Origin of the sequence: Massilia timonae CCUG 45783 (assembly GCF_000315425.1) — a bacterium.
Classification (GTDB): Bacteria; Pseudomonadota; Gammaproteobacteria; order Burkholderiales; family Burkholderiaceae_D; genus Telluria; species Telluria timonae.
Map to the genome: position 1 here is coordinate 195754 of NZ_JH992922.1, position 113535 is coordinate 309288.

At 66.0% G+C, this 113535-nt stretch carries 95 protein-coding genes (1 of these 95 only partly in view); 44 read left to right on the forward strand and 51 right to left on the reverse strand.

Translation table 11 applies throughout. The features are described 5' to 3' along the window. From tnpA to HMPREF9710_RS00780, 6 genes are all read right to left on the reverse strand, one after another. The coding region (gene tnpA, locus HMPREF9710_RS28985; protein ID WP_443093619.1) for an IS66 family insertion sequence element accessory protein TnpA at positions 1–184 on the reverse strand (184 nt) is incomplete at its 3' end. A 529-nt stretch (positions 185–713) separates the two neighbouring features. Further along, a complete protein-coding gene (locus HMPREF9710_RS00760; protein ID WP_005662947.1) occupies positions 714–2288 on the reverse strand; it encodes an AbgT family transporter in 1575 nt (524 codons plus the stop codon). Between the two features lie 213 nt (positions 2289–2501). Beyond that, a complete protein-coding gene (locus HMPREF9710_RS00765) occupies positions 2502–2897 on the reverse strand; it encodes a hypothetical protein (protein WP_169331307.1) in 396 nt (131 codons plus the stop codon). 149 nt (positions 2898–3046) lie between these two features. Then, complete coding sequence (locus HMPREF9710_RS00770) at positions 3047–3946, reverse strand: hypothetical protein (protein WP_005662949.1); 900 nt, start codon at positions 3944–3946, stop codon at positions 3047–3049. Between the two features lie 56 nt (positions 3947–4002). Then, positions 4003–4590 carry a TerD family protein gene (locus HMPREF9710_RS00775; protein ID WP_005662951.1) on the reverse strand — a complete coding sequence of 196 codons (588 nt, stop codon included), beginning with the start codon at positions 4588–4590 and terminating at the stop codon, positions 4003–4005. A gap of 27 nt (positions 4591–4617) precedes the next feature. Further along, positions 4618–5742, reverse strand: coding sequence for a toxic anion resistance protein (locus tag HMPREF9710_RS00780; RefSeq protein WP_005662953.1), 1125 nt, complete (start codon positions 5740–5742; stop codon positions 4618–4620). Positions 5743–5890: 148 nt separating this feature from the next. Between HMPREF9710_RS00780 and HMPREF9710_RS00785 the strand changes: the two genes are divergently transcribed. Further along, positions 5891–7696 carry a DUF885 domain-containing protein gene (locus HMPREF9710_RS00785; RefSeq protein WP_005662955.1) on the forward strand — a complete coding sequence of 602 codons (1806 nt, stop codon included), beginning with the start codon at positions 5891–5893 and terminating at the stop codon, positions 7694–7696. A gap of 7 nt (positions 7697–7703) precedes the next feature. On the opposite strand, the gene HMPREF9710_RS26395 is transcribed toward HMPREF9710_RS00785, so the two are convergent. Continuing rightward, positions 7704–9134: a PKD domain-containing protein gene (locus HMPREF9710_RS26395; RefSeq protein ID WP_157225400.1), complete on the reverse strand. Its 1431-nt coding sequence runs from the start codon at positions 9132–9134 to the stop codon at positions 7704–7706. A 337-nt stretch (positions 9135–9471) separates the two neighbouring features. Here HMPREF9710_RS26395 and HMPREF9710_RS00795 point away from each other — a divergent pair, with 337 nt between their 5' ends. The 5 genes from HMPREF9710_RS00795 (at position 9472) to HMPREF9710_RS00810 (ending at position 14990) form a co-directional block, all read left to right on the forward strand. Then, the gene (locus tag HMPREF9710_RS00795; RefSeq protein ID WP_005662959.1) at positions 9472–10878 is read left to right on the forward strand and encodes an FAD-binding oxidoreductase; all 1407 of its coding nucleotides are present in this window, start codon (positions 9472–9474) and stop codon (positions 10876–10878) included. A gap of 323 nt (positions 10879–11201) precedes the next feature. Beyond that, positions 11202–11702 carry a type VI secretion system amidase effector protein Tae4 gene (locus HMPREF9710_RS26860; RefSeq protein WP_081589827.1) on the forward strand — a complete coding sequence of 167 codons (501 nt, stop codon included), beginning with the start codon at positions 11202–11204 and terminating at the stop codon, positions 11700–11702. Then, positions 11699–12172, forward strand: a complete 474-nt coding sequence (locus HMPREF9710_RS00800; protein WP_005662960.1) for a type VI secretion system amidase immunity protein Tai4 — start codon at positions 11699–11701, stop codon at positions 12170–12172. The genes HMPREF9710_RS26860 and HMPREF9710_RS00800 overlap by 4 nt, the downstream gene beginning before the upstream one ends. 168 nt (positions 12173–12340) lie before the next feature. Further along, a complete protein-coding gene (locus tag HMPREF9710_RS00805; protein ID WP_157225472.1) occupies positions 12341–13591 on the forward strand; it encodes an IS256 family transposase in 1251 nt (416 codons plus the stop codon). A gap of 280 nt (positions 13592–13871) precedes the next feature. Beyond that, on the forward strand, positions 13872–14990 hold the full coding sequence (locus HMPREF9710_RS00810) for a zinc-binding metallopeptidase family protein (protein WP_005662966.1): 1119 nt from the start codon (positions 13872–13874) through the stop codon (positions 14988–14990). Between the two features lie 78 nt (positions 14991–15068). Here the strand turns inward: HMPREF9710_RS00810 and HMPREF9710_RS00815 are convergent, their stop codons facing one another. Both HMPREF9710_RS00815 and HMPREF9710_RS00820 read right to left on the reverse strand, forming a co-directional pair. Then, entirely contained in the window at positions 15069–16094 is a 1026-nt protein-coding gene (locus HMPREF9710_RS00815) for an alpha-E domain-containing protein (RefSeq protein ID WP_005662967.1), read from the reverse strand. 1 nt (position 16095) lies between these two features. Further along, the gene (locus HMPREF9710_RS00820; protein WP_005662969.1) at positions 16096–17508 is read right to left on the reverse strand and encodes a circularly permuted type 2 ATP-grasp protein; all 1413 of its coding nucleotides are present in this window, start codon (positions 17506–17508) and stop codon (positions 16096–16098) included. Positions 17509–17671: 163 nt separating this feature from the next. Between HMPREF9710_RS00820 and HMPREF9710_RS00825 the strand changes: the two genes are divergently transcribed. Genes HMPREF9710_RS00825 through HMPREF9710_RS00835 form a run of 3 tightly spaced genes read left to right on the forward strand, consistent with a single transcriptional unit; the run spans position 17672 to position 24487 of the window. Beyond that, positions 17672–20971, forward strand: coding sequence for a transglutaminase family protein (locus HMPREF9710_RS00825; RefSeq protein WP_005662971.1), 3300 nt, complete (start codon positions 17672–17674; stop codon positions 20969–20971). Positions 20972–21008: 37 nt separating this feature from the next. Further along, a complete protein-coding gene (locus HMPREF9710_RS00830; RefSeq protein ID WP_005662972.1) occupies positions 21009–23549 on the forward strand; it encodes a circularly permuted type 2 ATP-grasp protein in 2541 nt (846 codons plus the stop codon). After that, entirely contained in the window at positions 23546–24487 is a 942-nt protein-coding gene (locus HMPREF9710_RS00835; protein ID WP_005662974.1) for a transglutaminase family protein, read from the forward strand. The genes HMPREF9710_RS00830 and HMPREF9710_RS00835 overlap by 4 nt, the downstream gene beginning before the upstream one ends. Here the strand turns inward: HMPREF9710_RS00835 and HMPREF9710_RS00840 are convergent, their stop codons facing one another. After that, positions 24488–25144, reverse strand: a complete 657-nt coding sequence (locus tag HMPREF9710_RS00840) for a hypothetical protein (protein WP_040775381.1) — start codon at positions 25142–25144, stop codon at positions 24488–24490. A gap of 177 nt (positions 25145–25321) precedes the next feature. On the opposite strand from HMPREF9710_RS00840, the gene HMPREF9710_RS00845 reads away from it, so the two are divergent. From HMPREF9710_RS00845 to HMPREF9710_RS00860, 4 genes are all read left to right on the forward strand, one after another. Continuing rightward, positions 25322–25954, forward strand: a complete 633-nt coding sequence (locus HMPREF9710_RS00845) for a cohesin domain-containing protein (protein ID WP_005662976.1) — start codon at positions 25322–25324, stop codon at positions 25952–25954. A 33-nt stretch (positions 25955–25987) separates the two neighbouring features. Continuing rightward, positions 25988–26239 carry a hypothetical protein gene (locus HMPREF9710_RS00850; RefSeq protein WP_157225401.1) on the forward strand — a complete coding sequence of 84 codons (252 nt, stop codon included), beginning with the start codon at positions 25988–25990 and terminating at the stop codon, positions 26237–26239. Between the two features lie 19 nt (positions 26240–26258). Beyond that, positions 26259–28700, forward strand: coding sequence for a vWA domain-containing protein (locus HMPREF9710_RS00855; RefSeq protein WP_005662979.1), 2442 nt, complete (start codon positions 26259–26261; stop codon positions 28698–28700). A 196-nt stretch (positions 28701–28896) separates the two neighbouring features. Continuing rightward, positions 28897–29637 (forward strand): HAD family hydrolase, encoded by a 741-nt coding sequence (locus HMPREF9710_RS00860; protein ID WP_005662980.1) that lies wholly within the window; start codon positions 28897–28899, stop codon positions 29635–29637. Here the strand turns inward: HMPREF9710_RS00860 and HMPREF9710_RS00865 are convergent. The 10 genes from HMPREF9710_RS00865 to HMPREF9710_RS00910 all read right to left on the reverse strand — a co-directional run bounded on the left by HMPREF9710_RS00865 (position 29586) and on the right by HMPREF9710_RS00910 (position 41942). Then, the gene (locus HMPREF9710_RS00865) at positions 29586–30053 is read right to left on the reverse strand and encodes a hypothetical protein (protein WP_005662981.1); all 468 of its coding nucleotides are present in this window, start codon (positions 30051–30053) and stop codon (positions 29586–29588) included. The two genes, HMPREF9710_RS00860 and HMPREF9710_RS00865, sit on opposite strands and share 52 nt — an antisense overlap. Further along, on the reverse strand, positions 30046–31227 hold the full coding sequence (locus HMPREF9710_RS00870; RefSeq protein ID WP_005662983.1) for an MGDG synthase family glycosyltransferase: 1182 nt from the start codon (positions 31225–31227) through the stop codon (positions 30046–30048). Before HMPREF9710_RS00870 ends, HMPREF9710_RS00865 begins: the two co-directional genes overlap by 8 nt. Positions 31228–31305: 78 nt before the next feature. Continuing rightward, a complete protein-coding gene (locus tag HMPREF9710_RS00875; RefSeq protein WP_005662984.1) occupies positions 31306–32478 on the reverse strand; it encodes a glycosyltransferase family 4 protein in 1173 nt (390 codons plus the stop codon). Next, on the reverse strand, positions 32478–33689 hold the full coding sequence (locus HMPREF9710_RS00880) for a TIGR04063 family PEP-CTERM/XrtA system glycosyltransferase (RefSeq protein ID WP_005662986.1): 1212 nt from the start codon (positions 33687–33689) through the stop codon (positions 32478–32480). The genes HMPREF9710_RS00875 and HMPREF9710_RS00880 overlap by 1 nt, the downstream gene beginning before the upstream one ends. A 21-nt stretch (positions 33690–33710) precedes the next feature. After that, positions 33711–34991 carry a UDP-N-acetyl-D-mannosamine dehydrogenase gene (wecC, locus tag HMPREF9710_RS00885; protein ID WP_005662988.1) on the reverse strand — a complete coding sequence of 427 codons (1281 nt, stop codon included), beginning with the start codon at positions 34989–34991 and terminating at the stop codon, positions 33711–33713. Next, positions 34975–36111 carry a non-hydrolyzing UDP-N-acetylglucosamine 2-epimerase gene (gene wecB, locus HMPREF9710_RS00890; RefSeq protein WP_174348339.1) on the reverse strand — a complete coding sequence of 379 codons (1137 nt, stop codon included), beginning with the start codon at positions 36109–36111 and terminating at the stop codon, positions 34975–34977. The genes wecC and wecB overlap by 17 nt, the downstream gene beginning before the upstream one ends. A gap of 315 nt (positions 36112–36426) precedes the next feature. Beyond that, positions 36427–38253, reverse strand: a complete 1827-nt coding sequence (locus HMPREF9710_RS00895) for a glycoside hydrolase family 15 protein (RefSeq protein WP_005662991.1) — start codon at positions 38251–38253, stop codon at positions 36427–36429. Continuing rightward, positions 38250–39038 (reverse strand): trehalose-phosphatase, encoded by a 789-nt coding sequence (gene otsB, locus HMPREF9710_RS00900; protein ID WP_005662993.1) that lies wholly within the window; start codon positions 39036–39038, stop codon positions 38250–38252. Before otsB ends, HMPREF9710_RS00895 begins: the two co-directional genes overlap by 4 nt. Then, complete coding sequence (locus tag HMPREF9710_RS00905; protein WP_005662995.1) at positions 39035–41296, reverse strand: alpha,alpha-trehalose-phosphate synthase (UDP-forming); 2262 nt, start codon at positions 41294–41296, stop codon at positions 39035–39037. Before HMPREF9710_RS00905 ends, otsB begins: the two co-directional genes overlap by 4 nt. Positions 41297–41402: 106 nt before the next feature. Continuing rightward, entirely contained in the window at positions 41403–41942 is a 540-nt protein-coding gene (locus HMPREF9710_RS00910) for a hypothetical protein (RefSeq protein WP_005662998.1), read from the reverse strand. A gap of 123 nt (positions 41943–42065) precedes the next feature. Here HMPREF9710_RS00910 and HMPREF9710_RS00915 point away from each other — a divergent pair, with 123 nt between their 5' ends. Then, on the forward strand, positions 42066–42968 hold the full coding sequence (locus tag HMPREF9710_RS00915; RefSeq protein ID WP_005663000.1) for a hypothetical protein: 903 nt from the start codon (positions 42066–42068) through the stop codon (positions 42966–42968). A 429-nt stretch (positions 42969–43397) separates the two neighbouring features. Continuing rightward, positions 43398–43904, forward strand: a complete 507-nt coding sequence (locus HMPREF9710_RS00920) for a host attachment protein (RefSeq protein ID WP_005663003.1) — start codon at positions 43398–43400, stop codon at positions 43902–43904. A gap of 57 nt (positions 43905–43961) precedes the next feature. On the opposite strand, the gene HMPREF9710_RS00925 is transcribed toward HMPREF9710_RS00920, so the two are convergent. Beyond that, positions 43962–44711, reverse strand: coding sequence for an SDR family NAD(P)-dependent oxidoreductase (locus HMPREF9710_RS00925; protein ID WP_005663005.1), 750 nt, complete (start codon positions 44709–44711; stop codon positions 43962–43964). 157 nt (positions 44712–44868) lie between these two features. Between HMPREF9710_RS00925 and HMPREF9710_RS00930 the strand changes: the two genes are divergently transcribed. Beyond that, positions 44869–45774 carry a LysR family transcriptional regulator gene (locus HMPREF9710_RS00930; protein WP_005663007.1) on the forward strand — a complete coding sequence of 302 codons (906 nt, stop codon included), beginning with the start codon at positions 44869–44871 and terminating at the stop codon, positions 45772–45774. A 45-nt stretch (positions 45775–45819) separates the two neighbouring features. After that, positions 45820–46362: a hypothetical protein gene (locus tag HMPREF9710_RS00935; RefSeq protein ID WP_005663008.1), complete on the forward strand. Its 543-nt coding sequence runs from the start codon at positions 45820–45822 to the stop codon at positions 46360–46362. Here the strand turns inward: HMPREF9710_RS00935 and HMPREF9710_RS00940 are convergent. The 7 genes from HMPREF9710_RS00940 to HMPREF9710_RS00970 all read right to left on the reverse strand — a co-directional run bounded on the left by HMPREF9710_RS00940 (position 46343) and on the right by HMPREF9710_RS00970 (position 54017). Further along, positions 46343–49642, reverse strand: coding sequence for a DEAD/DEAH box helicase (locus HMPREF9710_RS00940; protein WP_005663009.1), 3300 nt, complete (start codon positions 49640–49642; stop codon positions 46343–46345). The two genes, HMPREF9710_RS00935 and HMPREF9710_RS00940, sit on opposite strands and share 20 nt — an antisense overlap. A 58-nt stretch (positions 49643–49700) precedes the next feature. Next, positions 49701–50129 (reverse strand): YgiW/YdeI family stress tolerance OB fold protein, encoded by a 429-nt coding sequence (locus HMPREF9710_RS00945; protein WP_005663010.1) that lies wholly within the window; start codon positions 50127–50129, stop codon positions 49701–49703. Positions 50130–50214: 85 nt separating this feature from the next. Further along, positions 50215–51381 carry an acyltransferase family protein gene (locus tag HMPREF9710_RS00950; RefSeq protein ID WP_005663011.1) on the reverse strand — a complete coding sequence of 389 codons (1167 nt, stop codon included), beginning with the start codon at positions 51379–51381 and terminating at the stop codon, positions 50215–50217. A gap of 25 nt (positions 51382–51406) precedes the next feature. Next, positions 51407–51616, reverse strand: a complete 210-nt coding sequence (locus HMPREF9710_RS00955; protein WP_005663012.1) for a hypothetical protein — start codon at positions 51614–51616, stop codon at positions 51407–51409. A gap of 62 nt (positions 51617–51678) precedes the next feature. Continuing rightward, positions 51679–53043 carry an ATP-binding protein gene (locus HMPREF9710_RS00960; protein ID WP_005663013.1) on the reverse strand — a complete coding sequence of 455 codons (1365 nt, stop codon included), beginning with the start codon at positions 53041–53043 and terminating at the stop codon, positions 51679–51681. Continuing rightward, the gene (locus HMPREF9710_RS00965) at positions 53033–53698 is read right to left on the reverse strand and encodes a response regulator (RefSeq protein ID WP_005663014.1); all 666 of its coding nucleotides are present in this window, start codon (positions 53696–53698) and stop codon (positions 53033–53035) included. Before HMPREF9710_RS00965 ends, HMPREF9710_RS00960 begins: the two co-directional genes overlap by 11 nt. Before the next feature lie 109 nt (positions 53699–53807). Beyond that, positions 53808–54017: a hypervirulence associated TUDOR domain-containing protein gene (locus HMPREF9710_RS00970; RefSeq protein WP_005663015.1), complete on the reverse strand. Its 210-nt coding sequence runs from the start codon at positions 54015–54017 to the stop codon at positions 53808–53810. A 199-nt stretch (positions 54018–54216) separates the two neighbouring features. Here HMPREF9710_RS00970 and HMPREF9710_RS00975 point away from each other — a divergent pair, with 199 nt between their 5' ends. Further along, positions 54217–55461 (forward strand): DUF819 family protein, encoded by a 1245-nt coding sequence (locus tag HMPREF9710_RS00975; protein WP_005663016.1) that lies wholly within the window; start codon positions 54217–54219, stop codon positions 55459–55461. 34 nt (positions 55462–55495) lie between these two features. Here the strand turns inward: HMPREF9710_RS00975 and HMPREF9710_RS00980 are convergent, their stop codons facing one another. Then, positions 55496–57013 (reverse strand): BCCT family transporter, encoded by a 1518-nt coding sequence (locus tag HMPREF9710_RS00980; protein WP_005663017.1) that lies wholly within the window; start codon positions 57011–57013, stop codon positions 55496–55498. Positions 57014–57289: 276 nt separating this feature from the next. Here HMPREF9710_RS00980 and HMPREF9710_RS00985 point away from each other — a divergent pair, with 276 nt between their 5' ends. Then, on the forward strand, positions 57290–58252 hold the full coding sequence (locus HMPREF9710_RS00985; protein ID WP_005663018.1) for an AraC family transcriptional regulator: 963 nt from the start codon (positions 57290–57292) through the stop codon (positions 58250–58252). Here HMPREF9710_RS00985 and HMPREF9710_RS00990 read toward each other — a convergent pair. From HMPREF9710_RS00990 to HMPREF9710_RS01000, 3 genes are all read right to left on the reverse strand, one after another. Then, on the reverse strand, positions 58239–59543 hold the full coding sequence (locus HMPREF9710_RS00990; RefSeq protein WP_005663020.1) for an MFS transporter: 1305 nt from the start codon (positions 59541–59543) through the stop codon (positions 58239–58241). The genes HMPREF9710_RS00985 and HMPREF9710_RS00990 overlap by 14 nt on opposite strands. Continuing rightward, positions 59540–61939 (reverse strand): family 20 glycosylhydrolase, encoded by a 2400-nt coding sequence (locus HMPREF9710_RS00995; protein WP_005663023.1) that lies wholly within the window; start codon positions 61937–61939, stop codon positions 59540–59542. The genes HMPREF9710_RS00990 and HMPREF9710_RS00995 overlap by 4 nt, the downstream gene beginning before the upstream one ends. A 65-nt stretch (positions 61940–62004) precedes the next feature. After that, positions 62005–64644, reverse strand: a complete 2640-nt coding sequence (locus HMPREF9710_RS01000; RefSeq protein WP_005663025.1) for a TonB-dependent receptor — start codon at positions 64642–64644, stop codon at positions 62005–62007. A 274-nt stretch (positions 64645–64918) separates the two neighbouring features. On the opposite strand from HMPREF9710_RS01000, the gene HMPREF9710_RS01005 reads away from it, so the two are divergent. Beyond that, positions 64919–66502: an FAD-dependent oxidoreductase gene (locus tag HMPREF9710_RS01005; protein ID WP_005663027.1), complete on the forward strand. Its 1584-nt coding sequence runs from the start codon at positions 64919–64921 to the stop codon at positions 66500–66502. A 102-nt stretch (positions 66503–66604) separates the two neighbouring features. Here HMPREF9710_RS01005 and HMPREF9710_RS01010 read toward each other — a convergent pair whose 3' ends face one another. Next, on the reverse strand, positions 66605–67147 hold the full coding sequence (locus HMPREF9710_RS01010; protein WP_005663029.1) for a hypothetical protein: 543 nt from the start codon (positions 67145–67147) through the stop codon (positions 66605–66607). Between the two features lie 183 nt (positions 67148–67330). Beyond that, positions 67331–68470 (reverse strand): serine hydrolase domain-containing protein, encoded by a 1140-nt coding sequence (locus HMPREF9710_RS01015; RefSeq protein WP_157225403.1) that lies wholly within the window; start codon positions 68468–68470, stop codon positions 67331–67333. A gap of 170 nt (positions 68471–68640) precedes the next feature. Between HMPREF9710_RS01015 and HMPREF9710_RS01020 the strand changes: the two genes are divergently transcribed. Then, entirely contained in the window at positions 68641–69627 is a 987-nt protein-coding gene (locus HMPREF9710_RS01020; RefSeq protein ID WP_005663033.1) for an LLM class flavin-dependent oxidoreductase, read from the forward strand. Between the two features lie 16 nt (positions 69628–69643). Here HMPREF9710_RS01020 and HMPREF9710_RS01025 read toward each other — a convergent pair whose 3' ends face one another. The 3 genes from HMPREF9710_RS01025 to HMPREF9710_RS01035 form a co-directional block, all read right to left on the reverse strand. After that, positions 69644–70237 (reverse strand): isochorismatase family protein, encoded by a 594-nt coding sequence (locus HMPREF9710_RS01025; RefSeq protein WP_005663036.1) that lies wholly within the window; start codon positions 70235–70237, stop codon positions 69644–69646. A 76-nt stretch (positions 70238–70313) separates the two neighbouring features. Next, positions 70314–73091: a M16 family metallopeptidase gene (locus tag HMPREF9710_RS01030; protein WP_005663038.1), complete on the reverse strand. Its 2778-nt coding sequence runs from the start codon at positions 73089–73091 to the stop codon at positions 70314–70316. A 169-nt stretch (positions 73092–73260) separates the two neighbouring features. Next, the gene (locus HMPREF9710_RS01035; protein ID WP_229409701.1) at positions 73261–74412 is read right to left on the reverse strand and encodes a PQQ-dependent sugar dehydrogenase; all 1152 of its coding nucleotides are present in this window, start codon (positions 74410–74412) and stop codon (positions 73261–73263) included. A gap of 159 nt (positions 74413–74571) precedes the next feature. Between HMPREF9710_RS01035 and mepK the strand changes: the two genes are divergently transcribed. The 10 genes from mepK to HMPREF9710_RS01085 all read left to right on the forward strand — a co-directional run bounded on the left by mepK (position 74572) and on the right by HMPREF9710_RS01085 (position 81779). Beyond that, entirely contained in the window at positions 74572–75126 is a 555-nt protein-coding gene (mepK, locus tag HMPREF9710_RS01040) for a peptidoglycan L,D-endopeptidase MepK (protein WP_005663043.1), read from the forward strand. 58 nt (positions 75127–75184) lie between these two features. Further along, positions 75185–75952: a hypothetical protein gene (locus tag HMPREF9710_RS01045; protein ID WP_229409703.1), complete on the forward strand. Its 768-nt coding sequence runs from the start codon at positions 75185–75187 to the stop codon at positions 75950–75952. Beyond that, positions 75949–76248 (forward strand): hypothetical protein, encoded by a 300-nt coding sequence (locus HMPREF9710_RS01050; RefSeq protein ID WP_005663047.1) that lies wholly within the window; start codon positions 75949–75951, stop codon positions 76246–76248. Before HMPREF9710_RS01045 ends, HMPREF9710_RS01050 begins: the two co-directional genes overlap by 4 nt. A gap of 120 nt (positions 76249–76368) precedes the next feature. Continuing rightward, entirely contained in the window at positions 76369–76881 is a 513-nt protein-coding gene (locus HMPREF9710_RS01055) for a ferritin-like domain-containing protein (protein WP_005663049.1), read from the forward strand. 189 nt (positions 76882–77070) lie between these two features. After that, positions 77071–77517: an SRPBCC family protein gene (locus tag HMPREF9710_RS01060; protein ID WP_005663050.1), complete on the forward strand. Its 447-nt coding sequence runs from the start codon at positions 77071–77073 to the stop codon at positions 77515–77517. Between the two features lie 17 nt (positions 77518–77534). Next, complete coding sequence (locus tag HMPREF9710_RS01065) at positions 77535–79001, forward strand: PQQ-dependent sugar dehydrogenase (protein WP_005663052.1); 1467 nt, start codon at positions 77535–77537, stop codon at positions 78999–79001. A gap of 15 nt (positions 79002–79016) precedes the next feature. Beyond that, positions 79017–79460: a thioesterase family protein gene (locus tag HMPREF9710_RS01070; protein WP_005663055.1), complete on the forward strand. Its 444-nt coding sequence runs from the start codon at positions 79017–79019 to the stop codon at positions 79458–79460. Between the two features lie 115 nt (positions 79461–79575). Continuing rightward, complete coding sequence (locus HMPREF9710_RS01075; protein WP_005663056.1) at positions 79576–80181, forward strand: RNA polymerase sigma factor; 606 nt, start codon at positions 79576–79578, stop codon at positions 80179–80181. Positions 80182–80218: 37 nt separating this feature from the next. Continuing rightward, positions 80219–80707, forward strand: coding sequence for a hypothetical protein (locus tag HMPREF9710_RS01080; RefSeq protein ID WP_005663058.1), 489 nt, complete (start codon positions 80219–80221; stop codon positions 80705–80707). A gap of 22 nt (positions 80708–80729) precedes the next feature. Then, the gene (locus HMPREF9710_RS01085) at positions 80730–81779 is read left to right on the forward strand and encodes a hypothetical protein (RefSeq protein ID WP_005663060.1); all 1050 of its coding nucleotides are present in this window, start codon (positions 80730–80732) and stop codon (positions 81777–81779) included. Between the two features lie 87 nt (positions 81780–81866). Here the strand turns inward: HMPREF9710_RS01085 and HMPREF9710_RS01090 are convergent, their stop codons facing one another. Continuing rightward, the gene (locus HMPREF9710_RS01090) at positions 81867–82361 is read right to left on the reverse strand and encodes a DUF3016 domain-containing protein (RefSeq protein WP_005663062.1); all 495 of its coding nucleotides are present in this window, start codon (positions 82359–82361) and stop codon (positions 81867–81869) included. A gap of 166 nt (positions 82362–82527) precedes the next feature. Here HMPREF9710_RS01090 and HMPREF9710_RS01095 point away from each other — a divergent pair, with 166 nt between their 5' ends. From HMPREF9710_RS01095 to HMPREF9710_RS01110, 5 genes are all read left to right on the forward strand, one after another. Next, the gene (locus HMPREF9710_RS01095; protein WP_005663064.1) at positions 82528–83265 is read left to right on the forward strand and encodes a DNA-formamidopyrimidine glycosylase family protein; all 738 of its coding nucleotides are present in this window, start codon (positions 82528–82530) and stop codon (positions 83263–83265) included. 189 nt (positions 83266–83454) lie between these two features. Then, a complete protein-coding gene (locus tag HMPREF9710_RS01100; protein ID WP_005663066.1) occupies positions 83455–84960 on the forward strand; it encodes a DUF3369 domain-containing protein in 1506 nt (501 codons plus the stop codon). Positions 84961–85473: 513 nt separating this feature from the next. Further along, positions 85474–85860: a BPSL0067 family protein gene (locus tag HMPREF9710_RS28880; protein WP_157225476.1), complete on the forward strand. Its 387-nt coding sequence runs from the start codon at positions 85474–85476 to the stop codon at positions 85858–85860. After that, entirely contained in the window at positions 85857–86210 is a 354-nt protein-coding gene (locus HMPREF9710_RS27615) for a hypothetical protein (protein ID WP_157225404.1), read from the forward strand. The genes HMPREF9710_RS28880 and HMPREF9710_RS27615 overlap by 4 nt, the downstream gene beginning before the upstream one ends. 29 nt (positions 86211–86239) lie before the next feature. After that, positions 86240–87798, forward strand: a protein-coding gene (locus tag HMPREF9710_RS01110) for an IS3 family transposase (RefSeq protein WP_229409704.1) whose coding sequence is annotated in 2 segments (ribosomal slippage) — positions 86240–86702 and positions 86702–87798 — 1560 coding nt in all. Because the reading frame shifts where the segments join, the coding sequence is not laid out codon by codon here. A gap of 172 nt (positions 87799–87970) precedes the next feature. On the opposite strand, the gene HMPREF9710_RS01115 is transcribed toward HMPREF9710_RS01110, so the two are convergent. The 3 genes from HMPREF9710_RS01115 to HMPREF9710_RS01125 all read right to left on the reverse strand — a co-directional run bounded on the left by HMPREF9710_RS01115 (position 87971) and on the right by HMPREF9710_RS01125 (position 90862). After that, entirely contained in the window at positions 87971–89917 is a 1947-nt protein-coding gene (locus tag HMPREF9710_RS01115) for a GAF domain-containing sensor histidine kinase (RefSeq protein ID WP_005663074.1), read from the reverse strand. A gap of 89 nt (positions 89918–90006) precedes the next feature. Beyond that, complete coding sequence (locus tag HMPREF9710_RS01120; protein WP_005663076.1) at positions 90007–90510, reverse strand: hypothetical protein; 504 nt, start codon at positions 90508–90510, stop codon at positions 90007–90009. 112 nt (positions 90511–90622) lie between these two features. After that, on the reverse strand, positions 90623–90862 hold the full coding sequence (locus HMPREF9710_RS01125; protein ID WP_005663078.1) for a hypothetical protein: 240 nt from the start codon (positions 90860–90862) through the stop codon (positions 90623–90625). A 220-nt stretch (positions 90863–91082) separates the two neighbouring features. On the opposite strand from HMPREF9710_RS01125, the gene HMPREF9710_RS01130 reads away from it, so the two are divergent. After that, entirely contained in the window at positions 91083–91454 is a 372-nt protein-coding gene (locus tag HMPREF9710_RS01130) for a hypothetical protein (RefSeq protein WP_005663081.1), read from the forward strand. 48 nt (positions 91455–91502) lie between these two features. Here the strand turns inward: HMPREF9710_RS01130 and queC are convergent, their stop codons facing one another. Next, positions 91503–92219, reverse strand: a complete 717-nt coding sequence (queC, locus tag HMPREF9710_RS01135; protein ID WP_005663083.1) for a 7-cyano-7-deazaguanine synthase QueC — start codon at positions 92217–92219, stop codon at positions 91503–91505. Between the two features lie 158 nt (positions 92220–92377). Here queC and HMPREF9710_RS01140 point away from each other — a divergent pair, with 158 nt between their 5' ends. Genes HMPREF9710_RS01140 through HMPREF9710_RS01150 form a run of 3 tightly spaced genes read left to right on the forward strand, consistent with a single transcriptional unit; the run spans position 92378 to position 99742 of the window. Further along, positions 92378–94255, forward strand: a complete 1878-nt coding sequence (locus HMPREF9710_RS01140; protein ID WP_005663085.1) for an autotransporter assembly complex protein TamA — start codon at positions 92378–92380, stop codon at positions 94253–94255. Beyond that, on the forward strand, positions 94255–98712 hold the full coding sequence (locus HMPREF9710_RS01145; RefSeq protein ID WP_005663087.1) for a translocation/assembly module TamB domain-containing protein: 4458 nt from the start codon (positions 94255–94257) through the stop codon (positions 98710–98712). Before HMPREF9710_RS01140 ends, HMPREF9710_RS01145 begins: the two co-directional genes overlap by 1 nt. Before the next feature lie 13 nt (positions 98713–98725). Continuing rightward, a complete protein-coding gene (locus tag HMPREF9710_RS01150) occupies positions 98726–99742 on the forward strand; it encodes an RsiV family protein (protein WP_005663089.1) in 1017 nt (338 codons plus the stop codon). On the opposite strand, the gene HMPREF9710_RS01155 is transcribed toward HMPREF9710_RS01150, so the two are convergent. Then, positions 99717–100232 carry a DUF6622 family protein gene (locus HMPREF9710_RS01155; RefSeq protein WP_005663091.1) on the reverse strand — a complete coding sequence of 172 codons (516 nt, stop codon included), beginning with the start codon at positions 100230–100232 and terminating at the stop codon, positions 99717–99719. The genes HMPREF9710_RS01150 and HMPREF9710_RS01155 overlap by 26 nt on opposite strands. Before the next feature lie 146 nt (positions 100233–100378). Between HMPREF9710_RS01155 and HMPREF9710_RS01160 the strand changes: the two genes are divergently transcribed. Further along, complete coding sequence (locus tag HMPREF9710_RS01160; protein ID WP_005663093.1) at positions 100379–100678, forward strand: hypothetical protein; 300 nt, start codon at positions 100379–100381, stop codon at positions 100676–100678. Between the two features lie 50 nt (positions 100679–100728). Continuing rightward, entirely contained in the window at positions 100729–101622 is an 894-nt protein-coding gene (locus tag HMPREF9710_RS01165) for a LysR family transcriptional regulator (protein WP_040774866.1), read from the forward strand. Positions 101623–101650: 28 nt separating this feature from the next. On the opposite strand, the gene paoC is transcribed toward HMPREF9710_RS01165, so the two are convergent. The 5 genes from paoC to HMPREF9710_RS01190 form a co-directional block, all read right to left on the reverse strand. Continuing rightward, a complete protein-coding gene (gene paoC / locus HMPREF9710_RS01170) occupies positions 101651–103849 on the reverse strand; it encodes an aldehyde oxidoreductase molybdenum-binding subunit PaoC (RefSeq protein ID WP_005663097.1) in 2199 nt (732 codons plus the stop codon). A gap of 17 nt (positions 103850–103866) precedes the next feature. Continuing rightward, positions 103867–104820, reverse strand: coding sequence for an FAD binding domain-containing protein (locus HMPREF9710_RS01175; protein WP_005663100.1), 954 nt, complete (start codon positions 104818–104820; stop codon positions 103867–103869). Beyond that, positions 104817–105473, reverse strand: coding sequence for an aldehyde dehydrogenase iron-sulfur subunit PaoA (gene paoA, locus HMPREF9710_RS01180; protein ID WP_005663101.1), 657 nt, complete (start codon positions 105471–105473; stop codon positions 104817–104819). The genes HMPREF9710_RS01175 and paoA overlap by 4 nt, the downstream gene beginning before the upstream one ends. Positions 105474–105575: 102 nt before the next feature. Continuing rightward, the gene (locus HMPREF9710_RS01185) at positions 105576–106775 is read right to left on the reverse strand and encodes an MFS transporter (protein ID WP_005663103.1); all 1200 of its coding nucleotides are present in this window, start codon (positions 106773–106775) and stop codon (positions 105576–105578) included. Positions 106776–106861: 86 nt separating this feature from the next. Next, positions 106862–107911, reverse strand: coding sequence for an NAD(P)-dependent alcohol dehydrogenase (locus tag HMPREF9710_RS01190; RefSeq protein WP_005663105.1), 1050 nt, complete (start codon positions 107909–107911; stop codon positions 106862–106864). 228 nt (positions 107912–108139) lie between these two features. On the opposite strand from HMPREF9710_RS01190, the gene HMPREF9710_RS01195 reads away from it, so the two are divergent. Beyond that, positions 108140–109048, forward strand: a complete 909-nt coding sequence (locus HMPREF9710_RS01195) for an AraC family transcriptional regulator (protein ID WP_005663107.1) — start codon at positions 108140–108142, stop codon at positions 109046–109048. On the opposite strand, the gene HMPREF9710_RS01200 is transcribed toward HMPREF9710_RS01195, so the two are convergent. From HMPREF9710_RS01200 to HMPREF9710_RS01210, 3 genes are read right to left on the reverse strand one after another with little or no spacing between them, the layout of a single operon-like run. Next, entirely contained in the window at positions 109045–111246 is a 2202-nt protein-coding gene (locus HMPREF9710_RS01200) for a xanthine dehydrogenase family protein molybdopterin-binding subunit (RefSeq protein ID WP_040775411.1), read from the reverse strand. The two genes, HMPREF9710_RS01195 and HMPREF9710_RS01200, sit on opposite strands and share 4 nt — an antisense overlap. 13 nt (positions 111247–111259) lie before the next feature. After that, a complete protein-coding gene (locus HMPREF9710_RS01205; protein WP_005663110.1) occupies positions 111260–112252 on the reverse strand; it encodes an FAD binding domain-containing protein in 993 nt (330 codons plus the stop codon). Between the two features lie 3 nt (positions 112253–112255). Then, positions 112256–112894: a (2Fe-2S)-binding protein gene (locus tag HMPREF9710_RS01210; RefSeq protein ID WP_005663111.1), complete on the reverse strand. Its 639-nt coding sequence runs from the start codon at positions 112892–112894 to the stop codon at positions 112256–112258. 216 nt (positions 112895–113110) lie between these two features. Here HMPREF9710_RS01210 and HMPREF9710_RS01215 point away from each other — a divergent pair, with 216 nt between their 5' ends. Then, positions 113111–113535: the beginning of a GGDEF domain-containing protein gene (locus tag HMPREF9710_RS01215; RefSeq protein WP_005663113.1), read on the forward strand. The gene runs 1138 nt beyond the window's last position; 425 of the gene's 1563 nt are visible here — the first part of the coding sequence; it begins with the start codon at positions 113111–113113; the stop codon falls past the right edge of the window.

Sequence of the window (113535 nt, forward strand, 5' to 3'; positions counted from 1 at the left end):
TGCGCTCGATGCGGCGCACCCAGTATCTGAGGCGCTCCACGCCGATATTATGCTCGTGGGCATAGGCTTGGACAGGCAGTCCGCTGCTGCGCCAATGCGCGACATGCTCATGCCAGGTCGATGCGGAAATGCGTTGACGGGTCATGGGATCCTCGAAGTAGAAAACCTCGAGTCTGCATGTCATCGCGGCGACATTACAGGTGGTTGGGCTGCACGCTTACGCAACTGTTCCGTCACTACCTTGAAGGAATACTTGGACTAAGCATTCCGACGCGGGCATCGGATATTTTTTTAAATACCGTAAGCATGGACGAATCGGAATCGAATGATCCATTCTGGAATTGGCTCCGTCTACTCAACGGGTAATAATGTGCAACACGCCTTGATACGGGATGTTCGGAGAAAGCAGATCATTGCTCTCGCTCAGCCGAATCGGCCGCAATCACAGGCATATATTTTTTAATTGATACGTAAGCGTTAAAAGCCCAAAGCTCTGGTTGCAGCTCTGGGATTTTTCATTTTGATATAAGACTTTTATCCACCCCACGTATTACAGTCCATATTGTCCGCGTTGCACGCCGCGCACGTCGCGGATATCAGAAGCCTGAAACCGCAAGGTCTCGGGCTCTTTCATTTCAGAAAACCCGAAGTCCAGCCGGAGCTTTGGGATCTTTTATTCATTCAGGGCGCCATTTAGCGGCGCCCCCAACCTGTCAACGCTCCGCCGGATAGGAATACGAAGACCCGATCCCCAACGGCAGCTCGATCGCCCAGAAAGCGAGGAGGAACGCCGTCCACGTCACGATCAGGCTGATCGAATAAGGCAGCATCAGCGCGATCAGCGTGCCGATGCCCGTCGACTGCACATATTTCTTGCAGAAGACGATGATCAGCGGGAAATACGGCAGCAAGGGCGTGATGATGTTGGTCGAGGAATCGCCCACCCGGTACGCCGCCTGGGTCAGGTCCGGCGACACCCCGAGTTCCATCAGCATCGGCACCATCACCGCCGAGATCAGCGCCCATTTGGCGGACGCGGAACCGATGAACAGGTTGACCGTGGCCGTCAGGAGCACGATGCCTGCCAGCGTGACGCCCAGCGGGAAGGCCATTTCCCTGAGCCACAGCGCGCCCTTGAGCGCGATGAGCGCGCCCAGGTTGGACTGCCCGAAGGCGAAGATGAACTGCGCGCAAAAGAACGCCATGACGACGTAGTAACCCATGCCGCTCATGGCATGGCTCATGCCCTTGACGATGTCGCGGTGGTTCTTCGCGGTGCCGGCGACATAGCCGTAGACCACGCCGGGAATCAGGAAGAAGATGAAGATCAGCGCGACGATCGACTGCATCAGCGGCGCCGACGAATGCGTCAGCTCGCGCGTATCCGGCGCACGCCAGGCCGAACCTTCCGGCATCAGCGAGAGCAGCAGCAGGGCCAGGCTGGCGACCATCGCGATGCCGGCCCAGCGCAGGCCCTTGATCTCGTTCGGCTGCAGGGCGTCCATCTTGGGCAGGCTGGCGGGATCGGCGTCGACCGGCGAACTCTTGTTCAGCCGCGGCTCGATCACCTTGTCGGTCAGGAACCAGCCGACCAGGATCACGAGGAAGGTCGAGGCCGTCGTGAAATAGTAATTATTGAGCGGGTTGATGACGATCGATGCGGCGGCCGGGTCGGACGACAGGCGCGCGGCGACCTGGGTCAGGCCGGCCAGCAGCGGATCGAGGCTCGACGGCACGAAGAAGGTCGCGGAAAACCCGCCCGATACGCCGGCGAAGGCGGCCGCGATACCGGCCAGCGGATGGCGCCCGGCGGCGTAGAAGATGACCGCGCCCAGCGGAATGACCAGCACATAGCCGGCGTCGACGGCCACGTGGCTCAGGATGCCGACACCGATCAGGACGGGCGTCAGCAGGAACCTCGGCGTCACCGCCAAGATCTTGCGCAGCCCGGCGTTGATGAAGCCGGTGTATTCGGCCACGCCCAGCCCCAGCATCGCCACCAGCACGACGCCGAGCGGCGGGAAGGTGACGAAGGTATTGACCATCTTCGCCATGAAATCCGTCAGGGCGGCCGGCGCCAGCAGATTTTTGATCTCGATCGGCGCGCCGGTGCGCGGGTCGATGTCGTTGAAGACCAGGCCGGACATGGCCCAGGAGGTGGCCCACACCACGGCCAGCAGCAATGCGAACAGGATGGCCGGGTCGGGCAGCTTGTTGCCTGCCACCTCGATCCAGTTCAGGACACGGTTCAATCCGCGCGGCTTGGCGCCAGTTGCTTGTGCAGTCATCGTAGCCTTTGCTTGAAGGGGACTTTGAAATGGTCGATAACGCGCAGCAGCAAGCCTGTCAATACTTGGGCATTGCCTGCCAGCTGTTATCTACAAGACACATCAAGCCACATAGTACGCAGAAGCCGGGCTGTCGAAAAGCTTCTTGATGAGCAAACGTCCTAAGGAAGGATTACGACGCGAATTTCCCTATTTGGCCCGAAGCAATCGAACTCATTCTTTTCGCTCCCTGAATTCACCTTCAATAACCGTGTCATCGTTGCTCTCGGGACGCTTTTGCCCACCGAATGTGAATACAGACGAAGACATGCGATCGACAATCGCTCGCCGCAGCCATGGGTAAGCGACGACAAACGCCGTCGCGACACCTGCAAACAGTGCCGGCACGTAGTCGCCCCGCGCCACGAAGGTGAACAGGCACAGTGCAAGTATGCTCACGATGAGCGGTCGACGGACAGGCTTGGGCAAGAGGCCGACAATGCGCAACCTGCCCTCTTTTATCCAGGGAAGTCTCGCGAAAAGAACGCCGAGCAGCAGTCCTGCCGCGATCCGGCCCGTGCCGAGATAATCGGCCACTACCCCGATGACGAGAAAACCGGTGTAGGTCATCGTAGCGGCCAAGGCGGCCAACATGGATATCGCAACGGCGGCCGTCAGCTTCGGCCTGCCGATTGCTGCAGTGATGAGAAAACGTAGGATTTGTGTACTCCTGCAAATGGGCCTCGAGGCTATGGCAAATTCTAACAGCCGCACCTGTTTCAGGGCGGCCTCGAGCCTGCCCCGCGCTGCGCCTGCGCCATCTCCACGGCCGGCAAGGTCACGGTCAGGAACGACGACACCTGCCCGATCAAGTCCGCCGCCTGCTGCCGCACCTGCTTCATCTGCAGCACCGACAGCTCGGCCTGGCGCACCGCCTGCTGGATCAAGGTCCGGCGCTGCACGAGCGCATCGCGCAAGGCCGCATCCGGCGCGTCCTCGACGAGTGTCGACACCACGGCCAGCACCAGCAGGTGCAAGCCCAGTCCCTGCGCCGACGCTTCGAGGTTGCGCATGGCGACCTCGCTGTCGGTCATCAGCTGCAGGAGCTGCGTGCGCGCCGACGTCAGCACCGGCCTGTATTCGGCAGGCGACGTCGGTCGGCGAAACAGCCGGCCGAACATGCCCGGCGGCCCCTTGGTAGTGTCGAGAGCGGCTTCCAGCAGCGCCGGCACGCCCATCTGCGTGAATTTCACTACGAGTTCGGTGATGGGATGGAGCAGCGCCGCCTGCTCCATCAGCGGCCCCTCTGCCCACTCGGTGACCAGCGCCAGCCGCACCGGCAGGATGCGCCGAAACAGGGTGGCCAGGCGCTGCTCCGAATGCGCGAACAGATCCGGATAATCGGCGTGGACGGTGGCGAGCGCATCGCGCACCGCCGGATGGTCTTCGCTGTCGAACAGCGGCCGGGCCACGGTTTTCCTGGTCACGGCAGACGCAGCCGGAAGCGCAGGAACGTCGTCGAAGGACAGCGCCCTGGGCGGACCATTACGCTCAGGCGCCGCGGCTTCGTGCTCGTCGCCAAAATCGAAGGCCCGCGGCCCGGCCGGACGGTCGACCGGGTCCGACGGCGGCTCCGGCGCGTCACCGAAGTCGAATGCCTTGGGCGTCTGGTGTGTCATCGATCTACCTGGCGGCGCCAGCCATCAGCGCCTCGGAAGGATACGCACAACGCTGCTCAGACGGTGCCGCCGAGCTTGCGAATAAAGGTCGCCAGGTTCAGCTTGAAGCCCGCGCCGACGGCCTGGAAGCGCCACTCGCCATCCTTGCGATACAGCGAACCGAATTGCAGCGCAGTCTTGTCCGAGTAGTCTTCGTTCAGGTTGTATTCAGCGATCGTCTCGCCGGTGTCGTCGTTGTACACCTTCACGTAGGCGCCGGAGACGCTGCCGAAGTTCTGCTTGCGCGCCTCGGCCTCGTGGATGGTGACCACGATCGGCATTTCCATGACCGCCGCGTCGACCTTGGCCAGGTCGACGGTGATGACTTCGTCGTCGCCATCCTTGTCGCCCGTGCGGTTGTCGCCCGAGTGCACCACCGCGCCATCGGGCGAGGTCGTGTGGTTGTAATAGACGAAGTGGGCGTTGCTGATCATGACCGGATGGTCGTCCGCGTCTTTCCGGCACAGGAACACCGACGAGTCGAGATCGAAGGCATGGCCCGCGGCCGCATTGACCTTCCATCCGAGGCCGATCCGCACGCGCTTCAAGCCCGGTGCGGATTTTTCGAGGTTGATGCGGTGGCCGGTCTGGAGCGTCGTCGACATGAGCTTTCCTTGTAGGGTGAATTGAAATTAGGCCGCGCCTGGCGAGAACCTGGCGATCAGCTCCTGCTCCAGCGCCTGCAGCTTCGGCAGCTCGTCGCGGCGGCGCTGCTGGCCTTCGTTCGAGATCTGCTCGAGCTTGTCGAACGCGGTCACCAGTTGCGTCTGCACGTGCTGGGCGGTTTCGAGGCTGACGATCGAGCGCTGCTTGGCACGCGCGACCGTCTCGGTATTTTCCAGCAGCATATCGGCCTGGGCGCGGAAGGCCGCGTCGGTGGCGTCGTAGGCGGCGTTGGCGACCGCCGCGCTCTGCTTGGCTTCCAGCTGCAGCAGGTAGAGCGAGAACACGTTGCGCCAGGCCGGGATCGACACATTGACGATGTCGGTGAAGGTATCGGTCAAGGCGCGCGCATTGTCTTGCGACAGGCGGATCTGCGGCACCATCTGCGTGGCCATCAGCATCGCGCGGCGCAAGTCGTCGATGCGTTTTTCGAGCCGCTCGAGACGGCGCCGCAGTTCGGTCGCCTGCTGCGCCTCGAAGGCATTGGCCGCCGCGGCTTGCTGCGCGACCGCCTGGCGCAGCCGCTCGGCCCAGGCTTCGCCCTTCTTCACGTCGGCGTCCAGGCCCTGATAATAAACCTCGAGGCCCTTGTACATCTCGTCGAAGTCGTGGATGCGCGCCCGGTGCACATTGGCGTGGCGCGTCATCTCGGACACCAGCGTGTCCATGCGCGACTCGACCACCTGGTATTGCGACAGCATCTTTTCCTTGACCGAGCCGAACATGTTCGACACGCGCGACAGCAGGCCGCCCGACTTGAGCTTGGCCGGGTCCAGGCCCTTCGAGGTGGCGATCAGTTCGTTCAGCTGCGTGCCGAACACGTCCGCATCCGAGGCGCGTACCGTGCCCAGCAGCTTGGCCGACACCTTCGCCACACCCGGTCCCGCGGCGCTGCCCAGGGTCTCGATGGCCTTGTCGTCGATGCCGGTGAGATCGACAGGGATCACCGGCGCCGCGCTTGCTTCCGGCCGCAATGCCGGCAGCGCGTCCGGCGTGAGGGCCGGATCCAGCAAGGGCGGCAGGCCGGCGGCAGGGGTCACGGGTGTCGTCGATGCAGCCTTCGCTTCCTCGTCGGAGGAGAACAGCGGTTTCATAGGATTCCTCGGGGGTTGGTATGACAACATCAATAGCTTACCACTGGACAATCGGGCTGCAAGGGTTTCTGCGCCGGGCATTCTGCCTGTTGTATTGCACCTGGGTCATCATGCTATTCTTGCATGGACCTGACCACCTAGAGAAGACATGACCCGCTCGCTCCCCCCTATTCTGTCCAATGCGCTGCGCACTGCGCTGTGCACCGTGCTGTGCGCCGCCCTCCCCGCTTTCGCCCAAGTCAAGACGCCGGCCACCCCGGAAAAGATGAACCAGTTATATAGCGACTACTGGGAAGACTACCTGCGCGAAAACCCGATCGCCGCCACCTTCAATGGCGACCATCGCTACAACGACCGCTTCGGCCCGACCTCGTCGGCCGAGAGCCGCAAGCAGACCCGCGCGCTGGCCGAGAAATACCTCGCCAGCAGCGCCAAGTTCGATCCGGCGCCGCTGCCCTCGGAAGACCGCATCAGCTATGACCTGCTGCGCTACCGCCTGCAGCAAGACCTCGACAGCCTGCGCTTCCCATCCGACCTGGTGCCGGTGGACCAGTTTTCGGGCCTGCATCTGCTGATGGCCCAGCTGGGTTCGGGCGCCTCCACGCAGCCGTTCCAGACCGTGCAGGACTACGAGAACTGGCTCAAGCGCGCTGCCGGCTACGCGCCGGCGGTCGACGACAGCATCGCCAATATGCGCGCCGGCATCCAGCAAGGCATCGTGATGCCGAAGGCGCTGATCCAGCGCGTGCTGCCGCAGCTCGAGAACGTCGGCAGCGACAACCTCGACACCAGCACCTATATGGGGCCGACCAAGAAATTCCCGGAGTCCTTCAGCGCCGCCGACAAGGCGCGCCTGACTGAGGCTTATGGAAAAATGGTGCGCGAACAGTTGGCGCCTGCCAACCGCAAGCTGCTGGCCTTCATGAAAGACACCTACTTGCCGGCAGGCCGCGACACGGCCGGCATCGGCGCTCTTCCCGGCGGCAAGGAATGGTATGCCTTCCTGGCGCGCCGCTCCACCACGACCGACCTGACGCCGGAACAGATCCACGAGATCGGCCTGCGCGAAGTCGCGCGCATCCGCGCCCAGTTCGAAGAAGCCAGGGTCAAGGTCGGCTTCAAGGGCACGCTGAAGGAATTCTTCGCTCACCTCAACACCGCGCCCGAGCTGCGCTTCAAGTCGCGCGAAGAGATCCAGGCGGCCTACGAGGCGATGCGTCCGCGCGTCGAGGCCAAGGTCGACCAGCTGTTCGCCCGCGTGCCCAAGGCGCCGTTCGAGATCCGTCCGGTGGAAGCCTTCCGCGAAGTGAGCGCGGCCCCGGCCTCCTACCAGCGCGGCTCGGTCGACGGCAAGCGTCCCGGCGTTTTCTACTTCAACGCCTACAAGCCGGAAACCCGCACCAACTTCACGACCACCGCCTTCTTCCTGCACGAAGCCATTCCCGGCCACCACTTCGAGCGCAGCCTGGCGCAGGAAACCACCGGTCTGCCGGCCTTCCGCCGCTTCGGCGGCAGCACCGCCTTCTCGGAAGGCTGGGGCCTGTACAGCGAAATGCTGGGCCAGGAAATCGGCATGTACAACGATCCATGGCAGTGGGTCGGCCGCCTGACCGCCGAAATCTGGCGCGGCGTGCGCCTGGTGGTCGATACCGGCATCCACTCGAAGGGCTGGACGCGCGAACAGGCAATCGCCTACTTCATGGACAACGTGCCGCAGAACGAGGTGACGGCGGTGCAGGAAGTCGAGCGCTATATCGCGATTCCCGGCCAGGCCCTCAGCTACAAGATCGGCGAACTGAAACTGCGCGAACTGCGCGCACGCGCCGAAAAGACCCTGGGCAAGGACTTCGACCTGCGCGCCTTCCACAACGAAGTGCTGTCGCACGGCGCGGTGCCGCTCGACGTGCTCGAAGCGGCGACCGACCGCTGGATCGCGGCGCAAAAGAAGGGTTGATTCCCTCCTACGGCGCAGTCACCTCCACATCCTGGCTGACCACGGTGCGGCGGCCATCCCGGCCGACCACCGTGGCCGCCACCGTGTAGAGCCCAGGCGCAGCAAAACTGTGGCTGGCGCGCGCGCTGGCCACGCCGCCGCGCTCGTCGATCCGGCGCGCTGGCGCGCTGCTGCCATCTCCCCACGACCAGTCCACGCCGCGCGTGCCGACCCGGTCGCCATCCACGAAGGACACCGATGCCTGCAGCGGCGCGCCGACTTCGACCGTGCGCGGCGCGACGAGCGGCCCGACCGTATGGCCGCTTTCATGTCCACGGTCCGGCCTGAGCAGCACCAGTCCGGCATTCGAGCTGGCCACGATCTCGCCGCGATCGTTGATCGCCATCGCGTGCTCGAGCACCAGCGTCGGCGGCACACGCCGCACGAGCCGGTTCAGGTCCAGCATGCCGCCGGCGGCGCTCCAGACGAAGGCGCGCATGGCGCCGGCCTTGTCCTCGGCAAAGCCGACGATCTGGCCTTTCGCATTGACGCCGCGCGCGACCGAGGTCCTGCCGCCCAGTGTGCCGAGTTCGCGCATGCCGCCGCGCCGCGTCCACGACATCGCCCGCTGGCGCCCGTCGGCAAAGCCGATGCCGCCGGCGATGTGCAGGCCGGGCGTCATCGCATTGACCCAGGCCGTGGTGCCGCGGCCGATCCCGAGGTCGACCATGCCGGTGGCGCGCGTCCACAGGAAGGGACGGTCGCCGCCATCGTCCCAGGAAGCCAGGCGATTGCCCGCCACCTCGCCCCCGGCGCCCACGGCCACGGGCGACGATTCGACGCTGCCCAGCGTGTCGATGTCGACCAGGCCGCTACCGCGCGTCCAGGCGAACACGCGCGTGAACTCGTCGTCGATCGTGGTCACGCCGGCGATCAGGCCGGCGTCGTTGAGCACGCGACCTGAAGGTTGCTGGAAGGCGGGCGTGACGCCCAGGTCTTCCACCCCGCTACCAATGCTCCAGCGGAACGGACGCGCCGAGTCGCCGAACGAGCCGGTGACGACGCCGCGGTTGTTGATGGCCCAGCCATACGAACGGCCCCGGCCAGGCTCGGCGCGGATGTCGAGCATGCCGCCGCCCGCGCTCCAGACGAAAGCGTTCTCGACGCCGTGTTCGTTGAGCGAGGTGCCGGCGATCTGGCCGGCCTCGTTCAGGTCGTTCGCATACGTGATGCCGCCGCCCAGCGAGCCGATGTTCTTCACGGTTGCGCCGTCATGGAAGAAAGCCGAAATGCGCCCGCCGTTCACCATCGAGAACGCCACCTGGCCGGCGGCGTTGATGTCGGGGTAGGTCGCGATGGTGCCGGGGCCGAGATTGATCACGCGGTAGCTCGTGCGCTGCGCGCCGTTTCTGCCGTCCGCCTCGCCGGACGACGACTGCGCAAGCACTGTCGCAGACATCCACATCGCGGCCAGTAGCAAGACCAGGCGGGGCAGCCTCCATATCGAGCTACCGGTCGGCACATCGTTTCCTCGAGCGATACGCATGCATGTCTCCGTTAAAGGTGGAACGTCGGGCCCGTCGCCATAAGTGGCGTTGGGGAGCGGCTCAATCATGCGTTGCACCTGAAGCGCACGGTATGTCGCATCTCGCACTTGTGCGGCCGTTTGTGCTGGGCCAATGCGATTCTCCAGTCCCTATTCCTGCACTCTATTTCCATCTCATGAGCTTGCGTCAACGCACTTCGCCTTCCTATGATGAAGCGAGACGTCGGACCAACCATCTGCGAGGTGCGTCATGGACACGCTGGCGAAGGGGCAATTCAATGAATTGAAGGGGCTGTTAAGAGGAGAACTTCTCGAGGCCAACGATGCGGGCTACGACGATGCCCGCGCCGTCTGGAATGCGATGATCGACCGGCGGCCGGCGCTCATCGTGCGCTGCGCCGGCACGGCCGATGTGCGCGCGTCGCTGGCCTACGCGCGCGACCACCAGCTGCGGCTGGCCGTGCGTGGCGGCGGCCACAATATCGCCGGCAGCGCGCTGTGCGATGACGGACTGGTGATCGACCTGTCGCGCATGAAGTCGGTGCAGGTCGATCCGGTGCGCCGCCGCGCCTGGGTGGAAGGCGGCGCCACCCTGCGCGACTTCGACCACGAAGCCCAGGCCTACGGCCTGGCGACGCCGCTGGGCATCAACTCCACCACCGGCGTGGCGGGCCTGACCCTGGGCGGCGGCTTCGGCTGGCTCAGCCGCACGCTGGGCCTGGCGGCCGACAATCTGCTATCGGCCGAGATGGTCACCGCCGACGCCGGGCGCCTGCAGGTGAGCGCGACGGAGCATCCCGACCTGTTCTGGGCCATCCGTGGCGGCGGCGGTAATTTTGGCGTGGTCACGCGCTTCGAATTCGCCTTGCATCCAGTCGGCCCGCAGATCACGGCCGGGCTGATCGTCTACCCGTTCGCCCAGGCCCAGTCGGTCTTGGAGCAATACCGCGATGCCGTCGCGACCATGGCCCCCGACCTCACGGTCTGGACGGTCCTGCGCAAGGCGCCCCCGCTGCCGTTCCTGCCCCCGCAAGTGCATGGCCAGGACGTGCTGGTGCTGCCGGTCTTTTCACCATCGCCGAGCGACGCCGTGGACGCCGCCATCGCACGCATCGCCAAGCTGGGCGAACCGCTGGGCATGCATGTCGGGCCGATGCCTTACGCGGCCTGGCAGCAGATCTTCGATCCGATGCTCACGCCAGGCGCACGCAACTACTGGAAATCGCATAATTTCACGCAACTGAGCGATGGGGCCCTCGACGTCGTTTTACGCTACGCCTCCGATCTGCCTACCCCGCAGTGCGAGATCTTCCTCGGCCTGCCGGGCGGCCAGGCCGGGGCGCCGCCGCAGCAGGCGACCGCCTATCCGCACCGCGACGCGTTGTACGTGATGAACGTGCACACGCGCTGGGAAGACCCGGCCGACGACGAACGCTGCATCGCCTGGGCGCGCAGCTTCTTTGCGGATGCCACGCCGTATGCGAGCGGTGGCGTCTACGTCAACTTCATGCCGCAGGACGAAGGCGAGCGTACGTCCGATGCCTATGGCGCCAACTATGCGCGCCTGGCGCAGATCAAGGCGGCCTACGATCCGGACAATCTGTTCCGTACCAACCAGAATATTCGGCCGGCGTCCGCTGCAGCTGCGGCCGGCTGACCGGCCGTGGCTTCGATGGCGTCGCGGATGCGGCGTCAGCGGCCGGATCTCGCCCTCGTTGTCCGCATCGCTCATCGCAGCAACGAGCCTCATCGCAAACGCCGATCAGGTCTTTGCACGTCTTAAGGAAAACCGCCCGACTATTGCGCTAGCGAAAGGCCAATGCCTATTTCTCGCGCGATGATGCACGACGTTGGGAACACACCTCACCGTTCGCTGTTTTCATTGCTTTGTGCTGCTGCTCTCGCGATGCACCGCGGCCTTGATCTTCCTGCGCGCGCTGTGATGACTCGGTACGACACAATTCAACAAGGACTACCGATATGACTCGACCGTCTTTTAGTGCTGCGTGGGCAGCTTCGCAGCGAATCTACGACCCTCTCAATCCCGGAGCCCGGGTGGCAGGAATCATAGGCGGCAACGTCAGGAAGAATATCGATAACCCGACTGCAGCGCAGCGATGGGAAAACACGTGTGCTGTACGCATGAGTTATATACTCAGCCAAGCTGGCATGGTCATTCCTGGCATCAAAGGACAGACTGTATCCGGCGCGGACGGGCGAAGATACTTCTTTCGAGTACGCGACCTGATCGGGTTCCTGACGCAGCGCTGGGGTAAAGCCGAAGTCGTGAAATATCCTGTCTCCGGTGGGGGCACACTTGCAGGCAAAACAGGCGTCATTCTGTTTGAAGTCTCGGGGTGGTCAAATGCGCAGGGGCATGCCACGCTTTTCGACGGTCGCTCCTGCTATGACCACTGTTATTTCAACGAACCCGAAGCGCGGTATCGCACGGATCGTGCAAATTTCTGGAGTTTGCCATGAGGTTGTCCCCCTTGCGACTGGCAGTGGTGGTGTTCACCATATTGTCGTTGCCAGCCCATGCTAGTACTCGCGATATCACATCCCCGCAAGCTGTAACCCGCACGCACGCGCAGAACTACAAGGACATGGTGCTAGCAACCTGTCTAACCCAGGCCTATCGGAATGACAATGGCGTGGCGAAGGATGCCGGAAGCAGCATCAGCGCGTTGCGCGACTGGACGTACTTCGATATGGATCAGAGTCCGGATGCAGTCAATTCCTTAGTGGAGAGTTACCTGGAACGGGATTATTCCAGTCCGCTGGTCGAATCGGAAGTCAAGGGAGTGCGATTCGATTTCTTGAAGTGCCTGGACCTGTACCACAGCAAGGCGCTGGACGATCTGACGAAGCGATTGGTCATCCACCCGAAACGCATTTATGGGAAGGAACGTCCTTCGCGACGGCAGGCTCATGATGCTACAGCCAGATAGCACGTGGCTGGACTTTTCCAGAGCATAGCTTGTGCGCTTGGTCCCGATTCAGTGGGACCACGTAAAGCATCCTGGTGGCGTAAGCAGGACTGCCCGAGCCTGTCAGAATTTCTGTGTGGAACCGGGGTCATGAAATAATCCCGAAAGGACTGTTCCATGACCGAAGTGATGACCACTAAGAAGCTCAAGAAGCAAAAAGCAGCATACCCATTCCCCGTCGAGCTGATCGACCAGTTGCTGGCCCAGGTTGAGAACAAGGACGCTGAGTCGATCCTTGGCGAATCGGGCCTGGCCGGGCAACTCAAGAAGATGCTGGCCGAACGTATGTTGTCGGCCGAGTTGAACCATCACTTGGCCAACGAGGAAGAAGGCACTAAAAACCACCGTAACGGCAGCAGCCCTAAGAAGGTGCTCACGCCCGGCGGCGAGCTCCACCTGGACGTGCCGCGCGATCGCCTGTCGAGCTTTGAGCCCAAGCTGGTGGCCAAACATCAGCGCCGGATGTCTGGCTTTGATGATCACGTCATCAGCATGTACGCGCGTGGGATGAGCGTGCGTGAGATCCAGGCGCATCTGCTGGAGTTGTACGGTACCGAGGTGTCGCCGGACCTGATTTCGACCATCACCGACGAGGTGCTCGACGAGGTCGCACAGTGGCAACAACGGCCGCTTGAAGCGATGTATCCAATCGTCTATTTCGACGCGTTGCGCCTGAAGATCCGGGACGAAGGTACAGTCAAGAACAAGGCTGTGTATTTGGCTCTGGGCATTCGTGCCGACGGCCGCAAGGAAGTGCTGGGTCTGTGGATCGAGCAGACCGAAGGCGCCAAGTTCTGGCTGAAGGTTTTCAACGAGCTCAAGAATCGTGGGCTGGACGATATCCTGATCGCTGTCGTCGATGGCCTGCGTGGCTTCCCCGAGGCCATTGAAGCCGTTTATCCGCAGGCGCAGATCCAGACGTGCATCGTGCACCTGATCCGCAACTCGACGACGCTTGCGGCCTGGAAGGACCGTAAAGAGCTGGCAGCGGCGCTCAAGCCGATTTACCACGCTGCCAATGCCGACCTGGCAGAAGCGGCGCTGGACGCGTTTGCGGAAGGTCCATGGGGCACTAAGTTTCCGACCGTGGCTGCAATGTGGCGGCGCCAGTGGCAGCAGGTGATTCCCTTCTTTGCCTACCCGCCTGAAGTGCGCACGATTATCTACACGACCAACGCCATCGAGAGCCTGCATATGCGCCTACGGAAGATCGTCAAGAACCGCGGCCACTTCCCCAGCGACGAAGCCGCGACCAAGTTATTGTTCCTGGCCTTGCGCAATATCGAGAAAGATTGGAAGATGCCGCAGCGTACCTGGAAGCAGGCTGCCAACCAGTTCGCTATCATGTTCGGCGAGCGCTTCACGAACGCAATTATCTAACTCTGAATTCTGGCCCCGCACACAGAATTTCTGACAGGTCCGACTGCCCTTAACCCGCCGGCCCGTCGTCGTCGCGCCCAACGTCGGGATCGATTCCGCCTCTTATACCCTCGCCCGCATCACCCGCACTGCCGCCTCTATTCCCGGCACCTCCACGTTTGTCCTTCCTTTGTCCCCCACCACCTCATGCGGCGTTGTCTGACACGTGCCTGCCTAGATCGGTTTTGCTGTTAGATTATTAATACCGAATACCGACCGTTAGCCCACTCTTCTTTCTGCCATGAAAACCTTTCACTGCGACAAGTGCTCACAACAGATATTTTTTGAAAATACCCTCTGCTTCAACTGCGACAGCACGCTCGGCTACCAGCCGGCCACGCGCAGCGTCAACAGCTTCGAGCAGACCGAGGACGGCCTGTGGCGCAGCCTGAACCGCACCGACGCGGGCAAGGTCTACAAGCAATGCAGCAATTATGTCCAGCACAATGTCTGCAACTGGATGCTGCCCGCGGATGACCCGCACGATTTGTGCGCCTCCTGCCAGCTGACCGTGGTCATCCCGGCCCTGACGTCCGACAAGAACCACATCCTGTGGGCGCGTCTCGAAGCGGCCAAGCGCCGCCTGCTGTTTTCGCTGGCGACGCTCAACCTCACCCCGGCATCGAAGGAAGCCGAGCCGGAAACCGGCCTTGCATTCCAGTTCCTGGAAGACGGCGTGACCGACCAGTGCGTGATGACCGGCCATGCCAACGGCGTGATCACCCTGAACATTGCCGAAGCCGATCCGGCCGAGCGCGAACGCACGCGCGAGCAGATGCACGAGCGCTATCGCACGCTGCTGGGCCATTTCCGTCACGAAAGCGGCCATTACTATTTCGACCGCCTGGTGGCCGACAGCCCATGGATCGACGAGTACCGCGCCCTGTTCGGCGATGAGCGCCAGGATTATGGCGAAAGCCTGAAGCGCCACTACGAGAACGGGCCGCCGGAAGACTGGGCGGAGCGTTTCGTGAGCAGCTACGCCAGCTCGCATCCGTGGGAAGACTGGGCCGAGACCTGGGCCCACTACCTCCACATGATCGATACGCTGGAGACGGCGCACTCCTGCGGCCTGCAGCTCAAGCCGCGCAAGGCCGACGAGCCTGCGCTCGACGGCATCACCCTGCCGACCAGGACCGACGCGTTCGACGATACCCTGAGCGACTGGTTCGCGCTGACTTACGTGCTCAACAGCCTGAATCGCAGCATCGGGATGCCGGACTCCTATCCGTTCACGCTCAGCCCGCCGGTACTGGAAAAGCTGCACTTCGTGCACCGGGTCGTGCGCGCCCAGATCAAGCAGGCGACGGCGCCAGCCAGGCCGGCCGCGACGCCGGCGCCCGCCACGCCGGGCGCCTGAGCCGACGCACCGTCATGATGCCCGCGCCGCCGCCTTCCCCCGAAACGGTGCGGCGCGCGCCATGCCGGTGCGCCCGGCTTACGCGGTCTGGGTCTGGGTTTGCGTCATTCCGCCCAGGGTCTGCGTCTGCGACTGGGTTTGTCCTTCGTCCGGCGGGGCCGGCTCGATCGGGATCAGGAAGTCGCGGCTGATGCCGTTGCCCAGCGCGTCGACCGACGCCAGGAAGCGGGTCAGGAAGGCGTGCAAGCCTTCTTCGAGGATGGCGCTGATCGGGGACGATTGCAGCATGGCGTACAGCTCGACGGCCAGGCGTTCGGTATCGTGCGACTGCGCATTGCGCACATCCTTCAGGTTGGCCACCACCGCGGCCATGCACGCCGCCAGCGAGCGCGGCATTTTCTCTTGCAGTATAAATAGTTCGGCCACCCGTGTCGACGTGATGGCGTCGCGGTAGACCTTGCGGTAGGTCTCGAAGGCGGACACCGAGCGCAGCAGCGCCGCAAGCTGGTAGAACTCCGCCTGCGTCCCGGCCTGGACCGCATCATGCGCCCCGAACCTGAACTTGACGTCGAGGATGCGCGCCGTATTGTCGGCCCGTTCCAGGAAGGTGCCGAGGCGGATGAAGTTGAACGCCTCGTCCTGCAGCATGGTGCCCAGCGTGACGCCGCGCGACAGGTGCGAGCGGTACTTGACCCATTCCAGGAACTGGCCGGGATCGTGCTCGAAGGTGCGGTTCTTGAGATGCTTCTGCAGCATCAGCCAGGTCGTGTTCTCGGTTTCCCATACCTCGGTGGTCAGGGCGCCGCGCACGGCGCGCGCATTCTCGCGCGATGCGCGCAGGCAGCTGGTGATCGAGGACAGGTTGTCCGGATCGCGCACCATGAAGTCGATCACGTCCTTCTGCGTGAGCGCCGGGTATTTGGCCTCGAACTGCGATTCCAGCTCGGACACGCCCAGCATGCTGCGCCAGCCCTGCTGCTCGGCCTGCGCCGACTGCGGCATCAGCGAATACTGGACCCGGACATCGAGCATGCGGGCCGTGTTTTCGGCGCGCTCGGTGTAGCGGGCCATCCAGAACAAGTGGTCTGCGGTGCGGCTCAACATCTTAGTTCTCCAGTATCCAGGTATCCTTGGTGCCGCCGCCCTGCGACGAATTGACCACCAGCGAACCTTCCTGCAGCGCCACCCGGGTCAGGCCGCCCGGCACCATCGACACGGTCTTGCCCGACAGGACGAAGGGACGCAGGTCGATATGGCGCGGCGCGATGCCCGATTCGACATAGGTCGGGCAGGCCGACAAGGCCAGCGTGGGCTGGGCGATATAGCCGTCCGGGTTGGCGATCAAGCGCGCGCGGAAGGCCTCGATCTCGGCGTGGGTCGAGGCCGGGCCGACCAGCATGCCATAGCCGCCGGCGCCGTGCACTTCCTTCACCACCAGCTCGGGCAGCCGAGACAGGGTGTAGGCCAGGTCTTCCTTTTTCCGGCACTGGTAGGTCGGCACGTTGTTCAGGATCGGCTTTTCGCCCAGGTAGAATTCGATCATGTCCGGCACGTAGGGATAGATCGACTTGTCGTCGGCCACCCCGGTGCCGATGGCGTTGGCCAGGCCCACCCGCCCCGCGCGCACCGCGTCGAGCAGGCCCGGCACGCCCAGCGTGGACTCGGGGCGGAAGGCGCGTGGATCGAGGTAGTCGTCGTCGATGCGGCGATAGATGACGTCGACCTGCTTCGGCCCGCGCGTGGTGCGCATGTAGACGGTGTCGTCGCTGACATACAGGTCTTGCCCCTGCACCAGCGCCACGCCCATCTGCTGGGCCAGGAATGCGTGTTCGAAATAGGCCGAGTTGTGCATGCCCGGCGTGAGCACGACCACGGTCGGGTCAAGCGGTCCGTCCGGCGCCACGGTGCGCAGGTTGTCGAGCAGCAGGTCGGGATAGTGCTCGACCGGCGCCACGCGGTTGCTCGCGAACAGGGCGGGAAACAGCCGCATCATCATCTTGCGGTTTTCCAGCATGTAGGACACGCCGGAAGGCACCCGCAGATTGTCTTCCAGGACGTAGAACTCGCCCTCGCCCGCGCGCACGATGTCGACGCCGGCGATATGGGCATAGATGTTCGAAGGCACCTTGACGCCCTGCATCGCGGGCCGGTACTGCGCATTGTTCAGGATCTGTTCGGAAGGGATGACGCCCGCCTTCAGGATATCCTGGTCATGGTAGACATCGTGCAGGAAACGGTTCAGCGCGGTCACCCGCTGCACCAGGCCGGCCTGCAGCCGGGCCCATTCGGCGGCGTCGATCACGCGCGGAATGATGTCGAACGGGATCAAGCGCTCCTTGCCGGCGTTGTCGCCGTAGACGGCAAAGGTGATCCCCACCCGCTGGAAGGTCAGCTCGGCTTCGGCACGTTTTTGCGCGATCAGTTGCGGCGACTGCAAGGCAAGCCACCGCGCAAACGCGTCGTAGTGAGGCCTTGCAATTGCCGCAGAGGAATACATTTCATCGTAAAAGTTCGGCATCGGATCCTCCAGTGGCATAGGTGCAATCAAGAAACGTGCCAGCTCGGCGACGCCGCACGAGAGAATTATATTGCGGGTATGAATCATGCTTGTGCACAGTTGAAACAGGTATATATCGATGTGCTGGTATCGTTCGTGACCACCCCTATAAAGGCACTCCCGCATGGCTATCCGTATCGCGCTGCACCACAAGACCAGTTACCGCTACGACCGGCAAGTCGCCCTCTCGCCGCATGAGGTGCGCCTGCGTCCGGCGCCGCATGCGCGCACGCCGATCCTGTCGTATTCGCTGTCGGTGCTGCCGCAGGAGCATTTCATCAACTGGCAGCAAGACCCCTACGGGAATTACATCGGCCGTTTCGTGTTCCCGGAAAAAACGGATACGCTCGAGTTCACGGTCGACCTGGTCGCCGACATGACCGTCATCAATCCCTTCGATTTCTTCATCGAACAATATGCGGAGCATTTTCCCTTTGTCTATCCCGAGCAGTTGCAGGGGGAACTGAGCGCCTACGCGCAGCCCGAGCCGGCCGGCCCGCTGCTGCTGGCATGGGTAGAAGCGGCGCGGCGCGAGCTGCTGGCGCAGCCGATGAACACCACCGACTTCCTGGTGGCGATCAACCAGCGCCTGCAGCGCGACATCGCCTATCTGCTGCGCATGGAACCGGGCGTGCAGACGCCCGAAGACACGCTCGAGAAGCGTTCCGGCTCCTGCCGCGACAGTGGCTGGCTGCTGGTGCAGATCCTGCGCACGATGGGACTGGCGGCGCGTTTCGTTTCCGGCTACCTGATCCAGCTGCGCGCCGACCAGGAGGCGCTCGACGGTCCGAGCGGCGCGCTCGAAGACTTCACCGACCTGCACGCCTGGACCGAGGTGTACATCCCCGGCGCCGGCTGGATCGGGCTCGACCCGACCTCGGGCATGCTGGCCGGCGAAGGCCATATTCCGCTCGCCTGCACGGCGCTGCCCTCGTCGGCGGCGCCGGTGACGGGCTTCAGCGACAAGGCCGAGGTCACCTTCATCCACGAGATGACGATCACCCGCATCCATGAAGACCCGCGCGTGACCAAGCCGTATTCGGACGCCGACTGGGAGGCCATCGACCGCCTGGGCCGGCAGGTCGACGCCGACCTGCTGGCCCAGGACGTGCGCCTGACCCAGGGCGGCGAGCCCACCTTCGTCTCGATCGACGACATGGACGCGCCGGAGTGGAATACCCAGGCCCATGGCGAGCGCAAACGCGCGCTGGCCGGCACGCTGGCGCAGCGGCTCAAGAATCATTTCGCGCCCGGCGGCCTGCTGCACTACGGCCAGGGCAAATGGTATCCGGGCGAACCGCTGCCGCGCTGGGCGCTGAACATCTTCTGGCGCGTCGACGGCGAGCCGCTGTGGCGCGACCCCGGCCTGTTTTCTAGCGAACACGTCGACGACGGCTATGACGCCGGAGACGCCCGCCGCTTCGCCGCCGCGCTGGTCGATGCGCTCGGCCTGCCCGCCGGCAGCGCCATCCCCGCCTATGAGGACGTGCTGCTGCAGGCCCAACGCGAGCAGGCGCTGCCGCCCAACCTCGATCCCCTGCGGGCAGACCTGGACGCGCCGGAGGAACGGCGCCGGCTGGCGCGCCTGCTCGAACGCGGCCTGGGCCAGGTGGCCGGCTACGTGCTGCCGCTGCAGGCCGCCGACGGCGCCGGCTGGCGCACCTCGGCCTGGCCGCTGCGGCGCGAACACCTGTACCTGCTCGAGGGCGACTCGCCGATCGGCCTGCGCCTGCCGCTGGCCACGCTGCCATGGGTGCCGCCGCGCGAACGCGATCCCGGTTTCGAGGTCGACCCGTTTGCCCCGCGCAGCGCCCTGGTGGCCGCGCACCACGCCGCGCAGCCGGCGCCGGACCGCGCGGCCGTCCAGCCGGCCTCTCCCTTCGCGCCGGACGCGCGCGAGGTGATCCACACCGCGCTGTGCGTCGAAGTGCGCGCCGGACGCCTGTACGTCTTCATGCCGCCGCAGCAGCGCCTCGAGGATTACCTGGCGCTGGCCGGCGCGGTCGAGGCCACCGCCGCCAGGCTCGGGATGAAGCTGCGGATCGAAGGTTATGCGCCGCCGCGCGACCCGCGCATCAAGCTGCTCAGCGTCACGCCCGACCCGGGCGTCATCGAAGTCAATATCCATCCGGCCGCGTCGTGGAACGAGCTGGTACACAACGTGACGACCCTGTACCAGGAGGCGCGCCTCACCCGCCTGGGCACCGAGAAATTCATGCACGACGGCCGCCACACCGGCACCGGCGGCGGCAACCACGCCACCCTGGGCGGCGCCAGCGCCGAAGACAGCCCGATGCTGCGCCGTCCCGACCTGCTCAAGAGCCTGATCACCTACTGGCAGATCCACCCGGCGCTTTCTTACCTGTTCTCGGGCACCTTCATCGGACCGACCAGCCAGGCGCCGCGCGTGGACGAGGCGCGCGACGACAACCTGTATGAACTGGCGATCGCCTTCCAGCAGATGGACAAGGTGCTGCCGACCCTGCAGCCGGGCGACAAGCCGTGGATGGTCGACCGCCTGCTGCGCAACCTGCTGGTCGACCTGACCGGCAATACGCACCGCGCCGAATTTTCGATCGACAAGCTGTATTCGCCGGACGGCCCCACCGGCCGCCTCGGCCTGGTGGAGTTCCGCGCCTTCGAGATGCCGCCGCACGAGCGTATGAGCCTGCTGCAAATGCTGTTGCTGCGGGCCCTGGTCGCGCGCTTCTGGCGCGAGCCGTGCCAGGCCCGGCTGGTGCACTGGGGCACCGCCCTGCACGACCGCTGGATGCTGCCGCATTTCGTCGCCCAGGACATCCGCGACGTCGCGCGCGACCTGCGCGTGGCCGGCTATGCCTTCGAGGACCACTGGTTCGAGCCGTTCATCGAATTTCGCTTCCCGCGCTTCGGCACCGTCGTCTACGAGGGCGTCGAGATGGAGCTGCGCCAGGCGATCGAGCCGTGGAACGTGCTGGGCGAGGAAGTCGCGGCCGGCGGCACCGCGCGCTACGTCGACTCGTCGGTCGAACGCATGCAGCTGCTGGTGCGCGGGCTGACCGACGGCCGCCACGTGGTGGCCTGCAATGGCCGCATGCTGCCGCTGCACCCGACCGGCGTGCCCGGCGAGTACGTGGCGGGCGTGCGCTTTCGGGCGTGGAGCCCGTGGTCGGCCCTGCATCCGAGCATCCGGGTGCAGGCGCCGCTGGTGTTCGACCTGGTCGACACCTGGAGCGGGCGCGCGATCGGCGGCTGCACCTACCACGTGGTGCATCCGGGCGGACGCAATGAAACGGGCGCGCCGGTCAATGCCAATGCCGCCGAGGCGCGCCGTTTCGCGCGCTTCTGGCCGCATGGCCATACCCCGGGTCCGATGACGGTGCGCAAGGAGCCGCTCAATCCTAGTTTCCCTACGACACTAGATTTACGCTGGCAGGCAAGCTAACCTATCGCTTTTGTACCACCCGTAATCAGCAGCTGCGATGCCGAATCAACTACTTGCCCACTATCTGGCCGCGCCGGACAGTTTCGACGAAATGCTCGACGCGGCCAAGGCGCCGCGCGCGCATTGGCGTGCGCTGCTGGACAACCTGGCGCACGAGGCGCCCACCATGATGCGCCAGCGCCAGGAGATGGTGCAGCGCCAGGTGCGCGAAAACGGGGTGAGCTACAACGTGCCCGCCGACGCCCACGGCCGGCAACGGCAGTGGGACCTGAACGTGCTGCCGCTGATCCTGCCGCACGAGGAATGGAGCGGCATCGAGGCCGCCGTGATCCAGCGCGCCACCCTGCTCAACAAGATCCTGGTCGACGTCTACGGCAAGGAGGAGATGCTGAGCGAAGGCTTGCTGCCGCCGGCGCTGATCCACGGCCACGCCGGCTTCCTGCGCCCCTGCCACGGGATGCGCCATCACGACGACGTCGCCCTGCACTTCTACGCGGTCGACCTGGCGCGCGCCCCGGACGGCCGCTGGTGGGTGATGGCCGACCGTACCCAGGCGCCCTTCGGCGCCGGCTATGCGCTGGAAAACCGCGCCATCATCGCTCCCACCTTCCCCGACCTGCTGCGCGAGCTCAAAGTGCAGCCCCTGAACCGGTTCTTCCGCACCATGCACGAAAGCCTGGCGCACTGGGGCCGCCGGTGCGCGGCCGGCGGCGACGCGCCGGCGCCGCTGCGCGAGGGCGAAGCGCCGCTGATCGTGCTGCTCACGCCCGGCCCGCTCACCGCCACCTACTACGAGCAGGCCTACCTGGCGCGCCATCTCGGCCTGCCGCTGGTCGAAGGCGGCGACCTGACGGTGCGCGACGGCGTGGTGTACCTGAAAACCCTGGCCGGCCTGCACCGGGTGCACGTGATCATGCGCCGGGTCGACGACGAATCGTGCGATCCGCTCGAACTGCAAAGCTCGTTGCTGGGCGTGGCCGGCCTGACCCAGGCCGCCATGCGCGGCAACGTGCTGGTCGCCAACAGCCTCGGCTCGAGCCTGCTCGAATCGGGCGCGCTGCTCGGCTTCCTGCCGGCGCTGTCGAAGCGCCTGCTGGGCGAGCCCCTCAAGATGCCATCGGTGGCCACCTGGTGGTGCGGCGAAGAAGCGGCGCTGGAAACCGTGGTCGCCAGGCTCGACCGGTTGGTGATCAAGCCCGGTTTTTCGCAGTTGCCGCAGGCGGCCGTGTTCGGCCAGGACCTGGACGGCGCCGCGCGCGCGGCCTTCATCGCCCGCCTGCGCGCCAATCCCAATAATTACATTGCCCAGGAACTGGTGCGGCTGTCGCAGGCGCCGGTGTGGAAGGACGGCGCCGCGCCCGGCCTGCAGGCGCGCGCCATCGGGCTGCGGGTATTCGCCTGCGCCACGCCGAATGGCTATGTGGTGATGCCGGGCGGGCTGACCCGGGTGGCCACCGGGCCCGATGCGCGCGTGCTGACGATGCAGATGGGCGGCGCCAGCAAGGACACCTGGGTCCAGGCGCGCGCCAGGGCCGAAGTGCACCGCCTGCAGCAGCGCAGCATCTCGGGCCGCGACCTGGTGCGCGAAGACACCAACCTGCCGAGCCGCGTGGCGGAAAACCTGCTGTGGTTCGGACGCCATGCGGAACGCACCGACAATATCTGCCGCCTGCTGCGGGTCGCGCTCGATTTCCTGTTCAACGTCCGTTTCGACCAGCGCGGCGCGGAATGGCCGACCGTCGAGGCGCTGTGCATCTGGTTCGGCCTGCTCGACGAAGGGAAGAAGCCGGCCACGCCAGACGCGAGCCAAAGCGGCCCCATCTTTACTGATGCCGAGATCGAGTCGGCCCTCCTGACGGCGGTCGTCTCGCCCGCGGTCCCTGGCCTGGCACGGCAGCAGCAGCAGTTGCACCGGCTTGCCGGGCAGCTGCACGAACGCTTCTCGGTCGACAACTGGCGTGCACTGAACCGGATGGTGCAGCCCGCCGCCGCCGCCGGCGAGCGGCCATCGCAGTCGGGGGTCATGACGATCCTCGACGATGCCGCCGCCGCGCTGATGACGCTGGCCGGCTTCGCCCTCGATGGCATGACGCGCGATCTTGGCTGGCGTTTCATGTCGATCGGACGCCGCCTGGAGCGACTGCAATTCCAGAGCGTGGTGCTGCAGCGCGCGCTTGCCATGAACGGGAGCGGCAACCTCGAATGGCTACTGGAGCTATCCGACAGCATCATCACTTACCGGGCCCGCTACCGGGCCCAGCCCGAATGGCTGCCGGTGCTCGACCTGCTGCTGCTCGACGAGACCAATCCGCGCTCGATCGTCTTCCAGCTCAACGGTATCCTGAGCACGCTGGGCAAGATCGAACAAACCCAGGGTCCCTGCGGCACGCATATGCTGACGCCCTTGAAAAAGGAATTGCTTGCGCTCGATCCGGACACTGACCTGAAGCACGGCAACCCCTTGCTCGGCGGCCTGCTGGACCGGATCGGGCGCACCAGCGCGGCCCTGTCCGAGCAGATCAGCGTGCAATTTTTCAGCTATACCGACAATGGCCGCCAAAGGAACCGCAGCTCATGATCGCACAGCTCATGGATAATTCACCGGCGAGCGCCGGCGCCTGCGCGCGCTATCGCGTGGTGCATGAAACGCGCTACACCTACAGCAGCCCGGTCACCCTGTCGCAGCAATACCTGCACCTGACACCGCGCTCCTTCCCCTGCCAGCAGACCGAGTCGCACCTGATCTGGCTCGATCCGGTCGTCAACGACGGCAAGGACGGCGTCGACTACTTCGGCAACCTGACCCGCCACGTGACGCTGACCGTACCGCATGACAGCCTGCTGGTGCACGCCGAATCGACGGTCTCGCTGCGCGCGCGCTACACCCTGGCGCAGATCGCCGGGACGCTGCCGTGGGAATGCGTGCGCGACATGATGGGCAAGGAAAAAAGCCCCGCCACCCTGGAAGCCTGCCGCTACCTGTATGCCTCGCCGCATGTCGCCAGCTTCCCCGAGCTCGAAGCCTATGCCCGCGCCAGCTACACCCCGGGCCGGCCGCAGCTCGATGCCGCGCTCGACCTGACGTACCGGATCTTCGACGACTTCGAATTCGATGCCAAGGCGACCGACATCTCGACCCCGCTCGATCAGGTGCTGCGCGGCCGGCGCGGCGTGTGCCAGGACTTCGCCCAGCTGATGATCGGCTGCCTGCGCAGCATCGGCCTGCCGGCGCGCTATGTGAGCGGCTACATCCTGACCCACCCGCCGGCGGGCAAGCCGCGCCTGGTCGGCGCCGACGCCTCGCACGCCTGGGTGTCGGTGTTCTGCCCGGCGCTGGGCTGGGTCGATTTCGATCCGACCAACCGCTGCCTGGTGCAGCATGAACACATCACGCTGGGCTGGGGACGCGACTTCAGCGACGTGACCCCGCTGCGCGGCATCGTGCTCGGGGGCGGCAAGCAGGAGCTCGACGTCCAGGTGACGGTGACGCCCCTGCCCCTGCTCGACGAGGCCTGACTAGACGCCGTCCTTGTGCCCAAGCCCGGCGGGGATGGGCATGCCCGCGCCGCCGCCGTCCATGCCGCCGCCGCCGCCGCGGTTTCCACCGCCGCCGGCCTCGCCTTTCGCACGACCGCCGCCACCCTGCGTGCGCGTCGGCCCCTGCAGCGGAATCATGACCTCGTCCGGCATCGGATCGAGATCGAGCGCGGCGCGAATGAAGGTGCGCAGGCTGACGACCAGCTCCGCCGTGTGGATCGGCCGCCCCGCCGCCAGGTCGGCCGCCGCCTGCGCCGCCAGCCGGCAATGCTCTTCGGTGCCGAGCAGCAGGATGTCGGCCAGCGCGGCTTCGACGGCGTCGCGGATGCGGCGCGAGCGGTCCGAGCTGGCCATTCCCTCATTCGATCCCTCCTCGCCCGACTGGGCCCGCTCGCGCACATCGCGCAAATGCGTGGGATCGACCGTCAGTTGCCCGGTGAACGAGCCGCCCAGGGTGCGGTAGGCGGCGATCAGGGTTTTCAGGCGCTCGTTGATCTGGCGGTTCATGCGCTCGCGGCGCTGCTGGATGGTCTGCATCATGAGGATGCGGATGCCCACGCCCAGCAAGGTAAAGACGGCAAGCCCGATGATCGTCGTCATCGCGCCTTGCCATGAACTGAAATCCATATAGCGCATGCTGGTCATTGTGGCGTTGTCGATGGCTGTCAGTTTAGCTGCCGGAAAGATGCCGGCGCGCCACGCTCGCGCCATGGACGAATCGCCAACTTCTTGCGCTAACAAAAAGACAAGGTCTCATGCATCCGGGATGATGGATCCAGCCTGCTTCTCTCATCTCAACAAGGACATTCGACCATGGCTTCGGTACTCCCAAGAATCATGCGCACGACCGCAGCACTGCTGGTGTGCGCCGTCGCGCTTGCCGCCCCCGCCGGCGCCGCGGTCCTGACGACCTCGCTGTCGAGCGCCGCGGTCGCGGTGGGGCAGCAATTCTCCCTCGACGTCATGGTCGGCGACCTGGGGCCGGCCCAGGCCCTGGCCGCATTCGACCTCGACCTGGTATTCGATCCGGCGCTGGTTGCGCCGGTGAGTGCCGAGTTCGGCCACCACCTGGGCGAGGTCGATGCCGACCAGCTGACCCACGCACTCTTCGGCGCAGGCCGGGCGGACTTCGCGGCGGTATCGCTGCTGGATGACGCGGCCCTGATCGGCTTGCAGCCCGGGGTGTTCCCGCTTGCGCGACTGGTGTTTACGGCGCTCGCGCCTGGCGCCGTGTCGATCGACTTCGACCTGCTGACGGCGCCGGGCCTGCTGCTCAGCGACGGATTCGGCGAGGCCATCGCCGTCAGCGCCGTCCACGGCGCCGTCGTCGACATCGGCACGGCCAACTCTGTCCCGGAGCCGTCCACGCTGGCCTTGCTCATGCTGGGCGCCATCCTGGCCCCCGGCCGCCGTCCATCGAGCCGCGGCCGACGCGCCGCCCTGTGACGCGTGGCGCACCGGCTCGCCGCGGCCGCGCCCTTGCTGCTTCTGGTGGGCGTGCTGTACGCCCGCTGTTCCGGTAACGACAAGGCGCCCTTCGTGGTCATCGGGGTGCTGGCGCTGACTGCCGTCCTGGCCTTGGCGCTGCTGCTGCGCGCCCTCATGGAAGGAAGCCTGCACGCCTGGCGCAGCGCCGCGCTGGCGGCGCTGCCGCTGCTGTATGCGGCGGTCGCCATCGCGCTGGCGCGGCAGGGGTGGGTGGACCTGATGTCGTTTCTTGGTTTTCGATGAACCTCGCTCGGGAGATGGAATGCAATCTGCAAAACTGAAGCTGGCGGGCCTGGCGGTCCTGCTGGTCGGCATCGTCGCCATTCCGGCGGCGATCGCCTTCAAGCCGACCCAGGAGTTCGGCCATGTCGGCATCGTCAGGGACGCGCTGACCCGGATCAGCGTCCCGGCGCCCGGTGGCAACACCTACCGGTTTTCCGAACGCGCCATCCTGGAAGTACGCGACAGCACGGCCGGCGTCGACGAGATCGTCTCCTCGCGCGGCGAGCTGTCGGTGCCCACCGCCCACTGCGACGACGAACTGCTGCCGGAATGTTCGCAGCGCATCATCGCGATCAAGAATGCGACGATCGGCCTGCTCGCCGCGCCGGAGCCGGATGGCGAAGGCGCGCGCCGCCAGGTCGGCCGGGCGCTGCACACGCTGCAGGATTTTTTCTCGCATAGCAACTGGATCAATATTTCCGGCGGCCAGCCGGGCCTGGGCACCACGGTGATCCCACGCCTGGCCCCCAGCCAGGACACCTGCGAGCGCGGCCTGTCGTCGATCGGCTCCGGCACCCTGGCCGCCTTTGGCCTGAGTTTCCCGACGACCGGCTATTTCAATCCCTTCCTGGCGCCGCCCGAAGGCAAGTGCAACCATGGACTATTGCTCGACCCCGGCATCCACAAGGATGCGCCGGGCCGCGCCGGCCACGCGCCCGCGCGCGCCGCCGCGGTGGACGCGACCGAGAGCCTGATCCGCCAGATCCTTGCGGCGCCCGGCGTCGCGGGCAACGACAAGGCGATCCGCGCCTTCCTCGACGTGCGCGGCGCGGTCGGCTTCGTGGTCGACGATACCGGCAGCATGGGCGGCGTGATCGCCGGGGTCAAGTCGTCCATCGCCCGGATCGTCGAGACGGTGCGCACCAGCCCCAACCAGCCCGACCGCTACCTGCTGGTCAATTTCGGCGATCCCGAGGTCGGCGCCGCCTTCGTCACGGCCGACGCCGCGGCGCTGCTGGCGCGCGCCAATGCCCTGTCCGCCGCCGGCGGCGGCGACTGTCCGGAACTGTCCATGGCCGGCACGCTGCGCGCGGTCAACGCCGCGCCGAACGGCTCCCAGCTGTATGTCTTCACCGATGCCTCGGCCAAGGACGCCGCGCTGTCCGGCAACGTCGTCACCCAGGCCAACGCCAAGGACATCACCGTCACTTTCTTTACCTTCGGCTCGTGTTCGCCGATCGATCCGGCCTATTACACCATTGCGGCCGAGACCGGCGGCCAGTTGTACGCGCTGCAGCGCACGGCCGAAGAAACCGAGAAAGTCTTCGGCCTGGTGATGCCCTACGTTAGCGCCAGCCCAAAATCCCTGCTGGCCGCCAAGGGCATGGTCGGCGGTGCGCGCAACCTGCAGTTCCCGGTCGACCGCACGCTGCGCAGCCTTCAGGTATCGGTCGCGGTCGACGCCAGTGCGAGCGCGCGCCTGTTCGATCCGGCCGGCCGCGAGGTGGTCGGCGGCACGGCGGGCGTGACGATCACCACCCTGACGGGTGGCAAGCTGATCGCCCTGACGGCGCCCGCCGCCGGCAACTGGCGGCTGGCGCTGGCCGGCGTCGGCAACTACGACGTCTCGGTGTCGGGCGACAGCCCCCTGGAACTGAACCGGTTCGAGTTCGTCGAAACGCGCGGACGCGAAGGCCACGAAGGCCTGTACCCGATCAAGAGCCAGCCGCTCGCACGCGCCACCCAGCAGGCGCGCGCGACGGTGCTCGGCGCATTCAATACCGCGCAATTCGCGCTGGTGAACGAGGCCGGCGACACCATCGCCCAGCTGCCCGCCACGCGCCGCGCCGGAGAGACCATGCCCGACGAATTCCTGGCGGACTTCGTGCTGCCCACGCAGCCGTTCCGCGTCATGGTGAGCGGCCGCCTGGCCACGGGAGACGCGTTCCAGCGCATCCATCCGCCGGTGTTCCTGGGCCGGACCGTCAAGGTCGAGACGCTGGGCGGCGGCTTCGGCGCCTTCAGCCCGGGACAAAGCTACGCGGTGCGCTTCCGCGTGACGAATCTGGGCGCCCAGGACACCTTCGCCGTGAACGCCACCGACGAACGCGGATTCGTCCAGGACTATCCCCGCAGCCTCGTGCTGGGACCGAACGGGTCCGCCTTCGTCGACGTGCGGATCGCCATCCCCGCCGCCACGCCGGTGGGCACGACCAATGCCGTCTCGCTGGCGGTCACGGGAGCGTCGTCGGCCAATGGCACGGTGTTCACGCAGGTCGTGCGCGCCGCGACACTGGCGGGCGATGTCGATGGCGACGGCGACGTCGACCGTGACGATGCCCAGCTGGTGTTCGTGGCGCGCAACCAGTCCGCTTCCGGCGACGCCGACCCGCGCGACATGGACCGCGACGGCCGCGTGACCGTGCTGGATGCACGCAAGGTCAGCCTGGCCTGCACCCGTCCATCGTGCGCACGGCAATAGCAACGCGCATGGCCGCGGCGATCAGCGCCGCGGCGCGCCGTTGAGCTGGCGCCCGTGCCTGTGTCCGGAAAACATCGGCCCGCCGTTTTCCCCCGGTTGTCACACGCCTGTCATGACGCAGGCGGATGATGGTCAACAGTGAGCTCCGGCACGTGTTCACGCCGGACCGGCCAACGCTACCGGATGCGAAGACATCATGTACAAAAGCGACAAGAAGCTCTTGATCCTCGATGCGGACGGCACCACCATCGATGCCTTCGCCGCCATCGAAGCGGCTTTCTCCCACCATGGGCTGGTGATCGGCGACGAAACCCGCTTCCAGAAGCGGCACAAGCTGCTCAAGTACATGGGCGGGCTGAAGGAATTCCCGTCGATCGTCCGCAAGAACCTGCGCAAGAACAGTCGCGCCCAGCTGATCGACACCCTCACCGGCATCTACCGGCAGGAAGCCCGGCTGTACGACGGCATCGCCGACCTGATCCGCGAACTGATCGCCGCGCCCGACATCACGGTCGGCATCGTCACGCGCAACGTCACGATCGAACCGCTGGAAACCCTGCGCCAGCTGTTCCTGCGCCACGACATCGACATCGCCGAACTCGACTTCCTGGTCCACATTCCCCTCAAGGACACCAAGACCGCCCAGTTCCGCGCCACGCGCGAACAGTTCGGCGTCAACCCGGCGCGCGCCTTCATCTGCGGCGACGAACACAAGGACTTCATGGCGGCGGTCAGCACCGGCATGCACCCGTTCATGGTCTCCTACGGCTTCGAATGCCACGACCGGCTGACGACCAGGTTCGAGATCCCGCATGAGCTGATCTCGCGCAGCTCGGCCGAGCTGTGCTGCCGGATCCGGCACGCGCTCGACCTGGGCGTGCTGGCTCAGGCGCCGTACCAGAACAGCAGCAGGCTGATGGCGCCGAATATCCAGTAGTCGACCGGCGCGCCGAACGCCCAGTGCTTATGCCAGGGCACGAGTTCCTGCTTGAAGCGGCGCCAGCCGAAGGCCGGGTTGATGACGAACCACAGGTAGTCTTCGACGATCCAGAACAGCATGATCGAGGCCGCGGCGCAGGCTTCCAGCTTCCATGACCACTGCCCCATGAAGAACAGCGGGAAGTGGAAGATCAGGCCGATGAAGGCGAACATCCACAGATGGTAGCCGGTCAGCGCGCGCCCGCCCATGAAGATGTCGAGCAGCGGATGCTGCTCGATACGCCAGGTCGGCAGGTTCGCCGCCCACCCGGCTTCGCCTTCGATTTCCACCTCCACCCGCGCGAACAGGTAGGCCGCCACCAGCACCGCACCCACCATCGATACGACCCTGCCGCCCTCCGACAATTCAAGCATAAGCCTCTTCACTCTTGCGTTCGCACTGCATCAACACGGTTTCCAGCACCTGCATCGCGGCGTGCGGCCGGCCCAGCGCCCGCGCGCGGGCCGCCATGGCCTGCAGCCGTTCGGGATGCGCCAGCAGGTGGCGCACCCGGTATTCGAGGGTGGCCAGGTCGGATGCCTTGAGCGCCGCCCCCTGCTCGAGCAGGTAGGTGGCGTTGTGTTCTTCCTGCCCCGGGATCGGCGCGTTCACGATCATCGGCAGTCCCATCGCCAGGCACTCGGCGCTGGTGGCGCCGCCCGGTTTCGTCACCACCAGGTCGGCGCAGGCCATCAGGCGCTCGACCCGGTCGGTGAAGCCTTGCGGCGCCAGCCGCCCCGGATAGCGCACCGCCAGCCGCTGCAGGGCCGCCAGCTCGGCCGCGTTCTTGCCGGCCAGGGCGATCAGCTGGAAGTCGCCGGGGATGGACAACAGTTTTTCCGCCACCCGGCTCAAGCCGCCCAGCCCGGCCCCGCCGCCCATCAGCAGCAAGGTCGTCAGCGCGGGATCGAGGCCGAGCTCACGGGCGCATTCTTCACGGTCATGCGCCTGGGAGAACGCCGGCATGGTCGGAATGCCGGCCACATGGACCGCATGCGCCGGGATGCCCTGCTCGCGCATCCGGAACGCCACCTCGTCGTTGGCGGCGAAATAGCCGGCGACGTGCGGGTGGATCCACATGCGGTGCAGGTCGAAGTCGGTCACCTGGACCCACACCGGGCAGGCCAGCTTGCCGGCCGCGATCTGCTGCGACAGGATCTCGGCCGGCTGAAAATGCGTGCAAACGATGGCGTCCGGCGCCAGCGCGGCGATTTCGGCGGCCAGCAGGCGGCAATCGCGCCGCTCGACCCAGCGCCGCAGGCGGTTGAGCCAGCCGTCCGGATTGGCCTCGTCGGTCAGCCGGTACACGTGGCGCCACAGGCCGGGTGCGCGGCCGATCAGGAAGAGATAAAAGTCGGTGTAGACCTTGCGCAGGCGCGGCGCGGCGAAGGCCATCGCGTCCAGGTGGATCACCCTGACGCAGGCATGGTCGGCGGCCGCGCGGGAACGGATCGCCTCGGCAACCCGGGTGTGGCCGGCGCCGGCGGGCACGCTGAGCAAGAGGATTTTTTTCCCAGCAATGCCTTGTTGAAAATCGCCCTGCCTCATGCACACGCCCCTCGGGTCACGGTATGCAGGCGAATGTAATCGCGAAATATGACCCGCCCATGACGGCGGGGTGCACCATTACGCCAGGGCCAGCGACTCGCCCTGCTTGAGGATGGAGCGGAACAAACGCAGCTGGCCGGCGGTGGTGTCGTCCCAGCTGAAGCGCTCCGCGTAGCGGCGCACGGCGGCGCGATCGGGGTAGTTGGCGCGCAGGCGGTTGACGGCTTCGGCCACGCCCTCGGAGGTACGCTCGTTCATCAACACGCCCGCTTCCGGCGCCGCCACGACTTCGGGCGTGCCATACACGCGGCTGGCCACGACAGGCGTGCCGCAAGCCATCGATTCGAGCAGCACATTGGCCCAGCCCTCGCGGCTGGACGACAGCACCATCGCGTCGGCCTTGCCGTACTGGACGCGCAGCTCCTGCTGCGAGACGGCGCCCAGGAAGGTGACGCGATCCTCGAGTTTCAGCTCGCGCACGAGATTCTCGAGGATGCCCCGGTTCGGGCCTTCGCCGGCGATCACCAGGCGCACGCCGGGCAACATGGGCAAGGCGCCGATGCTCAGTTCCTGGGCCTTGACCGGCACCAGGTGGCCCACGGTCACCAGGGTGAACGGTGTTTCTTCGCGCTGCTCGGGCGGGCGGAACAGCTCCAGGTCGACGCCGTTGCGCAGCGCGACCACGCGCGCGGGGTCGATGCCCAGGCCAATCACCTCGTCGCGCAGCGCATTGGCCACCGTGATGATGCCGTCGGCGCGGCTGGCGGCCCAGTGGATCATCCTGCGCGGCAGCGGAAATTTAGGGAACAGCGTGATGTCCGAACCGCGCGCCGTGATCACGAACGGCTTGTTGAAGTAGCGCGCCAGCATGGCCGCCGCCACGCCGTCCGGATAAAAATAATGGGCGTCGATCAGGTCGAAATCATAGCCCTCGTCGATCATGCGCGCGATCGTGCCCTTGGCCGACTGGAACAGCAGCGCCGGCGCCACGTTCATGCCGATCTTGGGCACCACCAGGTAGGGTGGATGCTCGACCTGGATGCCGTGACGCACTTCGCGGCGCGGCACCTTGGCCTGGCGCGCATACTGTCCGAACCTTGGGTTCTTCGACGGGAACCACGGCGCCGGCGCCACCACGCGCGCCTCGACCTGGCCGCTGGCGACCAGGTGGCGCAGCCGGGTTTCGACAAAAATGCCGTGGCCGGGCTTTTCGCTGTTCGGAAACAGCGTGCTGAACGTCAGGATCTTCATCAGGCCGCGGCTCCGGTCAGGCGGCCGTAGATGCTCTTGTAGCGGCCCACGCTGGCTTTCCAGTTGCGCTCGCTTTCAACGAACTCGCGGCCGGCCGCGCGCAGGGCGGGCCATTCGGCCTGGGCGTCGATCAGGCCGCCGACCTTGACGGCCAGCGCCTGCGGATCGTCGGCCTTGAACAGCACGCCGGTCTTGCCGTCGACGATCAGCTCCTGGTGGCCGCCCACGTCGGACGCCGCCAGCACCCGGCCCTGGGCCATCGCCTCGAGCGGCTTGAGCGGCGTGACCAGGTCGGTCAGGCGCATCGACAGGCGCGGGTAGACCAGCACGTCCAGCAAGTCGTAGTACATCTGCACCTGCTCGTGCGGCACGCGGCCCGTGAACACCACCTTGTCGACGATATTCAAATCCTTGGCCAGCTGGCGCAGGCGCGCGTCTTCGGGACCGCCGCCAACCAGCAGCACGCGCAGGTCGGGCCGCTCGGCGGTGAGCGCCGGCACCGCGCGCAGCAGGATGTCCAGGCCCTCGTAGGCATAGAAGGAGCCGATGAAGCCGATCAGGCGCGCGCCTTGCAGGCCGAGCTTGGTCTTGAGGTCCTGGTCGGCCACGCCGCCGACGGCGAACTTGTCGATGTCGACGGCATTCGGGATCACCGTGATCTTGTCGGCCGGGATGCCGCGCGCCACGATGTCGCGGCGCAGGCCTTCGCAGATGGTGGTGACGGCGTCGGCCTGCCTGAGCGCATGGGTTTCCAGCGCGCGCGTCAGGCGGTAGCGCAGGCCGCCCTCGGTCGAGGTGCCGTGGTCGACCGCGGCGTCTTCCCAGAAGGCGCGCACCTCGTACACCACGGGGATGCCGAATTTTTTACCGGCCTTGAGCGCCGCGATCGCATTGAGCGACGGCGAGTGGGCGTGCAGCACGTCCGGCTTGATCTGCGGGATGATCTCGGACAGGCGGCGCACCAGGCCGTCGATCACCTGCTTCTGGTTCAGCACCGGCAGCTTGGCCAGCGCGCCGGCGGCGCTTGGGGTGCGGTAGAAATGCAGGCCGTCCACCGTTTCCTCGCGCATGTCGCCCGAGTTCTGCTTGGAGCCCGTCACGTGGAAGGTCTCCCAGCCCAGCGCGCGCTGTTCGCGCAGGATCGATCGGGTGCGGAAGGTGTAGCCGCTGTGCAGCGGAATCGAATGATCCAGGACGTGGAGAACACGCATGACGGAATCCTTTTACGAGCGTTAGCGGCCGGTGGCGCTGAGGTAGCCGCAGGTGTCGATGATCACCTTGTCGGCGAACAGCGACTCCTTGAGCGCCAGGAACGGCTTGTGATTGACCAGCATGACGACGATCTGCGAACGCGCCAGCGCATCCTGCGGCGTGCGCAGCTCGCCCTTGTCGAGGCTGGCCGGCAGCGCCGAGATGTTCGGCTCGACCACGATCACGCGGCTGCTGTGCGTTTTCGCGATCTCGGCGGCGATGTCGAGCGCCGGGCTTTCGCGCAGGTCGTCGATGTCGGGCTTGAAGGCCAGGCCGAAGCAGGCGATGGTGACGTCGGATTCCTTGCGCTCCGGGTTCGCGGCCAGGTATTTCTCGACTTCTTCCCGCACCTTGTCCAGCACCCAGTGCGGCTTGTAGTCGTTGACTTCGCGCGCCGCCTTGATCAGCTTGGCCTGTTCCGGCGCGCTGTGCACGATGAACCACGGGTCGACCGCGATGCAGTGGCCGCCCACGCCCGGTCCCGGACGCAGCACGTTCACGCGCGGATGGCGGTTGGCCAGCGCGATCAGTTCCCACACGTCGATGCCGAGCTTGCCGCAGATGACGGACAGTTCGTTGGCGAAGGCGATGTTCACGTCGCGGAAGGAGTTCTCGGTGAGCTTGCACATCTCGGCCGTGCGCGAGTTGGTCTCGATGCACTCGCCCTGCACGAAGGTCTGGTACAGCGCGATGGCGCGCTCGGAGCAGGCCTTGGTGATGCCGCCGATGATGCGGTCGTTCGACACCAGCTCGTGGATCACCTTGCCCGGCAACACGCGCTCGGGGCAGTAGGCCAGGTTGATGTCGGCTTCGTCGTTCGGGCCCAGCGGAATCTTGAGGTCGGGGCGCTCTTCGGCCAGCCATTTGGCCAGGCTTTCGGTGGTGCCCACCGGCGAGGTCGATTCGAGGATGACCAGGTCGCCCTTCTTGAGCACCGGCGCGATCGAGCGCGCCGCCGCTTCGACGTAGCTGACGTCGGGTTCGTGGTTGCCGCGGAACGGCGTCGGCACGGCGATCAGGAAGGCATCGGCCGGCTGCACGGTGGTGGACGCCTTCAAATAGCCCTGGTTGACGGCCGCGGCGACGATCATGTCCAGGTCGGGTTCGACGATGTGGGTCTGGCCGCTGTTGATGGTGTCGACCGCATCCTGGTTGATATCGACGCCGATGACGTTCTTCTTGCGGGACGCGAACATTGCAGCGGTTGGGAGACCGATGTAACCCAGACCGATCATCGAGATAGTATCAAAGGTGCTGCTCATGTTTTTCTCTTAAAAAGTTAAGGATGCGGGTCGCGGCGGTGCCGTCGCCGTAGGGATTGGTGGCCGAACTCATGCGCTCGTATTCGGCCGGGTCTTGCAGCAGCGTGCGGATGCCGCCGACGATGGAATCGATGCCGGTGCCGACCAGGCGCACGGTGCCGGCCGCCACGGCTTCGGGACGTTCGGTGGTGTCGCGCATCACCAGGACCGGCTTGCCGAGCGATGGCGCCTCTTCCTGGATGCCGCCGGAGTCGGTCAGCAGGATCGCCGCGCGGTTCATCAGGTAGACGAAAGGCAGGTAGCTCACCGGATCGATCAGGTGCACGTTCGGGTTGCCCTTCAGGATACGTTGCACCGGTTCCTGCACGTTGGGATTCAGGTGCACCGGATACAGCACCTCGACGTCCGGCATGCGGCTCACTTCATCCAGCGCGCGGCAGATGTTCTCGAAGCCGTCGCCGAAATTCTCGCGCCGGTGACCGGTCACCAGGATCAGCTTCTTCTTGCTGTCGAGGAAATCGAACTGGGCTTCCATCTCGCGCTTGAGCTGGGTGTCGGTTTCCAGGCGATGGACGACGTCCAGCAAGGCATCCACCACGGTATTGCCGGTGACGCAGATGTTCGCGGCCGGCACGCCTTCATTGAGCAGATTCTGGCGCGCGTGCTCGGTCGGGGCGAAATGCAGGCTGGCGATCACGCCGGTCAGGCAGCGATTGACCTCCTCGGGCCAGGGCGAGTAGATATTCCCGGTACGCAGGCCCGCTTCCACGTGGCCCACCGGTATCCGCTCATAATACGCGGCGAGGCTGGTCGCAAAGGTCGTGGTAGTATCGCCGTGAACAAAGACGACATCCGGACGCCACTCGCGCAGCACGCCGCGCATGCCGGTCAGTACCTTCGAGGTGATATCGGAAAGGTCCTGGCCCGGGGTCATCAGGTTCAGATCGAAATCGGGGGTGAGCGAAAACAGGCTCAATACCTGGTCCAGCATTTGCCGGTGCTGGGCGGTCACGCAGACCTTGACGTCGACGTCGGGCGATTCGGACAGTACGCGCACCACGGAAGCCATTTTGATTGCTTCCGGTCGCGTCCCGAAAACGGTGAGAACTTTAATAGTCATCTGATTGATTGCTGTCGTGAGACGATCGGAGGCGGCAAACGCCCGTGCGCATACTGATAGGATGTCAACGGCGTTATGTTTCCTGATGGATAATTTTTTGACCAGGAAATTATACATCAAGCAATCTGATGCGAATTTCAATCGTGCGTTCCTATCGGAAAGCTTCATACCCCCTTTTCGCCCCACCGGATGCGGCCTCCAGGCGTAAAGACACCTGCGATACTAACGCATCCGTTGGAAATAAAATAATCAATTTTTGTGGTCAATAGCACAACGATACAGCAGCTGTGCCATTAATAACTTGACCATGCTCCGCTAGACGACGCTATTCCACGATTTCGACAAGCGCATCGCGCAGTTGATCAGGCCGACCATCGAATATGTCTGCGGGAAGTTGCCCCACATCTCGCCGGTGACCGGATGCGTGTCTTCCGACAGCAGCCCCAGGTGGTTGCGCGCCGCCAGCATCGCCTCGAACACCTCGCGCGCTTCCTTCGTCCTCCCGATCCGCGCCAGCGCATCGATGCGCCAGAAGGTGCAGATATTGAAGGCGGTCTCGGGCACGCCGAAATCGTCGGGCGCTTCGTAGCGGCGCATATATGGGCCGTCGCACAGCGATTTCTCCAGCGCGTCGACGGTGGCGACGAAGCGCGGATCTTTCGGGTCGATGAAATTGATCTCGGCCATCAGGAGCACGCTGGCATCGAGGTCGCGTCCGCCCAGGCTCTCGGCGAAGGCCTGGCGCTCTTCGCTCCAGGCTTCTTCCAGCAGCCGATTGCGGATCAGTTCGGCGCGCTCGGCCCAGAAGGCGGCGCGCTCCGGCAGCTCCAGCACGTCGGCGATCTTGGCCAGGCGGTCGCAGGCGGCCCAGTTCATCAGCACCGACGAGGTGTGCACGCGGGCGCGGGTGCGCAGTTCCCACATGCCGGCGTCGGGCTCGGCCCACACGCGGAAGGCTTGCTCGCCCACCGCCTCCAGCAGACGGAATTCGGCATGGCCGGCGCGGCGGAACAGGCGGTGATCGAAGAAGGCCTGGGCCGCGCCGAGCACGATATTGCCGTACACATCGTGCTGGAAGTGTTCTTGCGCCTGGTTGCCGATGCGCACCGGACGGTGGTTGCGGTAGCCCGGCAGGTGTTCGACGATCGATTCGGGCAACTGCTCCTCGAGGCCGATGCCGTACAGCGGCTGGATGTGGCCGCCCTTGGCGCGCGCCACCACATTGCTCAGCCAGCGCAGGTAGTCTTCCATGGTCCCGACCTCGGACAGGCTGTTCAGGGCCCGGATCACGAAGAAGGCGTCGCGCAGCCAGCAGAAGCGGTAGTCCCAGTTGCGCTCGCTGCCCGGCGCTTCCGGGACGCTGGTGGTCATGGCGGCGATGATGGCGCCGGTGTCCTCGAACAGCGACAGCTTGAGCGTGATCGCGGCCCGGATCACGACGTCCTGCCATTCGAGCGGCAAGGCCAGGCGGCGCGTCCAGGTGCGCCAGTAGCCGATCGTCTCCTTCTCGAAGCGGTGGGCGGTGTCGTCGATGCCGTCGGCCAGGGTCTCGTCCGGCCCCAGCATGAAATTCACCGGCCGGTCGAGCAGGAAGAACGATTCGGCCAGCACATAGCTGAGCGAAGTGTCGGTATTCAGGCGCAGCGTCTGGTCCGGCCCGATGTAGCGGATATGGTGGCTGCCCTGGGTGATCTCGGGCTGCCTGGCGCCGTACTCGAAACGCGGCCGCAGCTTGACGCGCACGCGCACGCCGGCGCCGAGCGGTTTCACGCGCCGGACCAGCATCAGCGGACGGAACATGCGGTCGCGGCTCAGGAAGCGCGGCGCGAAATCCGTGATCTCGATGCCGTTGCCGGCGCCGTCATACAGGCAGGTGCGCAGCACCGCCGTGTTCGGTTCATAGTGCTGCTCGCTGCGCACGACGTCCTCGAGCTCGATGCTCCACAGGCTGCCGTTCTCGCTCGGGTCGACCAAGGCGTTGAATACCGGATCGCCGTCGAAGCGCGGCAGACAGGACCACACCACGCGGCCCATGCGGTCGATCATGGCGCTGAAGGCGCAATTGCCGACCACGCCGCAATCGAGGGAGCCTGGCGCGTCGTTCACTGCGGTCGACGAGCACTGCTGGGAAACATCGTTCATGCTGAATCCTTTCCTATGGTTGACGTGGCGGCGGCATGCGCCAGCGCATCGCGCACGGCCTGGCTCGATGCGATGCGACAGCTGGCCGCCGTCGGCCCCGGCCCGACCTTGAGCCCGATGCCGCCGACGCGCTGCACGTGATCGAAGCCCGCTTCGTCGGTGGTGTCGTCGCCGATGAACAGCGGCTGAGCGCCGAGGAACGGCGCCTCGGCCAGGAAGTCGCAAATCGCCGTGCCCTTGCTGACGCCGGCCGCCTTGATCTCGACGATCATCTTGCCTTCCATCAGCAGCAGGCCCGGGCTGCTGCGCACCGCGTCCGCCATGGTCTCGACGCACAGCGCCTGCAGTTCCGGCGCCTGGCGATAGTGCAGCGCCAGCGCGCCATGCTTTTCCTCGACCCACAGGCCGGGATGGCGCGCCGCCAGCGCCTGCGCCTGGGTGCGCACTGCCGTAAAGTCCGGCGCGGGCAGCTGGCGCAGCACGCCGTCGGCGCCGCGCCGCTCCATGCCGTGCACGCCGGCGGCCGGCAGCACCAGGGGCGCCAGCAGCCGGTCGAGTTCGGCGACCGGGCGGCCGGAGACAATGGCCAGCCGGCCGTCCAGCCGCTGTTGCAGCGCCGCCAGCGAGGCCAGCAACCCGGGCGTCACGACCACCTGGTCGGGGCGCGGCGCGATGTCCACCAGCGTGCCGTCGAAGTCGAGGAACAGCGCGCAATCGGGCGCGGCAAGCAGGTCCAGCGCCGCCTGTTCGTTGGTCAGGATGGTCGCATTCATATGTCCAGTCATGCGTCCCCCTTGCGTACCCGGTTCTGGCTCAGCGAATTGATCCTGGAGCGCACGCGCTCGCGCTGGCGCAGGCGGGCCGCGTCCTGCAGCATGCGGCCGGCCCAGCGGTAGACGTTGAAGTCGCGCACCCGCACGCGCATGCTGCGCATGCGCTCGCGTTGCTCGTCCTGCGGCATGCGCAGCGCGCGGTACAGCGCCTCGGCGCCCTCTTCGATGTGATACGGGTTGACGATCAGCGCCTCGTGCAGCTCGCGCGCGGCGCCGGTGAACTGGCTCAGGATCAACACGCCCTGTTCGTCGTCGCGGGCGGCGATGAATTCCTTCGCCACCAGGTTCATGCCATCGTGCAGGCTAGTCACGCTGCACACCTCGGAAGCGCGGAAATAAGTGCGCAATTGTGCTTGTTCATGGTGTTCGGTCTTGAGGATGATCGGCAGGTAACTGCCGCTGGAAAAGCGCTGGTTGATGCGCTGGGCCAGCGCGCGCACCCGCGCTTCGAAGTTCTGGTATTCGTCGAGCGAGGAGCGGGTGGGCGCCGCGATCTGCACGAAGGTGAACTTGCCGACCATTTCCGGATGCAGCTCGAGCATGCGCTCGACCGCCTGGAAGCGCTCGACGATGCCCTTGGTGTAATCGAGGCGGTCGACGCCGATGCCCAGCAGCTGGTCGGCCGGCAACGCCAGCGCCTGGCGGATCTCGGCGCGGCAAGCCGCCACGTCGCACTCGCCTGGCACGGGCTCGGGCCAGGCGATCGAGATCGGATATGGCTTCACCTGGGTCAGCTCGTTGCCGTAGCTGACGGTCGAGGCCTCGTTCTCGATGCGGGTCTCGAGGTAGCGGTCCACGGTGTCGAGGAAGTTCTTGCGGTGGAACGGCGTGTGGAAGCCGAGGATCGTGCTGCCCAGCATGCCGTCGAGAATCTCTTCGCGCCACGGGCAGATGCCGAACGATTCCGGATTCGGCCAGGGGATGTGCCAGAAGGTGATGATGGTGGCCTTCGGCAGCACAGCGCGCACCATGCGCGGCAGCAGCGCGAAGTGATAGTCCTGCACCAGCACCACCGGGTTGTCGGAACGCGCCTCCGCGATCACGGCGTCGGCGAAGCGCTGGTTGACCCTGACGTATTCGGCCCAGTCGGACGAGCGGAACACCGGCCGCACGTGGGCGATATGGCACAGCGGCCACAGGCCTTCGTTGGCGAAACCGTAGTAATAGCCCTGCTCTTCTTCCTTCGACAGCCAGACCCGGCGCAAGGTGTAGCTTGGATTCTCGGGCGGCACGCGCACATGGTCGTTGGCGTCGACCGTGGCGCGGTCGGCCGAGCCGGCGCCGTGCGCGATCCAGGTGCCGGAGCAGGCGCGCATCACCGCTTCGACCGCCGTCACCAGGCCGCTGGCCGGGCGCTGCACCTTGACGCCATTGGATGTGTTGACGTGAATGTAGGGCTCGCGATTCGATACCACCAGGATCTCGTCGCCCGCCAGGTCCTGGTTCAGCAAGGTCTTCAGCGTGTCGGCGCCCCAGGTCTGGGATTCGACGCCGCTGCCCTGCAGGTCGCGGTTGTATTCGTTGAGCAGTGCGCGCAGTTCGCTGGCCAGCGGCGCGATTTCCGGCGGCATGTCCTTCGACGCGCGCGGCGACAGCTCGCCGCGCAGCATCTCGCGCACGCCGTTGAGCCAGCCGTGCCAGCTCAGGTGCGCGATCAGCACGGTGATCAGGGAGATGGCGCCCGCCAGCACGACGAACAGGCCGACGATGTATTTTTTGGTGTCTTCGCTGCGCCGCTCGATGAAGCTCATGTCCTGCACCAGGATCAGGCGGCCGGCGGAAACGCCGTCCTGGGTCAGCTCACGGCTCGAGACATGGACCGGCCCGCGCGGCAGGCGCACGACCGGATTGGCGTCCTCGCCCTCCGCGGCATTGGCGCCCTGGCGGCAGCCGAGGGACTCCGGGTAGGTATCGGTCTTGTAGCGGAGGGTTCCGTCGGGATCGCAGAAGGCGAGCGCATACAGGCGCTCGTCCTGGATCGCACGGCTGAACGCGTCGTTGATACGCGCGGAATCATTGTCCTCAAGATAGTTGAGCAGCGGCTGTTGCAGCGTGCTCGATACCAGCTGGGAACGCGTATCGAGATCCCGTACGAACCAGCGTACGGTGAGATTTTCCATCCATGGAATCGCGAAATAACCGAACAGCGCCAGCACCAGGGCCAGCGGGACGATGAAGCGCATGGATAGTTGTACCGATCTGAACCGCATGAAGCTCCTTCAAGATAGGACGACATCGCCGACCGCTTGAGTATAGCTATTTGCAAATTATCACGTCGCAACGTTGCGCACTGCAACATACGGCCAGATTCACCATTTATCCCGGTACGCGCTGCAGGACGAATTCGGCGCGCGGCCTGGCATGGCGCTCCAGGCGATACGTCAGGGTCCTGCCATCCTCGCTCAGGCTGACGGTCCAGACGTTCGTTTCCGCGCCGGGCACGAGGTCGGCGGTGTATTTGTCCGCCTGGAACGCCTGGGAGCGCGCGGTGCCGCCCTCCTTCGCCATGCCGCCGTACATGGTGACCTTGTCCGGCGTGCCGTCCGCGTGGCGGTGATCGTGGCGCAGTTCCAGTCCGGCTTGTGGCCTGGTGAAGATCCAGGTGCGCGAACGGTCTTCGCCGACCTGCACCGGCATGCGGATGTCGGTCGGGCTGCAATGGACCTGGGTCGAGATCTTCTTGCCGGCGAATTCATTGTTCGGGTCGACCGCATACGATTGCGCACCTTCGAAGCGCTGGCCGCACATGCCTTGCAGCGTCGCCATGAACTGATCGCGCGAATCGCTCGGGGCCGGGGTGGCGGCGCAGCCGGCGATCAGGGTGGCGGCGGCAATGACGGGAAGGATGGCTTTCATTGGATTCCGGTTGTTATTGAACGAATAGCAAGAGTAACACGGCAGGGCTTGCAAAAATCCTGCTTGCTTCCTCGCTTATATTCCTTGCACACTGACATCTCCCACATGCAAGATAGGATCACGATGTCCGTTTCCCTTACCGTGCGCCGCACCGGCGCCCTGCTCTTCGCCATCTCCGCAATGAGTCTTTCCCCGCTGGCCTGCGCCACCACCATCCTCTTCGTCGGCAACAGTTTTACCTACGGCGCCGGCGCGCCGGCGGTCAACGGCTTCCGCCCGCACACGGTGAGCGACCTGAACGGCACGAAGATCGGCGGCGTGCCGGCGCTGTTCAAGGCGATGACGGAGCAGGCGGGACTGGACTACGAGGTGAGCCTGGAAACGGAAGGCGGCGCCGGCCTCGATTTCCACTACAAGCAGCGCCACGGCCTCATCGTGAAACCGTGGGATATCGTGCTGCTGCAAGGGTATAGCACGCTGGACCAGGACGCGCCCGGCGACCCCGCCAAGCTGATCCATTACAGCGGCCTGCTGGCCCAGGCTTTCCACCAGCAAAATCCGCAGGTCGACGTCCGCCTGACCGCAACCTGGTCGCGCGCCGACCAGACCTGGCTGCCGAGCGGCGTCTGGTACGGCAAGCCGATCCGGCAGATGGCGCTGGACGTGCGCCGCGGCCATGACGCGGCCCATGCCGCTTCGCGCTTCATCAGCGGCGTGATTCCGGTCGGCGAAGCATGGAACCGCGCGATCGCCAGCGGCGTGGCCGCCGCCAATCCCTATCACGGCATACCCGCCGGCCAGGTCAACCTATGGGGAGACGACGCCTATCATGGCAGCGCCCATGGCTATTATCTGGAAGCGCTGACCATCTTCGGCAGCATCACTGGACGCGATCCGCGCTCGCTCGGCGCCGGCGACGCGATCGCGCGCGAGATCGGCATCGACGCGCGCACCGCCGCCGCCCTGCAGGACATCGCGGCGGAACAGCTGGCTTCCGAGAAAGTCCCGGAACCGGCCCTGCCCTGACGTTTGCCACGACCCATTCGCCGGACACACAAAAGAGAACGCCACCTGGACGGTGGCGTTTTCTTTTGTGCGACCAACATGCGTCAGCCGAAAATGAAGTACAGGATAACGAGCACGACAGCAGGAATACCCAGCAGCCAACCGATGAAATACTTACCCATGATGAACTCCTTCCAATGCTTGTTGACGATGGATTCATGATGCCGCGCACGAACAGTACGGTCGGTTAGCTACAGCACGCCCCAAGGAAATTGATTTAGCGCCTGTTTCGATGGAGCAAGTCACGCACGCCAGAGAAGGCGGTGCGCCGGGCATTTTCACGCAGGGCTATACTGAATCATCACTTGTCGCCATGCAGAAGTCCTGGCTCAACATTATCGGGACGATGTAGCGGGCGATTGCCATCACACCATTTTTACAGGGGGTAATATGCCAACAACCTGGACGATCGCAGCCAATGCCGGCCGTGCACGCATCTTTTCCGACGCCGATAACGCGGCATCCTTGCAAGAGGTCGAAGACCTGGTCAATCCGGCCGCGCAACAGCGCGAGCTGGACATTGTCACCGACAAGATGAGCCCGCGTTCCGCGCAGAACAGCGGCCACAATATCGGCGGCGGACAAGGCGGCGGATTCCAGCATGCCGCGCCTGCCGGCGCGCAAGGCAACGATTACCAGCCGGCCGTCACGCCGACCGAGCACGAGACGCAGAAATTCGCCAAGGATGTGTCGAACTACCTGCAGCAGGCACACCAGGCCGGCCGCTTCGAACAGCTGGTGGTATCGGCGTCGCCCGAATTCCTGGGCGTGCTTCGCTCGACCATCGACCCGCAGCTCAAATCGCTGATCAAGCGCGAAGTCAACAAGGACTACACGCGTTCGAACGGCCAGGAATTGCGCGCGCAGCTCGACGCGCACCAGGACAAGTCGGCGTAAGCAGTCGCCGCGCCGGACGTAAGGCCCGCCCCGGTGGCGGGCCTTTTGCATGGCGCCTCAGACCTGGACCATGCCGCCGTCGACGAACAACTCGATGCCGTTGATGTAGCTGGCGGCGTTCGAGGCCAGGAAGGTCACGGCCTTGCCGATTTCTTCCGGCTCGCCCAGGCGCCCCATCGGCACTTGCGCGGCCAGGTGGTCGAACAGGCCCTGGCGGCCGGCGTCGTCGACCAGCCCGCCCAGGCCCGGGGTGCGGATCGGACCGGGACTGATGACGTTCACGCGGATGCCGCGCTCCTTCAAGTCCATCGCCCACGAGCGGGCGAAGTTGCGCACCGCCGCCTTGCTGGCGCTGTAGACGCTGAAGCCCGCGGTGCCCTGCACCGAAGTCGTCGACGCGGTCAGGACGATCGCGCCGCCGTCGACCAGCAGCGGCAGCGCCTTCTGCACGGTGAACAGCAGGCCGCGCACATTGGTCGCGAAGATGCGGTCGAAGTGCTCTTCGGTGATGGCGCCGAGCGGCATCATGTCGCCGCCGCCGGCATTGGCGAACAGGATGTCGAGACGCCCCGCGTCGCGCGCGATCTGCGCATACACCTTGTCGAGGTCGGCCAGGCTCGACGCATCGGCGCGGATGCCGGTGGCGGCCGGGCCGATCGCCTCGACCGCGGCGTCCAGCTCGTTCTGGCGACGGCCGGTGACGTAGACGCGCGCGCCCTGGGCCGCGAATTCGCGCGCCGTCGCCAGCCCGATGCCCGTGGTGCCGCCGGTGACGAGGGCGATCTTGCCGTTCAGTTGGGTGTTCATGGTATGTCCTTTCAGTAGTCGGGGTCCGTTGTGTGCCTGTCGCGTCGCGAAGGCATGGATGAACTTTAACGACCGCTCGTTTATTGATAAATCCTGAAAAGTGAAATACATTATTTACACACGTAGATAATGGGATCTCTTTTCGGGAAGGACACTCTTGGACCAGTTACTCGCCCTGCGCGCCTTCGGCCGCGTGGTGGAAGCCGGCAGCTTCACCCGCGCCGCCGATTCGCTGAACATGCCGAACGCCACCTTGAGCAAGCTGGTGCGCGAACTGGAAACGCACCTCGGTGTGCGGCTGCTGCAGCGGACCACGCGCCGCGTCACGGTCACGCCGGAGGGACGCGACTACTACGAGAAGACAGGGCGCATCCTGGCCGACCTGGAAGAGATCGACACCTCCTTCGATATCGCCCGCGGCAAGCCGCGTGGCCAGCTACGCATCGACATCGGCTCGTCGACGGCCAGTGACGTGCTGCTGCCGGCGCTGCCCGAGTTCCTGGCGCGCTATCCCGACATCCGCATCGAGCTCGGCGTCTCTGACCGGGCCGCGGACCTGATCGCCGACAACGTCGACTGCGTCATCCGCGGCGGCGCGCTGAACGACTCGTCCTTGGTGGCGCGCAGCATCGGCCGGGCCACGATGGTCACCTGCGCGGCGCCGTCCTACCTGAAGCAGTTCGGCACGCCGGCCTATCCGGACGAGCTGAAAAACGGCCATCGCCTGGTCAGCTATGTCCTGACCACGAATGGCCGCGCCCTGCCGTTCAGGTTCGCGCGCGGCGGCGAGAGCGTGGAAATCAAGGTGGAGCACCGGGTCGGCATCAATGAAAGCAATGCGTACCTGGCCGCCGCCGTGGCCGGACTGGGCATCGTCCAGACCTTCAGCTATTGCGCCGGCAAGCACCTGCGGGATGGATCGCTGGTCGAGATCCTGGCCGACTGGCGCCCGGCCGGCTTTCCGTTCCATGTGGTGTACCCGCAGAGCCGCCACCTGACGCAGCGCCTGCGCGTGTTCATCGACTGGCTGACGGAGCGCTTCCCGCAGCGTGTCAGTGGATGAGCGTCCGCGGTTGCCCATGGTGATGCCCTGCGGTACGCTTGCCGCATGCACATCAGTGAACAACCCACCCACACGCTCGAGCTACGCGTGCGCGAACTGCAGCAGCTGTTCAATTCGCTCGATCCGGCGCCATTCCTGAACAAGGACCTCGACCACGCCTGCGAGGCCTACATCGAGAACTGGGCGCTGTCGCTGCCGCCGGCCAGCCTCCTGCACCTGAACATCCACGTCGAGCAGTTGCCGCCAGTGGGACAGGCTGGCGACATGGTCGCGGACGCGATCCATAACTACTACGGCTACAAGGTGGAACTGGTGCGCGGCGAGCTGAAGCAACTGCTGCGCCAGGGCCGCATCAGCCTGGCGATCGGGGTGGCCTTCGTCGTCAGCTGCCTGTTGCTGGCGGCAGCCATCGAGACGTTTTCCAGCGGTCACTTCGCCAGGATCGCGCGCGAGAGCCTGACCATCATCGGCTGGGTGGCGATGTGGCGGCCGGCCCAGATCTTCCTGTACGACTGGTGGCCGCTGACGGGGCGCATCAAGGTGTTCGAAAACCTGCGCTTCGCGCGCGTCAGCGTGGTGCAGGACTAGCATCCAGGGAAAAGATGGCGCGCAAGTCGTCCGCCTGCAGACCCGGCGCCAGTTCGGTCTCTTCCTCATTGCTCAGCACCGCATCGGCCAGCTCACCCTTGCGCCACTGCAGCTCCTGGATTTTTTCTTCCAGCGTGCCGCGCGCGATCAGCTTGTAGACGAAGACCGGCTGCTGCTGGCCGATGCGCCAGGCGCGGTCGGTGGCCTGGTTCTCGGTGGCCGGGTTCCACCAGGGGTCGTAATGGATGACGGTGTCGGCCGCCGTCAGGTTGAGCCCTACCCCGCCGGCCTTCAGGCTGATCAGGAACACCCCTACCTGCCCCTGCTGGAAGGCGGCGACCGGCGCGGCGCGGTCGAGCGTGCTGCCGGTAAGCTCGACGAAGTCGGTGCCGCGCTCGCGCAATGCGGCGCCGACCAGCGCCAGCATGCTGGTGAACTGCGAGAACACCAGCACCTTGCGGCCTTCACTGGTCAAGGTGTCGAGCAACTCCATCAGCGTATCGAGCTTGGCCGAGCCGGTCACGCTCATTGGTTCGATCAGGCGTGGATCGCAGCATACCTGGCGCAGCTTGAGCAGGGCCTCGAGGATCACGATGTGGCTGCGCGCCAGTCCCTTGCGGTCGATCTCGGCCCGCACCTTGCGGTCCATCGCCACCCGCACCGTCTCGTACAGGTCGCGCTGCGCGCTGCCCAGCTCGACCGGCAGCACGATTTCGGTCTTGGGCGGCAGCTCGGTGGCCACCTTGTCCTTGGTCCGGCGCAGCATGAAGGGTTTCACGCGCCGCGCCAGGAAATCCTTGCGCTGCACGTCGCCGCCCTGCTCGATCGGCCTGCGGTAATCGGCCTTGAACGATCGCTCGTCGCCCAGCAGGCCCGGCATCAGGAAGTTGAACTGCGACCACAGTTCGCCCAGGTGGTTCTGCACCGGCGTGCCGGTCAGGCACAGGCGATGGCGCGCGTCGAGCAGGCGTGCGGCCTGGGCCGCCTTGGTGCGGCTGTTCTTGATGTACTGCGCCTCATCCAGGATCAAGAGGTGGTAGCGGTGCCGGCGCAGCGCGTCTTCGTCGCGGCCCAGCAGGGCATAGGTGGTCAGCACCAGGTCGTGCTCGCCGATGGCGTCGAACTGCGCGGCGCGCTCCTTGCCGTGCAGGAGCAGCACCCGCAGGCCGGGCGCGAAGCGCGCCGCCTCGGCCTGCCAGTTCGGCATCAGGCTGGTCGGCGCCACGACCAGGGCCGGCGCATCGAGGCGCCCGGCCTCTTTCTCGAGCAGGATGTGGGCCAGGGTCTGGACGGTTTTTCCCAGCCCCATGTCGTCGGCCAGGATGCCGCCGAAGCCGTATTCGCGCAGGAACTGCAGCCAGGCCAGGCCGCCCAGCTGGTAGGGCCGCAAGGACGCCTGCAAGCCCGCGGGCGGCGCGACCGCCTGGATGCCGCCGAAACTGTCGAGCTTGCGGCCCAGCTCGCGCAGGCGCTCGCCACCGATCCAGCGCAGCCGCGCGGCGCGCTCCAGTTCGGCCAGGCGCGCGGCATCCATGGCCGGCAGGCGCACTCCATTGCCCAGGCGCTCGCCGAAGTACAGCTCGCCCAAGGTGGTCAGGATCGGTTTGACGCGACCCCACGGCAGGGCGACGCGCTCGAAGGTGTCCAGCTCGACCAGCAGGTGTTCCTCGTCGCCGCGCGCGGCCAGCGCCGCCGGGGTGAAGTCGCGCGGCGCGGCGCGCACCATCTGCACCAGCAGGGGCAACACGGCATGGCGCTCGCCGCCGACGACGATGCCCAGCTCGAGCGAGAACCAGCCATTGCCGCCCTCGCCTTCTTCGTCGAGCTCCGCATACCAGTCGTCGACTTCGGCCAGGTCGTAGCGGTAGTTGCCATCGAAATCGATCTCCCATCCGGCCGCACGCAGGCGTGGGATATCACGACGTGCGAAAGCGACCCAGGCCGCTTCGTCGTCCAGTTGCAGCGCATCGGGCAACTCGCCCAGCGGGGAACCGGCTGGCGGCGCGCGGAAACCGAGATCGGCCAGCACGGCGGCGGCCGCCGCTTCGGCGGCGAGATCGCGCTCGATGAGCTGGACGACGCCATCCTCCACCGTGCGCAGGACCGGCTCGTCCACACCGTCCGTGCTGCAGCCGTCGTACTCGAAATAAGGAATCGCGTAGTCATGCCAGATCAGGTCCCGGCCCGGGTCGGTATATCCGCTGTCGAGGAGCAGGCAGGGGATGGGGACGATGTCGCTGCGGCGCCGCGTCTCGATTGCCTGTGGCAGCGGCACCAAACGGTCCAGGCCGAGATCGGCAAGGCGCAAGGCCATGCCGGCGCGCTGCTCGGGGTGCAGCGCGGGCGCCTCGGCCGCCACGCTCACCAGCAAGGCCGGAGGAAATTGCGCGAGCGACGGCGGCAAGGCCAGCTCGCCGAGCATGTCATCCTCGAGGTAGTACGGCGGGTCGGTCGGCAGCACCGCATCTGGCGCGCCGGCATCGTCGAACTGCCAGCCCAATGTCACGGCATCGCCGAATTGTTCGGCGGATCGCCAGCACAGGCTCGCCTGGCGCCGCGGCCCGGGCCGCATGAGATAGACCCTCCCCCGCCGCATGTCGTCGTCCGACCAGCCAAACAGCAGCCTTCCCGCGCTACACAAGCGCCCAAGCAACTGCGCGCCGATCGGCCCCGATGGCGCGGCGCCGCTGGCGACCACCCGACCTGCCTTCAACGCCACGAACAGCCGCAGGAATTCCTCTTCGCCAGGCAATGCCGGGGAGCCGATCATTGCATGAATATCGTTGATCGGGAGGGTGGTGGAAATATCGCCGTTCTTGCGCCGGCGCGCGAGGCGCACGTGCAGACGCGGCGCGCCCGTGGCCGGGTCGGGCGCCAGCACCCAGGCCAGGTCCGATTCGGAGGCGCCGCCGGAAGATGCGTCCACGGCGGCCGGCAAGCTCGCCAGCTGCTGCAGCCAGCGCTCGGTCAGCGCGGCTACCGCTTGCGGCGACCTGGCAGCCGCCACCGCATCCAGGTCCGTCAGCAGCACGGCAACCACATGCTTGCAGTTATAGCTCATGGGACAGCTGCAACTGCCCTGGAAGCCGATGCCGCCCCGCTCGGCGCGGAAGCGGATGGTCTGGCGATACAGTTCGCCGCCGCTGCCGCCGACTTCGCCGACGAGCCGGTCGCCGTCGCGGCGCGCCATCCGCACCTTGCCCTTGCGCGCGACATCTTCCCCGCGCTGCAGGGTGCCGGTGTCGAAGTTGCGCGTCAGGTCGGCGTGATCGTAGTACATGGGCGGCGTGGCGTGGCGGTCAAACCGCCATTATCGCCCACGCCTGCCGCATGGGGACTCAGTTGCTCACGACCTTGATCTGCTCGACGTCCAGCTTTGCTTCGCCGAACATCTCCTTGTCGAACTCGCCGGTCAGCTCGACCAGGGTGTTGTGGTCGACCGTCACGCCCTGCGGGAAGCGGTCGGCGTCGATCTCGACGGTGATCTTGCCGCTGGCGTCGGTGAACTCATAGTCCTCGTCGCCCTTGTGGCTGGTCAGCTTGCCTTTCAGGCGCGCGTACTGGTCGTCCTTGCCCTTGGCCAGCAAGTCTTTCGCCGTCATCAGCGGGGCGCCGGACGGGCCGGTATAGCCCGATGGCGCCGGCTTGGCGGCCGGTGCGGCGACTGCCGCGGGAGCGGCGGCAGGCGCCGCGCCATTCTGGGCGACGGCGACGGCCGAACCGGCGAACAATGCGGCGATGCAAGAGAATTGGAAGAAGCGTTTCATGGTCGGTCCTTTGTCTGGTCTGTTGGGTTCGCCTGCGTCCTGGGCAGGCACAGGCGCATTACAACGGCCGGACATTAAACCGATCTTAAGAGGCCTGGAGACGCTGGCGTTTGCCATTGAGCAGCACCCCGATGAAGGTGTTACGCACGAACAGGTGATAGGTCAGCAGGCAGGCGACTGTCGTGACGATGAGGTTCAGCGTCATCTTGGCGAGGGCGCCCAGCGGCAAGCTGTATACCATGGCGCCGAAGCCGATCGTTCCCAGCATGTGCATCAGAAATACCCAGTACGAACTCTCGGACACATAACGCAGCAAGCGGTTCTGGTTCGACACATAGCGCAAGAACAGGCCGATCAGCGCGAAGCTCCACAGCCAACTGGCCAGGTTGTAGAAAAAGGCGATCCACATCTCGACGTTGGGCACAGTCCCGGGCCTGGTGACGAAGGCGATAAACAGGCCGAGTACGCCTGTGAATACGACACCGCCGGCAATCGCGTTGCGCCAGCCACTGCCTATGAGCCGTGGGAACAGCGCATCCTGGTGCCGATGTGCGAGCAATCCGAACACGAAGAACAGGCCGTTGTGCACGACCTCGGCCGCTTGCGGGATGAAAGAGCCGCTGGAAGCGAGCATGCCGGCCCGGTAGCCTGCGCCGACGGCTGCCAGCGGAACCGTAAGCACCAGGGCGCCCCACCAATGCGTGGTCAGCGCTGTGAAGACACGGTCGACCAGGCCTTGCAGTCCGGCGGGCGCCTTGGCCCACAGCGGCGCCAGCGCCGCGGTCAGCACGCAGAACCAGATCAGATAATAGATGAACCACATATGCATCGTGTTGAACGGTGTCGCGCCGGCGCTCTTGTTCGCCAGCAGCCGCAGATCGATGCCGACCGTCCCGCGCGCCATGATGTGCAAGTAGACGAGCATCAGGACGGTGGTGCAGATGATCAGGATCGGCCAGAAGATCGCGAACGGCAGCAGCAGCCGCCGCATGCGGTGCCTGAGCATGCCCAGCGCCCCACGGCGCGCGACAAGGAATGCGACGAAGAAGCCGGCCAGGATGAAGAACACTGGCATCCGAAAGGCGTGGATGAACATCAGGACGAAGTCGGCCAGCGGTGTTGTCTGCGAATCGCGCCATGGCAGGGGCGATTGACCGGTCGTATGGTTGAGGGCGACGTGGAGAACGATGCCAAGCCACATCATGATTGCGCGAAGATTGTCGAACGCGTGCAGCCGGCCAGGTTGGTCCATGGTCGCTTTCAGTGGTTTTCCCTGCTCAGGATGCGTCGTCCTGGCGCTCCTCTTTACGCATCAATAATCCGATGCGTTTCTTCTTCTTTTTCACGACGACAGCCTGCTCCTGCGCCGGCTTGGTGGCCGGCGGCGGGGCGACCGGCAATGGAAAGCCCAGGAAAGCCATGACGAAAAAGATCGGCAGAAGAACGTAAAACAGGGGCCGCTTCCAGTTCAGTTTCTGTTTTAGCATGCCCCGCACATAATGCCGAGTTGGCTTAATACAAGTACCAACATTTACCCAAGGTGGATAATCTAGAGAGAGGGCAGGTCCAGCGTCACGCCCAGGCCGCGGCCATCGATCCCGGGCCCGAACGCCAGCACGATGCCGTGCAGGTCGGCGATGCGCTTGACGATCGACAGTCCGAGCCCGCTGCCCTGCCGCCCCTGCCCCAGCACGCGGAAGAAACGCTCGGTCAGGCGCTGGCGGCTGTCGGCATCGACGCCGGGGCCGTCGTCGCGCACCACGATGCGCGCGTGGCCGGCGTGGGGCACGGCCGCGATCTCGATCCGGCTGTCGTCCGGGCAGTAGCGCAACGCGTTGTCGACCAGGTTGCGCAGCACGATCTCGAGCATCTGCGGATCGGCCTGCACCTCGTGCACCTCGCAGCGCAGGGCCAGCACGATGCCGCGCGCGGCCGCCTCCTGCGCATGCATGGCGGCCACGCGCTCGAACAACGGCGCCAGCAGGACCGGCTGGCGCACCAGCTGCTCGCGCGCCAGCGGATCCAGGCGCGCCAGCGTCAAGAGGCTGTCGACCAGCGCCGTCAGGCGCGCGATGTCCTGGCGCAGCTTCTGGAACGGCGCGGCCAGCTCGGGATGCTGACGCTGCAGCAGCTGCACGTGCATATGCAGGCCGGCCAGTGGCGTGCGCAGCTCGTGGGCGGCGTCGGCGGTGAAGCGGCGCTCGGCCTGCAGGGCCGCGTCCAGCCGTCCCAGCACGCCGTTGAGCGCCTGCACGATCGGCAGCACCTCGCGCGCCTGGCCCGCGGTCGGCACCTGGGCCAGGTCGTCGGGCGTCTTGGCCGCGATGCTGGCGGCGGTGCGGCGCAAGGGTTTGAGGACGCGGCCGGTCAGGATCCAGCACACCAGCGCCAGCAGCAGCAGGAAACCCAACACCGGCAGCCACAGCGAATCGGCCAGTTCTTCCAGGATGTCGTACCGTTTATCCACCTGCTGGCCGACCTGCACCTCGAAGTTGCGGGCCTCGTCGCGCACCACGAACACGCGCCAGCGCTCGCCATTGGCCAGCGCCTCGGCGAAGCCGTTGTCATCGTCGAAATTGGACACGAAGGGGCGCAACGGCGCATCGCCGGTGCGCTGGATCACGCGAGCGTCGACCACGATCTGGTACTGCATGTCGACCTTGCGGCCGTGCGCGCCGCCCGCTCCCGCCTGCGGCAGCAGGCCGCGTTCGTTCCAGTCGGTGGTGGCGGCCATGATCATGTAGCCCGACTCTTCCAGCGCGTCGTCGAACACCTCGTTGGTTTCCTGCCAGGCGATCACGGTGACGATGCCCAGGCTCGCCAGCCACAGCACGGTGCTGGCGGCGACGATGACGGCCAGCAGGCGCCGCCGCAGCGACCACGGCGCATCCTTGTCGCTTGCCTTATTCGCCATCGTTCTTCAACCGGTAACCCAGGCCGCGCACCGTCACGATGCTGTCGCCCCCAAACTTCTTGCGCAGGTTGTGGATGTACACCTCGATCGCATTGCTTTCCACCTCGTCGCCCCAGCCGTACAGGGTTTCCTCGATCTGGGCGCGGGTGACGATGGAGTTCTTCCTCAGCAGCAGCACGTACAGCACATTGTATTCGCGCGCGGTCAGCGCGACCGGCTGGCCGCCCAGGGTGGCCTGCTTGGTGTCGAGGTTGAGGGCGATGCCGGCGTGGCGCAATTCGTTCGCGGCCTGGTTGGCGCCGCGCCGCACGGCGGCCCGGATACGGGCCGACATCTCTTCGAGCTCGAACGGCTTGACCAGGTAGTCGTCGGCGCCCAGGTCCAGCCCCTCGACCCGGTCGGCCAGTGCATTGAAGGCGGTGATCAGGATCACCGGCACGCCGTTGCCGGCCTTGCGCAGCCGCGCCAGCAGGTCGTCGCCGGACAAAGCGGGCAGGCCGCGGTCGAGCAGCACGCAGTCGTAATGGTGGGTCTTGAGGGCGGTGTCGGCCGAGTCGCCGCGCTGGACCCAGTCCACCGCGTGCTGGTCCAGGCGCAGCCAAGCCTGGATGGTTTCGCCAAGAGAGGTATCGTCTTCGACCAACAGGATGCGCATGCGAGGTTCCGGCAACTGGGGAACGCCAGTATGGCGCAGGTCGGGAAAAAAGTCCGACCCGCCGCCGAGCATGCCGCGCGAAGGTGAAGCGAATCTTAAGCGCAGTCCATCATACCTTCTTGAGCGATCCCGGCTTGTGCGCCGCCTCGGCCCCGGTCTTGTCGCTGGCCACCAGGTATTCGGGCTTATCCTTCGACGCCGCCACGTGGTGGCCCTTGATGTCGGTCGGCGTGGTCAGCTTTTTCTTGACCTTGCCCGTGACCGTGCCTTGCGACGACTTCCACTGCACCTTGTCACCTGCCTTGAATGTGCCAGCCATGATGCCTCCTGAATGTGATGTGGACCTATTTCACCATGCTTCGAGCCCGTGCCCGCGCATGTGAGCGAGACAAACGGGAGACAAGCGCCACGTTTTTGGCTTGCCGTAAAGACATGATTTTCAAGACAAAAACTGTAGAATGCGCCGTCCAGCCGCATTGGCGGCGGGCTCGCCGATCCACCCTTTACCTGGACCTACGATGCAATCTGTCTCTCCGCTAGTCACCAACGATGCCGTCGTCCTCGGCATGCTGGCCGTCATCCTCGGCGCCGTCTTCTGGAGCGCTTCCCGCAAATCCGGTTTCTGGCACAAGTTCTACACCTATGTGCCGGCCCTGCTGCTGTGCTACCTGATCCCGGCGCTGCTCAACACGGCGGGGATCATCGATGGCAATGCTTCTTCGCTGTATCCGGTGGCGCGCGACTACCTGCTGCCGACGGCGCTGGTGCTGCTGTGCGTGGCGATCGACTTCGGCGCCGTCCTGCGGCTCGGCCCGAAGGCCATCATCATGTTCCTGACCGGCACCCTGGGCGTGATGCTGGGCGCCATCGTGTCTTTCCTCGCGATGGACTTCATCCATCCCGAAACCGTGGCCGGCGACACCTGGCGCGGCATGACCACGGTGGCCGGCTCCTGGATCGGCGGCGGCGCCAACCAGGCCGCGATGAAGGAAGTGTTCGAGGTCGAAGCGACCCTGTTCGGCCAGTTCGTGGCGGTCGACGTGCTGGTCGCCAACGTCTGGATGGCGGTGCTGCTGTTCCTGGCCAGCCGCGCCCAGGCCTTCGACCGCTGGACCGGCGCCGACGTCTCCGCCATCAACGCGCTCAAGGAAAAGATCGAGCATTACCAGGCCGAGCACGCGCGCATTCCGACGCTCACCGACGTGATGGTGGTGCTGGCCGTGGGCCTGGGCGCGACCGGCCTGTCGCATGCGCTGACCGGCCCCACCGTGGCCTGGATCTCGAGCCTGCCGGCCGAATGGCGCCTGCAGGACTACAGCCTGACCTCGAACTTCTTCTGGATCGTGGTGTACGCCACCACCTTCGGCCTGCTGCTGAGCTTTACGCGGGCGCGCAAGCTGGAAGGCGCCGGCGCCTCGACCATCGGTTCGGCCATGCTGTACATCCTGGTGGCGACCATCGGCATGCACATGGACCTGAACGCGCTGCTCGACCGCCCATGGCTGTTCCTGCTGGGCCTGATCTGGATCGCGGTGCACGGCGGCCTGATGCTGCTGGTGGCCAAGCTGATCCGGGCGCCGCTGTTCTTCATGGCGGTCGGCTCGCAGGCCAATATCGGCGGCGCCGCCTCGGCGCCGGTGATCGCCAGCGCCTTCCATCCGGCGCTGGCCCCGGTCGGGGTGCTGCTGGCGGTGATCGGCTATGCGCTCGGCACCTACTGCGCCTACCTCACCGGCCTGCTGCTGCGGATGCTGGCCACCTGACTTGCCGCGCGCCCCGTACAGGGGCGCGCTTTCCTTATTTCTCGACCATCTGGCGCATGCGGCGGCGCAGTTCGCGCTCGCGCTTCTCGTGCGCCGTCCAGTCCTCGCACACGGCGCGGTAGAGCGAGACCAGCATCAGGATGATCACCAGCGAGAACGGCACCGCGAACACGATGGTGGCCGTCTGCAGCGCCTTCAGGCCGCCCGCCAGCAGCAGGCTGATCGCCATGCCGGCAATCAGGCCGCCCCACATCAGCTTGGTCTTGGTGGACGGGTTCGGGTTGCCGCCGCTGCTCATCATGCCCAGCACCAGCACCGCCGAGTCGCCCGAGGTGACGAAGAACACCAGCACCAGCACCGTGGCCACGGCCGACATGATCAGGCCCAGCGGCAGCGCGTCGAACAGCGCGAACAGCGCGGTCGAGGTGTCGGCGCGGACCGCGTCCGAGATCGGGATCTGCTGCCAGATCTCCATGTGCAGCGCGGTGCCGCCGAAGATCGAGAACCACAGGAAGGCGGCCAGGGTCGGCGCCAGCATGGTGCCGATGATGAATTCGCGGATCGTGCGGCCGCGCGAGACGCGCGCGATGAACAGGCCGACGAACGGCGACCACGAGATCCACCAGGCCCAGTAGAAGATGGTCCAGCTGCCGACCCAGTTGCTGTCGCGGAACGGGGTGGCGCGCAGGCTCATGCGCACGAACTCGGTCACGTAGCTGCCCAGGGTGCTGGTGAAGGTGTCGATGATCGCCACCGTCGGACCGACCAGGAACACCACCAGCGCCAGCACGGCCGCCATGGTCATGTTGATGTTCGACAGGATCTTGACGCCGCGCGTCACGCCGCTGACCGCCGACCCCAGGAACAGGGCGGTGGCGACCAGGATGATGCCGATCTGCGAATATTCGCTGATCGCGAGGCCGAACACCGTGTTCATGCCGCTGTTGATCTGCATGGCGCCAAGGCCGAGCGAAGCGGCCACGCCGAAGGCGGTGGCCACCACCGCCAGCCCGTTGAACAGGCCGCCCAGGCGCTTGACGAGCGGCCAGGGCAAAGCCCCGGTCGCGGTGCTGACCAGGGCGTCGCCGCCGCGCCGGTACTGGAAGAAGGCGATCGCCAGCGCCACCGCGCTGTAGACGGCCCACGGATGGATGCCCCAGTGGAAGAAGGTGTAGCGCATCGCTACGCCCGCCGCTTCCGGGGTGGCAGACACGGTGCCCGGCGGCGCGTCGATGTAGTGCGAGATCGGCTCGGCCACGCCGAAGAACACCAGACCGATGCCCATGCCGGCGGCGAACAGCATCGAGAACCAGCTGCCGATCGAGAACTCGGGCTCGTCGTCCTCGTCGCCCAGCTTGAGGTTGCCGTAGCGGCTGAAGGCCATGAACAGGGCGAAGGCCACCAGGCCCAGCACCACCCAGAGGTAGAACCAGCCGAAGTTGCGGGTCACGGATGCGAGGACGGTGTCGAACACCGCCCCCATGCTGTCAGGAGCGATCACGCCCCACAAAACGATGGCAAGGATGAAACCCGCCGAGAGTGCTGTCTGCATGTCTTCTCCCGTAGACAGTAACGCGCGTCGGCGTCTTATGTTTTAAATAATTCATCATTGTAAGTGATTTAATCACTTATTGCAGCGCAGCAGGACTTCTTGCGTCATGACGGATCTTATACTTTTTATACGAAAACGCATGTACCATTGCGCAAGCTCAGAGTGTTGTCGTGAGTACACACAGTTCGCCATACAAAGGGGTTTGGCCGCATAATTGATTCAGTCTTGTAATGACGTTATGCGATGCCCGCTCCCGCACTCCCCACCGCATCTCCCATGCCACGCACGCGCGTGGATTCGCCACCCGCCGGGCGGGCGACCGCGCGCGATTCGCGCCTCTACGAGGTGATGGACCTGATGCTCGATTCGGTCGGCGACCCGCTGGCCCTGGGCAGCCTGGCCGCCTCGGCCAGCTATTCGAGCTACCACTTCGACCGCATCTTCCGCGAACTCACCGGTTTCTCGGCGGTGGAATACCAGCGCAAGCGCCGCCTGCGCCGCGCCGCCCACCTGCTGCGCCACGAGCCGGACGTGCCGGTCGGGCGCATCGCCCAGGATTGCGGCTTCCCGTCCAACGCGGCCTTCGCCAAGGCCTTCCGCCAGCAGTTCGCGATGTCGGCCAAGGAGTGGCGCGACGGTGGCTGGCGTGCCTATATGGACGCGCAAGTCGGGCGCGAGAGCGACGTCAGCTTCTTCGTGGCCGAGCCGAGCAACCTGGCGGCCCTGCAGGCCCCTTACTGCCCGCCCGAACCGGGCAGCGTCGCCGCCCGCGTCACGGTGCGCAGCCTGCCCGGCATCAAGCTGCGCTACCAGCGCTTCTTCGGCCAGTCGGGCGCCGCCCTGTCGCTGACCTGCAATGCCTTCATCTGCGAACGCGAACGCTCTGGCCTGGCGCGCGGCGCGTCCTGGTATGGGGTGTTCGACGAGGATCCCGGCTTCACCGGCGAGCGCGAATACTGCTACGACTTTGGCTTCGGCGCGGCGGCGCCGGATGGCGGCTTTGGCGCCGATGCGCCGGACGACGATCCGACGCTCGGCCTGCGCGTGCTGCCGGCCGGCAGCTACGCCTGCCTCGACTTCGACGGCGACTGGCCGCGCTTTCGTGCGATGTACGAAGACTGGCTCGAGCGCCAGGCGGTGTGGCGGCTGGACGCCACCCGCCCGCACATTCAGAAGGTCGAGCGCGACGGCGACGGACTCTGGCGCGGCTGGCTGGCCCTGCCGGTCAAGAAGCGCTAGAGGCGGACTTATCCGCGGGCGCGATCCGCATGAAGCGGCTCAGCACCAGCACCGGCACGCTGGCCAGCAACACCCACAGGAAGAAGTCGCGGTAGCCCAGCGCCTGCTGGATGTCGCCGCTGATCGTGCGGAACAACACGAAACCCAGCTGCATGAAGCCTGTGCCCAGCGCGTAGTGGGCCGCCTGGTAGCGGCCGCTGGCCACCACCTGCATGATGAACAGGATCACGCCGACGAAGCCGAAGCCGTAGCCGAACATCTCGATCCCCAGCAGGCCGACGATCAGCGCCATCGATTCGGGCTGGGCGTGGCTCAGGTACCAGAAGGCGGCGTTCGGCAGGTTCATGGCCAGGATCAGGATCGGCAGCGCGCGCCTGAGGCCGAGCCAGGCCGTGAAGTAGCCGCCGGCGATGCTGCCCACCAGAAAGGCGGCGGTGCCGACCGTGCCGTAGGCCCAGCCCACTTCGGCGGTGGTCAACCCAAGGCCGCCGACCTCGCGCGCATCGCGCAGGAACAGCGGGCCGATCGACTGGATCTGCCCTTCGCCGGCGCGGAACAGGATGATGAACAGGATCGCCAGCCAGATGCCGGGCTTGGCGAAGAAGGTCTTGATCACGTCCAGCAGGGTGGCGCCGATGCTGCCCAGGCCGAGTCCTGCCCTGGCCACCCTGGGCGTGGCCGGCAGCGCGCGCACGTGGTACAGCCCGAGCAGCGCCATCAGCCCGCCCAGCAGCAGGAACACGGTGGTCCAGGCGGCCTCGATGCCGAAGCGCTGTTCCAGCGCCCCGGCCAGGATCAGGAGGCCGCCCAGCGAGATGAACTTGGCCGCATTGAAGAAGGCGCCCTGCCAGCCGGCATAGGCGGCCTGCTCGCGCGCGTCCAGGCTGGCGATATAGATGCCGTCGGCGACGATGTCGTGCGTGCTCGAAGCCAGAGAGACGACCGCCAGCAAGGCGATGCACAGGGCGAACCACGCCGGCAGCTGCAGCGCCAGGGCCACCAGCGCCAGGCAGGCGCCGCCGATCAGCTGGCAGGCCACCACCGCCAGGCGCCGGCTGGGGGCGAGTTCCATGAACGGGCTCCACAGCGCCTTGAAGGCCCAGGCCAGGCCCAATAAACCGGTCCAGCGCGCGATCTGGTCGTTCGGCACGCCCATGCTCTTGAGCATCTGGCCCGCCACCAGGGCCACCGCATAGAACGGCAGGCCCTGGGCCAGGTACAGGGTCGGCACCCAGGACAGCGGATGGCGGCGTTTGAGCTTGGCGACAGGAGCGTCGTTCATCGCGGTCATGGCAATTCCAGGTTCAGGGTGACGATGCGGCTGGCGCGTCCACGGGTGTCGACGCTGGCCAGCTTCACGCTGCGGCTGTCGGCAAGCGGCGCCGGCGCCGTGTAGCGCGGGCTGTGCGCGCCGGGCTCGCTGCCATCCAGAGTGTAATGCACGGCCAGGCCCGGCAGGGCGATATTCGCATGCAGCCAGCCCTCCTCGACCACCGCGCCGGGCGGCGGCAGGCGGTAGGCCCAGGGCTGCGCCAGGCGGTCCAGGCGCGGCAGCTCGCGCTGGCCGAGGCGGTTGGCGAATTCATTCCAGTCGGCGGCCAGTTCGTCGGGATGCTTCCAGCCGGGGTCGGCGCTCCAGGCCCGTTCGGCCAGGCCGATCAGGCGCGGCAGCGCCAGGTACTCGACCCGTTCGCGCGAACGCGCGTTCTCGCCCCACAGCTGCCCCTGCAAGCCCTTGACGCGTTGGCGTCCGCCGGCGTCGAGCGGGGCCAGCGCCGCTATTTGCGCAAGGGTCGGCGCACGGCCCATTGCGTCATGCTGAGGCAGCAGCGGCGCATCGAGGGGAACCATGCCGAAGGGTTCACGGGTATCGATGAAGCCGGCCCAGTAATAGCCCGGTTCCTGCGGATGCTTGGCGTAGGCGAAGTCGAAGTACAGGCTGGCGGCGCTGGACAGCACCACTTCGTGGCCGGCATTGGCCAGGCGGTTGGCGCAGTCTTCCTGGCCGGAACCCCAGCCGTTGTTCCACACGTAGACGTCTTCGCCTTGGCCGGCGCCGTTCGAGGTCAGCGCGGTCTCTTCCCAGCCGCTGAAGGCGATGCCGTGACGCGCCAGGATCGCGCGGCAGCGCGCCTGGAAGTCGTCGCGCAACTGGCGCGCCTCCAGCCAGCCGTGCGCGCGCATGCGCGCCTGGCAGGCGGGCGAGCCGAGCCAGGCGCCGACCGGCACCTCGTCGCCGCCGGTGTGCAGCACGCGCAAGGGCGCGCCGGCTTGCCGGTACAGCGCCGCGACCTCGGCGACCACGGTGTCGATGAAGCGGTCGACCGAGGGCAGCGCGATGCACATCACGTTGTCATGCCACAGCTGCACCGACTCGTAGCTTGATGCGTCATCCGGATCGCTCAGCAGGTATTCTTCGGCGCCGGCGATATCTCCCGCCGCCATCAGGCGCGCATGGCGCACCCGCATCGCCTCGACCGCCGCGCGCGCGTGGCCCGGCATATTGAATTCGGGGATCACCTCGATGTGCAGGCGCCGCGCGTGGCGCAGGATGGTCACGAATTCGTCGGCGCCATAAAAGCCGCTGCCGCCGGGCGAACGGGTGTCGGCGCCGGAGCCGAACGACGGCGGCAGGCAGGGCTGTTCGCCCGGCGCGGGAACGCCGCGCCGGGCGCCGACCTCGGTCAGCTCGGGCAGCGCGGCGATCGCCAGGCGCCAGCCTTCGTCGTCGGTCAGGTGGAAGTGGAAGCGGTTGAGTTTATAGCGCGCCATGCAATCGAGCAGGCGCAGCACGGTGTCGACGCTGGAGAAATGGCGGGCGACGTCGAGCATCATGCCGCGGTAGGCGAAGCGCGGCGTGTCCACGACCGTCCCGCATGGCAGCGCGCCATCCTGCGCCAGGAGCTGGGCCAGGCTTTGCAGGCCGTTGAAGACGCCGTGCGCGCCGGCGCCGCGCACCACGACGCGCTCCGGCGCGATCTCCAGCCGGTAGGCTTCGGACTCCATCGCGGGATCGGTCTCGAGCACGATGCGGGCGTCGCCCACCCCCTCGGGCAGCGTTGCCAGGAGCGAGCGCAGGAACGCCGCTTCATTGTCGAGCCCTTCGCTGGCGTCGATCGGCGTCGACCGCCCGAGCACACAGCTGCGCGCATCGAAGCGCGCCATGCGCGGGCGCGGCGTGATGCGCCCGACCTGGTCCTCGTTCAACAGCGACAGGCGCGCGTTCTGCGCATGGCGCCAGGCCGCATCGGCCGTGGGCAGCAGGTCGCCGCGCATGCGCTGGCGCTGCTCCGGTCGCACGAAGGGCATGATGTCGGGATCGCCCAGGTCGAACGCCCTCCCCGCCGCATCCAGCAGATAGAAACCCAGGGGCGCATCGGTGATGCTGATCGCCCAGTGCAGGGAGTCGTAGTCGATCGTATGCGTCTGCCCCGGCAGCCAGGCGCCGCCTTGCGGCATGCACAGGCTGAACAGGTCGCCATTCAGGTGAACGGCCTGGAAGCCTTTGCTCACCGTCTCGGGCAGGATCTTGCGGCAGGTGTTGAAGCACAGGGTCCAGCCGGGCGCGATCGCATCGAGGCCGTCGTTGCGCAGCGTGAGCCGCGCGGTGAACGCGTCGTCGCGCGTGATGTTGCTCAGGCATTCCCAGGCGATCGCGATCGCCGGGCCGCCGTCTGGTCGGTCCATGGTGGGCATCGATTCGGGTCTTGTTCCGGATTCGGGGAGGCGGCCGGCGCCTCCCCTGAGGTGGCTTACAGCTTGCCGCGCAGGCCGAGGTAGAAGGTACGGCCGTTCGAGTAGAAGGCGCGCGGCCGGTCCTCGTTTTCGGCGTACATCTTGATGGTCTCGTTGGTGAGGTTCAGCGCATCGAAGGTCAGCGTGAGCTTGTCCGTCAGCTTGACGTTGACCGAGGCCGCCAGCGACGGCATGTCGTCCACGTGCTGGCTGGCGCCGCGGTCCACGCCGGCCTTGTACTTGGAACGCCAGTTGTAGGCCAGGCGCGCCGAGAAGCGCTCGTTTTCGAAGTAACCGGTCACGTTGTAGGTGTTCTTCGACGAGTTGAGCAACTCGCCGCCATCGTCCAGCTCACCGTCGGCATAGGTGTAGTTGACCAGCATGCCGAAGTTGTCCAGGAACGGCTGCTGCCAGCTCAGCTCCACGCCGCGGTTACGTCCGCTGGTGTTGTAGGGCGACGTGATCTGGTATTCGGTGAAGGTCTCACGCTTGTTGTTGTAATAGCTCCCGGTCGACGTGCCCTGGGCCACGATCGAGCGCAGGTCCATGTAGAACAGGCCGGCCGACAGCAGCGCCTTCGGCGCGTAGTACCACTCGGCGCCGATGTCGAAGTTGGTCGAGCGCACCGGATCGAGATTGACGTTGCCGCCGCTGCCGCTCAGCGCGTCGTCGTTGAGCGAGACCGAACCGCCCAGCGCGCTGTAGTCGGGCCGCGCGATGGTCTTGGCCAGCGCGGTGCGAATCGTCAGGTCGGGCGTCAGGTCATATTTCAGGTTGGCGCTCGGCAGGTAGTCGCGGTAGGTGCGCTTGAACGTGGTCGGGGTGTAGGGACCGAAGGCCGACCCCGTGATCGGCGTCGGGCCGCCCGGCAGGTTGACCACCGTGCGCTGGCGTGTCTCGATGGCGCGCAGGCCGATATTGCCGCTCCAGCCATCGCCGCCGAAGTCGACCATGCCGTACAGCGCCGTCGTCTTCTCGGCCACCTCGAACTCGTTCATCCAGTTATGGCGCAGCACGTAGTCGAGCAGGCGGTTGCCGGGGATCGCGCCCCAGGCGCCGAGCGCCGCGCCGTCGTACTTGAAGTAAGGGATGCCGCTGTAGCCGCCGATGTCGCTGCCGAAGTCGCTCGGATACATCTGGCCGCTCCAGGCCGGCTGTGGATTGGTGAAGCCGACCGGGCCGGGACGGGTTTCAAGCGGATGCTCGGCGGTGCGCTTGTGGTCGGTCCAGCGCGCACCAAAGCGCAGCGACTGGAAGGTCGGGTTGTCGAGGCGCAGCTCGCCGTCGAGCTGGGCGTATTCTTCCTTGTCCACCGACTGCGATTCGCCGCCGCCGGCCCAGGCGGTCGAGCCGGGCACGGCGGTGTTGCCGCCGGGGTAGCTCACCGAAGCCGGCGACAGCCCGTTCAAGGCATACACCATGCCGCCGTCGACGTTGTTCTGGTAATAGACGTCGTCGCGGTCCCAGCCCACGCCATGGGTCTTGCCGACCTTGCCCGACAGGCTGAAGCGCTCGCTGACGCGCCACTTGCCGTTGAAGTCGAGATACCACGATTCGCCGCCCGCATCCGGGCGGTAGATATTGTCGACCTCGCCCGCATTGCGGGTGAACTCGGCGCCCACCAGGGTGTTGTTGCGCACCACCGGATTGATCGGAATCAGGCCCAGGCTGTTGATCGAATTGGCCGGGGCGGCCAGCGAGTTGGTGTTCTGGTGCGGCGCTTCGAGTTTCGAATAGAAGCCGTTCAGGTCCAGCGTGAGGTCGCGGTTCGGCCGCACCTCGATGTCGAAGGCGCCGCCTTCGCGTTTCTTGGTCTGCTCGAACAGGGCGGCGCCGATAAAGGTCGGCACGATCACGCCGGCCAGCGCCGGGTTGGCGATGGCCGCCGCGCTGGTCGCGCTGATCGGGGTGTAGCCCAGGATTTCCTGGCCGTCGCGGCGCACGCTGGCCTTCTCGGAGAAGCCCTGGATCAGGATGCCGGCGGTATTGCTGGCGTTCTTCCAGCTCACCAGGCCCGACAGGTGCGGCTCGGTCTTGCCGGAGAGGTCGTTGTAGTTGGCCTGCACCGAACCCTCGACCGTCAGCTGCTGCTTGAAGTCGAGCGGACGGCGCGTGATGACGTTGATGGCGCCCGAGACGCCGCCTTCGACCAGGTCGGCGGTGGGGCTTTTCTGGACCACGATCGAGCCGACCAGCTCGGACGGCAGCAGCGAGAAACTGCTGGAGCGGCCGACGTTGCCGCCGATCTGGTTCAGCACGAACCAGTCGCCGGTGCTGATCGCATGGCCGTTGAACAGCGTCTGCTGCAGGCTGGGGCTGGTGCCGCGCAGGCTGACGCGGTCGTTCTCGCCGAAGCCGCCTTCGCCGCCGGCCGACGATTGCGTGTTCACGCCCGGCAGGCGCTGGATCGCGTCGGCCACGTTTTTATCGGGCATCTTGCCGATGTCCTCGGCGGTCACGACTTCGACCACGGCGTCTGCGTTGCGCTTCTGGCGCAGCGACTGCTCGAGCGCGGCGCGCACCCCGGTCACCACCACGGTCTGCGGCCCCGCGATGGGCGCCTTCTGTGCCCAGGCCTGTGCCATCGACATCGCCACCCCTGCCACCGCCGCCGCGATCGCGGTGCGCTGGTACTGCCGTGCCTTCAACTCGTTCATGTGCCTCTCCAAAACCAGGTTGGTTGTTCTACACACCCTTGCGGTCGCGACTTCCAGGACGTTCGGGCGTCTCTTGGTGTTTATGTATGAAACGCATTCTGGCGGCATCCGCGACCCCGGTTTTGTCAAATCTTGCTATCCAATCTGCAATTTTTCATCGTGATGACATCTGCACCTGGCAGAGGCCGGAGGCACATGGCGCGATCGTGCTACATCCTTCGCGGCGGCGCGCTAGCATGCAGTGGCGACCATACCGGCGACGGAGGCCATCATCATGCTGGGCGCGACGAACGGCAGCTCGACTTCGCTCTGGATGGACACCGCCACGGTGCCCGTCTTTCCCCCGCTCGTCGGCGCGCAGGAAGCCCAGGTGTGCGTGATCGGCGCCGGCATCGCCGGCCTCACCGCCGCCTATCTGCTGGCGTGCGAAGACAAGGACGTGGTGGTCGTCGACGCGCTCGGCGTCGGCGCCGGCGAGAGCGGCCGCACCAGCGCCCATTTCTTCCCGCCCGACGAGTGGTACCACGGCATCGAGCGCCGCTTCGGCCGCGCCCAGGCGCGCCTGGTGGCCGGCAGCTATGCCCATGCCCTGCAGATGGTCGAATCCATCGTGCGCAAGGAAGGCATCGCCTGCGAGCTGGAACACCTGGACGGCTACCTGGTGGCCGGGGATGCGGGCGGCGGGCCGCGGCTCGAACGCGAATGCGACGCCGCGGTGCGCGCCGGCGTGCAGGCCGAGATGGTCGCCGGCGTGCCGGGCCTGGGGTTCGAGACCGGCCCCGCCGTGCGCTATCCGGGCCAGGCCCAGTTCCATCCGCTCAGATACCTCGACGGCCTGGCGCGCGCCTTCATCCGGCGCGGCGGCCGCATCCATGGCGCCAGCCACGCCCACCGCATCCGCGGCGACCACCGGCGCCAGATCGTGTCGCTCGACCGTGGCGAGATCCGGGCGCGGGACGTGGTGGTGGCCACGCACACGCCGTTCAACGACCGCGTCGTCATGCACACCAAGCAGGCCGGCTACCGCACCTACGTGATCGGCTTGCGGGTGCCGCACGGCGCGCTGCCGCACCTGCTGCTGTGGGACCTGGACGAGCCCTATCACTATGTGCGGCTAGCGCCAGGTGCCGACGGCGACGAGGTGCTGGTCGTGGGCGGGGCCGACCACAAGACGGGCCAGGACGCGCATCCCGGCCACCGCTACGACGAGCTCGAACGCTGGACCCGCGCGCGCTTCCCGATGGCGCGCGAACTGGCCTGGCGCTGGTCGGGCGAAGTGATGGAGCCGAGCGACGGCCTGGCCTTCCTGGGCCGCAATCCGATGGACGACGACAACGTCTACCTGATCACGGGCGACTCCGGCAACGGCATGACCCACTGCACCATCGGCGCCATGCTGGTGACCGACCTGATCATGGAGCGGCCGAATCCCTGGAGCGCGCTGTACGACCCGGCGCGTAAACCGGTGCACGGGCTGGGCGAATTCGCCAGCGCACAGGCAAATGTAGCGGCGCGCTACGGCGACTGGCTGCGCGGCGGAGAAGTCGATTCTGTACAAGAGATCCCGCCCGGCGAAGGCGCGGTGCTGCGCGACGGTTTGCGCCGGATGGCGGTCTATCGCGATCCCAAAGGCGGCCTGCATGCGCTGTCGGCCAGGTGCACCCACCTCGGTTGCGCGGTGCACTGGAACGGCGCCGAACGCTCATGGGATTGCCCTTGTCACGCCTCGCGTTTCGATACCGAGGGCAAGGTGCTGCACGGCCCGGCGCCGACGCCGCTGGCGAAGATCGCGCTGGCGCCCGGCGATGCGCTGCCGCCGCAGGACAGGCGCGGCGGCGCACGGCGCGGCATGCGCTGAACGAAAGGAAACGCGCGCCAGAAACGCGAACACCGGCGCGAGCCGGTGTTCAAGATGGCGGCCGGGGACGCCGCCGTTACTGCTGAAGCGCTATCGGCTGGATCAGTAGCCGCGGCCGGTGGTGCCGGTGGTGCCCGTCGTACCGGTGGTGCCGGTGGCGCCGGTCGTACCAGTGGTGCCGGTGGCGCCAGTCGTACCCGTGGTGCCGGTCGAGGTGCCGGTGCGGCCGGTGTCATCCATGGTGCCGGTGGAACCGCTGGTGCCCGTGCCCAGCGAACCGCTCGAACCGCTGGTCGTGCCGGTGGTGCCGGTCGACCCCGTGGTGCCGGTCGTGCCGGTGGTGCCCGTCGTGCCGCTCGTGCCCGAGGTGCCGCTGCTGGTGCCGGTTTTGCTGCGGCGGTCGCGGTCGCGCTGGTGTTGCGGATCGGTGCTCTGCATGCTGCCGGTCGCGCCGGTCGACGAGCTGCCGCTGGTTTGGTCGCGCATGCTGCCGGTCTGGCTGCTGGTGCTGCTGCCGATCTGGCCCGACTGGCCGGTGCTGGTCGAGCCGGTGGTGCTGGTCTGGGCGTTGACCGCAGTGGCGCCGAACATGGCGGCGGCAACCGAAGCACCGAGCATTCCTTTGAGTAGCGTATTCATTTTCATGGTGTTCTCCTCAATGTCACAATGTATCTGGGGGCGGTACCGGACGCATACGCAAGAGTTGGTAACGATTTGCGCCAGGTGAGGAGCCCAGTGTAGGGACATGCTACGGATGGGAGCGCACGGTAGCCGCTCGGAAATACATCATCGTCTTTTAATTTCCACTATCTTGCGCCCATCTTTCGCCTACTGCAGAGCTTCCAGTGCAGCTTGCGCAGAGAGTGTCCCGAGTTGCGTGTACAGCGGCAGCACCACGCTGCGGTCGTCCGGATAGACCCGGTTCGACAGGAAGACATACAAACTTTGTGACTGTGGATCGACCCACAGGATGCAGCCGGTGAATCCTGTATGGCCATAGCTGCCGATCGGATAGACATTGCCGCGCGGACGCTTGGCATAGGGCGAGTCGATGTCCATGCCCATCCCCCGCAGCGCCGCGATGCCGGACGGCGACTGCACCGTCGTCAGCAGGCGGACGCTTTCCGGCTGCAATATGCGCACGCCATCGAGTGCTCCATTGCCCAACAGCATGCGACCGAAGCGGGCGACGTCGCCGACGGTCGAGAACACGCCGGCCGAGCCGCCCACGCCGCCCATGCGCCGCACGGTCGGATCGTGCACCACGCCCTGCAGCGGCGCGCCCGGCGCCAGGTCGCCGTGCGCCGTGGGCAGCTGCGCCGCCTCGCTGGCGCCGCGCTGGGTCGGCGCGATGCGCGCCGCCGGCATGCGTTCCAGTGGGCGGTAGCCGGTGTCAAGCATGCCCAGCGGTGCGAAGATGCGTTCCTGGGCGAAGCGGTCGAGCGACACGCCCGCCGTGCGCTCGACCAGCAGGCCAAGCAGGATGTAGTTGATGTCCGAGTAGCGGAAGAAACTGCCCGGCGGATGGGTCACCGACTGCGCGCAGGCCAGGGACAGCGCTGCCGTCTTGCCCTGCCACGCCGGTTTCGCCGGCAAGCCCGACGCCAGGCCCGACACATGCGTCAACAGGTGGCGGATCGTGATCGCTTCCTTGCCACCGCCGGTACATTCCGGAAAATAATTTGTGAGCGGAGCCTCGAGATCGATCTTGCCCTCCTCGGCCAGCATCAGCACCGATGGCGCCGTCACCAGCACCTTGCTCAGCGAGGCGGCATCGAAGACGGTCGCGGGCGTCACGGCGGCGGCGTCCTCTTCATAGCTGAGCCGTCCATAGCCGCGCTCGTAGGTGGCGGCGCCGCGTTCGAGGTGGTACACCGCGCCCGGCAGCTTGCGGGCGGCGATCGCGGCATCGATGGCGTGATCGATCGCGGTCACGCGTTGCGGATTGAATCGGGATTCGGCGCTCATGGAAGTCGGCAGGTGGACACAGCCGGCGAGCAGCATGACGGCAGGAAAGATCGCAACACGCATGCGAAAAAAGTGTTTTGGCATCATGAAGAAATACTAACCCAAGTGGCGGCCCCGGCATTTTTGGGTGGCCGCGCACGCGCTTTTTCGCATCGGCGTATCATGGATCCATGATTCCTTTTTCGATACTCGACCTCTCGCCGATCGCTGAAGGCAGCGATGCGGCCACCTCGTTCCAACGCTCGCTCGACCTTGCCCAACATGGCGAGCGCTGGGGTTACAACCGCTTCTGGCTGGCCGAGCACCACGGCATGCCGGGCATTGCCAGCGCCGCGACCGCGGTGCTGATCGGCCACGTGGCGGCCGGCACTTCGCGCATCCGCGTGGGCGCCGGCGGCATCATGCTGCCCAACCATTCGCCGCTGGTGATCGCCGAACAGTTCGGCACGCTCGAGGCGCTGCATCCGGGCCGGATCGACCTCGGCCTCGGCCGCGCGCCAGGCTCGGACCACACCACGGCGCGCGCCCTGCGCCGCAACCTGGCGTCGGATGCCGACGAATTCCCGCAAGACGTCGTGGAGCTGATGGATTATTTCGCCGGCTCGACCCGCCGTCCGGTGCAGGCCGTGCCCGGCGCCGGCCTGGACGTGCCGGTGTGGATCCTCGGTTCCAGCCTGTTCGGCGCCCAATTGGCGGCGCACCTCGGCCTGCCGTATGCGTTTGCCTCGCACTTCGCGCCGCAGATGATGATGCAGGCGATCGACATGTACCGCAGCAACTTCCGCCCGTCGGAACAGCTCGACAAGCCGTACATCATGCTGGGCTTTAACGTGTTCGCCGCGGACACCGACGAAGAAGCGCACTTCCTGGCGACCTCGATGCAGCAGGCCTTCGTCAACTTGCGCACCGGCCGCCCGACCAAGCTCAAGCCGCCGGTGAGCGGCTACCTGGAAGCGCTCGACCTGCCCGAACGCATGATGCTCGACAGCGTGCTGTCGTGCTCGGCAATCGGCTCGCGCGTGACGGTGGCTCACCAGCTGCGCGCCTTCATCGAGAAGACCAAGCCGGACGAGCTGATGATCACCTCACAGATCTACGATCACGCGGCGCGCCTGCGCGCCTACGAGATCACGGCGGATATCCAGCGCGCCGGTTGATGTCCATCGGCCGGCGTCACGCGGCGCCGGTCCCCGCCTGCAGCACGTCGATCAGGGTGCGCGTCGAACGCACCCTCCCCATTTTCGGGAAAATGTTCTCGCACGCGAAACGGTGAGCATCGGCATCGAAGCTGCTCATCGCATCCTCGGCGAACACCAGCTTGAAGCCGAAGTCATAGGCCGCGCGCGCGGTCGACTCGACGCCGAAATTGGTGGCGATGCCGCCCATGATGAGCGTGTCGATGCCGCGCCGCCGCAGCTGCTGCTCGAGTTCGGTGCCATAGAAGGCGCCCCACTGGCGCTTGACGATGACGAGGTCTTGCGCCTCGACGCCGGCCTCCGGCGCCAGCCACGACGCGTCGGGCGGCGCCGCCGGCGCGCCCTGCGGACGCAGTGGCGCATCGGCCGGCGCTTGCGGCAATTCGTTCAGCAGCACGTGCACGTAGATGACCAGGCCGCCGCGTTCGCGCATCTCTTGCGCCAGCAGCACGCAGTTGCCGACCACGTTTTCCGCACTGTGCGGCGCGAGATCGTGCTTGACGTTGCTGTTCTGAAGATCGATGAGGACCAGCGCGGTATGCGCCGGGTCCAGGGTGAGTTGTTGGTCCATGAGCATTCCTCCTGCCCATAGTGTCCCCGAAACCCGGCATGCCCGGCGCACAGGCCGGGCACAAACCAAGACAACATTACGGCAGCGGCTTGCCGTCCACGTCGATGCGGCGCACCTCGCCCAGGTTCAGGGCGCGGATGTCCTTCTCGACCTTGGCCATGTCGCCCACCACCACCCACACCAGCCCGTCGGCCACGAAGCTGCGCGCGGCCAGGGCGTTGGCCTGCTGCGGCGTGAGCGCCAGCGCCTTTTCGGTATAGGTGTTGAAGTAATCCTCGGGCAGGCCGTACTGCAGGATCGTGGAATAGGCGCCGGCCAGCTGGCCCGCGGTCTCGAAGCTGCCCGGCAGGCGCAGGGTTTTATTGTCCTGCGCGAACTTGAGCTCCTCGTTCGCGATCGGCTTGGCGCCGGCGATGTTGCGGTATTCGCCCACCAGCTCCTTCAGCGCGTCGCCGGTCTTGTCGGTCTGCACCGGCGAGACGCTCATGAACTGGCGCTGGCCGATCGCCGGCGACACCAGGCTGCGCACGCCGTACGACCAGTGCTTGTCTTCGCGCAGGTTCATATTGATGCGCGAGCTGAAGGTGCCGCCGAACACGTCGTTGACGATCTCGAGCGGCAGTGCCTCGGGGCTGTTACGCGGCGGCGCCAGCTGGCCGCCCAGGATCACGCTCTGCAGCGCGCCGGGACGGTCGACCAGGTAGACCACCGGCGCGGCGCGCGGCGCCACCGTGTCGATCACTTTCTTGGGCACCTCGCCCGCCTTCCAGGCGCCGAAGGCTTTCTCGAGCATCGGCTTGATCTCGGCCAGCGTGGTGTCGCCCACCACCAGCAGCGTGGCGTTGTTCGGCTTGAACCAGGTGGCGTGGTACTTCACCAGGTCGGCGCGCGTCATGCGCTTGACGGCGTCCTCGGTGCCGGTGCCGGTGCCCGGCTTGGCGTACACGTGGTTATGCCCGTACAGCAGGGCCGGCGCAAGGCGCATCGCGATCGATTGCGGATCGGACTTCTCGCGCGCGATCGCGGCCAGGCGGTCCTGCTGCAGGCGCACGAATTCGTTCTGCGGGAAGGCGGGATTGAGCACCAGGTCCGCATACAGGTTCAGCGCCTGCGGCAGCGTGGCCTTGAGCGCGTTCATGCCAACGAAAGCGCCGTCCAGGTTGGTGCTGGCGCCGAAGGTCGCGCCCAGGCTTTCCAGCTCCTCGCCGATCTGCAGCGATTTGCGCGAGCTCGTGCCTTCTTCGAGCATGCGCAGGGCCAGGCTGGCCACGCCGGGCATCGTGGCGCTGTCCGAGGCGTAGCCGCTGTCGACCAGCATCTGCAGGTTGACGATCGGCGCTTCATGGCGCTCGGCCAGCACGACATTCAGGCCGTTCGACAAGGTGGTGCGCTGCATCGGCGGCAGCTTGAGCGACATCGCCTTGCCGGTGTCCGGCGCCTTGCTGCGGTCCAGGCCGGTATTGGTCGCTGCCAGGCCGGTCGGGAACGGGTCGATCTGCAGCACGAAGTCGCCGTCGCTGAGCCAGTCGTTCATGACCTTCCTGACCATGGCCGGGGTCGCGTCCTTGATGCGCTGCAGGTAGACCTTGTAGCAGTCCGGATTGCCGGTATAGGTCTCGCACGAGGCCAGCAGGTCGCTCTTGCCGCCGAAGCCGCCGACGCGCTCGATCATGCGCGTGTACTGGGCCAGGATCGCGGTCTTGGCCAGGCGCAGCTCGGCGTCCGTCGGGCCGCTCTTCATCAGCGCGCGCAGCTCTTCGTCGGCGACTTTTTCCATCTTCGCGACGTCGGCGCCCGGACGCGCGGTCAGGGTCATGCTGAACTGGCCGCCGATCTCGGACGAGCTGTCGCTCGCGGTCGCGCTGGTGGCCAATTGATCCTGGTACACCAGGCGTTTATACAGGCGCGAGGTCTTGCCGCCGCCCAGCACGCGCGCCGCCAGGTCGAGCAGCGCTTCCTCTTGCGTGTGCGCGCCCGGCACGTTCCAGGTGCGATAGATGCGCGACTGCGGCACGCGGTCCTGCGCCACCGTGCGGTGGGTGCCAGTGCGCTTGGCGATCCAGGCGTCATGCTTGGCCAGCGGCGGGCCCGGCGGGATCGCGCCATAGAAGCGCTCGACCTTCTCGCGCGCTTCTTCCGGCGAGATATCGCCCGACAGCACCAGCACCGTGTTGTTTGGGCCGTAGTTCTGCTTGAACCAGTCCTGCACGTCGGTCATCGAGGCCGCATCGAGGTCTTCCATCTTGCCGATCACGGTCCAGGAATACGGATGGCCGGCCGGGTAGGTATTGGTGGTCAACAGTTCCCAAGCAATGCCGTAGGGCTGGTTCTCGTATTGGCGCTTTTCGTTCTGCACCACGCCGCGCTGGATGTCGAGCTTCTTCTTGTCGACCGTGCCGAGGAGGTAGCCCATGCGGTCGCTCTCGGCGAACAGCGCATAGTCGAGCATCGAGGTCGGCACGTTCTGGAAGTAATTGGTGCGGTCCTGGTTGGTGGTGCCGTTCAGGTCGGTCGCGCCGATGCGCTCCATCGCGTTCAGGTAGGTGTGCTTGAAGTTGTCGCTGCCGCTGAACATCAGGTGCTCGAACAGGTGGGCGAAGCCGGTCTTGCCCACCTTCTCGTTCTTGGAGCCGACGTGGTACCAGGTATTGATCGCCACCACCGGCGTCTTGCGGTCTTCGTGCACCAGCACCGTCAGCCCGTTCTTGAGCGTGAACTTGGTGTACTTGATGTCCGGGATCGGGATGTCCGGCGTGGCGGCCGGCTTTGCCGGCGCGGCCTGGATGGAAGACGTGCCGAACGCAAGCGCGAGCGCTGCGGCCAGGCCGATGGTGCGACGAACGGAAACTGCCATGCTTCTCCTCCTGAAAGGGGCGGGACGGGAATGAAACGCACAAGGCGCGCCTCAGGGACGCGCCTCGCAAACATTCATTCTAGGCAGGTTTCACGTTGTCAACAAACAAAAACATGATGCATATGCCAGGTTTGACCCAACATCATGCAGCGCGCATCACTTGGGGACCTCAGCGCGGCACGATACGGAGCAGGCTGCCCTTGGCTTCGTCGGTCAGTACGTACAGCTGGCCGTCCGGGCCCTGGCGCACGTCGCGCACGCGCTTGCCGACAGGCAGCAGCTCCTGGGCCGTTACCTTGCCCTGGGCGTCGAGCTGCACGCGGCGCACGTCCTGGCCGGCCAGGCTGCCGCTGAACAGGCTGCCCTGCCATTGCGGGAAGGCTTTACCCGTGTAGAAGGCCAGGCCCGACGGCGCCGGCGACGGCGTCCACACGACGATCGGCTGCACCGTGCCCGGCACCACCTTCATGCCGATCGGCTCGCGCGTGCCGTAGTCCAGCGTATAGCTTTGCAGCGGCCAGCCATAGTTCTTGCCGGCCTCGATCACGTTGATTTCGTCGCCGCCGCGCGAGCCGTGCTCGTTGGCGTAGACGCGGCCGCTCTTCGGATCGCGCGCCAGGCCCTGCACGTTGCGGTGGCCGTAGCTGTAGATCTCGGGACGGGCGTTGTCCTTGCCGGCGAACGCGCCCTTGCCGACCGGCTGGCCGGTGTCCGTCAGGTGCAGGATCTTGCCGGTGTGCGAGGCCAGGCTCTGGGCATGGTCGCGCGCCAGCATATTGCCGATGCGCTGAGGCGTATTGCCGCCGTCGCCGATGCTCATCAAGAGGGTGTTATCGGGCAGGAACAGGATGCGCGAGCCGAAGTGCTGGCCGCCGCTCTTGCCCAGGTTGACCGCGAAGAGTTGCTTGATGCCGGTCACGCGCTTGCCGTCGAACACGCCCTGCACCAGCACGGTCCGGTTCTCGTCGTCGGTGCCGCTGGCCATCGTCATGTAGATGCGCGGGTTGGTTTTATCGGCGGGATGGACCGCGATGTCGAGCAGGCCGCCCTGGCCGCTGGCATACAGGTTCGGCAAACCGTCGAGAGGAATTTGCTGGAAGCTCTTGCCGTTTAACAGGTGCAGCGTGCCCTGCTTGCCCGTGACCAGCATGCGGCCATCCGGCAACCACGCCATGCCCCAGGGTTGCGGCGCGCCGGTGGCGACCGTTTCGAGCTTCCAGCCCTTGGCCAGCGGCGGCTTGTCGACCGGCGTCACTTCTTGCGCCACGGCGGCAGCGCCGACCGTCGCCAGTGCGGCGGCCAGAACCAGTTTTTTGCTCAAGAACTTTCTGACAATACTCGGCATAACTTCCTCTCTCAAAAAACATTGAACACTTGACATCGTAGCTGATTCGCCGCATTTTCCATCATTTTATCTGCACGTTCGACGCAATCGGCGTATCATTGATGGTTCAGCGAACCAGCGTAAGGACTCCCTTCAATGATTCAACGACGCTCCTTCCTCAAGAGCTCTCTCCTCCTCGCATCTTCCTCCCTCGCCCTTCCAACCCTTGCCAAGAATACATCACCTGACAGCAGTGTCCTGTCGGGCGAGTGCTGCCTGCGCTTCTACAATACGCACACCGGCGAGAAGTTGAAGAGCACGTTCTGGGCCGAAGGCGAGTTCGTCCCCGATGCCCTGAAAGACATCAATAAAGTGCTGCGCGACCACCGCAGCGGCAAGGTCGCCGAGATCGATCCGCAACTGCTGCTGCTGCTCGGCCAGCTCAATAGCAAGCTCGACAACAGCAAGGAACTGCACATCATCTCGGGCTACCGCGCGCCTGAATCGAATGCCTTCCTGCGCAGCCACGGCAGCGGCGGCGTCGCCAAGCGCAGCCTGCACATGGACGGCAAGGCAATCGACATCCGCCTGCCGGGCACCGACCTGCGTAACCTGCAGAAAGCGGCGATGTCGCTCAAGGGCGGCGGCGTCGGCTATTACGCCAGCTCGCAGTTCGTCCACATGGATACCGGCCGCGTTCGGTATTGGTAAGACCATGACGCGGCAGATCGTCCGCGTTGTGTCTTCGCTTGCCATGGGCTCCGTGCTCATGGCCGCTTCACTCTGCCTGCCGCTTCACGCCGCCGGCCAGAACACCGTCACCGTCAAGTCCACCCGTGACCCGGTCGACAAGTCCTACCGCAAAATGATCCGCGGCATAGAGCGCTTCGAGCGCGAACGCGCCTTCGCTCCCAACGCCACCCTGCGCTTCCAACTGCTGCCGCGCCTGCCGTCGACGGACATGCGCGGCATCACCTTGCGCATTGCGGGCGACACCGTGTCGGTGCCGGTGCCCGTCGATGAGAACAATTTCTTCGTCCTGCCGCGTCACGCGCAAGCCTTGCAGGAAGACGCCGCCGTGCTCGCCAGCCGCAAGACCGCCAGCATGACCTGGCGCGCGCGCATCGAATCGCCCGGCCTGCCCGCTGGCACGCGGCGCCTGGGCGACCTGCGCCTGGAATGCCGGGTGGGCAAGGAAGCCGGCCTGGTCTCGAACAGCTCGCCGCTGTTCGGCTGGATTTCGGACGCGCTGAACACGCCCGAGGGCGTATGCACCAGCCCGGACGGCAATTACCTGTTCTTTGCCGAACGGCCGATCTTCGCGGTCACGCTGCGCGCCGGCGAGCGGATGGAGACATTGCCTTTCAATATGCTGTACGCCGGCGGCGAACAGACGCCCGACATGCTGCCCTTCTGCGACTGCCAGGCGCTGCTCGACCGCACTTATTATGTGCCGCTGTGGGATGCCAGCTGGCCCGACGATACGCTGGTCGAGTTCGAATACATGGTCGATGCGCCAAGCGGGGTGGCGCCATGAAGCTGCCCTTTGCCCTGTGCGCGGCGCTGCTGGCGGGCTGCGCGACGCAGGCACCGGCGCCGGGTTCCGTCGTCGCGGCCGAGCGGCTGTCGGCAGCGGTGGTGGCCGGGCGCACGACGAAGGCGGAGTTGCTGGCCGCCTTCGGCCCCACGAAAAGCGTGCGCTTCGACAGCGGCTACGAGGCCTGGGTGTATCAGTCGCCGGCCGGCGGCGGGCGGTTCAGCGAATTCGTCGTGCTGATCGATCCCGCCGGCGTCGTCAGCAAGACGCGCACACGCGCGCAATCAACACCATGAACATCCGGTGCACCGGATTCATCGACAGTGTGTAGCACCTAACAAACATGATTCGCCAACTCTGCGAAGGTAATGGCAGGGCGAACCTTCGCCACCTGTACAAACATTCACGGAGGAATCATGACGACCACTGCAGACGACAACTTCAACGACTGGCTGCGCGATGCCCACGCGATGGAAAAGCAGGCAGAGCAGATGCTGACCGCGCAGGCCGAGCGCCTCGAACACTATCCTGAGCTGCGCGCACGCATCGTCCAGCACATCGACGAGACCCGCTGGCAGCACGGCATCCTCGACGAAATCCTGGCCCGCCGCGGCACCGACAACTCGATCCTGAAAGACATCGGCGGCCGCCTGGCGGCCTTCGGCCAGGCCGTGGGCGGCATGGCGGCCAGCGACGAAGTCGTTAAGGGCGCCATGGCCGGTTATGTGTTCGAGAACGTCGAGATCTCGAGCTATACGGCGCTGATCGCAGCGGCGAAATCCGTCGGCGACACGGCAACCCAGGCCCAGCTGGAGCAGATCCTGGAACAGGAAAAGGCGATGGCGGCCTGGCTGCTGGACCATCTGCCGCAAATCACCCAGGCCTTCCTGGCGCGTTCGGCCACTCCGGGCGTGGAAGCGAAGAAGTAATCGCACCAGTTTGAAGCTGCCCATTTATTGGGCAGAGACAATGGTTTGGAATGGCGCGGTTTGCGCTGTTCCAAACCATTCGTCATTTGGCGCATCAAAATGTCGGCGCCGGTGTCGAATCCGGGAGTGTTGCTTCGTCGTGGCGTTCAGAGGGATGCCCTCTGCCGCTACCACACAAGGAGATCAACCATGTCCACCAATACCGTCGAGCTGCACCGCGTACTCAAATCGACCCCGCATCGCCTGTTCCGCGCCTTCACCACTCCCGGCGCCTATGCAAAATGGCTGCCGCCTTATGGCATGTTCGCCACCGTCCACGAGATGGATGGCCGGGTCGGCGGCCGCTACCGGATGTCCTTCACCAACTTCACCAACGGCCGCAGCGAGACCTTCGGCGGCGAGTTCCTGGAGCTGGAACCCGGCAAGCGCGTGCGCTACACGGCCGAGTTCGACGACCCGCAATTGCCCGGCCAGATGCAGACCACGGTCGTCATGCGCGAAATCTTTTGCGGGGTCGAGGTGCATATTAAGCAAGAAGGCATTCCTGCCCAGATCCCGGTCGAGCTGTGCTACCTGGGCTGGCAAGAATCGCTCGAACAACTGGCAAAACTGGTCGAGCCCGACATCAAGGACTGAGCGCGCGAGAGGCGGCCATGCGCATCGGGCATCTGCGGACCATGCTGTTGCCGTTCGTGGCCATGCTCATCGGCCTGACCCTGCTCGCCTGCGGTGGCGGTGGCGGCAGTCCAGGCATCACCGGCGCGGTCCCGCCACCGGCCAGCACCGGATCGCTGGCCGTCAGCGCCAGCGGCCTGCCGGCCGGCGTCAATCCCGCCCTGCGGGTCACCGGTCCCAACAATTACCTGCAAGACCTCACACAATCGCAAACCCTCGCCAACCTGGCGCCCGGCAGCTATAACGTGTCGGCCTCGGCTGTCACGAGCGGCGGCGTCACCTACCAGCCGGCGCCCGCCTCGCAAGCGGCGACCATCAGCGCCGGCGCCACCGCGTCCGCCACGGTGAGCTATGGCAGCGGCACGCTGACGCTCGTCACGACGCAGGTCGTCGCCGGGCTCGACAACCCGACCTGGCTGACCGCCCCGCCCGGCGACCTGCGCCTGTTCGTCAGCGAGCGGCCGGGCCGGGTGCGCATCGTCGACAACGGCAGCACGCGCGACCAGCCCTACCTCGACATCGGCGCGCGCGTATTCACCGAAGGCGAAGGCGGGCTGCTGTCGTTCGCCTTCGATCCGCAGTTCGCTCGCAACGGTTATTTCTACGTCTGCTACACCGACTTGCAGCGCAATATCGTGATCGAGCGCTTCAGCGCCGGCGCCACGGCAACGGCCGCCAATCCGACCTCCGGTCTGGTCATCCTGCGCATCGCGCATCCGACCTACCAGAACCATGTCGGCGGCCAGCTCGCCTTCGGCCCGGACGGCTACCTGTACCTGGGCACCGGCGACGGCGGCGGCGCCAGCGATCCGCAAGGCAATGCGCGCAACCAGGCCAGCCTGCTCGGCAAGCTGCTGCGCATCGACGTGGCGGGCGCCACGGCCGCCCACCCCTATACGATTCCCACCAGCAATCCCTATCGCGACGCGACCGGGCGCCGCCCCGAGATCTGGGCTTCCGGCCTGCGCAACCCGTGGCGCTTCAGCTTCGACGCCAGCCAGCTGTATTTACCAGACCCCGGCCAGGACCGGCGCGAAGAAATCAATATCGTCGGCACGGCCCAGGCCAGCCTGGACTATGGCTGGAACGTCATGGAAGGAACGCTGTGCTACGGCGCCGAGACTTGCGAGCGCGCCGGGCTGACCCTGCCCGTCTTCGAATACGACCACGGCGCGAACGACGTCAACGGTTGCTCGATCACCGGCGGCTTCGTGTACCGCGGGCGCGCCCTGCCCGAGCTGGCGGGCCGCTATTTCTATTCCGATTTGTGCGGCGGCTACCTGAAGAGTTTCCTTGCCACCGGCAACGGCATCATCGAACAGCGCGACTGGGAGATCGACGACATCGGCCGCATCGTGTCTTTCGGCCAGGATGCCCAAGGCGAGCTGTACTTACTCACTGGTGGCGGGGCCATCCATAAAATTGGACGCGGCCCCACACAATGAGTTTAGAATAAAGAGATGGCACGCCTACAACTCAATCTTCCCGAAGACCAGTTTTACTATTCGACGCAGCTGACGGTACGGGTCACGGACATCAACGCCGCCAACCACCTGGGCAATGAATCGATGATCGCGATGATCTCCGAAGCCAGGGCGCGCTTCCTGTTCGAATTCGGTGTCGCCGAGACCGAGCGCGACGGCAACGGCATCATCGTCACCGACCTGGCCGCGACCTACCGCGCCGAAGCGTATGGACGCGACCAGTTGCTGTTCGAAGTCGGCGTCATGGATTTCAACAAGTACGGCGGCGACCTGATCTTCCGCATCACCCGGCCGCGCGACAAGACCCTGATCGCCATGGCCAAGTCCGGTTTCGTCTTCTTCAACTACAAGACCAGCCAGGTGTGCTACATGCCCGACGATTTCCGCAACAAGTTCGATCGCGTAAACTGGATCGACTAAGAGATCACACCCCACTGTACGCCCCGTCCCGGTTTCCGGCACGGGGCGTTTTGTTTTCTAAAAATAGTTGGAACTTTTCGGAGTACTCGGCGGAATACAAGAAAAGAAGACTGCCATGACCTCGACGACAGAACAACTTGACACCGACCTGCTGCGCCAGGTCCACGCCGGGCAGGCCGAGGCGTTCACGGCGCTGTACCGGCGGCACCAGGGCCCCTTGTACCGCTACGCGCTGCTGCGCTGCGGCTCGGGCGATGCGGCGGCCGACATCGTGCAGGAAGCCTTCATGGGCCTGCTGACGGGACGGCTCGGCTACGACCCGCTACGTGGCCAGCTGCAGCACTTCCTGTTCGGCGTGGCGCGCAAGCTGGCGCTTAAGCTGGACGAAGCGCACCAGCGCCATCCACGGTTGCCCGAGCCGTTGGACGATGAAGGCGAACCGGACCTGGACGCGGCCAGCGACGCCGCCGGACCGCTGGCGCGGCTGCTCGGCAACGAAGTGGCGGAAGAGGTGCGGCGCGCGCTGTCGCTGCTGCCGCCGCACTACCGCGATCCGGTGATCCTGTACGAGTTGCACGACCTGTCGTACCAGGAGATCGCCGCCGTCTGCCAGGTCGACATCGGCACCGTGCGCTCGAGGCTGGCGCGTGGGCGGGCGGCGCTGGCCAAGCGGCTGCACGGGCTGCAAGGCGCACCGTCGAACGATGCCCACCTCGCCTAGGACGGGCGACAAGCGAATGACGCTGGAAGGAAGAATGATGAACGACCGACACGACGATCTCGACCCGCTACTGGCCACCGGCTTGGCCGCGCTGCGCGGCGAGCTGGCGGGGCACGACGCGCCACGCTGCGTGGAAAAGGAATTGCTGCAGGCCTTCGCCCGCCAGTTCCCGAAAAAGCAGCCCTGGTACCGCAAGCTGTCGCTGCCCCAATGGGGCACGGCCGGCGCCCTGGCCTCGCTGTGCGGCGTGGCCGTGCTGCTGGCGCTGGCGCCGCACCAGGCGATCACGGTCGGTCCGCCGGTGATCGGCGTCGACGACGGCGCCGCCTTCATCGCCCTCGAATCGCTGGAAAGGATCGAGCGCGAACCCTATACCCGGGTGGTCGAGGCCGAGCTGCCGCAGAGCGCGCTGGCGCCGCTGGGCATGCCGCTCAACCCGCAGACCGCGGGCGAGACGGTGCGCGCCGAAATGCTGGTGGCGCAGGACGGCCATCCCCTGGCGGTGCGCCTGAGCGCCGTCAACTGACACGATAGACTGTGAGGACTGTATGAATACCAGAACCATCCTGATCGCCACCCTGCTGGCAAGCGCCTTCGCTCCCGCCCTGGCCGAGGACTATACGATCGACCAGGGCAGCGACGGCGAGCGCCGCATCGTGATCCGCCAGGGCACGGTGACCCTGCCGCCCGGCCAGCAAGCCGCGCAGCGCGCCGGCGACAGCGCCAGCCTGGCCGCGTCCATGCTCAGGATCTCGGGCGCCGGCATCGTCAAGAACGCGCCCTACAGCGCCGAAGCGGTCTCGGAGAGCATGCAGCGGCTGGCCGACGGCAACCAGATCGTCAACACCTCGCGCTCGATGCAGTATCGCGACGGCGCCGGCCGCACCCGCACCGAAGTGCACGGCGACGACGGCGAAGTGCGCACCATCACCATCAGCGACCCGGTCGAAGGCGCGCGCTGGATCCTGAACCCGCAGCGCAAGAGCGCCACGCGCCTCGACATGACGTCCGAGCTCGCCCGCGCCGAAGCGGATGCCGCGCGCGCGGCGGCGACGCAGGCGCGGCGCGCCGCGGACCAGGCGCGCGAGCGCATCGACCAGCTGCGCAGGGAAGGCAAGCTGCCGGAGGGCACGCACATCATCGTCAAGGACGTCCAGCGCGGCGCGCAGCCGACCGAGGTGCGCGTGCGTGTCGCCGAGCCCATGCCCGCGGCGCGGGCGATGTCGGCCCAGATCGCGCCGCTGATCATCGGCGCCGCCAACGACGGCAAGTGGTCGGCCAAGGCGGTCACGCGCGAACTGGGCGGACGCGATTTCTCGGGCGTGCGCGCCGAAGGCAACCAGCGCAGCTACACGATCCCGGCCGGCGAAATCGGCAACCGCGCGCCGATCGAGGTCAGCAGCGAAACCTGGTACTCGCCTGAGCTGCAGGTGACGGTGTACCACAAGCGCAGCGATCCGCGCAGCGGCGACGTGGTGTACCGGCTAGACAAGCTCAAGCGCGGCGAGCCGCCTGCGGCCTTGTTCAGCGTTCCATCGGACTATACGGTGCACGATCCGCTCAAGGTGAGCAACAGGAAGGACGGAAAGGACGACTAGCGCCTGCCCGGGCTCGACAAGACGACGGCGCCCCGCGGAGCGCCGTCGTGTCTGGAGAAACAATTGGCCGCATATCCGGCCGCCGCCTCAACTACCCCGCTTCTTCTCCAGGATGGTTTCGTTGAACCACTCATCGATCATGCGCTTCTCGGCGCGCAGGCTGTCGCTGTCCGACAGGCGGTTGATGCGCTGCATATAGTTCATGTCGGCCAGCCGCGCATCGCCGCCCTTGAGCACCTGCCCGTTCTGGGTCAGCGAATAGCGCAGGTTGATGATCGGCCAGTCCGCCGTGCCTTTCAGGATGCGCAGCTCGCGGCCACTGCGGAAATTCGGGTATTCGCGGCCGGCCAGGTCGACATCAAGGACGTCGATCGTCAGGTCCTGGCCTTCCGGCAGCTGGGCGCCGAGCTTGGTGAAATACTCGCTCAACTCCTTGAGCACCTGCTCGCGCTCCCATGGCGCGAAAGGCAGGTCGGCAAACTTGTCGGACTCGATGTAATTCACGGTGACGCCGGCCGATGCGGCGCCGGCTGTCAGCGCGAACAGGCCCGCAAAGGCCGTTTTCATCAGTAATGATTTCATCGCTTTTAGCTCCTCGGATTACTTTTATCGTTCGTCTTGCATTGAAATATACGCCGCTTCGGGCAGCCGCGCTCGTCTCGAATCGTCCAACTTTTGTATCGAAATGTTAGGCCTCGCACATGCCCCATAGATGGTGATGGATGAGAATGGCACAAGGGAGAATGCCATGCCGGAAGGTCCATCGCTCGTCATCTTGAAGGAACAATCGGCCCGTTTCGTCGGCCAGGACATCGTGCGCGCCGGCGGCAACGTGCGCGCCATCGACCCGGGCCGGCTGGTGGGCCAGCGCATCGTCGGCCTGCACACCTGGGGCAAGCATTTCCTGATCGAGACGCCCGACCTCGTCCTGCGCATCCATTTTTTGCTGTTCGGAACCTACCGCATCGACGAGCGGCGCGACAAGGAGCCGAGACTGTCGATCGAGACCGAAGACGGCGGCGAAATGAATTTCTACGCCTGCGCGATCCGCGAGATCGACCGCGCGACCTTCGAGGCCTACGATTTCAGCGCCGACGTCATGTCGGACAGCTGGGATCCTAAGCAAGCGCGCAAGAAGCTGCGCGCGCGGCCCGAACTGCTGGCCTGCGACGCCCTGCTCGACCAGGACATCTTTTCGGGCGTCGGCAACATCATCAAGAACGAGGTGCTGTTTCGCATCCGCGTCCATCCGCTGTCGACCATGGGGGCGCTGCCGGCGCCCAAGCTGCGCGCCCTGGTCGACGAGGCGCGCCAGTACAGCTTCGACTTCCTCGGCTGGAAAAAAGCGTTCGTGCTCAAGCAGCACTGGCTGGCCCATGCCAGGAAAATCTGCCCGCGCTGCGATATTCCCTTCAAAAAAGCCAATCTCGGCAACACGCGACGGCGCGCCTTTTACTGCGAGCGTTGTCAAAAACTTTACAATTGAAGCAGGCTGTCTTGTGCCCGCAACACCGCCTCTTTGAGCGGGCTAGCTGTTACATTGCCGCTGCATAATTTCAATATTGCCTGTTGTTAATGGTCATGTGTCGTACTACAATCGACTTGACTCTGGGCTACATTTACGTTCAGAAATATTCTATCCCAGACAACTTTTCAAACGATATCGGATTCGTCTATGTCCTTTCTGTCTTCCGCTGCGCCCAAGCTCGCACCCTGGAAAGTATTGCTGGTCGATGACGAACCCGACATCCATGACATTACCAAGCTGACCCTGTCGCGCTTCCGCCTCGACGGCCGCGCGCTATCCTTCGTGCATGCCTACAGCGGCGCCGAGGCGAAGGAAGTGCTGGCGCGCGAAAAAGACATCGCGCTGGTCTTCCTGGACGTGGTGATGGAGCGCGAGGACAGCGGCCTGGAAGTGGCGCGCTGGATGCGCCAGGAGCTCGACAACCAATTTACCCGCATCGTGCTGCGCACCGGCCAGCCAGGCCAGGCGCCGGAAGAACGCGTGATCGTCGACTACGACATCAACGATTACAAGGAAAAGACCGAGCTCGACCGCACCAAGCTGTTCACCACCACCTTCGCCGCCCTGCGCGCCTACCGCGACATCATGAAGGTCGAGGAAGCGCGCCGCGTGCAGCAGACCTACCGCGAAGGCCTGGAACGGGTGATCGCCGCCTCCGCCCACATCTTCCAGCAACGCAACCTGAAAGACTTCGCCAACGGCCTGCTGCAGCAGGTGGTGGCCCTGCTGCGCCTGGAACAGAGCATGCTGCTGCGCCTCAAGGCGGCCAGCGTGATCACCGGCACCAGCCAGTACGAGGTGCTGGCCCAGATCGGCGACATGGGCGAGGAAGAGATCGGCCCGGAACTGCTGTCCCAGCTGGACGACGCGCGCCACAACCGCATCTCGCGCCTGCACGGCGACACCTATGTCGGCTACTTCCCGAACAATAGCGGCAAGGCCTCGCTGCTGGTGCTCAAGGGCGTGGACGAGATCTCGGACATCGACGCCCAGCTATTGGAAGTGTTCTGCTCGGGCGTGGCGATCGCCTTCGACAACATCCTTCTCAATCAGGAAATCACCGATACCCAGGCCGAACTGATCCTGCGCCTGGGCGACGTGGTCGAATCGCGCTCGCACGAGGCCGGCAACCACGTGCGCCGCATGTCCCAGGTCTGCCACATGCTGGCGCAAGCGTCGGGCATGCCGGAAGACGAGACGGCGGTGTTGATGCACGCCGCGCCGATGCACGACGTGGGCAAGATCGCGACGCCCGACGCGGTGCTGCTCAAGCCGGGCCGCCTGACCGAAGAAGAGTGGGAAATCATGAAGCAGCACCCGACCATCGGGCTGCAGATCCTGGACGGCTCGCAGCGCCCGATCCTGAAGGCGGCGGCGGTGATCGCCCACCAGCACCACGAGAAGTTCGACGGCACCGGCTATCCGCAGGGGCTGCGCGGCGAGGACATCCACCCGTATGCGCGCATCGTGGCCGTGGCCGACGTGTTCGACGCGCTGAGCCACAAGCGCTGCTACAAGGATGCATGGCCGCCGGCGAAGGTGACCGAGCACCTGCGCGAGGTGGCGGGGCATCACCTGGATCCGAAATATGTGGACCTGCTGATCAAGAATATGGACAAGGCGCTGGCGATCAATGAGAAGTGGCCGGACTGACAGGGAAAAGCGGAGTAGCTAACGTTTCCGCTTTAACCTGTTGAACGATAACGCTGTGACGATTGAAACAACCACGAAGGCATTAACAATAATATTGCCAGCCTTTTCTACGTACATAGTTGGTTCAACAAGCAAGATCGCGACATACGCCAACACTGCAGCTAAAAAACCTAGGCCTAACGATACTAGTGTGCGTTTCATGGTGCGAAATTCTCCGCATTTGGACAGTTAAAGCACCCCAAATCCAAATATCATGTTGGGCATGGTTTGATCGAGAGTTCTACGAAATTGAAATTTCAAATTCACAAGCAATGGCAAGCGAACTTTATGATCTTGTCAAAAATATTGTGAGTGGTGGAAAGCCTTTTTGAGCCACATCATTAGCTACTGCTGACCTTGTTCAAGTAGAAATTTTGTCTTTACTGCAAGCTGTTCTAAACAACTTCGGCAAGGTGAAACACTATGAGGCCAGCAGTATACAGAGGCGACCTCGGTGAGCTTCTAGCTAAATACATGGGAAGACATGCGGGTCGGGATCAAGAATGTGCCGCGTTAGTTCAGACTGTTACTAACGTTGGACACACTAGCAGGTGGCAACCTGGGCCACGTGTTGTTGATCAAAATTACATAGAACCGGGAACTGTCATCGCTAATTTTGTGACAGAGAACGGACAGTCAAGGTATCCAAACCGTAGTGGTTGGCATGTAGCTATCTTCCTAGATTTCGGTCCAAGATATGTAAACGGGGGCTATGCAAACATTTGGGGCTTAGATCAGTGGCGTGGTTCATCAGGTGTAGCTAGAAGAAGTAAGAAAGCATGCTCAAGAGAAGAAGCTAGAAGAAATAATGTAAGAGCTTCTAACAATGCTAATGAATACTATATTGTGCTAGTGCCATGAAAAATATTCTTCTCGCCCTTGCGCTCTTGTCTTCTAATTCCTTTGCTCAAACATTAGAATGTCCTTCAAAATCTGGCAAAGATAAATTGCATGATGCTAGTGCATACTTTGACGACAAAATCAGTGAGATACAAGGTGGATTCATAGAGAAAAAAAACGGCTATGATTTGACCTTGCCTCTCAATGTCAAGTATCTAGCATGTGACTACAAAAACAACAAGAAAGTTTGGAAAGAATTCACACCGGAAAAAGAAGTCAAGAACTGCACCATGGAAGTTAGAGAGAAAACGAACGGCAACAAGACAGCCCCCTCTGTCAGGATAGATGTCGCGTCACTTGAATCACTTTAATCCATCCGGGGGCGGAGCAAAGACGCGCAGTGAATCAGTACCCAGCAGAACGCAAGGAAGCCATTCTTCGGCAAATGATGCCACCGGAGAACAGGCCGGTATCGGCCCTGGCGAAGGAGAGCGGCATCTCGGAACAGACACTTTATACTTGGCGACGAAATCTACAGTCTCAGGGAGTGCCGGTGCCGGGAAATGGAAAGAATGCGGTCGTGTGGTCGTCGGCCGACAAGTTTGGCGTGGTGCTGGAAACGGCACACATGAACGAGGCGGAACTGGCTCAATACTGTCGTGGCAAAGGCTTGTTCGTCGAGCAGGTTGCCGAATGGCGCGAGGCCTGTCAGCAGGCCAATGAAGCACCGGCCGAGCGCAACCGGGAGCTGCGCGAGCAAAGCAAAAGCGACCGCAAAGAAATCAAGCAGTTGAAGAAGGATTTGCAGCGCAAAGAGAAGGCACTGGCAGAGGCAGCGGCGCTGATCATTCTCAGAAAAAAAGCCCAGGCGATCTGGGGGGAGCCCGAGGACGATTGATCGGCACTCCAGATCGCCAGCAGGTGATTGCACTGGTTGAAGAAGCCGTCGACGGCGGGTGTCGGCGTGCACAGGCCTGTAGCGCCTTGGAGATCAGCCTTCGCACCTATCAGCGCTGGATGCGCGACGGTGACGGCGATAACGGCCAGGTTGACGGACGAAAAGGCAGCCGCCGCGTGGCGCCGGCCAACAAGCTGAGCGAAGACGAGCGCCAGCGAATTCTGGAGGTTGCCAACAGCCCTGAATTTGCCAGCAGTCCGCCTAGTCAGATCGTGCCGACCTTGGCTGATCGAGGCGAGTATTTGGCATCAGAATCGACTGTCTACCGGATCTTGAAAGACGAGAAGCAGCAGCATCACCGCGGCCGCGCAAAGAAGCCAAGCACAAGGGTCGTCACGAGCCACTGCGCAACCGAGCCGAACCGCTTGTGGGCGTGGGACATCACGTGGTTGCCGACCGGAGTGCGGGGCTTGTATTTTTACTGGTACATGGTACTTGACGTCTACAGCCGCAAGATCGTCGGGCACGAAGTGAATGTCGCCGAGTCGGCTGAAATGGCATCGCTGCTGATGCACAAGGCCAGCTTGGCCGAGGGACTGGCCGGGCGTGAGGTGGTGCTCCACTCGGACAATGGCAGTTCGATGAAAGGCTCCACAATGTTGGCGACGTTAGAAAAGCTGGGGATCATGCCGTCGTTCAGCAGGCCTCGTGTGAGTAACGACAATGCCTACGCCGAGTCACTGTTCCGGACCTGCAAATACCGGCCGAACTATCCGAGCAAGCCGTTTGAAAGTATCGAAAAGGCGCGGCAATGGACGCTGTCATTTGTGCAGTGGTACAACCATCAGCACAAGCACAGCGGCCTGAAATTCGTGACGCCTGCGCAGCGCCATGACGGCAGGGACGCGGCGATCCTGAACCACCGCAAGCAGATCTACGAGGCTGCGAAGCAACGCCATCCGGAGCGCTGGAGTGGGGCTACTCGGGACTGGGAATTGAACGATGAAGTCTGGCTGAATCCGGAACGGAAACCGCCAGAGCAATTAAGAAAAGCCGCATGACTTGACGCGACATCTTTGTTGACAACTACCGACAGCAAAGCTTTATTGCAAATAAATTCAGTTAGCAAACTACAAGCCCTTTTGGGTGGCTTTTTTAAGATTTAAATGTAATAACAACTCAGAATAAGTTACATGTACACACTCGCACTGCTACGGCACCGGATTGCTTTCATCACTTAGTCTTGCGCTGCGACTGCGGAAACCGCAAGTGATACCGCAACCCCTCCCCCGGCGCACTCTCCACCCTGACCGTCCCGCCCAGCGCCCCCGTCACCAGGTTGTACAGGATATGCGCCCCCAATCCGCTCCCACCCGTCCCACGTTTGGTGGTAAAGAACGGATCGAACAGCTTGTCCAGCGTGTCCTTGTCCATCCCCGCCCCATCGTCGGTATAGTCGAGCACCACCCAGCCATCTTGTTCGACCGCCGCGCGCACCGTAATATTGCCCGGCTGGTCACGCTCGAACCCATGCACCAGCGAATTCATCACCATATTGGTGACGATCTGCGACACCGCCCCCGGATAACTGTCCAGCACCAGATCCTTCGGGCAGTCGACGTCCACCTTCACCGGCCGCCCTTTCAGCTTCGGCTGCAGTGACAGCAGCACTTCCTTCAGGTACGCGTCCAGATTGAAGCTGCGGATATCGCCCGACGACTGATCGACCGCCACCTGCTTGAAGCTGCGCACGAGCGCCGCCGCGCGCTGGGTATTGGTGGTCATGATGCGCAGCGACTGGTCGACCACGTCGAAGAAGGTGGCCAGGCTCTCTTCGGTCATCTCGCCCGCCGCCAGTTCTTCGCGCGTGAGCTTGAGTTCCTGCACCAGGTGGCTGGTCGCCGTCACGCAAATGCCCAGCGGGGTATTGATCTCGTGCGCCACGCCCGCCACCAGCCGTCCCAGCGACGCCAGCTTTTCCTGGCGCACCAGTTCCGATTGCGCCTCCTGCAGCGCGTGCAGGGCGTCATTCAGCGCCGCATTCTGCTGCTCCAGTTCCTGCTTGGCCTTGCGGATCTTGCGGTCGGCCTGCATGCGCGCGATCGCCACCGCCACGTGGCTGGCCATGAAGGCCAGCAGATCCAGCTCGGCCTTGGTATAGACGATGGCCGGGTCGTAGCTCTGCACCACGATCACGCCATACGGCTTGTCGTGGACCAGCATCGGCGCCCCCATCCAGCTCGCGATCTCGGTATTGCCGAGGGGTTCGGTGACGATGCCGTTGGCCACCAGCTGGCGGAAGCTCCCCAGGTCGTGCAGCTGCGCCTGCTTGCTCGACAAGACGTAGGAGCACATGGCCTTGCCGAACGGGAAGCGCTGCAGCGGCGGCGTGCTGTCCTTCTGGTCGACGAAATACGGGATGCTGATTTCTTCGGTGTCGGGGTGATAAAGCGCGATCAGGAAGTTGTCGGCCACCATCAGCTCGCCGATGATTCCGTGCAGGCTCGCGCTCAGGGCGTCGGTGTCGAGCGCCTGGGCCGACAGGTCGGCGATCTGGTACAGCGCGTGCTGCACCTTCTCGGCGCGCCCGCGCTCGGCCACTTCGTGGGCCAGCGCCGCGGTGCGCGCCGAGACTGCGCGCTCCAGCCGCTCCACGCTCTGCAAGCCCTGCAGCGCGTTGGACACGTGGTTGGCGATCAGGGCGAACAGCGCCTGGTCTTCCGCGCTGTAGGTCTGCTCGGGGGAATAGCTCTGGATGACGATCGCCCCCAGCGCCTGGTGATTCTGGTCCAGCAGCGGACAGGCGACGAAGTGCTCCGGCACGCTGCCGCTGCCCCAGCGCCCGCTACTGCGCAGGCGTTCGTGGAAATCCGCCGCCGTCAACACCAGGGTCTGGCGATTCAGCAGCACCCACGCGGTCGGCGACTGCTCGGGCGAGGCCAGCGTGATGCGCTCGTTGGGATCGCGGCTGCCGTCGGCCTCGTCGACGAAATAAGGGAAGCGCACCGTACCGTCTTCGCGGTCAGCCAGTGCGACGTAGAAATTGGCCGCATACATGATGCGGCCCAGCGCCCGGTGCACGGCCTCGATGAATGCGGTGATGTCGCTGCAGCTGGTCGATAATTGCCCGATCTCGAGCAGCATCGACTGGACCGCTTCCAGCCGGTCAAGACGTTCCATGCTTCCCCCACGTAATCAAAAAATGCGCAGAGGAAATAGTAGCAGCTTGCCACCCGCCGCAGCAGCCTGCGGCAAGTAAATGTGGTTTTTCAGCGCGGGGCGCGGAAATCGTTCTCGATCCAGGCCAGGGCCGAGGCCTGGGTCAGCTTGAAGGTCGGGGCCACCCGCACCTTCGCCACCTGCTCGCCCATCTCGTCCGTAGCGGCCAGCATGGCATAGGGATCGTCGTCGTCCGGCACGATGTCGAGCGTCACTTTCAGTTCGCCCTCGCCGGTCGAGACGAACAGGTTCTTGTGCAGGATTGCGTGCATGTGCTGCTCGTGGCGGCGGATCACCTCGGACGCGGTCTTGATCAGCGTGTTGAAGGCATTGACGTCGAGTGGCTTCGGATTCTTCTTGTCGCGGCCCATGGTCCAGGGGCCGACCAGGGCCGGCTCCGGCTGACCATCCTTGTACATCGCCACCGCCCAGCCTTCGTCATCGTCGTTCTTGATCACGCGCGCGGTCCATCCGTTGCCCTGCCACAGGCGCGGCTCCTGCACCGGGCCGGTGTCCTGTTCTTCGTCGTCGTGATCGTGGGTCTGGTCGTTCATCTGCTTCCTTCTGCGTCGCTTGCGCCAAAACCACGATCATAGAGGAAACGGGACCCATGAAAAAGCCCGCACGTGCAGGCAGTGCGGGCCTTTTGACGCTGACTCGACAATATCAGGCCGGGCAGTCGTCGACGATGCGCGGACAGCGCCAATCGGGGCCCGGCGGCGGCACGATCGGCGGGCCCACGGGAATCGGCCGCGGGTCGCCGTTCGGCGCCGGCGTGTGCCGGTTGGACGGGTGATGCGGGTTGATGATGATCGGCGGTATCGCGGGCGGCGCCGATGGCGGATCTTTGGGACTGCTTTCGACCACGGCCAGGCGGTCCCGGATTCCATGAAACGCTGCTTGCATAGGATCCCCCTGTAACAGAGAGAACCAGTATAGGAAACCCGGCAGGCATTACAAGCAAAAAATTGCCGGCATTTCTGCCCGGCCCCGGCTATGCACGTTTCGTCCCGCAAAACGCGCGGCCTGTCGCACGCCGGTGGCCGCGCGCTGCGCCCAGGCATACAGTTCGAGCATGCAAGAACAAAACGTGCAACCGACTACCACCCCAACTACGAGGACCGCCATGAAAAAATACGCCCCCTACATCATCCTGTTCCTGTTCGCCGCGCTGCTGTTCAACAGCTGGGGCAACGACATGACGATGCACTTCGACGGCGACGAAATCGACGGCCCGCTGGGCTGGATGCTGGCCACCCTGTTCGCGGGCGGCGGCGCCTTGCTGGCGCTGTTCATCACCATCATGGTGGGCGTGCTGCTGGCGGTGGTGTTCGCCGGCGTCGGCGTGATGCTGCTGGGTTCGCTGGGCATTGGCGCCATCGTCCTGGCGCTGGCCATCTCGCCGCTGCTGCTGCCGCTCGTGATTCCGGTGGCGCTGGTCTGGTACCTGATGAGCCGCTCGCGCAAGGTCAATCTCGAAAAAACCGCGACCGCCTGAACGTCGTCACGATTTCCTCTGTTGGCCGGGGTTCTCCCCCGGCCTTTTTTATGACTGCTTGCGCGCCACGTACTGCTCGTAGCCGCGCGCGCGCAGGGCGCAGGCCGGGCAGGCGCCGCAGCCGTGGCCCCAGGGATGCGCGTCGCCGCGCTCGCCCAGGTAGCAGGTGTGGGTGTCGAAGCGGATCAGGTCCACCAGCGCGTCGCCGCCCTCCTGCTGCGCCAGTTCCCAGGTCTGCGCCTTGTCGATCCACATCAGCGGGGTCTCGACCTTCAGGCGCGTCGCCATGCCCAGGTTGAGCGCCACCTGCAGCGCCTTCATGGTGTCGTCGCGGCAGTCCGGATAGCCCGAGAAATCGGTCTCGCACATGCCGCCCACCAGCACGTTCAGGCCGCGCCGGTAGGCCACCGTGGCCGCCACCGTCATGAACATCAGGTTGCGGCCAGGCACGAAAGTGTTCGGCAAGCCGTTTTCCTGCATGGCGATCTCAACATTGCTGGTCAAAGCCGTGTCAGAGATTTGCGCGATCAGCGACAGGTCGATCATGTGGTCGTCGCCCAGGCGCGCATCCCAGCCGGGATTGAGCGCGCGCAGCTTCGACAGCAGGGTTGGGCGCACCTCCAGCTCGATCGCGTGGCGCTGGCCATAATCGAAACCGATCGTCTCGACCCGCGCATAGCGCTGCAGCGCCCAGGCGAGGCAGGTGGTGGAGTCTTGGCCGCCGCTGAACAGGACGAGCGCGGTGTCGGAAGATGGAGTGGTCATGGTGTGAAAGGCAAGAACTGTGATCGATAAGCGGGGCATTCTGTCACAGATTGCCGGCACCGTGTGCGAGCCGGCCCGAGGCGCACGCACAACATTCCGTGGCGGCATCGACTTTGCCAATCAGTTAAGATGCGAACGAGTATTCTCAGTGGAGCGCCATGTTGTCACCTCGATCGATTCCCCGCCCGCGTCCCCTGTCCCAGCTCGTGCGCCATGCGCTGGTGGGATCGGGCGCATTGTTTATCGCCACGGCCGTGTATGCACAAGCGACACCGGAAAACGCGCAGGCGGTCGACTATACGGTACGCATCGATGCCCCCCGCGCGCTCGAAGAATTGCTCGAAGATAACCTCGACCTGATGCGCTGGCGCGGCAATGCGCGGGTCGACCTCGAACAATTGCAGCGTCTGGTGAAAGAAGCGCCCGAGCAGGCGCGCACCCTGATCGCCACCGAGGGTTATTACTCGCCCAAGGTCTCGGCCGGCCTGGATACCAGCGGCGCGCGGCCGGTGGCGCGCGTCATCGTCGATCCCGGCCAGCCGGTGCTGGTGGGCGACCTCGACCTGGTGCTGCAGGGCTTCGTCCCGTTCGAGGAAGGCGGCGCGCCGTTCGACGCCAATGCCTTGCGCAACCGCTGGACCCTGCCGGTCGGCAGCCAGTTCCGCCAGGCCGACTGGGAAAGCGCCAAGAGCGGCCTGCTGCGCGACGTGGCCCAGACCCGCTTCCCGCGCGCGCGCCTGGTCGAGACCAGCGCCACGGTCGATCCGGATTCGCGCCGCGCCCTGCTGCGCGTGGTGATCGATTCCGGCCCCGAGATGCGCTTCGGCGAGCTGCGCATCCGCGGCCTCAAGCGCTATCCGCGCGAGGTCATCACCAACCTCAACAAGATCAATCCGGGCGACGAGTACAGCGAAGCCGCCCTGCAGGCCCTGCAGTCGCGGGTGCAGGACACCGGCTACTTCAGCAGCGTCGAGGTCAGCACCGACATGCGCGCCGTGCTCAATGCCGAGATCGCCGACATCAAGGAAGACGCCGACGACGACGCCAACCCGGCGACGCCGGAGCGTCCCACCGGCCCCACGACCCTGCCGGTGGTGGTGCGGGTGACCGAGAACAAGCAGAAGAACGTCGAGGCCGGCCTCGGCTTCTCGACCGACACCGGCGCCCGCGCCTCGCTGGGCTATGACGACCTGAACGTGTTCGGCAAGCGCTTCAAGAGCGACCTGATCTACGAACAGAAGCGCCAGACCGCCAAGGGCGAATTCTTCTGGCCGACCTCGTCTAAAGGCCATAACGACAGCGTCAGCGCCGGCGTCGAGCGCGAGGACCTGCGCGGCGAGATCACCACTCTGGCCAGCGTGGCCGCCCGCCGTACCTGGGGCTCGCCGCTGCTCGAGCGCAGCCTGACCTTCGAAGCGCTGACCGAGAAACGCGAAGTCGAAGGCCTCGAGCCGACCCGCGCCAAAAGCCTGCCGCTCACCTACAGCATCACCCGGCGCAAGCTGGACAGCCTGATCCAGCCGACCAACGGCTATGTGTGGAACGCCCAGTTCGGCGGCGCCGTGCTGCCGATCCTGACCGACGAAAAATTCCTGCGCCTGTACCTGCGCGGCATCTATTACAAGCCGGTCGGCGCCGCCGGCACCCTGATCCTGCGCGGCGAGACCGGCGCCGTGGCCTCGAAAGAGAAGCTGGGCGTGCCGAGCACCTTCCTGTTCCGCGCCGGCGGCGACCAGTCGGTGCGCGGCTACGGCTACCAGGAACTGGGCGTGCAGGAGAACGGCGCCACCGTCGGCGGGCGCTACCTGGCCACCGCCAGCGCCGAATACCAGTACTGGTTCAAGCCGCCCTGGGGCGTGGCCGTGTTCTACGACGTCGGCAACGCCGCCGACAAGTTCGGCGACCTCAATCCCAAGTCGGGCTACGGCGTCGGCGCGCGCTGGCGCAGCCCGGTCGGCCCGATCAATGTCGACCTGGCCTATGGCCACGCGGTGCGCAAGGCGCGCCTGCACTTCTCACTTGGATTCACGTTCTGATGGATACCCCTGAAAACCACCAGGCGCCGGCGCCTGACCAGCCTCAGGCTCATAAAACCCGCCGCTGGCCGCGCCGCGTGGCGATCGGCGTCGTCGCCACCGGCGTCATCGTCGGCGGCGCGCTGTGGTATCTCGGCCGCGAGACGACCCTGCAAATGATCGTCCAGCGCGTGGCCGACGCCACTGGCGGCAAGCTCACCGTCACCGGCGTCACCGGTTCGATCTACGGCGCCATGCACATCGAGCGCCTGGTGTGGCGCACCGACGAACAGATCGTCACGGCGGTCAAGATCGACGTCGACTGGTCGCCGTCGCAGATCCTGTCGGGCGGCATCCTGGTCGACAAGCTGTGGGCCGCCAGCGTGCGCATGCAGACGCTGAAGGAAACCGACGAACCCTCGGTGCTGCCGGCGAGCCTCGCGCCGCCGTTCCGGATCGAAGCCGACGACGCCCGGCTGAACCGCCTGACGATGGTGAACGTCGCGGGCGCCGAAACGACGATCGACAATATCCGCGTGCGCGCCAAGGGCGACAAGCGCAGCTGGGTGGTGCAGGATGCCGCGGCCAGCACGCCCTGGGGCCAGGTGGCGGCCAACGCCACGCTCGGCGCCCAGCGCCCGTTCAAGATCGAGGCCTCGGGCAGCCTCACGCAATCGCAGGCCAGCGCCGGCGCGCGCGCCGCCCAGCTGCAGCTGAAGGTGGGCGGCGACATCGAGAACGCGACCCAGATCGACGCCACCGGCCAGGCCGGGCGCGCCATCGGCGACGCCCACTTCACCATTTCGCCCTACGCCGAGATTCCGCTGCGCGCGCTGCGCATCAATGGGCGCAACCTCGATCCGGGCTTCTTCAATCCCGCACTGCCGACCGCCGACCTGACCCTGGCCGTGGCCGGCAAACTGGACGCCAACCGCAATATCAGCGGCAGCGTCGACATCACCAATATCGGGCCGGAAGGCACGATCGACCAGCAACGCCTGCCGCTGCGCGCCGCGCGCGGCCAGCTGGGCGGCAGCCTGGACGCGGTGCGCATCTCCGACGTGCTGCTCGACTTCGGCGCCGCCGGCAAGTTCACCGGCACCGGAGGCGTCCAGCGCGAAAAGGACGAGGAAGGCATCGGCAGCGCTCGCTTCACCCTGCAGACCGAGCGCTTCAACCTGCGCGAAGTGCATTCGGCCATGAAGCCGACCGCGATCAAGGGCAGCATTGCCGTCACCAACGAAGCCACGCGCCAGACGCTCGAAGCCAACCTGCTTGACGCCGGCCTGCGCCTGGCCGCCCTGGCGACCCTGGAAAACAACGTCGCGACGCTCAAGGAAGCGCGCCTGACCGCGGGCCGCGGCAGCGTCACCGCCAGCGGCAGCATGAACCTCGAGGGCGACAAGGCCTTCAAGGCCACGGCCAGCGCAAACCGCTTCGATCCGTCGGCCTTCGGCGACCTGCCGGTGGCCGACATCAACGCCACGATCAATGCCGCGGGCGCGCTCAGCCCCGAGTGGAAGGTCGACGCCGACTTCGCCGTGCGCCAGAGCCGCCTGATGAACCAGGCGCTGTCCGGCAGCGGCAAGCTGAGCGCGGATGCGAAACGCATCAGCGGCATCGACGCCAACCTGGCGCTGGGCCAGAACAAGGTCGATCTGAAGGGCGCGTTCGGCGGCGCCGGCGACCGCCTGAACTGGCGCCTCGACGGCCGCCAGCTTGCGGCGGTGCGCAGCGACCTGTATGGCGCGGTCACCGCCAACGGCGTCGTCAGCGGCACCATGGAAGCGCCGCGCACCACCTTCGAGGTCAATGCGCAAGACCTGGGCTGGGTCGCGGCCCAGCGCAAGAACGGCAGCGGCGTGTTGCGCGCCAGCGGCGAAGCCTGGCTCGGTGGCCCGGAAAATGCGCGCGCGGTCGAGGTCAAGGCCAGCGGCAGCACCCAGCGCTTCAACCCGGCGGCCTTCGGCTCTCCGCTGGCCGGCAACATCAATTCGACCTTCAGCGGCAGCGGCCGCGCCGGCGCCGACTGGCGCGGCGCGCTCGACTTCAAGCTGGCCGACGATTCGACCCTGGCCAAATCGCCGCTGCGCGGCCATGCGCGCCTGACGGCCGACCGCCGCCACGTGTCGAATGCCGACGTCGACCTGCGCATCGGCCCGAACGTGATCGCCGCCACCGGCGCCTTCGGCCTGGCGCGCGACACGCTGAACTGGAAGATCGACGCGCCGCAGCTGGCCGCGCTCGGCCCCGAGTTCGGCGGCGCGCTGCGCGGCTCGGGCGCCTTGTCCGGCACCATGGACACGCCGTCGCTCAGCGCCAGCATCGAGGGCCAGAACCTCAAGGCGCTGGGCACGCACAATGTGCGCTCGCTGCGCGCCAGCGCCAACCTCGGTTCCGGCCGCGGCGCGGCCGATCCGCTGGTCAGCAACGTCGAGGTGCTCGACTACGTCAGCGGCGAGACGCGCGTGGCGTCGGTGCGCCTGCAAACCGAGGGCACGCGCGGCGCCCACGTCGTCAAGCTGTCGGCGTTGGGCGACGCCTTCGACGCCAATACCGAAATCCGCGGCGGCTTCAACCGCGACACCTGGAGCGGCACGCTGGCCGCGCTGCAGAACCGCGGCCGCTACGCCATGCGCCTGCAGAATCCGGTGCCGGTCACGATCGCCGGCGCGCCCGGCTCCGGCATGAAAGGCCTGGCCAGCCCGGAACGCATCGCCTTCAATGGCGCCGTGATTGCCCTGCCGAACGGCAGCATCACGGTCGACACGCTCACCAAGGACGGCCCGCGCTGGAGCAGCCGCGGCCACGCCGACAAGGTGCCGCTCACCTACCTGGCGCAGTTCTCCCCTGCCCTGGCCGACAACGCGCGCGGCGACCTGACGCTGGGCGCCGCCTGGTCAGTCGACATGCGCGCGCCTGTCGCCAACGGCGCCGCGCCTTCGCTGGCCGGCAACGTGCGCGTGTTCCGCGAAGCCGGCGACGCCATCGTCGGCGGCGACACCCCGGTGCCGCTCGGCCTGCGCCGGCTGGAAGCGTCCGCCGAAGTGGTCGGCAGCGGCCTGCGCGTGAACCTGGACTTCGACGGCGCCCGCACCGGCGTGGCGAAAGTCGAGGCGAATGCCCAGATGCTGAACGGCCGCCTCGAAAGCGACAGCCCGCTGCGCATGACGGCCAATGCCGACATCCCGTCGATCGCCTGGCTGGCCTCGCTGGCCGGCCAGCCGGGGCTGGAGCTCGACGGCGCGCTGCGCCTGGCCATGACGGGCGGCGGCACCATCGGCCGCCCCAGCCTGAACGGCAACCTCGATGGCGACAAGCTCGCGGTGCGCTGGGCCGAACAGGGCGTGCGCCTGCAGAACGGCCAGTTGCGCGCCCAGCTCGGCGGCGACCAGCTGCGGGTGGAGCGCCTGACCTTCCAGGGTCGCCAGGGCAGCGCCGCCGCCAGCGGCTTCGTGCGCTTCGCCGACGGCGCGCCGACCATGGACGTGCGACTGAACATGGACAAGCTGGAAGCGCTGTCGCGTCCCGACCGCACCCTGATCATGAGCGGCCAGGCTTCGCTGGTGCGCGACGCCAGCCGCTTCGCGCTGGAGGGTAAATTCCGCGCCGACCGCGCGCTGATCGAATTTGCGCCGCAGGGCCGGCCGACCATCTCGGACGACGTCATCGTGCTGGGCCGCGGCGCCGAGACGAAAACGCCGGCCACCAAGGAAAAGGAAGTGCCGCTGACGGTCGACCTCGCGGCCGACCTGGGCGACGACTTCCACGTGCGCGCCATGGGCATCGACGCCTACCTGGCCGGCAGTGCACGGGTGCGCATGACGGGCGCCGGCCAGCCGCGCATCAACGGAACGATTCGTGCGGTGAACGGCACCTACGCCGCCTACGGCCAGAACCTGTCGATCGAGCGCGCGGTGCTGACTTTCAGCGGCCCCTACGACAATCCATCGCTCGACATCCTGGCGGTGCGCAAGCGCCCCGAAGGCGAACAGCTCTCGGAAACCAACGTCGAAGCCGGCGTGCAGGTGCGCGGCACCGCGCAATCACCCACGGCGCGCCTGGTGTCGACGCCGAACGTGTCGGACAGCGACAAGCTGTCCTGGCTGGTGCTGGGGCACAGCATGGAAGCGGCCAGCGGCGACCAGAAAGGCGTGCTGACGGCCGCCGCCAGCGCCCTGCTGGGCGGCAGCGGCGGCACCGGCGGCATCCAATCGAAGCTCGCGAACTCGCTGGGCGTGGATGAGCTGGGGCTCAAGCAGGGCGCCGGCGGCGGCGATTCGTCGGGCCTGGAAAGCACCGTGGTCACGGTCGGCAAGCGCATTTCGTCGCGCGCCTACCTGAGCTTCGAGCAGGGCACCAGCACCGCCTCGAGCCTGGTGCGCCTGCGCTACAAGCTCACGCCGCGCATCGCATTGCAGTTCCAGACCGGGACCAATAGCGCGCTCGACGTGCTGTATTCCTGGGCCTTCGATTAAGGACGGGGCGGGAGTGAGAGCGGCCGCCTGCCTCCTTCCCGCGCTGCTGGCGCTCGCCTTGCCTGCGACGGCGCAAGACCATGGCGACCTGCTGCGCTCGCCCGAGCGCATCGAATGGGAGGCCGGCGGCCTGTACCAGGGCCGCCTCGCGGACGGCGCCCTGTTCCAGGTCGCGCTGGCCTACCCCGCGCTTGGCGGACTGCCGGGCGACGCGGCCAAGATCATGGCTAGCGCTTTCTGGTTCGCGCGCGACTACACGGGCAAGGCCCGTACCCTGGCGCTGCTCAAGGCGCCGCCGGGCGCAATGGAGCTGGCTCCCGTGCTCGACTCCGGAGCCCAGGGGCCGGAGCGGTTCGCGGTCGACCTCGACGCCGACCGGCGCGGCGGCAAGGGCAGCTGGCGCCAGGCGCAAGACAAGCCAGCGCAGTCGTTCTCGTTGAAGCGCATCGTGGCCTACCGTGCGGTAGCCCTCACCCGGCCATCGCCGCAGGCCCAGGCCGAGGGCTCGGACCAGCCATTCGTGTTTTCCGCCGTGTTCCCGGTATTCCGTGACGCGGCGCTGGACGCCTGGGTGCGCGACATGGCCGGCCGCTGCGACGCCGACCTCGAATGCACGAACAAGGTCGTGGTGCGCTGGCATTCGAAGGGCCAGCTGTCGCTCGACGCCAGCGCCTGGACCTTCGGCTACGGCGCCGCCCACGGCAACTACCGCTCATCGATGCGTCACTATGCGCTCGGCGGCGGCAAGGCCGTGCATACCCGCTTCACGGGCTTCGTCGACGCCGCCACGGCCTGTCGTGACAAGGTCTCGGCGGCGCTCGTGGCCAGGCTGGCCGCGCAAGGACTGTCGTGGGCCGAGCAGGGCGCGCTGGACATGTTCAAGGAGCCCAAGTTCATTCCCCTGCCATCCGGCATCGAGTTCCACTGGGATCCGTATGAGGTGGGCAGCTTCGCCCAGGGCATCCCGAGCGTGTTCCTGCCCCGCGCCGAACTGGAAGGCTGCGTCAGGAACCTGCCGCACGGCGATTGAAGCAAGCCGCGGGCGTCAAACCGACGTCGCGCAGCAGGCGGCCCAGGAAATAGCCGTTGAAGACGCCGAACATGGCGCAGACCGCCATCACCACCATCCCATGGCCTGCCAGGTCGGGGCGCACGGCCAGCAGCACCGAAGTGACGTACTTGAGCGCGAAGATCGACAGCATCAGCAGCAGCGGGACGACGCTCCCGGCCACGCGCACCCGGCCCGGCGCGCTGCCGGGCGCCACGCGCACGCGGCCGAAGCGCCAGGACAGCAGCGCGGCCGCCGCGAAGGCCGTCATCCATGCCGCCAGCACGGTCGCCCCGAACCCGAACTTGAGCGCGATATCGTGCAGGGACAGGACGAGCATCACCAGCGGCAGCACGAACATCCGGCGCAGGGCGATCTCGCGCCCGCGCAGTTCGGCGACGCCGCGCCACACGAGGAAGGCGAGGATGGCCCAGACGTAGAAAGGGGTGTGGCTCAGGATCTGGATCAGCATGGCGCTCTCCGGCAAGTGGTTGGAAGTGGCGCCAGTATCCCGACCTTGCGCCCGCAGCGCGCGGCGATGCGACGAAGCGCCGCCGGCGCGGCGCGAAACGCATGTGCGCGGCGCGAAATTCAGCGCGGCCGGGTAGAATTTCGCGCATGCCACGCAAAACTCCCATCTTTCCTGGCCCGCGCACCGCGCGCGGCGCCGTGCTGGCCGTCCTGCTGTCGGGCGCCGACCAGGCCGGCGCCGAACCGCTGCGCGGCCGCGTGACCCTGGCCGCCATCGTCCGCGCGCTCAAGCGCAAATACCACTGGCCGATCGACACTACGAGCTTCCCGTCCAATGCCGCCGACGGCCGCGCCACCTGGGCCACGGTCTATAGCCTGCCGCAGGACGTGATCGACGCGGCGCTCGATGCCAAGGGCCGCGACTGGCTCAAGAGCGCACATCCATAAATTCTACTCATGGATGTGCTGGGCAATTGATGTTGCTGTATCATCAATCAATGGCCCGTGACAATATCAACGACATCCTCGTCTTCCTCGCCGTTGCCCGCGAGCGCAGCTTCACGCGCGCCGCGGCGAAACTCGGCATGACCCAGTCGGCGCTCAGCCACATCGTGCGCTCGCTGGAAGCGCGCCTGGGCGTGCGCCTGCTCACGCGCACTACCCGCAGCGTCTCGCCGACCGAGGCCGGCGAGCGCCTGCTGCAGAACGTCGGCCCGCGGCTGGAAGAAATCGAGGCCGAGATCACGGCCGTCAGCGACCTGGGCGACAAGCCGGCCGGCACCATCCGCATCACCGCGATCGACCACGTGATCGACACGATCCTGTGGCCGCGCATCGCGCCGCTGCTGCCGCAATACCCCGACCTGCACGTCGAGATCAGCTCCGACTACCGCCTGATCGACATCGCCGCCGAGCGCTACGACATCGGCGTGCGCCACGGCGACCAGCTCGAGAAGGACATGATCGGCGTGCGCCTGACGAACGAGGTGCCGATGCGGATCGTCGGCGCGCCCGCCTATTTCGAGCGGCGCCCAAGGCCGACCTCGCTGCAGGAGCTCATGAAGCACAACTGCATCACCTTGCGCCTGCCCAGCAGCGGCGGGTTGTATGCGTGGGAGCTGGCGCACGAAGGCCAGCCGCTGGAAGCGCGCGTGCGCGGGCAGTCGGTGTTCACCAACGTCTACCACATGCTGGACGCCGCATTGCACGGCGTCGGGATCGCCTTCCTGCCCGGGAGCCTGGTCGACCCGCACCTGGAGGCGGGACGGCTGGTCAGCGTGATGGACGATTGGTGCGTACCCTTCGAACCGCTGCACGCCTTCTATCCCAGCCGCCGCCACTCCTCGCGCGCGCTGATGCTGGTGATCGACGCCATCCGTTACAAGGAATAATGCACGGAGCAGCGCCGATCTCCTGCCGTCAAGCCAGCGACGGCATCTTCTGCAACATCTTGTCGAGCGTGACCGGATAGTCGCGCACGCGCACGCCGGTGGCGTTGTAGATCGCGTTCGCCACCGCCGCGCCGACGCCGCACAGGCCCAGTTCACCGACGCCCTTGGCCTTCATCGGCGACGTCGTCGGATCAGTCTCGTCGATGAAGATCACCTCCTGGTGCGGGATGTCGGCATGCACCGCCACCTCGTAGCTGGCCAGGTCGTGGTTGACGAAGAAGCCCAGGCGCTTGTCGACGGCCAGGTGCTCCATCAACGCGCCGCCCACGCCCATCGTCATCGCGCCGATCACCTGGCTGCGCGCCGACTTCGGGTTCAGGATGCGTCCCGCCGCGCACACCGACAGCATGCGCCGCACGCGCACCTCGGCCGTGGCGACGTCCACCGCGACTTCGACGAAGTGGGCGCCGAAGGTCGACTGCTGCATCTGCTTTTCCAGGTCGCCGTATTCCATGGTGTCCTCGGCCACGATCGCGCCGCCCCTGGCCACCTCGGTCAACGGCACCGCGCGTCCGCCCGCGCGCACCGCGCCATCGATGAATTCGGCCTTGGCGGCGTCCAGCCCCGCCTTCTGCGCGATCTGCTCGCGCAGCTTGACGCAGGCGGCGTAGACGCCGGCGGTCGAACTGTTGGCGCCCCATTGGCCGCCCGAACCGGCCGACACCGGATAATCCGAGTCGCCCAGGCGCACGTTGACCCGCTCGACCGGCAGGCCGAGCATCTCGGCCGCGGTCTGGGCGATGATGGTGTAGCTGCCGGTGCCGATATCGGTCATGTCGGTTTCGACCGTCACCTTGCCGTCGCTTTCCAGGCGCACACGCGCGGCCGACTTCATGTTCATATTGTTGCGGAAGGCCGAGGCCATGCCCATGCCGACCAGCCACTGGCCCTCGCGCACCTGGCCCGGCTGCGCCTTGCGCTTGCTCCAGCCGAAGCGCTCGGCGCCCTGGCGCAAGCACTGCACGTAGCGGCGCTGCGAGAACTTGCGGCCCGCCTTTTCGGGGTCGACCGTGGTGTCGTTGACGATGCGGAAGGTGACCGGATCCATCTTGAGCTTCTCGGCCATCTCGTCCATCGCCACCTCGAGCGCCATCATGCCCGGCGCCTCGCCCGGCGCGCGCATCGCATTGCCCTCGGGCAGGTCGAGCGTGGCCAGCTGCAGGCGGGTCAGGCGGTTGCCGCCCGCGTACAGCAGGCGGGTCTGCTGGACCGCGGTTTCCGGCTGGCCGCCCGGCAGGTCGCCCGACCAGCTTTCGTGGGCGATCGCGCTGATGCGGCCTTCGCGCGTGGCGCCGATGCGGATGCGCTGGATCGTGGCCGGACGGTGGGTGGTGTTGTTGATCATCAGCGCGCGCTGCAGCGCGACCTTGACCGGCCGCTTGGCCGCGCGGGCGCCGAGCGCCGCCAGCACCGCCTCGGCGCGCAGGAACAGCTTGCCGCCGAAGCCGCCGCCGATATACGGCGAGATCAGGCGCACGTTGCCGGCCGGGACGCCGAGCGTCTTGGCCAGGTCTTGCTTGCCCCAGTCGATCATCTGGTTCGAGGTCCAGACGGTCACCTTGTCGCCATCCCACGACGCGATCGAGGCATGCGGCTCCATCATCGCGTGCGACTGGTCGGGCGTGGTGTAGGTGGCGTCCAGCTTGACCGGCGCGCCCGCGAAAGCGCCATCGAAGTCGCCGACCTTCGATTCGGCGTCGCCGGTCTTGGGCGTGACCGCCGCGTTCATTGCCGCGGCCAGGTCGTAGGAGCCGTTCGCCTTCGCGTACTCGACCTTGACCAGCGACGCCGCGGCGCGCGCCTGCTCGAAGGTCTCGGCCACGACGATGCCGACCGCCTGGTGGTAGTGCTGCACTTCCGGGCCGGCCAGCAGGTGGGCGGTATTGAAGTTGCCCTTGCCCAGCTTGCCGGCGTTCTCATGGGTGACGACGGCGATCACGCCCGGCGCGCGGCGCGCGGCAGCCGTGTCGATCGACACGATGCGGCCCTTGGCGATCGCCGCGCCGATGACATAGCCGTAGGCAGCGTTCGGCGCTGCCGCATGCTGCTCGTAGGCGTAAGGGGCGGAACCGGTGGTCTTGAGCGGGCCGTCGATGCGGTCGAGCGGCTTGCCGACGACCTTCATCTGGTCGATCGGATTGGTGGTTTCGGGTTTGGTGAATTTCATGGTCTCAAGCCTTTCTTTCAGCTCGCACGGGCTTGCGCCAGGATCGCATCGAGCGTGCGCTCGACGAGCAGGATCTTGAATGCGTTGTCGTCGGTGGTGCGGGCGCCGGCCAGCAATTGCGCGGTGGTGGCCTTGCCGCCGCGCGGCAGCTGGCTTTCCGCCGCCGGCACGCGCCACGGCCGGTGCGCCACGCCGCCCACGGCCACGCGGCCGCTGCCGTCCGGCTGCACCACGGCCGCCACCGAAATCAGCGCGAACGCATACGAGGCGCGGTCGCGCACCTTGCGGTAGTAGTGCTTGCCGCCCAGCGGCTTGGGCAGGGTCACCGCCGTGATCAGCTCACCCGGCATCAAGCTGTGCTCGATGTGCGGCGTCGTGCCCGGCAAGCGATAGAAGTCGGCGATCGGGATCGTGCGCGCGCTGCCGTCGGGACGCACGGTCTCCACGCCGGCGTCGAGCAGTTGCATGGCCACCGCCATATCGCTCGGGTGGGTGGCGATGCAGGCCTCGCTCTGGCCCACGATCGCATGGCCGCGCGTATGGCCGCCGATGGCCGAGCAGCCGCTGCCGGGCACGCGCTTGTTGCACGGCATATTGGTGTCGTAGAAGTAGGGGCAACGGGTACGCTGCAGCAGGTTGCCGGCGGTGGTCGCCTTGTTGCGCAGCTGGGTCGAGGCGCCGGCCAGCAGCGCGCGCGACAGCACGGCGTAATCCTTGCGCACGCGCGCGTCGGCCGCCAGGTCGGTGTTGCGCACCAGCGCGCCGATGCGCAGGCCGCCCTCCTTCGTCGCCTCGATCTTGTCGAGCGCCAGGCCGTTGACGTCGATCAGGTGGGCCGGGGTTTCGATCTCGAGCTTCATCAGGTCGAGCAGGTTGGTGCCGCCCGCGATGAAGCGCGCGTTCGGCGTCCTGGCGGCGGCGGCCGCCGCATCGGCCGGGGTCGCGGCCTTCTGGTAGCTGAATGCCTTCATGCCTTGACTCCTCCGACTTCCTTGATCGCGTCGATGATATTGGAATAAGCGCCGCAGCGGCAGATATTGCCGCTCATGCGCTCGCGGATCTCGTCGACGGACAGCAGCGGTTTCGCGTTCAGGTCGCCGGTCACATGGCTCGGGATGCCCTGGCGGATCTCGTCGATCACCGCCACGGCCGAACAGATCTGCCCCGGGGTACAGTAGCCGCACTGGAAGCCGTCGTGCTTGACGAACGCCGCCTGCATCGGATGCAGCTTGTCCGGCGTGCCCATGCCTTCGATGGTGGTGATCTCGGCGCCGTCGTGCATGATCGCGAGGCTCAGGCAGGAATTGATGCGGCGGCCGTCGACCAGCACCGTGCAGGCGCCGCACTGGCCCTGGTCGCAACCCTTCTTGGTGCCGGTCAGGTGCAGGTTTTCGCGCAGCGCGTCGAGCAGGGTGGTGCGGGTGTCGAGCGTCAGTTCGCGCGGCTGGCCGTTCACGCGCAGGGTGACCTTGCTGGTCACCGGCGCCAGCGTCTGGGCCGCGCCGGCGGCGCCCTGCCCCGCCGCCTGGGCGCCTGCCAGCGGCAGGGCCGCCGCCGTCGCGCCGAGCGCGCCGCCGATCAGGACACCGCGCCGGGTCTGGTTGATATTGGTGGAGTCGTCCATCAGGGTTGCTTCCTTCTGTCAGCGGTTAATAAATCTGGTTGATGTTACGGCAAGCCCTTCCCGCGATTCATGAAGGACGCGGCATAGGCTTATGTTTCCTGTTCATGAATCGGCATGGCGCGCCGACCGTCCCGCCAGTACGGCAAGCACGGCGGCGGCGACCAGCAGGCTAGAGCTCAGGTAAAAGGTCGCGCGGTAGCCGCTGGCGTCGAACAGCAGGCCGCCCAGGGTCGCACCTAACATGATCGCGAGCTGGACCACGGCCACCATCAGGCCGCCGCCCGCTTCCGCATCCCGCGGCAGGGTCTGGGCCAGCCAGGTCCACCAGCCGACCGGCGCCGAGGTGCCGACCAGGCCCCAGATCGCGAGCAGCACGGTCACCGCCGCCGCCGAGTAGCCGAACGCCACCAGCGCGCCGGCGACCGCCGCCATGATCAAGGGCATCGCCACCAGCACCCGGTACAGCCGGTCCTTCAGCACGGCGCCGATCAGGGTCGTGCCGACGAAGCCGGCCACGCCCAGCACCAGCAGCATCAGCGACAGGCTCGCGGCGTGCACGCCGGTGACGCTTTCCAGGAACGGGCGCAGATAGGTGAACAGTGCGAACTGCCCCATGAACAGCAGGCTTACCGCCACCATGCCGAGCACCACTGCCGGCCGCCGCAGCAGGCGCGGGATGCCGCCGGCCGCCGTGGCGTCAACGGCGCGCAGTGACGGAAGGCGCAGCAGCAGCCAGGCAAGCGCGATCGCCGCCACCGGCACCAGGCAGAAGAAGGCGCCGCGCCAGCCGACGATCGCGCCCAGGTAGCTGCCGGCCGGCGCCGCGATGACGGTCGCCAGCGCATTGCCGCCGTTGAGCAGGGCCAGGGCGCGCGGCACGTCGCGCGCCGGCACCAGGCGCATGACGGTCGCCGCCGACATCGACCAGAAGCCGCCGATGGCGACGCCGATCAGCGCGCGGCCGACCATGAACAGGAAATAGTTGGGCGCGAACGCGGCTACCGTGCCGGAGACGACCATCAGGAAGGTCAGGCCCAGCAGCAGGATCTTGCGGTCGAGCCGTCCGACGACCGACCCGAGCAGCAGGCTGGTGACCAGGGCGAAGGCGCCGGAGATCGCGATCGACTGGCCGGCCTGGCCTTCGCTGATGCGCAGTTCGGCGGCCAGCGGCGTCAGCAGGCTGACCGGCATGAATTCGGAGGCGACCAGGGCGAAGGCGGCGAGTGACATCGCCATCACGGCGCCCCATGCCGCGGGCTGGGCCGGCTTGCTGTCGCAAGCGGCGGAAATGGTTGGATTCATGGGTGATAAAGCAGGATTGACAGGCGAAGGGCGGCGGCATCGGCGCCGCCCGGACAGGCCCGCACTGCGGCGGGCCGGCGGATCGATTACGCGGCCAGGCTGGCGTTATCGATCACGAAGCGGTATTTGACGTCGCCCTTGAGCATGCGCTCGTAGGCGCCGTTGATGTCGTCGGCGCGGATCATCTCGATGTCGGCCACGATGCCGTGCTCGGCGCAGAAGTCGAGCATTTCCTGGGTTTCCGGAATGCCGCCGATCATCGAGCCGGCGATCGCGCGGCGCTTCGTGATCAGGTTGAACACCTGCGGCGACGGATGCGGCGACTCGGGCGCGCCGACCAGCACCATGGTGCCGTCGCGCTTGAGCAGGTTGAGGAAGGCGTCCAGGTCATGCGGGGCGGCGACCGTGTTGACGATCAGGTCCAGGCTCCTGGCCTGGGCCGCCATCGCGTCCGCATCCTTCGAGACCACGACTTCGTCGGCGCCCAGGTCCAGGGCATCCTGGCGCTTCGATTCCGAGGTGGTGAAGGCGACCACGCGGGCGCCCAGGGCGTGGGCCAGCTTGATGCCCATGTGGCCCAGGCCGCCGATGCCGACGATGCCGACGCGCTTGCCGGGACCGGCGTTCCAGTGGCGCAGCGGCGACCAGGTCGTGATGCCGGCGCACAGCAGCGGCGCCACCGCCGCCAGCTGCTCCTGCGGATGGCGCACGCGCAGCACGAAGCGCTCGTTGACCACGATCTGCTGCGAATAGCCGCCCAGCGTGTGGCCGGGCGCATCCGCGGTCGGGCCGTTGTAGGTGCCGACCATATTGTCGCAATAGTTTTCCAGGCCTTCGCCGCAATCCGCGCACGCCTTGCAGCTGTCGACCATGCAGCCGACGCCGACCAGGTCGCCGACCTTGTGGCCGCTCACGTGGGCGCCGACCGCCGACACCCGGCCCACGATCTCGTGGCCCGGCACGCAAGGGTACAGGGTGCCGGCCCATTCGGCGCGCACCGTGTGCAGGTCGGAGTGGCAGACGCCGCAGAAGTCGATGTCGATCTGGACGTCATGGGCGCCGGGCGCGCGGCGGACGATGTCCAGGGATTCAAGGGGTTTGTCGGCGGCATGGGCGCCATAGGCTTTGACTGTCATGAAGTTTTCCGTCAGTGTCGAGTAGTGATCGTGCGTATGTAACGCGATTTGTCAGGGAAGCATGGTAGTCGCAAACTCATGTCGAAAACGAGCCTGAATTTGACTGGGCTTATGAATCCACGTCATGAATTGACTGCCGTGCCCGGTGGACGAGGATACCCCTCGCCTTCACCGCGCAGCGCCACGTTCCACTGGACAGCCACGCCAACCGGCGACACACTATTGGTCATGAACCAGGAATTACTCGACGCCGTGGCCGCCTACGCCCGCGCCCACGCCAACCGCGACGGCCTGGCGCTCACGCCCATCCCGGGCCTGCGCATGATGTGCCTCGACCAGCCGGGCGACAAGCTCGAATCGACCTACCGGCCGCTGGTCTGCCTCGTGCTGCAGGGCGAAAAGCATTTGCTGGCCGGGCGCCAGGAGAAGCTGTGCGCCGAAGGCCAGGCGATCATCGTCAGCGCCGACCTGCCGGTGACGGGCCAGGTGGTGAGCGCCTCCAGGGAGCGTCCGTATATCGCGCTGGCGATCGAACTCGACATGGCCCTGCTGTCCGAACTGGCCGACCAATTGCGCGAGACAGCACCCCTGCCACCTGACCCGTCGACAACGATGCTGGTGCAGGACGTCGACGCGGCGATCCTCGATTGCGCCTGGCGCCTGATGCGCCTCGTGGCGCATCCCGAGGCGGTGCCCATCCTGCATCCCGGCCTGATGCGCGAGCTGCATTTCTGGCTGCTCAACGGAGCGCATGGCCGGCAGTTGCGCGCCTCCATGGCGCCCGAGGCGCACCCGGTGCGACTGAACCGCGCGGTGGCGCTGCTGCGCCTTTCATACCGCCAGAAGCTGCGGGTCGAGGAACTGGCAGGCGCCGCGTCGATGAGCCTGTCGGCCTTCCACAAGCACTTCAAGGACTACACCTCGCTCACGCCGGTGCAGTACCAGAAGCGCCTGCGCCTGATCGAGGCGCGGCGCCTGATGCTGTACGAGGGCGTCACCGCCAACAAGGCGGCGTACGAGGTCGGCTACGAGAGCAGTTCGCAGTTCACGCGCGAGTATGCGCGCCTGTTCGGCGCGCCGCCGCGGCGCGATGCGCGGCGTCTGGCCACCGTTGCGGCGCCGGAACTCGCGGCTTAAAGAACATCTTCGATCCGGATCGGCAGCCGGCGGATGCGTTTGCCGGTCGCGTGATGCACCGCATTGGCGATCGCCGCCGCCACGCCCACCATCGCCACCTCGCCCAGTCCCTTCACGCCGCTCGCATTGAGCAGCGGGTCGGGCCGGTCGATGAAGCCCACGTCGATATGCCCGATGTCGGCATGCACCGGCAGCACGTACTCGGCCAGGTCGGCGTTGAGAAAGCCGCCATAGCGCGGGTCGACCTCGCTGATTTCGCGCAGGGCAGCGCCGATGCCCCACACCACGCCGCCGCGCACCTGGCTGTCGGCCGTCACCGGGCTCACCACGCGACCGCAATCGATCATGCTCACCACGCGCGGCACGCGGATGCGGCGCGTCACCGGCTCCACGCTCACCTCGACGAAGTGGGCCGCATAGCTCATCGACACGAAGTCCGGATACACCGGCCCCGCCGGCGCCGGCATGCCGCCCTGCAGGCGGCCGTAGACGGCGTCCGGCTGGCCCGGCGCCTTGCGCCGCACCTCGGCCTCGATGCGCTCGCGCTGCGCCAGCGCCAGCACCTCGGCCGGCTTCAAGGCTGCATCATGGCCAGGCGCCAGCTGCGCGAGTGCGTCCAGCAGCGCCTGCGCGGCTTCGTCCGCCGCCGGCGCCACGCTGGCCGTGCCCCAGGAGCCGGCGGTCAGGTGCTGCGGCGCGCCGCGCGTGTCGCCGATCTGGATCACCAGCGCCCGCGGATCGACCCGGAGCCGGCGCGCCAGCACGTTGGCGATCGCGGTGCGCATCCCCTGCCCCATCTCGTGGCCGGCCACCGTGAACAGGATGCGGCCATCGCGGGTGGCGGCGATGCGCGCGATCGCCGGACTGGTGGCGGCCTTGTAGGCGCCGCAGGCCACGCCCCAGCCGATGGCGGCGCCGTCCGCCGCCTTCATCGAGCCCGGGCGCGCATCGCGCCGGCTCCAGCCGAAACGGCGCGCGCCTTCGCGCAGGCATTCGGCCATGAAGCGCGAGGACAGCGGCTTGCCGGTGAGCGCGTCGGCCTGCGTATCGTTGCGCAGCCTCAGTTCAACCGGATCGATGCCCAGTTGCCCGGCCAGTTCATCCACCGCCGATTCGAAGGCGAACGCCGCCGGATGCTCGAACGGCGCGCGCATATAGCCCGGCGTCTGCACGTCGGTGCGCACCAGCCGCTCGCGGCCGCGGAAATTCGGGATGCCATACAGGCGCGCGCTCATGTCGGCGTACGAGGCCGGGAACAGGTCGTGGCGCGAAGTCTGCTGGTCGGCTTCGTGGATCGCCGCCAGAATCTTGCCGGAGGCGTCGGCGCCCAGCTGGATGCGGTGGCGGCTGGCCGGGCGGAAGCTGGCGTCGTGGAACAGCTGGCTGCGCGGCACCACCAGCTTGACCGGCTGGCCGAGCTTGCGCGCCGCCACCGCCGCCAGCAGGGTCTGCATCTGCAGCGAGTTCTTGAGGCCGAAGCCGCCGCCGCACTGCGGCGAGATCACGTCGATGCGCGCCGGATCGAGGTTCAGCTGGCGCGCCAGCCCGTAGCGGATCGCCCCGCTGTTCTGCGTGCCCTCGTGGATCACCAGCACGCCCTTGCGCCACTCGGCCACGGTCGACACCAGCTCGATCGGGTTCTGGTGCTGGGGCGGGTGCAGGTACTCGGCATCGAGCTTGTGGGCCGCGCCGGCGTAGGCGGCGTCGGCGTCGCCCGCCACCTTGTCGGCGAACATCTGCTGCGGCAGCGGCGAACCCTGTTGCGGCACGATGTCCCTGGCCGGCGCGTCCAGCGTCACCTGGAATGGCTGTTCTTCGTACTTCGCGCGGATCAGGGAGGCCGCTTCGAGCGCCGCCTCCAGCGTGTCGGCCACCACCAGCGCGATCGGCTGGCCGCGATACGCGATTCCTGACTCCAGCATCGGCTGCATGCTCTGGAAGGCGAAGCCGCCGCCCAGCACGTGGCCGGCCGGCTTGTACTCGCCCATGTCGGCGTGGGTCAGCACCAGCCGCACGCCCCCTACCTCCCGTGCGGCCCGGGTATCGATGGAGCGCACCTCGCCGCGGTTGATGGTGGACACCGCCAGCGCCGCATGCAGCATGCCGGGCAGCGCCTGGTCGGCCGCGTACAGCGCGGCGCCGCGGACCTTGTCGCGCGCGTCGATGCGCGGCTGGTTGGGGAAAACGGACTCATTCATATTCATGCTCATCTCAAGTCCTCTGTGCTGCGATCATCAGCGCATCGGCCACCGTGCGGGCGCCGAGCTCGATGCGGAAGGCGTTGTGGTGTCCGGCCCTGGCATCCGCGAAGGCGGCGAAGCCGGCCGCCAGCGCCGTCTCGACCGTGAGTTCGCGGCCGGCCAGGCCCTGCTCGGCCAGGCGCGCGCGCCACGGCTTGGTGGCGACGCCGCCCAGCGCGATGCGCGCCTGTTCGACGCGGCTGCCGTTCATCGTCAGGGCCACCGCGGCGGAACTGAGGGCGAAGGCATACGATTCGCGGTCGCGGATCTTGTGATAGGTCGAGGCGCGCCCGAGCGGCGTGACCGGCACCCGGATGCGGGTGATGATCTCGCCTGGCGCCAGGGTGGTCTCGAGGTCGGGCCGGTCGCCCGGCAGCCGGTGCAGCGCCTCGACCGGGATGCTGCGCACGCCGTCCGGGCCCAGCACGTCGAGCACGGCGTCGAAGGCGACCAGGGCGACGGCGAAGTCGCCGGGATAGGTGGCGATGCAGCTCGGGCTGGTGCCCAGCAGGGCGTGGCCGCGGTCGATGCCGCCGAGCGCCGCGCAGCCGCTGCCCGGCGTGCGCTTGTTGCAGGCGAACGGCTCGCCGCCGCGGAAATAAGCGCAGCGCGTGCGCTGCAGCACGTTGCCGCCCAGGCTGGCCATATTGCGCAGCTGCTGCGAAGCTGCACGCCACAGCGACTCGGACAGCGCCGGATACTCCTTGACCAGGCGCGGGTCGGCCGCCACGTCGCTCATGCGCGCCAGGCTGCCGAACACCAGCTCGCGCGCGCCGGACGTGTCGAAGGCGCGCAATTGTTCGATCGCGTTGATGTCGACGATGGCGGGCGGACGCTCGACGCCCAGCTTCATCAAGTCGTACAGGGTGGTGCCGCCGGCCATCAGGCGCGCTTCCGGATAGGCGGCCATCGCTTGCACGGCCTGCTCGGGCGAGCGCGCACGGATCAGGGTGAATTCACGCATGGTTCACGCCTTTCCCATCTCGCCGGCGGCCTGGCCGATGGCGGCCACGATGCCGTTGTAGGCGCCGCAGCGGCACAGGTTGCCGCTCATGTACTCCTTGATGCGTTCCGGCGAACCCGCGTTACCCTCGCCCACGCAGGCGATCGCCGCCATGATCTGGCCCGGGGTGCAGTAACCGCACTGCAGGGCGTCGTGGTCGATGAAGGCTTGCTGCATCGGGTGCAGGCTGCCGTCGGGCCGCTGCAGGCCTTCGATGGTGTCGACCCGGCGGCCCTCGAGCTGCAGCGCCGGCGTCAGGCACGCCACGACGCGGCGGCCGTCGACGTGGATGGTGCAGGCGCCGCACTGGCCGTGGTCGCAGCCCTTCTTGGCGCCGGTGAGCGCCAGCCGCTCGCGCAGCAGGTCGAGCGCCGACGTCCTGGGGTCGACCGTCAGCGCGCGCTGCTGGCCGTTGACCACGAAGCTGAGCGGGACGCCGCCGGCGTGGACTTCCGGCGCGGCATCCGCAGGCTGGGCCTGGGCCGGGGCGGCGTTGGCGGCCCCGCTCGCCGCGGCGACCGACAGCACCGACAGCACGAACTCGCGCCGGTTGACCTGTGCGCCATGGGCAGTCGGGATGGATGGATCGGGGCCGGTCGTCATGGCGAACTCCTTCTGTGTGGAATGGGGTATTGCCGGGAATGTAGACCAAGCGTCCCGTGCACACGAGCCGCACGAAAAGAAAAGGCAACAACTGCGCAGGATCAGGCAAGCGGGGGCGCGCCGGCGCAGTCCGGCGACAGGATTTTCTTTCTAATGGCACAATTTTTGGACAGCATTGCTACCTTATGCATCGCAACCCTGTTTTGGCGAGGCGCATTGAATTCTTCCACCGACAGCCTGGATAACCACGTCGAACGCCTGAGCGGCAAGCGGCGCCCGGTCGTGCGCCTGGTGGTGGCGGCCACCGCCCTGGGCTGCAGCCTGCTGGTCGCGTTCGCGGCCTGGTTCATCTGGTCGTCGCGGCACACGCAGATCCGGCAGACCGAAGTGGCGACCTCGAACGTGGCGCGCATGGTCGGCGTCCAGGTCGAGACCGCGATGAAGGCCACCACCATGGCCCTGGCGAACGTGGTCGAACGGGTGGAGCACGACGGCACCGACGCGGCCGCGCTGAAGCGGCTGCAAGCCCACCTGGTCGTGCTGACCAGGACCACGCCCGAGCTGCACGGGATCTTCGTGTTCGCCGCCGACGGCCGCTGGCTCGCGTCTTCGCTGACCGGCACGCGCCAGGGCGACAATTC

What these genes read in the sequence shown, in the direction of transcription:
- HMPREF9710_RS00785 (WP_005662955.1), top strand. Translation starts at nt 5,891, where the DNA reads ATGACCCGCTCGCTCCCCCCTATTCTGTCCAATGCGCTGCGCACTGCG.
- queC (WP_005663083.1), bottom strand. Translation starts at nt 92,219, where the DNA reads ATGACCACTCCATCTTCCGACACCGCGCTCGTCCTGTTCAGCGGCGGC.
- HMPREF9710_RS00920 (WP_005663003.1), top strand. Translation starts at nt 43,398, where the DNA reads ATGCCAACAACCTGGACGATCGCAGCCAATGCCGGCCGTGCACGCATC.
- HMPREF9710_RS00775 (WP_005662951.1), bottom strand. Translation starts at nt 4,590, where the DNA reads ATGTCGACGACGCTCCAGACCGGCCACCGCATCAACCTCGAAAAATCC.
- HMPREF9710_RS27615 (WP_157225404.1), top strand. Translation starts at nt 85,857, where the DNA reads ATGAAAAATATTCTTCTCGCCCTTGCGCTCTTGTCTTCTAATTCCTTT.
- HMPREF9710_RS01045 (WP_229409703.1), top strand. Translation starts at nt 75,185, where the DNA reads ATGGCCGCTTCACTCTGCCTGCCGCTTCACGCCGCCGGCCAGAACACC.
- HMPREF9710_RS00880 (WP_005662986.1), bottom strand. Translation starts at nt 33,689, where the DNA reads ATGCGTGTTCTCCACGTCCTGGATCATTCGATTCCGCTGCACAGCGGC.
- HMPREF9710_RS00870 (WP_005662983.1), bottom strand. Translation starts at nt 31,227, where the DNA reads ATGAGGCAGGGCGATTTTCAACAAGGCATTGCTGGGAAAAAAATCCTC.
- HMPREF9710_RS00915 (WP_005663000.1), top strand. Translation starts at nt 42,066, where the DNA reads ATGTCCGTTTCCCTTACCGTGCGCCGCACCGGCGCCCTGCTCTTCGCC.
- HMPREF9710_RS00865 (WP_005662981.1), bottom strand. Translation starts at nt 30,053, where the DNA reads ATGCTTGAATTGTCGGAGGGCGGCAGGGTCGTATCGATGGTGGGTGCG.
- HMPREF9710_RS00970 (WP_005663015.1), bottom strand. Translation starts at nt 54,017, where the DNA reads ATGGCTGGCACATTCAAGGCAGGTGACAAGGTGCAGTGGAAGTCGTCG.
- HMPREF9710_RS00975 (WP_005663016.1), top strand. Translation starts at nt 54,217, where the DNA reads ATGCAATCTGTCTCTCCGCTAGTCACCAACGATGCCGTCGTCCTCGGC.
- HMPREF9710_RS00765 (WP_169331307.1), bottom strand. Translation starts at nt 2,897, where the DNA reads ATGACCTACACCGGTTTTCTCGTCATCGGGGTAGTGGCCGATTATCTC.
- HMPREF9710_RS00910 (WP_005662998.1), bottom strand. Translation starts at nt 41,942, where the DNA reads ATGAAAGCCATCCTTCCCGTCATTGCCGCCGCCACCCTGATCGCCGGC.
- HMPREF9710_RS26860 (WP_081589827.1), top strand. Translation starts at nt 11,202, where the DNA reads ATGACTCGACCGTCTTTTAGTGCTGCGTGGGCAGCTTCGCAGCGAATC.
- HMPREF9710_RS01080 (WP_005663058.1), top strand. Translation starts at nt 80,219, where the DNA reads ATGAACGACCGACACGACGATCTCGACCCGCTACTGGCCACCGGCTTG.
- HMPREF9710_RS01205 (WP_005663110.1), bottom strand. Translation starts at nt 112,252, where the DNA reads ATGCGTGAATTCACCCTGATCCGTGCGCGCTCGCCCGAGCAGGCCGTG.
- HMPREF9710_RS00980 (WP_005663017.1), bottom strand. Translation starts at nt 57,013, where the DNA reads ATGCAGACAGCACTCTCGGCGGGTTTCATCCTTGCCATCGTTTTGTGG.
- wecC (WP_005662988.1), bottom strand. Translation starts at nt 34,991, where the DNA reads ATGAGCAGCACCTTTGATACTATCTCGATGATCGGTCTGGGTTACATC.
- HMPREF9710_RS01060 (WP_005663050.1), top strand. Translation starts at nt 77,071, where the DNA reads ATGTCCACCAATACCGTCGAGCTGCACCGCGTACTCAAATCGACCCCG.
- HMPREF9710_RS01005 (WP_005663027.1), top strand. Translation starts at nt 64,919, where the DNA reads ATGCTGGGCGCGACGAACGGCAGCTCGACTTCGCTCTGGATGGACACC.
- paoA (WP_005663101.1), bottom strand. Translation starts at nt 105,473, where the DNA reads ATGGACGACTCCACCAATATCAACCAGACCCGGCGCGGTGTCCTGATC.
- HMPREF9710_RS00800 (WP_005662960.1), top strand. Translation starts at nt 11,699, where the DNA reads ATGAGGTTGTCCCCCTTGCGACTGGCAGTGGTGGTGTTCACCATATTG.
- HMPREF9710_RS01020 (WP_005663033.1), top strand. Translation starts at nt 68,641, where the DNA reads ATGATTCCTTTTTCGATACTCGACCTCTCGCCGATCGCTGAAGGCAGC.
- HMPREF9710_RS01145 (WP_005663087.1), top strand. Translation starts at nt 94,255, where the DNA reads ATGGATACCCCTGAAAACCACCAGGCGCCGGCGCCTGACCAGCCTCAG.
- HMPREF9710_RS00825 (WP_005662971.1), top strand. Translation starts at nt 17,672, where the DNA reads ATGGCTATCCGTATCGCGCTGCACCACAAGACCAGTTACCGCTACGAC.
- wecB (WP_174348339.1), bottom strand. Translation starts at nt 36,111, where the DNA reads ATGACTATTAAAGTTCTCACCGTTTTCGGGACGCGACCGGAAGCAATC.
- HMPREF9710_RS00925 (WP_005663005.1), bottom strand. Translation starts at nt 44,711, where the DNA reads ATGAACACCCAACTGAACGGCAAGATCGCCCTCGTCACCGGCGGCACC.
- HMPREF9710_RS01015 (WP_157225403.1), bottom strand. Translation starts at nt 68,470, where the DNA reads ATGAGCGCCGAATCCCGATTCAATCCGCAACGCGTGACCGCGATCGAT.
- HMPREF9710_RS00905 (WP_005662995.1), bottom strand. Translation starts at nt 41,296, where the DNA reads ATGCGGTTCAGATCGGTACAACTATCCATGCGCTTCATCGTCCCGCTG.
- HMPREF9710_RS01165 (WP_040774866.1), top strand. Translation starts at nt 100,729, where the DNA reads ATGGCCCGTGACAATATCAACGACATCCTCGTCTTCCTCGCCGTTGCC.
- HMPREF9710_RS01070 (WP_005663055.1), top strand. Translation starts at nt 79,017, where the DNA reads ATGGCACGCCTACAACTCAATCTTCCCGAAGACCAGTTTTACTATTCG.
- paoC (WP_005663097.1), bottom strand. Translation starts at nt 103,849, where the DNA reads ATGAAATTCACCAAACCCGAAACCACCAATCCGATCGACCAGATGAAG.
- HMPREF9710_RS01120 (WP_005663076.1), bottom strand. Translation starts at nt 90,510, where the DNA reads ATGAACGACCAGACCCACGATCACGACGACGAAGAACAGGACACCGGC.
- HMPREF9710_RS01155 (WP_005663091.1), bottom strand. Translation starts at nt 100,232, where the DNA reads ATGCTGATCCAGATCCTGAGCCACACCCCTTTCTACGTCTGGGCCATC.
- HMPREF9710_RS01055 (WP_005663049.1), top strand. Translation starts at nt 76,369, where the DNA reads ATGACGACCACTGCAGACGACAACTTCAACGACTGGCTGCGCGATGCC.
- HMPREF9710_RS01140 (WP_005663085.1), top strand. Translation starts at nt 92,378, where the DNA reads ATGTTGTCACCTCGATCGATTCCCCGCCCGCGTCCCCTGTCCCAGCTC.
- HMPREF9710_RS01185 (WP_005663103.1), bottom strand. Translation starts at nt 106,775, where the DNA reads ATGAATCCAACCATTTCCGCCGCTTGCGACAGCAAGCCGGCCCAGCCC.
- HMPREF9710_RS00995 (WP_005663023.1), bottom strand. Translation starts at nt 61,939, where the DNA reads ATGGACCGACCAGACGGCGGCCCGGCGATCGCGATCGCCTGGGAATGC.
- HMPREF9710_RS00815 (WP_005662967.1), bottom strand. Translation starts at nt 16,094, where the DNA reads ATGTTGAGCCGCACCGCAGACCACTTGTTCTGGATGGCCCGCTACACC.
- HMPREF9710_RS00985 (WP_005663018.1), top strand. Translation starts at nt 57,290, where the DNA reads ATGCCACGCACGCGCGTGGATTCGCCACCCGCCGGGCGGGCGACCGCG.
- HMPREF9710_RS00855 (WP_005662979.1), top strand. Translation starts at nt 26,259, where the DNA reads ATGCAATCTGCAAAACTGAAGCTGGCGGGCCTGGCGGTCCTGCTGGTC.
- HMPREF9710_RS00835 (WP_005662974.1), top strand. Translation starts at nt 23,546, where the DNA reads ATGATCGCACAGCTCATGGATAATTCACCGGCGAGCGCCGGCGCCTGC.
- HMPREF9710_RS00875 (WP_005662984.1), bottom strand. Translation starts at nt 32,478, where the DNA reads ATGAAGATCCTGACGTTCAGCACGCTGTTTCCGAACAGCGAAAAGCCC.
- HMPREF9710_RS01195 (WP_005663107.1), top strand. Translation starts at nt 108,140, where the DNA reads ATGAACCAGGAATTACTCGACGCCGTGGCCGCCTACGCCCGCGCCCAC.
- HMPREF9710_RS01095 (WP_005663064.1), top strand. Translation starts at nt 82,528, where the DNA reads ATGCCGGAAGGTCCATCGCTCGTCATCTTGAAGGAACAATCGGCCCGT.
- HMPREF9710_RS00895 (WP_005662991.1), bottom strand. Translation starts at nt 38,253, where the DNA reads ATGAACGATGTTTCCCAGCAGTGCTCGTCGACCGCAGTGAACGACGCG.
- HMPREF9710_RS01175 (WP_005663100.1), bottom strand. Translation starts at nt 104,820, where the DNA reads ATGAAGGCATTCAGCTACCAGAAGGCCGCGACCCCGGCCGATGCGGCG.
- HMPREF9710_RS01085 (WP_005663060.1), top strand. Translation starts at nt 80,730, where the DNA reads ATGAATACCAGAACCATCCTGATCGCCACCCTGCTGGCAAGCGCCTTC.
- otsB (WP_005662993.1), bottom strand. Translation starts at nt 39,038, where the DNA reads ATGACTGGACATATGAATGCGACCATCCTGACCAACGAACAGGCGGCG.
- HMPREF9710_RS00760 (WP_005662947.1), bottom strand. Translation starts at nt 2,288, where the DNA reads ATGACTGCACAAGCAACTGGCGCCAAGCCGCGCGGATTGAACCGTGTC.
- HMPREF9710_RS01090 (WP_005663062.1), bottom strand. Translation starts at nt 82,361, where the DNA reads ATGAAATCATTACTGATGAAAACGGCCTTTGCGGGCCTGTTCGCGCTG.
- HMPREF9710_RS01050 (WP_005663047.1), top strand. Translation starts at nt 75,949, where the DNA reads ATGAAGCTGCCCTTTGCCCTGTGCGCGGCGCTGCTGGCGGGCTGCGCG.
- HMPREF9710_RS01030 (WP_005663038.1), bottom strand. Translation starts at nt 73,091, where the DNA reads ATGGCAGTTTCCGTTCGTCGCACCATCGGCCTGGCCGCAGCGCTCGCG.
- HMPREF9710_RS00950 (WP_005663011.1), bottom strand. Translation starts at nt 51,381, where the DNA reads ATGGACCAACCTGGCCGGCTGCACGCGTTCGACAATCTTCGCGCAATC.
- HMPREF9710_RS01100 (WP_005663066.1), top strand. Translation starts at nt 83,455, where the DNA reads ATGTCCTTTCTGTCTTCCGCTGCGCCCAAGCTCGCACCCTGGAAAGTA.
- HMPREF9710_RS01200 (WP_040775411.1), bottom strand. Translation starts at nt 111,246, where the DNA reads ATGAATGAGTCCGTTTTCCCCAACCAGCCGCGCATCGACGCGCGCGAC.
- HMPREF9710_RS00840 (WP_040775381.1), bottom strand. Translation starts at nt 25,144, where the DNA reads ATGCGCTATATGGATTTCAGTTCATGGCAAGGCGCGATGACGACGATC.
- HMPREF9710_RS01025 (WP_005663036.1), bottom strand. Translation starts at nt 70,237, where the DNA reads ATGGACCAACAACTCACCCTGGACCCGGCGCATACCGCGCTGGTCCTC.
- HMPREF9710_RS01115 (WP_005663074.1), bottom strand. Translation starts at nt 89,917, where the DNA reads ATGGAACGTCTTGACCGGCTGGAAGCGGTCCAGTCGATGCTGCTCGAG.
- HMPREF9710_RS00935 (WP_005663008.1), top strand. Translation starts at nt 45,820, where the DNA reads ATGCACATCAGTGAACAACCCACCCACACGCTCGAGCTACGCGTGCGC.
- HMPREF9710_RS00820 (WP_005662969.1), bottom strand. Translation starts at nt 17,508, where the DNA reads ATGCCGAACTTTTACGATGAAATGTATTCCTCTGCGGCAATTGCAAGG.
- HMPREF9710_RS01125 (WP_005663078.1), bottom strand. Translation starts at nt 90,862, where the DNA reads ATGCAAGCAGCGTTTCATGGAATCCGGGACCGCCTGGCCGTGGTCGAA.
- HMPREF9710_RS00940 (WP_005663009.1), bottom strand. Translation starts at nt 49,642, where the DNA reads ATGTACTACGATCACGCCGACCTGACGCGCAACTTCGACACCGGCACC.
- HMPREF9710_RS00960 (WP_005663013.1), bottom strand. Translation starts at nt 53,043, where the DNA reads ATGGCGAATAAGGCAAGCGACAAGGATGCGCCGTGGTCGCTGCGGCGG.
- HMPREF9710_RS28880 (WP_157225476.1), top strand. Translation starts at nt 85,474, where the DNA reads ATGGGAAGACATGCGGGTCGGGATCAAGAATGTGCCGCGTTAGTTCAG.
- HMPREF9710_RS01130 (WP_005663081.1), top strand. Translation starts at nt 91,083, where the DNA reads ATGAAAAAATACGCCCCCTACATCATCCTGTTCCTGTTCGCCGCGCTG.
- HMPREF9710_RS01075 (WP_005663056.1), top strand. Translation starts at nt 79,576, where the DNA reads ATGACCTCGACGACAGAACAACTTGACACCGACCTGCTGCGCCAGGTC.
- HMPREF9710_RS00955 (WP_005663012.1), bottom strand. Translation starts at nt 51,616, where the DNA reads ATGCTAAAACAGAAACTGAACTGGAAGCGGCCCCTGTTTTACGTTCTT.
- HMPREF9710_RS00770 (WP_005662949.1), bottom strand. Translation starts at nt 3,946, where the DNA reads ATGACACACCAGACGCCCAAGGCATTCGACTTCGGTGACGCGCCGGAG.
- HMPREF9710_RS00805 (WP_157225472.1), top strand. Translation starts at nt 12,341, where the DNA reads ATGACCACTAAGAAGCTCAAGAAGCAAAAAGCAGCATACCCATTCCCC.
- HMPREF9710_RS00830 (WP_005662972.1), top strand. Translation starts at nt 21,009, where the DNA reads ATGCCGAATCAACTACTTGCCCACTATCTGGCCGCGCCGGACAGTTTC.
- HMPREF9710_RS01160 (WP_005663093.1), top strand. Translation starts at nt 100,379, where the DNA reads ATGCCACGCAAAACTCCCATCTTTCCTGGCCCGCGCACCGCGCGCGGC.
- HMPREF9710_RS26395 (WP_157225400.1), bottom strand. Translation starts at nt 9,134, where the DNA reads ATGTCTGCGACAGTGCTTGCGCAGTCGTCGTCCGGCGAGGCGGACGGC.
- mepK (WP_005663043.1), top strand. Translation starts at nt 74,572, where the DNA reads ATGATTCAACGACGCTCCTTCCTCAAGAGCTCTCTCCTCCTCGCATCT.
- HMPREF9710_RS00780 (WP_005662953.1), bottom strand. Translation starts at nt 5,742, where the DNA reads ATGAAACCGCTGTTCTCCTCCGACGAGGAAGCGAAGGCTGCATCGACG.
- HMPREF9710_RS00795 (WP_005662959.1), top strand. Translation starts at nt 9,472, where the DNA reads ATGGACACGCTGGCGAAGGGGCAATTCAATGAATTGAAGGGGCTGTTA.
- HMPREF9710_RS00945 (WP_005663010.1), bottom strand. Translation starts at nt 50,129, where the DNA reads ATGAAACGCTTCTTCCAATTCTCTTGCATCGCCGCATTGTTCGCCGGT.
- HMPREF9710_RS01210 (WP_005663111.1), bottom strand. Translation starts at nt 112,894, where the DNA reads ATGACGACCGGCCCCGATCCATCCATCCCGACTGCCCATGGCGCACAG.
- HMPREF9710_RS01065 (WP_005663052.1), top strand. Translation starts at nt 77,535, where the DNA reads ATGCGCATCGGGCATCTGCGGACCATGCTGTTGCCGTTCGTGGCCATG.
- HMPREF9710_RS01190 (WP_005663105.1), bottom strand. Translation starts at nt 107,911, where the DNA reads ATGACAGTCAAAGCCTATGGCGCCCATGCCGCCGACAAACCCCTTGAA.
- HMPREF9710_RS00845 (WP_005662976.1), top strand. Translation starts at nt 25,322, where the DNA reads ATGGCTTCGGTACTCCCAAGAATCATGCGCACGACCGCAGCACTGCTG.
- HMPREF9710_RS01000 (WP_005663025.1), bottom strand. Translation starts at nt 64,644, where the DNA reads ATGAACGAGTTGAAGGCACGGCAGTACCAGCGCACCGCGATCGCGGCG.
- HMPREF9710_RS00810 (WP_005662966.1), top strand. Translation starts at nt 13,872, where the DNA reads ATGAAAACCTTTCACTGCGACAAGTGCTCACAACAGATATTTTTTGAA.
- HMPREF9710_RS00860 (WP_005662980.1), top strand. Translation starts at nt 28,897, where the DNA reads ATGTACAAAAGCGACAAGAAGCTCTTGATCCTCGATGCGGACGGCACC.
- HMPREF9710_RS00965 (WP_005663014.1), bottom strand. Translation starts at nt 53,698, where the DNA reads ATGCGCATCCTGTTGGTCGAAGACGATACCTCTCTTGGCGAAACCATC.
- HMPREF9710_RS01010 (WP_005663029.1), bottom strand. Translation starts at nt 67,147, where the DNA reads ATGAAAATGAATACGCTACTCAAAGGAATGCTCGGTGCTTCGGTTGCC.
- HMPREF9710_RS00990 (WP_005663020.1), bottom strand. Translation starts at nt 59,543, where the DNA reads ATGACCGCGATGAACGACGCTCCTGTCGCCAAGCTCAAACGCCGCCAT.